Origin of the sequence: Variovorax sp. OV084 (assembly GCF_900111625.1) — a bacterium.
Classification (GTDB): Bacteria; Pseudomonadota; Gammaproteobacteria; order Burkholderiales; family Burkholderiaceae_C; genus Variovorax.
Genome location: NZ_FOII01000020.1, coordinates 1 through 94,584 on the forward strand (window position 1 = coordinate 1; position 94,584 = coordinate 94,584).

The following is a 94,584-nucleotide window of genomic DNA, read 5'->3' on the forward strand; positions in this document are numbered from 1 at the left end:
GCCAATCATGTCCATGGTGATCACCTTGAATCCCCTGCTGAAATTCTCAGCAGGTCAGTGGAACACCCTGGTCAATTTTGGATTGGCACTTTGCGCTTTAGCTGGTCAAGATTGCGCTGGCACTAACAGCGTTTGCGAAAGGAGGTGTTGCGCTGCGTGCATGAGATGGCGCTGGAGCCACCGCTAGTTGGAGAGAGAGTTTGCTTTCGCAGGACCGCGCATGACCGCTTCGACTCCACCATCAGCTGGGCAGCGAGCTCGAAGACACTCGCGGCTGCGGCATTCCTAAACCAACCGCTAGTCATGGCCCTATCGAGAAACAGCAGACGGAGTCAGCTTGCAGTTGCGAGTTGCACGGGCACATGATCGCGCTGCTGCTTTATGCGGTTGGCTTCGTCGACGAAGACAAGCCTGGGAAGATGGTCAGTCACCTTCTCCTCTACCACCGTCCCGAAGGCGGCGATGATGATCAAGTCACCAACGGATGCCCGTCTGGCCGCCGATCCGTTGACCGAAATGATCCCGCTGCCGCGCTGGCCGCGGATCGCATACGTGACGAAACGCTCGCCATTGTTGATGTTCCAGATATGCACCTGTTCGTTTTCCACCATGTTGGCCGCGTCAAGAAGATCCTCATCGATTGCGCATGAGCCTTCGTAATGCAATTCGCAGTCTGTGACGGTAGCCCGGTGAATCTTCGACTTGAGCAAGGTACGGAACATGATGGAGAGTCCTTCGATATCAACTGAGGAAGAGCCGCAATCGTGAACGGCTCGCTACTGTATATGTCCGCTCATCGACGACAACATAGAACGATCGCATCAATGCATCTCGAACACACTCCGCTTCGAGAATCGACTGCGTATGCCGGCCTTCTTCACGGGGCCGAGGTGCGCGGCGGACCGTCCGACGCGCGAAGTATCAACTCCGGGTTCCATAGTTCCTGAAGCTCTTCGGCAGGCGTGCCGTTCAAGCGAGCAAGGAGCATCTCCACCATCCGCTTGCCGGCGCGGTGGGTCTCTGCGCTGAACGTCGTTAGCGCAGGGGACAGCAGGCGACCGATCGGATGGTCGTCCCCCCCGATCACCCCGATGTCTTTCCCCGGAACCCTGCCAGTCTCTGAAATGGCGCGCATGACGCCCATAGCCACGATGTCATGTCCACACACGATGGCGGTGGGCGGATCGGGCAGCTCGAAGAGACGACGGGCCGCATCGACGCCCCCCTCTTCAGAAGGCGCGGCTTCAAGGCAGAGCATCGGATCGATGGGAATTCCCGCCGCGCGAAGCGCTGCCTCGTAACCCACTCGCTGGTGGTGGCTGAACATCAGGAACTCGGGCGCGTGCACCAACGCAATCCGGCGATGGCCCAGCGCAATGAATCGCGCGCAACCAGCACGCCCGACGACGGTGTGGTCGATGTCCAAGTACGGAAAACCCTTCTGCGTGTCGCTCCGACCGAACGCCACAAAAGGAATATCGCGCTTCTGGAGGTACGCGATCCGCTCATCGTCTCGCCTAGTGCGGCCAAACAGCAATGCGTCCACGCGCTGGCGCTCGACCAGGCGCTTGAACACATCGATCTCCGTCTCGATGCTTCGTGCCGAGGCGATGATGACCTGGTAATTCGACCCGTCGAGTTGCTCGTCTACGCCCATCAGCATGTTCAGGAAGAACGGGTGCACGAACGAGGCCTGTGGGGCCGAGAGCACGAAGCCGATGGTGTCTGACGACTGGCGCCTCAGCCTGCGCCCGGCCGGGTCCGGCGAGAAGCCAAATCGGGCCGCAGCCGCAAGCACTCGCTCTCGTGTTGCCTGGCTCACGTCTTCCCGTCCGTTCATGGCCTTGGACACGGTACTGACCGAGAGCTTCAGCTTCGCTGCAAATTCGTGAATGTTCAATCTATGGTCCCTTGATTCAGGGCGTCATTGTCGCTGATAAGAGCAAGTATGCGAAACCGATTTCAGAGACGCCCTCCTCCCATTCTTGACATTTTCACGAAGGGTTTTTAACATTCACCGAAATCGTTTTCGAGATTTATTTTTCGGCCTGCGAAGGCTTCCAAGGACTGCGAATATGGAGTTTCATTTCTACGAGCCCTCTGCGGGGCACGGGCTTCGGCACAACCCGCTCAACTCCATCATCGCGCCGCGGCCCATTGGGTGGATCTCTACGAGGAACAAGGAGGGAGGTTTCAACCTCGCGCCCTACAGCTTCTTCAACACGTTCCACTACGACCCACCCATCCTCGGCTTCGCCAGCACCGGGTGGAAGGACACCGCGCAGAACGCGGTGGAGACGGGCGAGTTTGTGTGGAACCTGGTATCCGAAGACCTCGGAGAGCAGATGAACATGACGTCCCAACCAGTGGCTCGGGGAGTAGACGAGTTCAAGCTGGCAGGCCTGACGGCCATTGCGGCGACCAAGGTGAGTGCGCCGCGCGTCGCTGAAAGCCGGGCCTCGATGGAGTGCAAGGTGGTGGACGTGGTGCAGTTCCGAAACACGCGCGGAGAGCAGTTGCCTGGATGGCTGGTGCTTGGAGAGGTCGTTGGCGTCCACATCGACCAGGACCTGCTCAAGGATGGCGTCTACCAGACCGCGTTGGCTCGCCCGCTCATGCGATGCGGTGGGTTGAGCGACTACGCATTGCTGTCGCAGGAGTGGATGGTAGAGATCCACCGCGCGCCCGACGAAGCCCTTCGCGACTCGCACGGCAGTTAGCGGACAGACCTGCCGTCGCAGCACCCGCTGGAGACGGCGCGCCAGAAACGCCCGTCTCCATGACTCGCACACGCCGCTTTCGCCATGCCCCAGTTGATGGGGCACCGGCTGCGCGAACCGCGCCATTCACGGCAGAGCCTGATCGGCCAGTGGGCGTCTTTTGCCGCTGCTACTGGGCCAATTCATTGACATAAAGGAGACCTCCATGCAATCCGTTTTTCGCCTGCTCGCTCCATTGCTGATCTGGGCTTCGTTTGCCACGCCTATGGAAGCCGTGGCACAAACACCCGCCAAGACCAAGATCCGGGTTGCATCCGTCGTTTCGGCTGCATGGCTTCCGCTGTGGGTCGCCAAGGACAAAGGTCTGTTCGAGGCCCATGGCCTGGATGTCGAAATCACGACGGTGCAGAACGTCTCGACCGTCGTGGGCGCGCTGGGCCGGCAGTTCGAGGTGTCGGGCTGCACGCCCATCGACATCATCAAGGCGCGGCTCAAGAAGCTGGATGTCGTCGGCATCGCGGGCAACACGCAGGAGATGTCGGGCAACCAGCAGATGCGCCTACTGACCCGCGCGGACGGACCGGTCAAGCACATGGCCGACCTCAAGGGGCAGGTGGTCGCCACGCCCTCGCTCAACGGCGTGATCCACATTGCCACGCTGAACGCGCTGCGACAGCAGGGCATCGACACCAGCGACATCCGCTTCCAGGAGATGGCCTTCGCCAACATGGGCGACCAACTGGCGGTCGGGCGCGTCGCGGCGGCCGAGATCGTCGAGCCCTTTGCCTCTGCGCCGGGCAAGGTCGCCACGACCAGCCTGGGCAATCCGATGCTCTCGGTGGCGGACCCGGTGGTGCTGACCTGCTGGATGGCCAACGGCCAGTGGGCCAAGGACAACCGCGCGGCGGTGCGCGCCTGGCGCGCGGCGCTTGACGAGGCGAATCAATACATCCAGAAGAACGACAAGGCGTCGCGCGTGGTGCTCACGAAGTGGACACGCCTGCCCGACGAGATCGCCAACGCGGTGCGCCTGCCCGCCTACAGCACCCAGTTGGACGACGCGGCGATCGATACCTGGATCAAGGCGTCTCTGGCTGTAGGCGCTATCAACGAGAAGCTGACCGCGGTGGGCGCCAGCTTCGAGTGACGCAACGCAAAGAGACAACCCGAAGAGACAACGGCCCTCGGGCCAGAGAAACATGAATTCACCCGTATTCAGCTGCGAACGCGCAGAAGTCAAATTGGCATCGGCCACCGGCGACAAGACGATCCTCCAGGGCATCGACCTGCAAGTGGGCCGGCAGGAGTTTCTGTGCCTGGTGGGCGGATCGGGCACCGGAAAGACCACCCTGCTGCGCGCATTGGGCGGCTTCTGCGCGCCGACAAGCGGCGCCGTCCTATTCGAAGGCAAGGCGTTCCGCAGCCCGCCCGAAGGCGTCGTGACCGTGTTCCAGGACTACGGCAATGCCCTGCTGCCGTGGCGAACCGTGCGCGCTAACGTCGCGCTCGGCATCGAGGAAACAATCTCCGGCGCTGAGCTCGACCGGCGCATCGACACCGCGCTCGCGTTGGTGGGCCTGCAGAAGGCCGAACGGGAATACCCCGCGAAGCTTTCCGGGGGCATGCAACAGCGGCTCCAGATCGCGCGCGCTCTGGCATTGCAACCCAAGGTCCTGCTGATGGACGAGCCCTTCGGCGCGCTCGATGCCATGACGAAAGCAAAGCTGCAGGACGAGCTGCGCAACATCCAGGCAAGCACTGGCGCCACCATCGTCTTCATCACGCACGACGTGGACGAGGCCATCTATCTCGGCGATCGCGTCGTCCTGCTCGCGGGATCACCGGGAACGATCGCCTCGGAAATACGCCCGCCGCTTCCTGCGCGCCGCGACCAGATTTCCACCAAGGAGATGCCGGAATACCTGCACGCGCGGCACGAGTTGCTCGAGCGCTTGCACGGAGCCGCCCGATGACCGGCCACTCGCGCAATGCGCGCCAATGGCTGTTGCCCGTCGCGCTCCTCGGCGCCTGGCAACTCGCCGTCATGGCCAACGACGGGCTCAACGTGCTGCCCACGCCCATCGAGATCGGCCGCGCGCTCACCGACAGTCTCATCGACGGGCGCCTGGTCTCGGACGCCGCGCACACCTTCGCCGCGGCCCTCGCGAGCTGGGCGATCTGCCTGCTCATAGGGATACCGCTCGGCATGGCGCTGGGCACGTTCAGCACGCTTCGCACCATGCTGTCGCTGTTCATCGAACTGCTCAGGCCGCTGCCGGCGGTGGCGCTCATTCCACCCGCGGTGCTGGTCTTCGGCTTTTCATGGAAGACCGAGATCACCGTGACGGTGTTCGCCAGCATCTGGCCGCTCATCTCCAGCAGCAGGGCCGGCATCGAAGGGCTTCACGCAAGAATCTTCGAGGTGGCCGCCACACTGCACTTGAGCAAGTGGCACACGTTGCGCAGCGTCGTCACACCCGCAGCCTTCAGTCAGATTCTCGTGGGGGCGCGCCTCAGCTTCAGCCTCTGCCTGATCGTCAGCGTGGTCGCTGAAATGGTCGGCAATCCGGCCGGCCTCGGCTGGGGGCTGGTCAGCGCGCAGGAAGCGATGCGGGCGAGTGAGACCTTCGCGTATCTCTTCGCCATCGGCGTGCTGGGCGTCTGCGCGAATTTCTCCCTGGGCTTCGCCGTCCGGCGCCTGCTGCCCGGCCTGGCCCAGGCGAGCTGAAAGGAGCGAGCCCATGAACAAGATGTCTCGCATCCTCCTGAGCCTTGCCACGCCCGTCGCATTGCTGTGCCTTTGGCAAGCCGTGGGCGATCCCACCTCGCCCATCGCACCGCCGCCTCAGACCTGGCTCGCGAGCGCGCAGGCGATGCTCGCAGCAGGCGAGCTTCAACTCGCCGTGCTGGCCACGCTGAAGACCGTCGTGCTGTCCACCTTTATCGCCGGCGTGGTGGGCACAGCCATGGGCACGATCCTTGGCGCCCGGCCTGCCGTTTCCGAAGCGGTGGCGCCCACGCTCGAGTTCCTGCGGTCCGTGCCGCCGCCCACCATCGTTCCCGTGGCGATGCTGCTGATCGGCAGCGGCGCCGTGCTCGGTGCCACGGTCGTCTCGCTCGCGGCGGTCTGGCCGATCCTGCTCAATGTGCTGCAGGCCACGCGGTCCATCCATCCGACTCTCGTCAACACCGGCCATACGTTGCGGATCTCGGCCCGCAGCAAGGTGATGAACATCTACGCACCCAGCATCCTGCCCAGCGTGATCGCAGGGCTTCGCGTGGCGGTGCCGCTCGCAATCATCGTCGCGCTCCTAGTAGAGATGCTGGCCACGCGCCCGGGCGTCGGACGCATGTTGCTCTCCGCCCAGCGCGACTTCGACGCGCCCGCCGTCTTCGCTCTGTTATCCACCGTGGGCCTCATCGGCGTCGGAGTGAACTGGGCTCTCGAATGGCTGGAGTGCTGCGTCTCGAAGAAGTTGCCCAGCATCGGGCGCTGACGCTCCCTCATTCGTCCCTTCTTTTCTCGCTCAACGAACCATCCAGATGCCCATCGATTTCCAGATCATCGACCATGCCATTGCCCGCATCGTCATCAACCGTCCCCAGCAACACAACGCGCTGGATGTCGAGCACGACCGTGCGCTTGGGGACGCCTGGCAGCGCTTCAACGACGACCCACAACTGAAGGTCGCGATCCTGTCCGGCCAGGGAGGCCGTGCGTTCTGCACCGGCGCCGACATTCGCGACTACCTGCCCTACCGGCGCGGCCGCGCGGCCAGCCAGGAACCCACGTCGATCATCAGCTTCGGCGGACTGACTGGCGCTCAGGACGTCGCCAAGCCGACGATCGCGGCCATCGACGGATTCTGCGTGGCTGGCGGGCTGGAACTGGCGCTTGCCTGCGACATCCGCATCGCGACGCACGCATCGAGCTTCGGCCTTCCCGAAGCCAGGCTGGGCATTCTTCCCGGTGGCGGCGGCACGCAGCGGCTCGCCAAGGTGACGGGACTGGGTGTTGCGATGCGAATGATCCTTACGGGCGATACGTTCGACGCGTCCTTCGCGCTCAACCACGGCCTCGTGACCGAACTGGTGTCCAGCGAGGCGCTGGAAGAAGCCGCGCTGGCCATCGCCCGGCAGCTCGCCAAGAATGGACCGCTCGCCGTCGTTGCCGCGCGGCGTTCGGTACTTGCCAGCTATGGACTCTCCGTCGAGGAAGGCCTGCTCCAGGAATCGGCGCTGCAACGGCAACTGCTCCTGACCCGCGATGCACACGAGGGCGTCGCGGCCTTTTCCGAACGGCGGCCGCCGGCATATACGGGCAGCTGAACGGGACTGACGCCTCGCCCATTCCAGCCGCCTGACACTTCTTCGCCGGCCGATCCTTCCTGACTTCCCTTGGAATGTCAGGAAGGATGAAGTCAGTTGCCGCGTCTCAACTTCGCGACCTCGTTCGCGCTCACCGCTCCCGCGCCGTTGCTCCAGCCCGCTCGGATGAAGCTCAGCACATCGGCGATGTCCCGGTCGCTCAGCACGGCGGCGTACTTGGGCATCGGGTACGCCGCCGGAATACCTCGAATGACAAGATCCCCGGTGCCGTTCAACGTCACGTTGATGAGCGACGAGGGATTGCGCTCCAACACATTGGGATTGCCGGCGAGCGGCGCAAGCATCGGCGCGAAGCCGCGTCCATCGGCGCCGTGGCACTGCAGGCAATGCGTCGTGTAGATACGGGCGCCTGCGTTGCCGGCCGGCCGGCTGAGCGACACCATCGTCTTTTGCGCATCGTAGGCATAGGGCGGTGCGCCATTGCCACCCCGCGCCGGAAGCGTTTTCAGATAGGCGGCCATCGCGCCGAGGTCGGCATCGGTCATCGCCTGCGTGCTGTTGTTGACGACCTCCGTCATGGAGCCGAACGCGGTGGCATGCCGGTTCGCACCGGTCTTCAGGAAGCTCACGAGTTCCGGTCCGCTCCAGCGGCCCAGGCCGACGTTGTGCTCGCCCGTCAGGTTCGAGGCGAACCAGCCTTCTATCAACGCGCCGGAGAGAAACGTGCTGCCGCCTTCGTCGAGTGCCTTTTCCTGGAACGCGACACCGCGCGGTGTGTGGCACGAGCCGCAATGCCCCAGCCCCTGCACCAGGTAGGCGCCGCGATTCCACTCGGCATCCCTGCCGGGCTTGTCTTGGTACACGCCCTTATCGAGGAACATGAAGTTCCATACTTTCAGCGGCCAGCGGATGCTCAATGGCCACCGAATCTCGGACTTCTGATTCTCCCGGTTCACGGGTTCCACACCATGCATGAAGTAGGCGTAGAGCGCCTGCATGTCGCCGTCGTTGACTTTGGCGTACGACGGATACGGCATGGCCGGATACAGGTTGTGGCCGTCTCTTGCGATGCCTTCGCGCATCGCGCGAATGAATTCTTCCTGGGTGTAGCGGCCGATGCCGGTGTCCGGATCGGGAGTGATGTTGGTCGAGTAGATGCGCCCGACCGGCGTCGTCATGGGCAGGCCGCCGGCGAACGGCTTGCCCCGTGGTGCCGAGTGGCAGGCGATGCAATCGCCTGCCTTCGCAAGATAGGCTCCGCGCGAAACCAGCGCCTGGTCGGGCGCGGTAGCGGCATGCGCGGTCGTGGCGGGACCGCCCGATGCCAGTGAGAGCGCAAATCCCAGCGTGGCAACCGTCTTCGGTGCGTGGATCATCGACGGCCTCCACTCGCGTTTGATTTCAGTTGGTCGCCGATTGGCAAGGCGTGCAACCGCTTGCCGGTGGCCGCAAAGATCGCATTGGCGAGCGCCGGTTGCAACGCCGACGTGCCCGGCTCGCCGATGCCGCCAGGCGCTTCGCTGCTCTTCACGAGATGCACGTCGATGCCTGGCGTTTCATTGATGCGCAAGACCCGATAGTCGTTGAAGTTGCTCTGCTCGACGCGTCCATTCTTGAAGGTGATCTCGCCGTACAGCGCCGCCGTGAGGCCAAAGACGATGCCGCCTTGCATCTGGGCCTCGATCGTGTCGGGATTGACCGCCATGCCGCAATCGACTGCGCAGGTCACGTGATCCACGCGCACCTCACCGTCGTCCACGGTCACGTCGACAACCATCGCGAAGAAGCTGCCGAATGCGTGCATGAGGGACACGCCCCGGCCCTTGCCTTTGCCTTGTTGCGCGCCAGGCGTCCATTTCGCCGCGCGCGTGGCTTCGTTGAGCACGTTCAGTGCACGCGGCGACTTTCCGAGCAGGGCTTGGCGGTACTTCACCGGGTCCACTTTCGCGTGCGTCGCGAGTTCGTCGATGAAGGTCTCGACGACAAACGCGCTGCGCGTCGGGCCCACGCCGCGCCAGAACGCCGTGGGTATGCCCCGCGGCTCCTGGCGAACGTAGTCGACGAGCTGGTTGGGAAGGTCATAGGGCAACTCGGCCGCCACGGCCACGGCATCGGGGTCGACACCGTTCTTCATCATCGCGGCCGGTGCGTACCGCGCCAGGATCGAAGAACCGACGATGCGATGCTGCCAAGCCACTGGCATGCCGTTCGCGTCGAGGCCGGCAGAAATGCGGTCGTAGTAGTACGGCCGATACATGTCGTGCTGGATGTCTTCCTCGCGCGTCCACACGACCTTCACCGGCACATTCAACTGCCTTGCCACTTTCACGGCCTGCGTGACCATGTCGATTTCCAGGCGCCTGCCGAATCCGCCGCCCAGCAGATGGTTGTGGACAGTGATCTTCTCCGGCGGCAGCCCAGTGACCTTCGCCGCCGCATCGGCCACGCGGCCTGGCACCTGCGTGCCCACCCACACCTCGCAGCCGTCCGGCCGGACGTGCACCGTGCAGTTCACCGGCTCCATCGTCGCGTGCGCCAGAAACGGCTGGTGGTAGATCGCATCGATGCGCGTCTTCGCATTGGCAAAGGCTTTCTCGACATCGCCTTCCTTGCGCGCGACCGCGCCGTTGCGCTGCGACGCCTTCACGAGGTCGGTGACGATCGTCTCGGTCGAAACGTCGGCGCCTGCGCCCTCGTCCCATTGGATCTCGAGCGCCTGCAGACCGCGCCTGGCGGCCCACGTGTGCGCCCCGATCACGGCGACCCCGTTGTCGAAGCTGACGACCTGCTGCACGTCGGGAATTTTTCTTGTGTGCATGTCGTCGAATTTCGCCAGCCTGCCGCCGAACACCGGACAGGTAGCGATCGCCGCGTACACCATGCCGGGCAAACGCACATCCAGACCGAAGACCGCGGCACCATTCACCTTCTCCGGCGAGTCGAGGCGTTTCACGCGGGTGCCGATCAACTTGAAGTCCTTGGGGTCCTTAAGCCTGACATCCTGCGGCGGCTGTAGTCTGGCTGCGACATCGACCAGCTCACCGTAACCAATGCTGCGACTGGTCTGCGGATGCAAGACCCGCCCTTCCCGCGCCACGCAGCCCGAGGGATCGACCTTCCAGCGCTGTGCCGCGGCCGCGACAAGCAAGGTGCGCGTGCTCGCGCCGGCCTTTCGCATCGGCTCCCATGCGTAGCGGATCGAGGTGGAAGCGCCAGTGAGCTGCTCGGCGAGCATCGGATCGGCAAAGAGCTTCTCGTTCGGCGGCGCATGGGCGAGCGTGACGCTCGCAAGCGGCACCTCGAGCTCCTCGGCAAGGAGCATCGGAATCGACGTGTACACGCCTTGCCCCATCTCGACCTTCGGCATGACCAGCGTGACCTTGCCGCGGCGATCGATCTGGATGAAGGCGTTGGGGGCGAACACGCCTTCGCGCGGCATCTCGATGCCGTCGCCGCCGATCACCGACGTGCGCGCCTCGCCCTCACTGCGTGCCGGCACGCTGAAGCCGAACAACAAGCCACCGCCGGCGGCCGTGCCTACCGTGGCGACCAACCCGAGCAGACTGCGGCGCGACAGGCCCGCGCTCTGCCGCGCACCAGACGATTCGTGTAACGTGCTCATGTGCTCTTCGCGGCCTGCTTGATCGCGGCACGAATCCGGTTGTAGGTGCCGCATCGGCAGATGTTGCCGGCCATGGCGGCATCGATATCGGCATCGCTCGGCGCCGGATTGCTGGCGATCAGCGCTGCCGCCGACATCACCTGGCCCGACTGGCAGTAGCCGCATTGCACGACGTCCAGTGCGCGCCATGCGTCCTGGACTTTTTTGCCGATGGGCGTTGCGCCAACGCCTTCGATCGTGGTGATCTTTCGATCCGCAACCGCCGCCAGCGGCATCACGCAGGAGCGAGCCGCGACGCCGTCGAGATGCACGGTACAGGCGCCGCACTGAGCGATGCCGCAACCGAACTTGGTGCCTGTCAGGCCGACGAGATCACGAATTGCCCACAGCAGGGGCATATCGGGCGACGCGTCGACGTCGTGCTTCCGGCCGTTGATATCGAGTATTGGCATGGCTTTGGCAATCAGAAGGTCTTCGTGATGGCGAACGCGTGGCCGTTCATGGGCTCAGCGCAAAACGGTTCGCGCCGGTGAAGGGCGAGAGCCATTCCACCGCGCGGTCGGTATAGATCTCGACCTGCGGGGACGGCAGTCCCTCCAGGCTGTCGAGCGTGCCGGCCTTCACCAAGACCTGGCCGGGCATCATCGCCACCCAGGTAATCACCGGCGAGCCGCAGCTCCCGCAGAAATGCCGGTAGGAGAGCTGTCCGCTGTCGCCCCTGTCCTCGAAGAACTTGGTCTCGCCGCGTTGCTCATAGTCGGCTTCGGCGATGAAGAGGTTGAAGGAGAAGAGGCTGCCGCTTTGCCTCTGGCAGTGCCTGCAATGACATATGGCTGCGGCCTGCGGTTCGCCCTTCAGCACGTAGCGCACGGCGCCGCAGAGGCATCCGCCTTCGCGATGTTTCATGATTTTCTTTCTCTATCGAAAGCCGGGATATCGGCTTCCTTCTTGATGGGCTGCGCCGTCCGTTGCGGCGTTCAAGCCGCGCTGGCAACCCGGATCAGCTTGCGGTTCAGGAATTCACCGATGCCCACTTCCGCCAACTCCCGCCCGAAGCCGGCGTTCTTGACGCCGCCGAAAGGCAGCCCCGGCGAGTCGACGAAACAGGAGTTGATGTAGACCATGCCGGACTCGATGCGCGACGCCACCTGCTTGGCATGCTCGATGTCCGCGTCGAAGACGTAGCCGCCGAGCCCATAGCGGGTGGCGTTGGCCAGCTCGATCGCTTCTTCCTCGGTGTCCACGACATAGAAGGACAGCACCGGGCCGAAGGCCTCCTGCTGGTAGAGCGGGTTGTCAACGTCGATGTCCGTGACGATGGTCGGCTCGAGATAGAAGCCGGGGCGGTCGACGCGCTTGCCGCCGAAGACGATGCGCGCACCCGCGGCCTTCGCCTCGTCGATCTGTTTGAGCAACCCGTTCAGTGCGGTCTCGCTGACCAGCGGGCCGAGCACGGTCGCTTCGTCCGTCGGGTCGCCCACCTTGATTGCTGCGAACCGCTCATTCAGCGCCGCCAGCATCTGCGCGCCGCGCTCCTTGCCGACGACGATGACGCGCTTGATGTTGACGCAGCCCTGACCCGAGTTGAAGGTGCGCCCCATCACACACTGCTCGACCGCATGGTCAAGCGGCGCACCCTTCAGGATGAGCGCCGGGTCACTGCCGCCTAGCTCGAGCACCACCTTCTTGAGATTGCGCCCGGCCCGTTCGCCAACGGAGGCGCCCGCGCGTTCGCTGCCGGTCAGGGCGACGCCGCGAACGCGGAAGTCGTCGATCAGCTTCGCGGCCTGCTCCACGCTGCAAAAGAGGTTGGTGTAGACGCCTTCCGGCGCGCCGGCTTCCTCGAAGAGCCGCGCGAACGCAAGTGCGCAATGAGGCACGTTCGGCGCATGCTTCATGAGCACCACGTTGCCCGCGACGAGCTGCGGCGCGGCGACACGGGCCAGTTGGTAGTAGGGAAAGTTCCACGGCTCGATGGCGAAGAGCACGCCGATCGGCTCGGCCACCACCGTGGCGCCGGGCTCGTCAGGCAGCGGCTGCGGCGCAAGAAAGCGCTCCGCGTTCTTTGCGTAGTAGTCCAGGATGTCCGCAACGAGATCGACCTCCATGTAGCCAAAGCGAGTCACCTTGCCCATCTCGAGGGTGAGGTACTTGACGTATTCGTCGCGCTTCTCGCGCAGGATCTGTGCAGCGCGCGCGACGATCTTGGCGCGCTCGGCCACTGGTCTGAATTTCCAGTCTTCGCGATAGCGCCTGTCGGCGATCTCCAGCGCGGCGAACACCTGTTCGTCGGATTGCAGCGGAAATTCCTTGACGAACTCGCCCGTGGCCGGGTTGATGGTGCGAAAGCTCATTTTTCTGTTCCTTGTTCTTTGCGCTTGAAGCGCGGAGGGAGGGCTCCAGGGAGCCGAGATGTTGGGAAATTGGAGAAGCCGGGATGCCGTGCATTCACCTGTCTGGCCGCAGCACGACCTTGAAGCGCGCCTTGCCGCTCATGAGCCGCTCGTAAGCCTCGGCCGCGCGGGATAGCGGGTACTCCTCGATCATTGGTGCCACGCCCGCAAGGGCGCTGAAGGCCAGCGTCTCCTGCGAATCCGCGGCCGTGCCAGAGGGCCAGCCCTGGACCGAATTGCGCTGCATGACGAACTGCGGGATAGGCACTTCGACGGGCTCTTCGGACCATCCGACCATGACCATCTTTCCGTTCATGCCAAGGCCGCCGATTGCGGCGCTCATGGCCTTACCGCTGCTGGCCGTCGCGAGGATGAGTTGCGCGCCGCCGAGCGCTTGCAAGGCCTGCGCGACTTCCTGCGATTCGCTGTCGATGTAGTGGTGCGCGCCGAGTTGCTTGGCGAGCTCGGCCTTGGCCTCTCCGCGGTCGATCGCTGCAGTCACGAAGCCCATCTTCCGGGCGAACTGCAGGCCCAGATGGCCGAGACCACCGACCCCGAGGATTGCCACCAACTGACCCGCGCGGGCGCCGCTGTTACGCAAGGCGTTAAAGGTGGTGAGGCCTGCACAAAGCAGCGGTGCGGCATCGGCGTCCGACAGGTCATCAGGGATGCGTGCAAGGGCTTCTTGCGGTGCAACCATGTACTCTGCGTATCCGCCGTCGTAGCTGATGCCGGGAATGCGCAGACGCTCGCACCGTACGAAATCGCCATGCCTGCAGTTGTCACAGTGGCCGCAATGTCCGCCGTGCCAGCCCACGCCGACCCGCTGTCCTTTGAGCCATCCCTCGACGCCGGCGCCGAGCATGTCGATCACACCGGCGATTTCATGGCCCGGCACACGAGGCAGTTGGAGACCCGGCCAGGAACCATCCTTTGTGTGCGAGTCGCTGTGGCAGATGCCGCACGCCTGCACCTTGATCAACACATGGCCTTGGGGCGGCTTGGGGACTTCGCGCTCGACGAGTTCCAGGGGACCGCCTGCGGTTGCCACTTGCACCGCCCGCATTCTTCGCGTCATTTGGTTCACCATTTTGATCAATCCTCTACGAAAACGATTTCGTCAAAAATAGCACTAGACCACTGGAATCCAAACGTACATTCGATATATTTTTCGAAATCGTTTGATAGAAAACGACTTCTCGAAGATGACGAGTTTCCCGTAGCGGGAGTTTTTCAAGAACCCTGCAACGCCACGGCTTCTACTTCCACCTTGAGCCCATAGTGGAGTTGGCTGGTCGGTACCACCGCCCGACTGGGCTGGCTGTTTCCCGCCCACTCGGCGTAGATGCTGTTGAACTCGGGCCAGTTGTCCATACCGTCGATATAGACGCGAACCTGGACCTGGTTCGCGATGCCGCTGCCGCAAGCCTTCAGGACGGTCCCGACGTTCTCCAGGACCTGCCGGGCCTGAACCGAAAAACTCGCGTCCACGAGTTTTTCTCCCGCCGATGTGATGGGGAGTTGGCCGGAAACAAAGACGAATCCGTTGGCGACGGTTCCATGCGAGTAATGACCGCCGGGTTGCGCAAGGTCAGAAGGGTTGATCGGGGTTACCTTGTTGGCGCACATCTTCGAAGTCCTACAGTGCCTTGGTCAGTTCCGGCACGGCCGTGAACAGATCCGCTTCCAGTCCGTAGTCGGCGACGGAGAAGATAGGTGCCTCCGGGTCTTTGTTGATCGCCACGATCACCTTGGAATCCTTCATGCCGGCCAGATGCTGGATCGCACCGGAGATACCTGCAGCGATGTACAGCTGCGGTGCCACGACCTTGCCGGTCTGGCCCACCTGCAGGTCGTTCGCAGCGTAGCCCGCGTCCACCGCCGCACGGCTCGCGCCGATGGCCGCGCCCAGCTTGTCGGCCAGTGGCGTCATCACCTCGGTGAACTTCTCGCTGCTACCCAGTGCCCTTCCGCCGGAGACGATGATCTTGGCCGCGGTCAACTCGGGCCGGTCACTCTTAACGAGTTCGGCGCTCACGAAGGTGCTCTTGCCGCTCGCGGGCACGGGCGCGATCTGCTCGACGATGGCGCTGCCGCCCGAGGCCGCCGCCGGATCGAAGCCCGTGGTGCGCACGGTGATCACGCTCTTCTCAGTCAGGCTTTGCACCGTCGCGATGGCGTTGCCCGCGTAGATCAGGCGCTCGAAGGTGTCGGTGCTGATGACGCGGGTCGCTTCCGAGATCTGAGCCGCATCGAGCACCGCTGCGACGCGGGGCGCGATGTTCTTCCCGCTGGCCGTCGCAGGAAACAGGATGTGACTGTAGCCGCTGGCGAGTGCGACGACCTGCGCCTCGACGTTTTCGGCCAGGCCGTGCGCGAAGGCTTCGCTGTCGGCGTGCATCACCTTGGCCACGCCCACGATGCCCGCCGCGGCTTCGGCGGCATCGCCCGCGTTGTGCCCCGCGACGAGGATGTGCACGTCGCCGCCGCAAGCGAGCGCCGCGGTCACGGTATGGAAGGTGGCGCCCTTGAGGCTGGCGTTGTCGTGCTCGGCAATGACGAGAGCGGTCATGTTCAGATTACCTTGGCTTCGGTCTTGAGTTTGTGCACCAGCGTGGCCACGTCGGGCACCTTCATGCCGGCCGAGCGCTTCGCGGGTTCGGTGACCTCGAGGGTCTTCAGGTACGGCTTGAGTGCGACGCCAAGCTCCTCGGGCTTCACGGTCTCGAGCGGCTTCTTCTTGGCCTTCATGATGTTGGGCAGCGTCACGTAGCGCGGCTCGTTCAGGCGCAGGTCGGTGGTGACGACCGCAGGCAACGTGAGCGAGACGGTTTCGAGGCCGCCATCGACTTCGCGCGTGACCGTGGCCTTGCCTTCAGCGACTTCAACCTTGGAAGCGAAAGTGGCTTGGGGCAGGTCGGCCAAGGCGGCCAGCATCTGGCCGGTCTGATTGCAGTCATCGTCGATCGCCTGCTTGCCCAGGATCACGAGGCCGGGCTGCTCCCGGTCCACCAGCGCCCTGAGCAGCTTGGCCACTGACAAGGGCTGCAGTTCTTCGTTCGTCTCGACAAGAATGCCGCGATCGGCACCGATGGCCATGGCCGTGCGCAGCGTTTCCTCGCAACGCGCCGGCCCGCAGGAGACGGCGACGATCTCGGTCGCTAAACCCTTTTCCTTCAAGCGCACTGCCTCTTCGACGGCGATTTCGTCGAAGGGGTTCATGCTCATCTTCACGTTGGCGATGTCCACACCCGTGCGGTCCGATTTCACCCGGACCTTCACGTTGTAGTCGACCACGCGTTTGACGGCGACAAGAATCTTCATGAGCTCGCCTTTCCGTCAATCGAACTTGGCACCGGACATTTCGATCCTCACCTTCTGCCGAGGCTTGTCCTTTGCGATGAAGGCGGTGAATTCTTCGGGCGTGCTTGCAGCCACTTCGAACGCGACGTCATCGATGTAGGTCTTTCGGAACGCCGGCTCCATGAGAATCTTTCGCACCGATCCCGCGATGGCATTGACCACTTCGGCACTGGTGCCGCGCGGCGCGAACAGGCCCATGTTCAAGTTCGACTCAATGTCTGGATACCCGCTCTCGGTGAACGTCGGGACCGTGGGCAACAGCTTGGCCCGCTGCGCGCCCGAGATTCCCAGCGCCTTCAGCTTGCCGGACCGCAGAAATGGTTCCACCGCGGAAGGAACACCGAACGCGACCTGCACCTGCGAGGCCAGCATGTCCTGGATTACCGGCGCCAGTCCCTTGTACGGCACGTGCGTCATCTTCAGTCCGTAGGTCTTCTCGACGTAGGCCATGGAGAGGTGCGTGATGTTGCCGATACCCGCCGAGCCATAGTTGATGCGCTGCGGATTCGCACGCACGTAAGCGATGAACTCGCGCATGTTCGAGGCCGGGAAGTCGCTTGGCACGAACAGCACAAGATTCGCCAGTGCGAGGCGCGTGATGGGGACCATCGCATCCGGGTCGTAGGACAGCTTCTTATAGAGATACTGGTTCTGCGAAAAGGCCGAGTCGGTCGCCATCAGCAGGGTGTAGCCATCGGGCGTTGCGTGAGAGAGCTCCGTAGCCCCGATGATTTCGTTGGCACCGGGCCTGTTGTCAACGATGGTGGCGACCTTCCACACGTCGTTGAGCCGCGCGCTCAAGCCCCGCGTGATGATGTCGACCGGTCCCCCAGCGGAGTACGGCACGATGATGCGAACGGGCTTCGAAGGGAAGCTGTCCGCCGCGTGCGTAGGAAGAGAGAAGAACGAAACTGCCAGCGCGATAGCAAGGGAAATGAATTGCTTCATGACTGTTCCTTTGATTGATGAGATTGACTAATTCCAGAAGCGTTCGAACGAAGCCGCGCGGCGTTCGGTGAACGCATCCAGCCCCTCCTGCCACTCGCTCCGGGGCACATCCTTCGGCGAGGAGAGCACCCGGTCCCATGCCACAGGGGCATGCGCGCGAAGGTTGGCCTTGGCGGCCGCGAGGGCGCCGGGAGGCGATGTCTCCACGACGGCCCGCACGAGCTCCAGGGCTTCCTCGGCCACGCCGCCGGCGGACACCACGCGATTGACCAGGCCAAAGCTCAGCGCCTCGTGAGCCAGGATCCGCCGGCGCGTGAGGATCAGGTCCAGTGCCCGCCGCTGGCCCACCACGCGCGGCAGGAGCGCCAGCGCGGTGTTCGGGATCACGCCGTGCCCGAGTTCGGGCATCGCGAACCACGCGGCGTCGCTCGCCACGGCCAAGTCGCAGGCCAGCACGAGCTCCATGCCGCCGCCGAGCGCAGGGCCCTGGATGGCGGCGACCACGGGACGATCGAGTTCCGAGAGCCGCTTGAACAGCAATGCCGGGTCTTCGCTCGGGTCCTTGCCTTCCATCCAGCCATCGCGCAGATCGTCGATGTTCGCGCCAGCACAAAAGGCCGGGCCATTGGCGGCCACGACGACGGCGCGTGCGCCCTCCTCCAGGCTGCGGTCCAACGCGTGAAAGAAGCCACGCACGATCTCGCGCGAGAGCGCATTGCGCCGCTCAGGATCGTTCAGCGTGACGAGCGCCGTGTGACCGCGCAACTCGAACAGGACCTTGTCGGTGGGCTTCATGCGCTTACTCCTTCAGCCGCACCAGCAAGCAGATGCCTTCGCAGTTCGGCTCCGATGGGGCAAGGCACACCTGTCTTCGGGTTCACGACGACGCAGATTGCCTCTGCTGATGCGTGGCAGTCTTCGCCGTTCGCCGCGAACAAACCTTGGGCGATACGTACTGAGGTCTTGCCAACGGCTACCACGGTGCTGCCGATGTCCACGCGTCCAGGAAAGTGAACCTCTTTGCGAAACTCGACCAGCAATCTCGCAATGGCAAGATTGCCGCCGTCCATCAACTCGCGAATCGCAGGGGGTGCGAAGATTTCCATGCGGGCCGCTTCGAAGAGCGTGGAAATCACCGCGTTGTTCACGTGGCGGAACTGGTCGGTGTCCGCGTTGCGCAGCTTCTCGTGCGTCCAGAAGCGGAATTCGCCGCGCACCGGCGCAACCGTTCGCCGAGATGCTTCTGTGATGGCCTGGGCAGTCATCTGCGGACTCTCAGGCGTTCGAGGGATGCATGTGCGCCGTCGCCTCATGCTCGACGCGCAGATACAGTGTTTCTGCCATCGGTTGGCGCATCTCTTCGAGAATGTGACCGACCAGACCGACCGCGCGCGCCGACACAGCGAGGCCGCGGCAGATTTTCCAGGGAATACCCATCTCGGAGGCGACCGCCGCCATCGCACCGGTCACATTGACCGGAAGCGGGCGATTGGCCTGACGCGTGGCTTCGGCGCCGAGCGCTTCCATGAGCCGCACATACGGGCCGTAGTACCCGGTCTCCTTCGCGACCTTGAAGAGCGCTGGCGTGCGCGGATCGATCGGCTTGTGGAACGGATGGCCGATGCCCGGCAGGATTTCCTTGCGTGCCCGATAGCCCGTGACGATCTCACGGGCCTTGGCCTCCACGTCGATTTCATCGCCGCCCTTGCTTCCTTCAGCGAGGGACTCCTGCAGCAGCCGGGCAGCGTTGTCGAGGGAGCCCACGAAGACCGAGCCCAGGCCGAGCAAACCTGCGGCGACCGCGGCTTGCACCGACTCAGGCGCGCCGCAATACGTCATGCGGGTGGCGAGCGACGAGGGCGTGATGCCGTGCTCGACCAGGATGACCATCATCGCGTTGAACATGCGAAGTTCGCGCTCGTCGGGAAGTCGCGCGAACAGCTGCAGGAACGCCATCTGTCCGAAGTCCACCTTGCCGACGATCTCTTCGCACAGGTCCAGGCCGTGCACCACCACCTGGGTCGGGCTGGCCCATGCGATGTCCGATTTCACTTCACCATTTTTCATGGGCGTCTTTCTATTGAGCTGTTGAGGAGGGCGAGGATTCGAGATGAGGCTTGGCCATCTCGCGCAGGACGTTCTTCAAAATCTTGACCCCGTTGGGTCCGCTCGACTGCGGGAACTCGTCGATCGGCACGATGCGCCGCGGGACCTTGAAGCCCGCGATGCCGCCTTTGCAATAGGCGAGCAGCTCCGACTCCGCGGCGGGCTGCGCCGAGGGCCGCACGAAGGCAACGGCGACGTCGCCCTCCCCGTCCTGGTGGACGCCGACGACCTGCGCGGCCTCGACGCCGGGGTGCCTGCAGAGAAAGTCCTCGACCTCCGTGGGATCGACGAGGTAGCCCTTCAGGCGAAGGCTGTCCTTGAGTCGCGCGAGGTAGAAAAACTCGTTGCCCTTTGCATAGGCGAGATCGCCGGTCTTGAGCCAGCCGTCAGAGGTGAACGCATCGGCCGAGGAGGCGGCGTTATTCAGATAGCCTTTCATGACGTTGTAGCCACGCAGTTGCAGCTCGCCCTGCTCGCCGTCTTCCTTGGGCAGGCCTGTGCCCGGATCGACGATGCGAAAGCGCATCTCCGGCGAGATCGGCGTGCCGCCGGCCATACCGCGCGCGCGCGCATCGCCGGCTGTGTCACGAATGGCCATCAAGGCCAAGCATTCCGACATGCCGTAGACGCCGCTCAGCCGCAGACCCAAGCGGCTCCAGGCCTGATCGATGACCTTCGCACCGAGGCCTGCGAACTCCGCGAAGCCGCCGCGGCGCCAGCTGGCGAACGAGTGGCCCTGCGCGCCGAAGACCATGTCGAACATACCGTCGGATGCGTAGAAGTGCGTCACACCGTGACGCTCAATGGCGGCTGCGGCGGCGTCCGCCTTGAAGACAGGAAGGAATACGCAGGTACCTCCGGCCGCGAGTGCCGCCACGGCCGAGACGAAGCCGAGCACGCCGTATAGCGGCAGCGCGCAGAGCATGGCGTCGCCGGGACGGATCTCCGTCACTTGGCCTGCGTTGCGGGCATGCGCGGCGAGGCCGCCTTGGGTATGCACCGCCAGTTTGGGCTTGCCCGTGGTGCCGGAAGTGCTGAAGGTGCACAGCGCGTCGGCATCCTGGCCGGTAAATTCGCGATGCGGCTCGCAGGCCAGCCATTGAAAACCGCCTTCCGCCGGCACCTCAATCACGTGAGTGAGTGCGGGAAGCGAAGCCTGCATGGTCCGCCCTGCACCCGCGTAGTCGAAGTCCAGAAACTTCTCGGGAACGACGAGCACCCGCGCCGCGGCAGTGCCGACAATGTGCTGCGCCTCCGACAGCTTGAGCCGCGTGCTGACCGGCACCATCAGCACCCCGAGTTGCGCAGCGCCAAACAGTAGTTGCAGCCAGATCGCGCCATCGGGAATCCAGACAGCCACGGTGTCGCCGCGGCGTAGCCCCAACTGGTGCAGGAACGTGGCGGCGCACTGCCCCGCCACCTTCAGTTCGGCCCGCGTGGTCATCTGCCCGGCGGCGTGGAACGCGGGCAGTTCCGCGGGATGCTGGTCGAGGATATCGAAGGGCATGACCGCTCCTCAACCGGCCAGTGCCGCACGGGCGATCTGCAGGCGCTGCATCTCGGAGGTGCCTTCGCCGATGCGGAAGGCGCGCGCATCTCGGTAGAAGCGTTCGACGGGCAGTTCGCACATGTAGCCCATGGCGCCGAAGATTTGCAGCACCCGGTCGGTGACGCGGCAACCCATCTCGCTCGCATAGAGCTTGGCGCGCGATGCCGCGATGCGCGCCTGCGGGTCCTCTACCTCGATGGCATCGGCCGCACTGCGAATCAAGAGGCGTGTGGCCTCCAACTCGACGTCGTTGTCCGCGATCATGAATTGGATCGCTTGGTGCTGCGACAGGCTCGCACCGAACGCCTTGCGCTCGACTGCGTATTCGCACGCCATCTGCTGCGCGCGGCTCGACAGCCCGAGCGAGCGGCTCGCCGACAGCAGGCGGTCCTGGTTGATCGACTGCATCATTCCGAGGAAGCCTTCATCGGGCGCGCCGAGCACGTCGGCATCGGGCACGAAGCACTCCTCGAGCGAGAAGCCGTTGAGGTGGTAGCCGCGCCACCCCATCTTTTTGTATCGGGTCATGCCGACCACGCCCGGATTGCCGCTGCGCACGATGAACGTTCCGAGCTTCGACTTCAATGGCGCGTCCGGATTCGTCACCGCCAGGACGATGACGTAGTCCGCGGTTTCGGCGTGGGAGATGAAGTGCTTGCTGCCCGTCAGTACCCAGCCGCCATCGACCTTCACTGCACGGGTCCGCAGCCCCCCAAGGTCAGAGCCGGCATTGGGCTCCGTCAGCGCATAGGTGATGGTCTTCTTGCCGGAAAGAACGTCCGGCAGAAGCGATTCGCGTTGCGCGCTACTGACCTGACTCAGCTGCAGAGGCAAATGCCCAAAAACCTCACTGAGCGGCACGGACGTGTAGGTCAACTCCTCCAGGATGGCGACCTTTGCCGCGGCCGGTAATCCAGGCCCACCCGCGCTGTCCGGCAAGTTGAACCCATACAAGCCCAATGCCGCGACTTCGCTTCGGAGCCGCGCAAGCAGATCGAGGCTAACATCATCATCGTTTTCGATCTGCTGCTCAAGCGGGACGAGACGCTGTCTCACGAATCGTCTAGCTGTTTCACGAATCAAGGAGAGTTCGGTGTCAGAGGTTTTTTCCATGGCTTTCTCGAAAACGATTTCGAAGAAGTTTAGAAGGTTTTTTCGAGGAATGCAAGAAGCTCGAATCAGGGGGCACCGCGATCCCGACGGCGCGCGGCTGCGCGACCTGCAGTTGCCCCCTTTGGACCGCCGAGGGGCTGCGCCTGGCAGGCCCGCGTCCTCGGAAAGTCAGGCGGCGTCGTGCAATGCGTAGTGGCTAACCACCATCGGGGCGGCAAGCCACGCCGACGACCCGGCCAGCCAGTTCGAAACATGCGCCGAGTTCAAGTGCTGTTCGAACGCGTTGTGGTCGGTGAAGAGGCCATAGGTGACGAACTCCGAGGCGTCCTCGGTCCCGCGGTGCAATTGGTAGATCAGGCCACCCGGCTCGAGCCGGGTGGCCTCGATCACCGGCGCCATGCGCGCGAGGAAGAAGTCTTCGCAGCCTGCCTTGACGGGCAGCTTGACGACGATGACGTGCTGATTCGCGCGCAGCGCCGGCTCGGCGTTGCCCAGGTTTTTCAATGAAGAGGTCATGTTCGGTGTCTTTCTGTTCTTTGTGGTTTCTTTGCCTGACCGCTCGAACAACGTCTTGTCATCCGCGCAACTCAGGGGTGCCACTGTGACTTTCAGGCACCCCCCCAACAAGACGACCAGTAGCAAATGACTTTTGTCCAGGTTGGGAAGATGAAGACCGCTCCTCAGATCGAAACCCGGGACATGGTCCTGCTGCAGGCGCTTGCCGCTCAAGGCTCGCTGAGCGGCGCCGCCGACGTGCTGGAGCAGCCGGTGTCGTCCGTCAGCCGTGCACTCAAGGCGCTAGAGCGGCGTCTCCAGGTGGCGCTCCTTGTGCGCACGACACGACGCATGGAACTGACTCAGGCCGGACGGCTACTGCTGGAGCGCAGTCATCAAGTGCTGCAGTCGTTGGCCGACATCGAAGCCGACCTGGCGCGAGTTGCCGGCTCCCCGAGCGGGCTGCTTCGGGTCAATACCTCGGCCTCATTCATGAGCCATGTCTTGCTCCCATTGATCCCGCGTTTTGCGAAGGCGTATCCGGGGATCGACCTCGAGTTGCGCAGCAGTGACGAGATCGTCGACTTGATCCAGGAGCATGCCGATGTGGCGATCCGTATCGGCACCATGGCCGCCTCCTCGCTGCGCGCGGTATTGTTGGGCAGCTGCCGCCGCCTCGTACTGGCGTCGCCGGCCTATCTGCAACGGCACGGTACGCCTCGCGGGGTCAAAGATCTTGCAACGCACCGGCTGCTCGGCTACATCGGCGCTGACGCGCTCAATCGCTGGCCGCTTAGTCATGGCCACCAGCAAGAATTGAGTATCCGCCCCGCCATCTGTGTGTCGCATGGCGAGATGCTGCATCAGCTCGCGCTGGCGCATCAAGGCATCGCATGCTTGCTGGATTTTTCAGTGGCCGCTGATCGTCGACAGGGCAACTTGGTGGAGCTGTTGCCGCAGTTCAATCTATCGCCACCAAATCCTGTTCACATCGTCTACTACCGTCGCGCACCAACGGATACACGCATCCAAGCGTTCATCAATTTCATGCGAGAGCACGCAGAGTCATGGGTGACGATTTCCGGGGACGGACCGGCGTAACGGCCACGCGATGCGCATCGAGACTTGGACAATCCCAATCGTCAGGGCAAGGCGAGGCGGCGCATATCGCGCGCCTAGCCAGCGGAAGCGCGGAAGCCAAGGCCGGCGATCATGCAGCGCCACCCTGGCTCTGTCTGCAGTACAGCGTGAACCCGCGGGGGCTGGGCGCGCTGACATGCAGCTACATGGTGCTGGCCAACCCGGCGAGCGCGAGCGACTGGCTTTCATTCAAATGCGCGGTGACTGAGTCGTCGGCGCCATTGGCATGAACAATCGGCACGACATGCGACGCCTCGCAAGCTGCGAACGGAGCGTTGCGGGCCGCATCGGCGGCGAGGTGCAGAACCTGAAGCTCTCAGCCAGCCTATCCCCGGAAGAAATCGAGCATCTCAATGCCGTGCTCGTGAAGCACAAGCTGCTGTTCTTCCGCGGATAGAACCACCTGGACGACGCTGGGCACCAGGCCTTCGACTTCGCGGACCAACCGACCATAGCCAAAGGCACGTAAATACCCCCTTACCGTTGGTTGGGCTTGCTGCCACCCTCAACTCACGAGAAGCAGGCGTTTACGAAGGCCAGCTTTGGTGAACAGCTAGGGCCGGCACCATGTTGTGATGAGCGCTTCATCAGCTCGCGATAACGAGCGCCGCGAGAATGCCAAGTTATCGGCGGCTGGCGGCATCGCGACGAGCGGATGTTCGCTGCAATCAACGGCGGCAATGCAGCAATGGCCGTCGTCGGAGTCAGGGTCGGGGTCGGAGCCATCGTTGGCACCGCGAAGCTCCGTCGATCACCTCCATGGCTTTTCCGCCTTCGCGATCTCGACGGACATCTGGTAACTCACGCCCAACCAGCGATTTGACAGTCGATCGATGGTGCCGTCGGCGCGCATGTCCTTCACCGCCTTGCTCACGGCCTCACGTAAGGCTGGCTGGTTCTTCGCCATGGCCGCGGCCGAGAGCTGGTAGGTGAGGATCGGGCCGACCTCCTTGATCGGCAGCTTGTTCACTGTGGCGTACTTCATGCCCCCGAAGTGCGAACTGATGAGTGCGTCGACGCGGCCGATGGCGAGGTCGTTGAACACGAGTCCGCCGTTGTCGTAGGTGACGATCTCGGAGCCGAGCAGATTTTCGCGCGACCACGACTCGTTGCTAGTGCCGGCGGTCACGCCGATGCGCTTGCCCTTCAGGTCAGGCCGGTCCTTGATGTCGTTGTTGGCGTTGCGCACAAAGATGCGGAAGTCCTCCAGGCCATATGCGGCACTGAAGTCGACCTGCTTCTCGCGCTCGATCGTCGGCGTGAGGTCGTTCATCACGAGGTCGTACTTGCCGGCCTTGAGCCCTTCGACAAAGTTCTTGAACAGGTCGGCCACGAACTCGACCCTGGCCACGCCAATGCGCTTGGCCACTTCCTTCGCCACTTCGACGTCGTATCCCGCTGGCTGGTTCTTGTCGTCCAGCATGCTCCACGGCGGGCTGGCCTGTGTGTTCGCGATCCGGATCACGCCCGCGGCTCTCGCATTCGCGAGGATGTCGCGCGGTTGCTGTTGTGCCCACGTGGGCGTGGCCATCACGATGGCCATCGCCGAAGCGGCAACCAGTGTGCAAAGCAGTCTTCGATGCAGGGGGCGTGTTCGATTCATGTCGCGGTCCAAAGTTGTAGGTCGATCCAATGGGCGCCATCTTGTCGCGCCGCACTGCCTCGCCACAATCCGGCGCCGCTAGTTGCTCAATAAGCTGAGCTTATGCACCAATCAGGGAAACTACTATCCCCGTTTAGGTGCCCTGCTGACCGCAGAGACCGGTGAGCGGCCGAGGACCTCGCGCAGTCGCTTGAAGTCCGCATCCAACTGGATGCGCATGGCGCGCAGCAGTTCTTTCGCGTTGTCCGACAGCGGCATGCCGGGCCGGAACACAAGCAACGATGTGGCAGGAATGTCGAACGCCATCGGCTTGAGCAGCAGGCCACGCGACAAGTAATCCAAGGCCATGACAGGGTGCGCCATTCCCATGCCCACACCGTTCAGCGCGAACTCGCAAACCGAGTTCGAGTAAGGCGTCTCGATCACCGGCCGCAGGACTTTGCCCTGCGCCGCCAACACCTCCTCCAATGCGCGTCGTCCCACATCTTCGGGATTGAGCGCGATGAACGGGTGGGCCGCTAGATCGTTGGCGTCGAGCACCTTCTTCCTCGCCAGCGGATGCTGCGCGTTCATGACGATGACGCCGCACACCGATGCAAAAGGCGAGTGCTCGAGGCCCGTCACCGACAACTCTTCCGCCATGAGGCCGAAGTCGAGTTGTCCGGCGGACACCTGCTGATAGACCTCACGCGAACTCATGACTTGGAACGACAGCTGGATCTGCCGCTTGTCGAGCCCGAAGGCCGCGATGGCGCGCGGCATGAAGCCCGTGCCCAGCGCCGGGAGCGAGCCGATGGCCAAGCGCCCGAGCCCGAACGACTTGAGACTGCGGATGCGGTGCTCGATCATTTCCAGGCCGGTGAAATAGCGGTCCACCTCCACCATCAGCGCCAGGGCCTCCTGCGTGGGCACGAGCCGACCCCGCACGCGCTCGAACAGGCGCAGCTCGCACGCCAACTCGAACTTGCGCAGCGACTGGCTCACCGCCGGCTGCGACACGCCTAGCAGGGTCGCCGCCTGGCTCGTGGTGCCGGCGCGCATCACCGCACGAAAGACCTCGATGTCGCGCTTCTCCATCCATAACCTCCGTTTATCGAGCAAGTAATCCACGCTCTTGAGTTGATAGGAGGCCTGACAAATACTCCACCGCATCGCCAAGACAACCTAACCTGGACGAATAGCATAGATGCAATCAATTGCCACAACTAATGATCAGTTTGAGAGCCTGTCGCCGCCTGTAATGCGCGCGTCGACGGTCGTCTTCAAGACCTTCGACGACTTTGTCCAGCGCAAGAGTCGGCAGCCCGACGGCTTCAGCTACGGCATCACCGGCACGCCGACGGCGCGAGGCCTTGAGAGGAAGATCGCGGCACTCGAGGGTGGGCGACATTGCATCGTCACACCCTCAGGGCAATCGGCGCTGATGACCACCGTCATGGGATTCGTGCGTGGTGGAGACCACTTGCTGGTGTCGGCTGCGTGCTACGGCGCGCTCAAGACCTTCGCGCTGAAGTGGCTCGCGCAAATGAATGTGGAGGTGGAGTTCTACCCACCTGCCATCGGCGCCGAGATCGATTCGCTGGTCCGGCCGAACACCCGCATGATCTGCATGGAGTCGCCCGGCACCGTGACCATGGAGATGCAGGACACGCCCGCCATCGCAGCGGTGGCGCGCCGGCGCGGCGTGCTCACGATGATGGACAACACCTGGGCCAGCCCGCTGGGCTTCAGACCGCTGGATCACGGCGTCGACTTCAGCATCGAGGCCGCCACCAAGTTCCTCGGCGGCCACTCCGACCTGCTGATGGGCAGCATCAGCATGAACGACCATGCGCACTACGACGTGCTGCGCGAGACGCAAAGCATCCTCGGCCAGCAAGTGAGCCCGGACGACTGTTTCCTCGTGCTGCGTGGGCTGGAGACCCTCAAGTTGCGGCTCGAAACCCAGAGCACATCCACGCTGCGCGTGGCGCGGTGGCTGGCCGATCAACCCGAGGTCGAGCGGCTCCTTTACCCACCGCTTGAATCCGACCCCGGCCATGCCTTGTGGAAGCGCGATTTCCGCACCAACGGCTGCCTGTTTTCGCTGGTGCTCAAGCCCGGCCCGGAGCGTGCCTTCCACGGCTTCTTCGATTCACTGAAGCAGTTCGTCATCGGCGCAAGCTGGGGCGGGGTGCACAGCCTGGCGGCCTACTATCCCGCGGCGTTGCAGGCCGACCGCGTGTTCCCTGCCACCGATCAGCCGGTAATCCGCCTGTCGATCGGGCTGGAAGACACCGACGACCTCATCGCCGACCTGGAAGCCGGCTTGGCGGGCTACGGCGCGCTGTTGCACACACCCTGAGGAGGCCCCGATGCTCGACCTGTTCCTCAGGGCACTGCCCTTGCTCGAGAAAGCGGTGCTGGTCACCCTCGGCCTCGGCCTGTCTGCATTCTTATGTGGCTGCGTGCTGGGATTGCTGGTAGCGCTAGCGCGGATCTCTCCGTTTCGGCCATTGCGCTGGTTCGCCTTTTCGTACGTGTCGATCTTTCGCGGCACGCCGCTTCTGATACAGATCCTGCTGATCTACTTCGGTCTGCCGAGCTACGGCATCGTGATCTCTCCGATTCCCTCTGCGCTGCTCGCGCTGAGCCTGTTCGCCGCGGCCTACCTCAGTGAAAACTTCCGCTCCGGAATCATGGCCGTGGAAAAGGGCCAGTGGGAGGCTGCGTGGGCGATGGGCATGGGCTACTGGAAGACGCTGTTTCGCATCGTGCTGCCGCAGGCCTTCCGCATCGCCCTGCCCCCAGTGGGCAGCCGGCTCATCGGCCTCATGAAGGACACATCGCTCGCCTCGACGGTCACGGTGGTCGAGCTCACCCGCGTGGCCGAGCAATTGGGCGCCGCGACGTTTCGCTACATGGAAATGTTCCTCATCGTCGGGGCCATCTACTGGTTCATCAACCAGGTGCTCACCATCTTGCAGACCTGGCTTGAAAGCCACCTCTCGAAGCGCTACACATGAACACATCCTCCACTCACACCACTGCCCCGGTGCAGGTACAGGGTCTGGCCAAGAGCTTCGGCGCAAACCACGTGCTTCGGCAAATCGATCTCACCGTGGCGCGCGGTGAAGTCGTAGTCATCATGGGTCCCTCGGGTTCTGGCAAGACCACGCTGATCCGCTCGCTCAACTTCCTGGAGATGCCCGACCGCGGCACCATCCGCATGTGCGGCATCGAGATTGCCGACGCGGGTCCGAAGCCTTCGGGCGACACCCGTCACAAGATGCGGGAGATCCGCAAGAAGACCGCGATGGTGTTCCAGTCCTTCAACCTGTTCGGGCACATGACGGCGGTGGAGAACGTGATCGAGGGAATGGTGTCGGTACAAGGCATCCGCAAATCGGCGGCGCTGCCACGCGGGCTCGACCTGCTCGCGCAGGTCGGCCTGTTGGAGAAGGCCCACGAGTACCCGGGCCGCCTTTCAGGCGGGCAGAAGCAGCGCGTGGCCATCGCCCGCGCCCTGGCGATGAACCCTGAAGTCATTCTCTTTGACGAGCCGACCTCCGCGCTCGATCCTGAACTGCGCGGCGAGGTGCTCAAGGTGATGCGCGATCTTGCGGAAAAAGGCATGACGATGCTGGTTGTGACACACGAGACGCGATTCGCGAAGGACGTCGCCGATCGCATCGTGTTCATGGAAGGCGGCGTGATCGCGGAAGACGCGTCGCCCGATCATTTCTTCGGACCGTCCGCAAGCCAGCGCTCGCGAGATTTCCTTGGGTTGATCGAAGACTGATTGCCACACGCAGCAGGGCTGGAACGACCCAGCTGCGAAGGAAACTTAAGGCCCTCGGTCTGCGCGCCTTGAAGTTTCGCAGTCAACGCGGCTTCTCACAGTCTCGCCTCGAACCGGGTGACCGAAGACCGTCACCACCGATCAAGAGATTGATGTGTTTGTTGCGTATCAGGCACCACTGTGCGTCCGTTCACGAGCCTACCGGCGCGCGTCCCCCCTCCCTACGATCAACGGCATGCGGCCTTCTGCCGTGACCCGTGCCTGACAACCCCTGGGAGTTGAACGGCAACTTGCTGCCAGTCGCCTGGCAGGTTAGGCCCGCGCAACCGGGCCGCCCTTTTGGAGATTCCGCCATGTCCCCCACAGATGACACCTTGCAACCCACGAGCGAGAAGCCCATAGATCCGGTGCCCTCCCGTTACGCGCTGCGCATCGGCGATATCGACGCGCTGGTGGTCAGTGACGGCGTGCTGCCGCTGCCCACCTCGACCATGGCCACCAACGCCGACCCGGCAGATCTGGCGAGCTGGCTGGACCAGATGTTCATGCCGCCCGACAAGTACGACTGGCCGCTGAACGTGATGGTGGCCCGCAGCGGCGACCAGACCATCCTCATCGACGCCGGCCTGGGCGGCCAGTTCCCGGGCTTTCCCCGCGCCGGGCAGTTTCCCCAGCGTCTGGCCGCGGCCGGGATCGAACTCGAGTCCGTCACCGACGTCATCTTCACCCACATGCACATGGACCACGTGGGCGGGCTGCTCGTTCCCGGCATCAAGGAACGCCTGCGCCCCGACGTGCGCATCCACGTGGCCAAGGCAGAGGTGGATTTCTGGATCTCGCCCGATTTCTCCCACACGGTGATGCCCAAGCCGGTGCCGGAGGTGCTCCGCTCGACTGCTAAGAGCTTCTACAACGAATACCGCGATCGCATCCAGACCTTCGAGGAGCGCCGCGAGGTCGCGCCGGGCGTGGTGGTCCGCCGTACCGGCGGCCACACACCAGGGCACAGCGTGGTCGACCTGGTGTCGGGCGGTGAGCGCCTGACGTTCGCCGGCGACGCCATGTTTCCGGTCGCGTTCGACCACCCTGACTGGCAGAACGGCTTCGAGCACGACCCGGAGAAAGCGGCCGAAGTTCGCATCGGCCTCCTGCGCGAAATGGCGCAGAACCGCGGGCTGCTGGTGGCCGCTCACCTGCCCTTCCCTTCCCTTGGCCGGGTGGCGATCGACGGTGACATCTTTCGCTGGGTTCCGATCATCTGGGACTACTGATCGCGGCCTACGGCGCGCAAGCAGGCCGCCGGCCTGTTACGCCGCATCGTCGATGCACAGGATTTTTCTTCTCACTCGCGCTCTTCGCGAACGGGTACCTCAGCCGCACTGAGGGCGGAGCCACACATGACTCATCGCCTCAACTACATCAAGCAATCGCCCGAGCTCTTCAAGAAGCTGATCGAGTTCAGCACGCTCGTGGACAACGGCATCATCGAGCAGACGATTCGGGACCTCGTCGCCATCCGCGCCTCGCAGATCAACGGCTGCGCGTTCTGCCTCGACATGCACATCAAGGAAGCCAAGATCCATGGCGAACGCGAACTGCGCATTCACCATCTGGCGGCATGGCGTGAATCGACGCTGTTCGTTCCGCGCGAACGCGCGGCCCTGGCCTGGACCGAAGTGCTGACCAAGATCCCCGAGCAAGGCGTGCCCGACGACATCTACGAGCGCGTGCGCACGCAGCTGTCGGAAAAGGAACTCTCGGAGCTGACCTTCAGCGTCATGGCCATCAATGCATGGAACCGCGTGAACGTCGCGTTCCAGACCGTGCCTGGTTCCTCCGACAAGGCCTTCGGCCTGGACAAGGCCAACCTCTCCTGAGTCCTTTCAGAAAGCGGACGGGCACCGGTCTGGCGGTGCCGGCCCGCTTGCTGTTCGCGCGGCGGCGCTGCCTTCTTCGCGCCGGGGTTTCGACGGCGACTTGGGAGCGCAGCCTCCTCTCGCCATCGGTGGCTGCACCTTGCAGCTCCAGCGTCCTCCTCTCCTTTGCTTCCAACTCTTTCTCGCGGTGTCGCGGGTGGCGCAGCCGTGCTTTTTCAGCGTGCGCAGTCGGTCAAGCTGAAGCGATGTTGCGCCGCCATTGATGCAGTTGGGTCACTGCGGCGTTTCGCTCGGCAGGCCTACCGCATCGAACCGTCGAAACCTAGATTTGAGTGCGACAGATGCATGGCGAACGGACTTTTTTACATCCCGAGCAATGACCGTCCATCTGCCTTCAACGGCTTCCCCACTCGATGGCTCCATCAATTTTTCAGGAGTATTTGATGACGAAAAAAATCTTCTTCGCGGCGCTGCTGACCAGTCTCACCTCGATATCGATCTATGCGATCCAGCCGGCAGGCGCCGACGCGCTTCCCCAGGCGGCGGCCGAGGCATTGGTCGCGAGTCCGTTTCTCTCGCTTGATCTGCCCTATCCGATGCCCCAGGAGCCTTTGGACCGCACGCCGATCACGCCGACAGAAACGGTGGGCGCCGCGCGATACGAGCCCTTCTGATCGATGCGTCAGCACGAATTTCGCCCCTCGAAGAAAGACCCCCATGTCCATGAATGACCAAGAGCCACCTGCGCGGCGTCTCTTCCTGCGCCAGATTGGCGGCGCGTCCAGCGTCGCAGCGTTCGCGGCGCCCGCGCTGCTGGGTGGCCTCGCCAGCCCCCTCGCTTCAGCGCAGAACGCCGCAGCCCACCCCACCGACCATGCTCGCCCATCGGGATACCTGTCGCTGGGTCCGCAAGAGGCCGCCTGCGTCGAGGCCCTCGTCAACGTGATGTGCCCGGCCGATGCGCTGACGCCGAATGGTGTCGATTGCGGCTTGCACCTGTACATCGATCGTCAGTTGGCCGGCGCCTGGGGACGTGGCGACCAGCTCTATCGACAGGGGCCTTGGCACCCTGGCAAACCGCAGCACGGCTACCAGTCGCCGCTCACACCAGAGCAGCACTTCAAGGCTGGCCTCGCGGTGCTGCGCCGCGAAGCTCAGCAACGCACAGGCAAGGCCATCGAGCAGCTCGAAGCCGACAGACTCGACGCCCTGCTGCAGGATGTCGCTGCCGGCCGGATGGACGATGAGCGCTATGCACTCGGTGCGTGGTTCAACGACTTTTTCTATCCGCTGTTCGTCCAGGCCTGCTTTGCCGATCCGATGTACGGCGGCAACCGCGACAAGGCCTTCTGGCGCGCAATTGGCTTCCCCGGCCTGCCCGCTTTTCACGGGCGCAACGTGGTCCAGTACCGCGGCCTGCCCTTCCCTGGTGCGGCCAAGCCGCAGTCGATCGAGGACTTCAGCTGAAGGCCCCACCCACCCATCCCCATGACCCACAAACTTCCCAAACGCGCCGTCGTCTTCGTCGGCGGCGGCCTCACCGCCGGCCTGGCTTCGCGGCAGATGATGAACTCAGGCATCGACGTGCTGGTCCTCGAGCGCGGCGGCGATCTCGCCGGCAGTGCGGCCGCCACACTGCCCAACCAACGCGACGAACTGCGCTGGGGCGTGCGCAACAGCCTGGTGCAGAACTGGGCTAACGAGACCTACACCTTGCGTCATGCCACCAGCGAGAGCGCGCTGCCCGTGCGCCGCATGGAAGCCTTCCTCCCCGGCGAAGGCATGGGTGGCGCGGCGAACCACTGGAACGGCCAGACCTGGCGTTGGGCCGAGTACGACCCCGCCCTGCGCACCCGCCTCGAATCGCGCTACGGCAAGGCCGCGATACCGCGCGAGATAACCGTGCAGAACTGGGGCGTCAGCTACGCGGAGATGGAGCCGTACCACGACCTGTTCGAGCAGCTCTTCGGCATCGCGGGGCAGGCCGGCAATGTCGGCGGGCAACGGATCGAAGGCGGCAATCCTTTCGAGGCCCCCAGAAAACGCGACTTTCCGCAGCCGCCGCTCGAGATCCTCGAGTCGGGCCGCATCTTCAAGGCTGCCGCGCAAAGCCTGGGCTACAAGCCGTTCCCGCTGCCCGCAGCCAACTCGCCGCGCGCCTACACCAACCCCGATGGCGCAAGCCTCGCGCCGTGCCAGTACTGCGGCCATTGCGAGCGCTTCATCTGCGAAGCCAATGCCAAGGCGAGCCCCGCGGTGCTGTTGTATCCGCTGCTGCAGAAGCAACGCAATTTCGAAATCCGTCTTCACTCGCAGGTGACCGGCCTCGTCTACGACAAGCACGCCAGGCGCGTGACGGCCGTGCAGTTCATCGACCTGCAGACCGCGCGAACGTACGAGCAGCCGGCCGATGTCGTTGTGCTGTCCGGTTTCACCATGACCAACACCAAGCTGCTGCTCACGAGCGGCATCGGGCGCCCCTACGACCCGAAGACGGGCAAGGGCGTGGTCGGCAAGAACTTCTGCTACCAGGTGATGTCGTCGGTGCCGGTGTTCTTCAAGGACCGCTTCATCAACCCGTTCATGGCCTCGGGCGCCTCGCAGATGGTGGTGGACGAATTCAACGGCGACAACTTCGACCACGCCGGGCTCGGCTTCTTCGGCGGCGGCTACATCTACTCGAACGTGACGAACGGCCGGCCCATCAACGCGCGTCTGCATCCGGCCGGAACGCCGCGCTGGGGATCGGCCTGGAAGCAGGCCAACGCCGACTGGTACGCGCACGCCTTCAACGTCGCGGTGCACGGCAGCAACTACCCGCACAGCCAGAACTACCTCGACCTCGATCCGACGTACCGCGATGCCTACGGTTCGCCGCTGTTGCGCATGACCTTCAACTTCCACGAGAACGACCACCGCATGAGCGAGTACGTCACGAACAAGGCCGCCGGCATCGCGCGCGCGATGGGTGCCACGACGGTCGGCGCGCCCCAACCCCGGCGAGGCGATTTCGATGCGCGCCAGTACCAGACAACGCACACCACGGGCGGAACGATCATGGGCGCCGATCCCGCAACGAGCGTGGTGTCGCCACGGCTTCAGCACTGGGATGCGCAGAACCTCTTCGTGGTCGGCGCCTCGGTCTATGCGCACAACGCGGGATACAACCCCACGGGCCCGCTGGCGGCACTGGCGCTGCGCCTTGGCGATGACCTGGTGCGCTATGCAAAGCAGCCGCGCATGCTTTGAGGAGACTGCAATGCGAACACTCCTTCTCACCGCCTGCGCTGCAGCTTTCGTGAACCTGGCACATGGTCAGCCGGCCGTGCAGCCGCCCAAGACGTGGACGACCTGCGCGGCATGCCATACGGCTCAAGGCGCGGCCGCCATCGGGCCACCACTCGCCGGCGTGGTGGGCCGCAAGGCCGGCTCGTCGCCGGGGTTCGGCTACAGCCGAGCCATGAAAGACGCACAGATCACCTGGGACGACAAATCACTGGCGGCGTTCCTGAGCGATCCGCAGCAGGCCGTGCCGGGCAACCGAATGCCTTTTGCGGGCGTTCCCGACCCGGGGGAGGTTGCAGAACTCGTCAGGTATCTGAAGACGCTGCGATAGCGGGGTCTGCTGGGCGGCCGACACCACCGTCACGCCCTGGCGGCCTCTTGTGCAAATCGATGGCGCCTTGACCGGGTGCTTCTTGTCCGTCTGGGGGGCCGACCGGGCATTGCCGATTGAGCCTGCCTCGCGATCCCTTTGCCCCTTTTTTGTGCCTCTGCCTCAGGTGCGTTGCGCACGCTGCGAGATGCGCGAACTGCGCGGTGAGGCGGCGCTGGATCTCGACGGAGGCATCGAGCTACATGATCCGATGACCCATGGGCAGCAGGGCCTAGCCCGATGTCGCTCGTTCCCGGCTACGATCAAATGGATACTTGAGTTTCTGCCCATGAAAACCATCGCCCCGATCCTCATTCACAGCCAATCACCTTGCGCCGCTCGCGCCTGGTTCGCAGCGGCCTGAGGCGGGCCGCCCGCAGACACCTGATGCAAGCGCAGCCCGAGGCCCCATCTGACCTGGCGTCGACGGAAGCCCGGTGGTACTTCGGTCTCTTCGTTCTTTGGGAGGCGCAGCGCCGGCTCGAGCGGGCCGGCGAGACCATCCGGCTGGGGCCACGCGCTTTCGATCTGCTGCTGCAACTGATCAAGCGGGCCGGCGAATTCGTGAGCAAGGACGACCTGCTCGCGGCGGTCTGGGCAGGCGTCGTGGTCGAAGAGGCCAGCGTGCGCGTTCACATGTCCACGCTGCGCAAGACGCTGGGGGAGCCGGGCGAGAGCGATGAATGCAAGGAGTGGATCTCCAACGTTCCGCTGCGCGGCTACCGCTTCAATGGGCGTGTCCGGCGCGAGGCGACCGGCATCTCGACCAAACCCGTGGCACTGCTGCCCGATCCGGGTTTCACGCCGCTGCCGGTTCGGTTGACTGAGCTTGTCGGTCGCGAAGCCGATGTGGCGAGCGTTCTCGAATCACTCGGAACTCACCGGCTGGTCACGATCGCAGGCACCGGCGGCATCGGCAAGACCCGGCTCGCAATCCACGTGGCGGAGAACCACCAGCACAGGTACGGCACCGAGATCGCCTTCATCGATCTGTCGTCGCTGATTTCGCAGGATCATGTGCTCGGCACATTGGCGCGCGCTGTGGGGATTCCCGCCGACCTGCCCAACATCGTCGAGGCCATCACGCAGCGCCTGAGGGGGCGCGCCGTGCTGCTGTTGATCGACAACTGCGAGCACGTGGTGGATTCCCTGGCCCTGCCGATCGCCGGCTTGCTTTCCTTGCTGCCCGGCCTGCGCATCCTCGCGACCAGCCGCGAGGCGCTTCGCGTGACGGGCGAGTATGTCTTCCGCCTGCCGGCGCTGGCGATCCCGGACACCGCGCAGATCTCGCTCACGCAGGCTCTGCACTGGCCGTCCGTCGCACTGCTTGTCGAGCGGGCCAAGGCCGCGGGTGCGGGCGCGTTCGACGAATCGCATGGCCCCCTGCTGGCACAGATCGCCAGGCAGATCGACGGCATTCCCCTGGCTATCGAACTCGTGGCCGCGCGCCTGGGTGTCCAGCCGGTCGCCGATCTGGCGCGCAGGCTGGACGACCATATGCGCCTCTATGCGTTCAGCCGCGCCGCACTCGCACGGCACCGGACGCTGGCCGCTGCACTGGACTGGAGCATCGCGCTGCTGAGCGATACTGAACTGCGGCTCTTTCGCTGGCTGTCGGTGTTCCGCGGCCGTTTCGATGTCGAATCCGCACTCGGCGTGAGCGCCGGCGGCATGGACACCGAGGTGGCATTCGACGCACTGATCTCGCTGGTCAACAAATCGCTGGTCTTCTTCGACAGCAACGACGCCGTCGCGCCGTACCGGCTGCTGGACACGACGCGAAGCTATGCCGCGGCGCTTCTCGCGCAGAGCGATGAACGACCGGCATTGCTGCGGCGCCATGCAGTGCTCATGCGCGACCTCATGAAGGCTGCGGCGGCGGAGCTCTCCGACCTCACCGAGCAGGCCTGGGCCGACCGGTACGCGCACCGCCTGGACGATGTGCGCTTCGCGCTTGAGGTCTGCGTGACGCAGCAGCCCGACGCGAAGATGGCCGCCTCGCTGGTGACGGCTTCCGCGCCACTGTGGTTTCACCTGGCCCAGGTCGTCGAATACCGCGACCGCGTTTCAGCAGCGCTGGCGCTGGTCGACCGGCAACCCGCGCGCGACACCGAAACGGCGACCTGGCTGAACACGGCCCTGGTCAGCGCTTTGCTGCACACCGGCAGGTCCACACCGGAGCTGGGTGCCGCCGCGGACGAGGCGCTGGCCGGAGCACTCGCCGTCAAGATCCCTGTACTGGAACTGCAAGCCCGTTGGGGACGGTGCACGCACGACATGTTTCGCGGCGAGTATTCGGCGGCCCTCGATCAGGCGCACACGCTGATGGCGGCCGCGCAATCCTGGTCCGATCCGGCCGCGCTCAATCTCGCTCACCGCGTGATGGCAATGGCGAATCACTTTTGCGGCCACTTCGCTGTGGCAAGGGTGCACAGCGAAGCCTCCGTGCGCGTGGGCGGCGGCCTCGGTCATGCGCGCGCCAACATGGTGGGGGTCAACGCCATCGTTGCCGCAAAAGCCATGCTGAGCCGAACCCTCTGGGTGCAAGGGGAGACTGCCAGGGCCCTGGAAGAGGCCAGCGACGCGGTGGACCGGGCGCAAGCGGCCGGAAAGTCCGTCTCGCTGTGCTCCGCACTGTATGGCGCCTGCCCCGTCGCACTGTGGGCCGGCGAACTCGAGCTCGCCGCCGGATGGATTCACCTGATGACAGACGAAGCACAGCGCAAGGGCCTGGTGGGCTGGCTGCGCTATGCCGAGTGGTTCTCCCAAGGCCTGCAGTTGAGCATCGCGCCGGACCGGGACCTCTATGTCCGTGAAGTGGCCGGCCAGCTCGCAACCTATGACGCGCCCCACAGGGAGATGCTCGCCACCTTCTGCATCGACTGGGTCGACGACGACCTGATCGAGCGCGTCTCGCGCGGAGAAAGTCCATGGGTCGCCGCCGAAGTCTGGCGCACCGCCGGCTGGCGCGCGGAGCAAAACGCTGCGAGCGACAAGGCAGAGGCCTTCTACCTGCGGGCGATCGAGACCGCCAGGCGACAGGGCGCAGTGGCCTGGGAACAGCGCGCCGCGCTGGCGCGGGCCCGCCTGCCGGGCGCGCAGGCACCTCAACGCTGATCCGCCCTGGCCCGCAATCTTTCCAGCATCCCCGCCGCACGCAGTTCCCAGGCGAGTGCGCCTTGCGAACGCGCAAGAGCATGGGCCTGCAGATAAAGCGTCTCGGCTTCGGCGTCGTTGCCCTGCAGCTCCATACGCCGCCCTGCAGCACGGTAAACCTCGGCGGCATTCCACTGTCCTTCGCCCCGCATCGCACGAGCAACCAGGTCATCGTCAACCCACCGGTCGCAGAAGGTGACCATCATTTCCCTGCGGGGTTCATCCATGGCCAGGACCTTCGTCGCGACGGCCTCGATGTGTGCGCCGGCATCGTCGACCTCGCCGAGCTTCATCGCGTCGTCGTAGCAAAGGGCCCAGGCATGCCAGTAGGCAAATCCCTTGGACCGGGTCTGTTGCAGTAGCGTGTCGGTCCAGGCGCGGGCGGCTTCTTGTTCGCCAGCCCAGATAGCCATCGGACAGATCCAGAAGAGCGCAACGCAAAAGGACAGCGCGTGCCCCAGCGCCTCAGCCTCCTCCACGCAACGGATGGCAGTGGTCATGGCAAGACTGCTCTCGCCCTGGATCCACAGCGTTCTGGCAAGAATGGCCATTGCCGTGGTGCGCGCGTCGGGCTGGAAGGCGTTGACATGGTTGCGCCGGATCGCGTCGTCCGCGTCCGCGGCTGCTTCGGCGTGCGCCCTGGCCTCGGCGAACGCGCCGCAGAAGTGATTGGCGAGCGCCAGCATCCGATGCGACAGGTTGCGCGTCACGGCGTTGGTCGAGTGGCTTGCGAACTCGCTCAGGAACTCGGCATGCCGCAACGCCGGCGTGTACGCACCGCGCGTGACGTTCAGTGCACAAAGGCCCCATCGCGCCTGGAATTCGAGCGTTTTTATCTTGAGTTCCAGCGCGCAGGCCAGTGCCCGCTCGCACGCCTGCGTCATCTCCGACACCGTGCCCCCGGTGTGCCACAACGCGTTGTAGAGCGCGATTTCCAGCCGCCCGGCCGTCAGGCGGTCGGGGATCTCCAGCGCATCGACCTGGTCCAGCGCCGCGCGAACGCGATCCCGGTATTCGCTCACCTCGGACAAGCGGAACCAGAGCGGCGCCGATGCGACGGTGAGCGCGCCAGCGATCGTCATTTCGTCGTGGTGTCCGATGCAGGCATCCAGGGCCGCGCGAACATCCTCCAGGTAGCCGCGGTAGCGCTGCGTCCACGCATCGGCGTCCAGCGAGGCGAGGTCAGCGGTGGCAACGCCCATGAGGTCCAGCATGAAGAGGGCATGGCTTTTCGCTACCGCGTCATTCTCGTCCGCCTGCACGAGCAGTGCATGTGCATAGCTGCGGGTGGTGTCGAGCAGGCGGTATGGCGAGTCCGCGGCCTGGTCCGTGTCGTACACGACGAGCGATTTGCTGGCGAGGTTCAGCAGCGCGTCGGATGCCACATCCGGGTCGAGCGCACTGGCCGCCACGCTGAGCGCTGCCGCGATGCCGAAGTAGGCGCGGAACACCGACAACCTGCGAAACAGCAGCAACTCGGTATCGCCCAGCAGGCCGATGCTCCAGTCCAGCGTCGCCGCGAGCGTGCGGTGTCTCGCCAGCGAGGGCTGCTTGGCCGTCGAATGCAGACGCATGTGATCGTCGAGCCTGAATGCCAGCTCGCCCACGGGCTGGGCCCCGAGGCGGGCCGCGACCAACTCGATCGCCAGCGGGATTCCGTCGACCTGTCGACAGATCCTGGTCAGCGGACCGCTGCTCGCGTCATCGAATGCGCCGGCGCCCGCGGCCTGCGCTCTCTCGACGAGCAACTGCACCGCCGGCGAGCGCAAGGCATGCGCCAGGGAACCTGGCTGGGACTGCTGGACCGCCAGTGGCATCAAGCGTAAAACGTGCTCGCCTGCCACGCGAAGCACCTCGCGGCTGGTTGCAAGGACCCGCAGCCTGGGCAACGCCGTGAGCAACCTGCCGAGGAGTGGCGACAGCCTCTCGATGACATGTTCGCAGTTGTCCACGAGCAGCAGCATCGGCTGGCCTTCGAGGCGCTGGACGACAGCTTCCTCGATGTCCGGCACGCCGCCTCGCACGCCGATGGCGCGCGCCATCGTCGTCAGCACGTGGTCCTGCGACGTCAGAGGTGCGAGATCGACGAAACCGAGCGGGGCTTGCAGCCGTTCCCGGTAGCGTGCGGCGACGCGGATGGCTACGCTGGTTTTTCCCACGCCCCCGGGCCCTGCGATCGTGACCAGCCTGCTCGCCCCAAGCATGCCAAGCACGCGCTCGATCTCCACCTCGCGCCCCACGAGACTGGTGACGCGAGCGGGCAATGCGGCGAGCGCATCCGGCAGCGATGTATGTGCTACTTGCGCGGCGACGGCAGACGGCGCGAACTCGCAATGCACACGCCCCAGAAAGCGATAGCCGCGCAGCGGAATGTTGGCGATCCACTCCAGGCATCCATCCTCTGCGCCGGGCGGACCCAGGGCCTTTCGCAGGATCGACATATGGACCCGGACGCTCGCTTCCTCGACCACCGTGTCCGGCCAGACCGCCGCGAGCAGTTCGTCCTTGCTGATCACTTCCCCGGCGCGACCGACGAGTGCAACCAGCAGGCCGATAGCGCGCGAACCGAGCCGCACCGGCTGCCCGTCGCGCTCCAGCCTTGGCTCGGTTTCCCAAAGCGTAAAGGCGCCGAAGCGCCACCGGCGAATCTCAGACACGGACCAGCCCGCGCTGCGTCGCCTTTACGGCCACTTGCACCCTCGAGCCGACATGCAGCTTTTCGCAGATCCTGGAGACGTGTGCCTTGACGGTATTGGCGGAGATATTCAGCTTGCGGGCGATTCCCTTGTTGCAATCGCCTTTCACCAGAAAGCGCAGCACGTCCTCTTCCCGGGCGGTGAATCCCGCGCCCGGCCTGCCGTGCCTCAGAAGCGTCATCGTGTGCTTACAGAGATAGGGAGAGCCTCCCCGCGCCACGTGGCGGATGGCATCCATCAGCTCGGCCGGATTCGCGTCCTGGCGCACATAGCCATGCGCCCCGCTCGCGATCGCTTGCATGACCTCGCCCTCCCTGTCCCGCCGCGTCAGGACGATGACGCGCGGCACACGAAAGCCGCCTGCCGCGCCCGGTTGATCCAGTGCCGATGCCGAAGCGAGCAGGCTCAATGCGCAGGCGTGGTCGGCCACGATCACGTCCACGATGCCCTCGTCGGGCGCATTGCCCGCCTGCACGTGGAATCCCGGTTCTTGGCCGACGAGCTCGACGAGACCGGCCATGACAAGCGGATCGCCATGGCACACACGCACGTATAGATCGACGGCACCGGTCATGGCGATGCCTCCAGAAGCAGTCCGCGGCGAAAGGCTTCGCCGATTGCGGCAGTCCGCGTCGGCTCTTCGAGCTTGCGCAGGATCGCCTTCACATTGGTCTTGACGGTGCCTTCGCCGATGCCCAGGCGCCGGCCGATCTCCTTGTTCGGCAGTCCCTCCGCGATGAGTTGGAGCACTTCGAGCTCGCGGGCGGTCGGTACGGCGGCCGAGATGTTCTCCAGCAACTGGTCGGCCACGGGGCAAGACAGGTACCTGCGGCCCTCTGCAACGCAGCGCACCGCGTCCGACAGTTCCTCGACCGAGCAATCGTGCAGAAGATAGCCGCGCACGCCGGCGTCCACGGCGCGGCGAATCTGCCAGCCAGTGCTCTGGTCCGTGACCACGAGGAAGGAATTCAGCGTGGAGCGATTCCGGCTGGACGGGACGTTCGTCGCCTTGTGAACGCCGGTTGCGTAGTCCGTGACGAGCACGTCGACGGGGTCGCCGTCGCCATCGGTTTCGGGGAGGCCGGACTGAACGACGAAGTCGGCGCGGGAGCGCAGCAACGATGCGATGCCGGCGGCCACGTACGGATCGCGGTGTGCGACCGCCACATGGATCTGCCTGGCCTGGGTAGGCGCGGTCATGGGCTCAAGTCCTTCTGGAAGTCATGGGTGGAAGTCTGTGCAGTTGGCGAACCCGTCGCCAGTTAAACGGTGTCAAGTCTTGTTAAGGATGCAGATGCGCCAAGGACTGCACCACTGCGCCCCGGGGGACAGACGGCTCCGGATTCACGGCGCCCTGGCAACGCCCGATTGCGCCGCAGAGCACCACGATGGCATTCCCGGCTGTGGGCTCCTGCGACTCGGAGGCGGCAATCACTGCGCCGGCGCCGACTGCGAACGTCAAGGCTGCGGCGCAGCCAGCGTTCTTGAGCCATTCCAACCAGACGTTGCGAGGAGGCAGTGGCGGCAGCTTCATGGGCGCGGGCGCATCAGGACGCGAGCGGCGCGCAATGTCAGGGTTTTGCCGTCGCGACCGCACCAGCGGCTTCGGCGGCTTCGACGATCAGCCGGCTCACCAGCTTCGGCCGCGAGATCATGACCACGTGCGAAGCCCCCTTGACCACGACCGTCTTCATCGACTTCGCACGCTCGGCCATGAAAGCCAGCACTGCAGGCGGAATGTTCTTGTCGCGGTCGCCGTAGATGAACCACGATCGCACGTTCTTCCAGGCGGCGGCAGGCGCCGCTTCGCCCAGGGCACCTTCCGTGATCGGGCGTTGCGACACCGCCATCAGTTGGGCGACTGTCGGCGGCACGTCTTCGGCGAATTGCTTGCCGAACTTGTCCTGCTGGATGTAGAGGTCCTTGCCGCTGTTCGGCAGGATCACCGGTGCGGCCAGCGTCGGGCCGAGCGTGCTGCCGGGGAACTTGCCCGACAACTCGGCCGCCGACTCGCCTACCTCAGGCGCGAACGCCGCAACGAAGACCAGCGCCTGGACATTGGGCTTTCCAACTGCCGCAGCGGAAATCACCGACCCGCCATACGAATGCCCGACCAGCACGACCGGCCCGGGGATCGAACTCACGATGGCAGCCACATAGTCCGCGTCGAACTTCACGCCGCGCAGCGGATTGGCGGCCGCGACCACGGGAAAGCTGCGCGCACGCAGGTCGCGCGCCACATCGTTCCAGCTGGCCGATTCGGCGAATGCACCGTGAACCAGCACGATGGTGGGCCTGCCCGGCGACACACCCGCCGTGGCCGGACCTGCAGGGGCCGAGAAGTGCAACGCCAGGATGCCGATGGCTGTGAACGCGCGCGCGAGGATCGAAAAAATTTTCATGCTGATTTCCTTTTTTGAACGGATGGCCTGACTTGAAAACCTCGCATCCCGTGGTGGGATGCGTCGCGAGCGACAGGTACAGGCGATTGGCCTTCGCTCGTTCTGAAAACCGGTCTGCGGCGGTGAGCTGCGGTTCAACACGCGCCAGAGGCGTGCCCCCCATGCGCAAGGGCGACTGCGCATGCCTGCGTCAGCGGACTGGGACGCGGCGCGGCGCCCGTGGAGCAAATGTCCTGCACGAGCGGCGCCGCACCGATGGCAACGGCGGCAAAACGCAGTTCCGCGTTCGCCGCCTCGCCGCCCGCGACCGCACAGGCCGCAACGATGGCCAGCAACGAGGCGGCCATGTATCCCGCGCTCCAGACGCGATCCATTGCGCCTCGCGGTGCGGCGTCGATGGCTGCCTGTACGGCCTGCTCGCGTTCCTTGCGCGTGCGGCGTGGTACGCCCGATTGCGCGAGGGAATGAATGCGCTGCTTCATGGTGATTCCTCGAGGGCGCGATCGCCCTGGCCTCAGGACGGCTGGGCTCCGTTTCGCGAACATCGCGGCATGGTTCGAATGCTAGGTTTCGCATCTGGGTTGCGGTAGACATGCGGGAGGTACTGCCGTGTTGCCCGCCCGGCATCAATGTGCGACGCACCGTCAGGCGCATTGATGAAGAGGAAGCCACACGTTGAACTCGGCGCCGCGTCCGGGCCCCGCGGAGGTTGCCTTCACGAAACCGCCGTGAGCGACCGCAAGGCCATGAACCAGCGCGAGGCCGATGCCCAACCCACCGCGCGAGCCGCCCTCCCCGGTGCCGGCCTGGCTGAACAGGCCGAAGACATGCGGCAGGAACTCGTGCGCGATACCGCAGCCGCTGTCCGCCACCGCAAGCCGGGCAAAGCCGTCCTCCGAGGAAAGGCGCACCCGAACCTCACCGCCGGCGGGCGAGAACTTCATCGCGTTGTCCAGCAGGTTGCCGACGACTTGCTCCAGCCGCACCCGGTCGGCATGGCAGATCAACGGATCGGCCGCTTGCACCTCCGCGCATATGCGCCCCGAGGGCCAGCGTGCACCGAACGCGGCGACAAGATCGAGCGCGAGCGCACCGAAGTCGACCTCCGCGCGGCGCAGCGCCAGCTTGCCGGTTCGCACGCGCGAGAAATCGAGCAGGTCGTCGATCAGCCGCGTCTGGCTTTCGATGGCGCGTTGCATCGCCTGGGCGATGCCTTGCAGTTGCAACGGCATCGCGGATGCGGGCAGGCGCTGGAGCAGACTGGCGTTCATCTGGATGACGTTCAGCGGCTGCCTGAGTTCGTGCGAGATGACGGCCAGCGCCCGGTCGCGGGTCGCGCAGCGCAAGCTCGTTGCAGCACGAATGTCTTGTGGGGTCTGGAGGGCGGATTGCGCGCCCCCGGTGGGATAAAGCTTCACGAGGAATCCGTGCTTCTTGATGCGGCCACCCCGGATTCATCGCGACAGGGGGCCTCGGTGATGAACGACGTTGTTCTCTGGTGCTCGCGATCGAACGGATCGTAGGCAGCCGCATTCGCTCGGAGAAGGCTGCTGCGGTAGCGCACCGTGTTGCCGGCCAAACACCAATCGCCGGAAACCGTTCGAGGCGCATCGTTCGTCATTTCCGGACTCTTCGTTCACGCGAGCGGGGTTCCTGAATGGCCCCGCGTCGCATCCAATCGCTCCACAGCACCGACAACGGCATTTGCAGCGCATGCAACGCGCAAATCGCGATCCCTGTCACAAAACCCCGTGTCCGGCCGTCTTGCATCTCGAAGGGGCGCGTCCCCGAGGTCCGGCAGACAGTCTTCCGCCGCATCGTGCGGTCCAAACGACTGCCGCCTTCATCTTCTTGACTGGATCGTCGAATGAAAAAATTTGCGTTCGAGGCATTTCCCATCGCGAGCAAACCGATCGTCGCCATCGGACGCTGCGCGGGCCTGGCTGGAGCGCCAGCATTGCAGGAGTCCGCCAGTGGGTGACATGTATGACATCGCGGCTCGCGCCACGCCATCGCAGGCGCATGCCGGCGCCGCGCAAGGACCGGGCGAGGTCCGCTGGCGCTTCGGCGCATTCATCGTGTGGGAGACCCAGCGCCGGCTCGAAAGACTCGGGCAGAGCGTGCGCCTGGGCTCCCGTTCGTTCGAGTTGCTGCTGCAACTGCTCAGGCGCGGGGGCGACATCGTGGGCAAGGACGAGCTGCTCGCCGCCGTGTGGGCCGGCGTGGTGGTCGAGGAGTCCAGTGTCCGGGTCCACATCTCCGCGCTTCGCAAGGCCTTGGGAGAGCCGCAAGACGGGGACAACTGCAAGGAATGGATTTCGAACATTCCCCTGCGCGGCTACCGGTTCAATGGAACAGTTTTTCGCGAGCAGGTTGGCAGGCCACCTCAAGATCGATTGCCGGCGATGGCACTGCCCGCACCGTCTTTCGCGAAGCTGCCGGAGCGCCTCACCCGCCTCGTGGGCCGCGACGCCGATTTGGCGCGCGTGCTGGCGGCACTCGACACGCGCCGGCTGGTCACCATCGTCGGCGCCGGTGGCATCGGGAAGACCCGTGTCGCCATCCATGCGGCCGAATGCCATGCAGAACGCACGGCCATGCAGTTGGCCTTCATCGATCTCTCGCCACTGGTCTCGCAGGCCCATCTGGCGAGCACGGTGGCACGGTCGCTCGGCGCGCCGGCGGACACCGCCGACACGACGCGCGCCATCCTCCAGCGGCTGGCGGACCGCGATGTGCTCCTGCTGATCGATAACTGCGAGCACACGCTCGATGAACTGGCGCTGCTCCTCACCGAGCTGCTCGGCGCCCTGCCCGGCTTGCGCATCCTCGCAACCAGCCGGGAGGCAATTCGCATCGAGGGAGAACACGTCGAGCGGCTGTCGCCGCTCGCGGTGCCCGGCCCTGAATGTGCGGACCTCGTCGAAGCCATGGCGTCGCCGGCGGTCGAGCTCCTGGTCGAGCGTGCAAAGGCCGTGGGAGCCCGCGCGTTCGAGGATTCCGATGGCCAGTTGCTCGCCGCGATCACCCGGCAGATGGACGGCATTCCGCTGGCCATCGAACTGGTCGCAGCACGCCTGGGCGTCCAACCGATCGGCGATCTTGCATTCCGGCTGAACGACCACATGCGGCTCTACTCCGCAGGCAGTAGAGCAGTTCTGCCCCGGCACAGCACACTCGCCGCGGCGCTGGACTGGAGCATCGCACTGCTGGACGACGCGGAACTGCGGCTCTTTCGCCGGCTCTCGGTCTTCCGGGGACGCTTCGATGTCGAGTCGGCGCTGAGCGTCACCCGCGCGGACATGGACCCCGAAGTGGCGTTCGATGCGTTGATCTCGCTGGCCAACAAGTCGCTGGTGTCGTTCGACAACAGCGACGCCATCGCGCCCTACCGGCTGCTCGATACGACGCGAAGCTATGCCGCCGCACTTCTCGCGCAAACCGACGAGGGCCCGGCGCTGCGGCGGCGCCATGCGCTCCTCATGCGCGAGCTGATGAGCGCCGCGACCTCGGATTCGGGCGAGCTCACCGGTCAAGCCTGGAACGCGCGCTACGCGCACCGGTTGGACGATGTGCGCAGCGCACTGGACGCCTGCCTGGCGCAGCAGGACGACTGGGAGACCGGTGCCGCGCTCACCATCGCTTCAGCGCCCTTGTGGTTTCACGTCTCGCAGGTCGAGGAGTACCGCGACCGGGTCATCGCCGCGCTCGCGTGCCTCGCGCAACAGCCGGGCACGGACACAGAGACAGAGGCCTGGCTGCAGATCGCACTGGGCAACGCACTGTGGCACACCCGGGGACCGGTCCCGGAAATGGGCGCCGCCTACGATCGGGCGCTTGCCGTCGCCATCTCGGCCAGATCGGTCGTGCTGGAGCTTCAGGCCCGCTGGGGCATCTGCGTGCTGCACGCGATTCGCGGCGAGTACGCGGCCGCGCTGCACCACGCGCAGGTGCTGTTCGAGTTCGCGCAATCGACTGCCGATCCCGCCGCGCTCAACCTGGCGCATCGAATGACGGCGCTCGCAAGCCACTTCTGCGGGGATTTTGCTGCGGCGAGTGCCGGCGCCCAGGCGGCGATACTTGTCGGCGAAACGGTGCGTCAGACGCCCGTCAACCTGTTCCAGGTCGATGCCGCCGTCGCATCGAACGCCTTGCTGGCCCGCACGCTCTGGCTCCAGGGCGACGCGGCGAAGGCCATGGCCACAGCCACCCGCGCGGTGGCTCTCGCCGAGGCCGGCGGCAATGCGCTGTCGCTGTGTTTCGCGCTGTTCGGCACATGCCCCGTCGCCCTGTGGTCCGGCGAGCTCGAATTGGCGCGCAAATGGGTTCGCATGCTGCTGGACGAGACCGAGCGCAGAGGCCTGGTGTACTGGCACCAGTGGGCGCACTGCTATGCGCTGGGGCTGCAGGCGTCGACCGCGGACGACCGGGACCGCCATGTTCGCCAGGTCGCGCAGCAACTCGACGCGTTCGATGCGCCTCGCAAAGAAATGCTGGTGACTTTCTGCGCCGACTGGATCGACGACGAGACGATCGCGCGGGCCGGCTCCGGACATGGCCAATGGAGCGCGGCCGAGACCTGGCGGGCTGCAGGCCGACGCTCCGAGCTGCGCGGACTGGACGATGAGGCCGAGGCTTATTACCGGCGCGCCGTCGACACCGCCAGGGAGCAAGGCGCACTGGGGTGGGAGTTTCGTGCGGCGGCCAGCATTGCCAGGCTGTGGGTGCGCCTGGGCAAGGCGAAGGACGCCCTCGCACTGCTGGATGAGGTCTGCCGGCGCGCTGCGCCTTGCGGCGAGCACCCGGGACTTGCGCAAGCCCGTGCACTGCGAAGCGAGCTCTCCCGACCCTGAAGGACGCCGCACGGCATCAGGCGCATGGGTACAGCGCCGGATGGCCGGCCATAACAAACCTTGACAGGGCTTAACTGGCCCCGGCATGGCTTTGCGCGCAGAGTGGCCGCTTCGCTTTCATGGGGGGATTCAGGACCCCTGATCCCTCGAACCGAGAAGCCGACTCATGACAACCTCTGCCCTCCCCTCCCCCTCTTCCATCCCCCTCGCGCCACGCGCGGACCCGCTGGCCTCCAGTTTCGCCACCAGCTATGCGGGGGTGGTCGCCTTCATCGCCGTCGTCACGGAAGGCAGCTTCGCACGGGCCGCGGATCGCCTGGGCATCGGCCGTTCCGCGGTGAGCCGCAGCGTTCAGAAGCTGGAAGACCAGCTGAATGTCCGGCTCTTCTTGCGCACCACGCGAAGCACCACGCTCACGCGCGAGGGCGACCTCTTCTACGCCAACTGCCACACCGGGGTCGACCGGATCGTCCAGGCGGTGGAAGAAATGCGTGACCTGCGGCAAGGCCCGCCCCGCGGGCATCTGCGCATCAATGCCGCGGTCGGGTTCGGCCGCCGGGTGGTCGCGCCCCTGCTGGGCGAATTTCGCGCCACCTACCCGGAAGTCACCATCGACCTGTTGCTGAACGACAAGCCAACCGACTTCACCTCGGACCGCGTGGACATCGCGTTTCGCAACGGCCGCATGGAAGACGCCCAGATCATCGCCAAGCAGATCATCCCCATGCAGTTGATGCTGTGCGCCTCCCCCGCCTACCAGGAAGCCCACGGGCTGCCCGCCACCGTGGAAGCGCTGGCCCAGCACGAGTGCATCAACTTTCGCTTTTCATCCGGCCGCATCTCCGAGTGGGAGTTCAAGGTCGGAGGCCAGCCACGCAAGCTCGTGCCACAGGCCAAGCTCACTTACAACGACGCAGACCTGGTGCTGCAAGCCGTACTCGACGGCCATGGCATCGCCCAACTGCCAGGGTACCTGTCCTGCGAATCGCTAAGGACGGGTGCCTTGGTTCCCTGCCTGACCCAATACGCACCCGACGATAGCGGGCACTACATCTGCTACCTGAGCCGGCAGCACCTGCCTTCACGCATGCGCGTGTTCATCGACTTCATGACGCTGAAGATCCGCGCGGCCGACCTGGATTGCCTCACCGACCTCAGCCCGAAGCAGCAGACCGACATCGGGATTGGTGCCGACGCGACAACAGCATGAGTCCCTGCGCGGGCCTACCCCCGCACCCTGGGCGAACCTAGCATTTCAACCGTTCCACGGCCTCTTCCGCAGCACTCGCGCACCGTGGTCCGACGTTTCAATTTCAACCGCAGGAAACCATGAAGACCACACAGAACCTTTCGCGCCGACACCTGATGGCGACCGGCGCCGCCGTCGCCACCGGAACCCTCGCGTTCGGCATGCAGGAGGCAGCCGGCGCAACAACTCGCAGCTCGACCCAACCCCCAGGCGCTTCCAAGACAAACAACACCATCACGACCCCTGATGGCACGCAGATCTACTACAAAGACTGGGGCGAAGGTCCCGTCGTCACCTTTTCCCACGGATGGCCGCTCAACGCCGACGCATGGGACGGACAGATGCTCTTCCTGGCGCGCAATGGATTCCGCGTCATCGCGCACGACCGGCGCGGGCATGGCCGCTCGAGCCAGTCGTCATCGGGCAACCACATGAACGGCTACGCCGACGACCTTGCAGTTCTCTTCGAGGCACTCGACCTGAAGAAGGCCACGATGGTCGGCCATTCCACCGGCGGCGGCGAGGTGGCGCGCTACATCGGACGCCACGGCAGCAAGCGGGTGGCCAAGGCGGTGCTCATCGGCGCAGTGCCGCCGGTCATGCTGAAGTCGGTGGCGAACCCCGAAGGCCTGCCGATCGAGGTGTTCGACGGCCTTCGCGCTGGGGTGGCCGGCGACCGCTCGCAGTTCTACAAGGATTTCGCCATCCCGTTCTTCGGCGCCAACCGCCCAGGTGCGAAGGTGTCGCAGGGCATCCTCGACCAGTTCTGGCTTTGGAGCATGCAATGCGGCCAGAAGAATTCCTACGAGTGCATCAAGGCCTTCTCCGAAACCGACTTCACCGAAGACCTGAAGAAGATCGATGTGCCCACGCTGATCATGCATGGCGAGGACGACCAGATCGTGCCCATCCACGACTCGGCGAAGAAGTCCGTGCAGCTCGTCAAGGGCGCCAAGGCGATCTACTACCCCGGCGCGCCGCACGGGCTCACCGCCACGATGCAGGACAAGATCAATGCAGACCTGCTTGCCTTTCTCAAAAGCTGAACCGCGTACACGACCGACTGACCCCGCCCTTGCACCATGCTGAATCTATTGCTGCAAACCACGATCGAAGGAGACCCGGACGACTGGAACATTTCGCGCTTCAGTCAGCTCGGTTCGTTTCTCTCGCAGCTGCAGGACGACAACGGTCGGCCCGCCTTCCGCGTGACCGCGCGAGACCGCACCCCGCGGGCGACGCCCGATCCGGTGCTGTCGACGCTGGATGAATCGGACTTCGACCAGCTCTGGCTCTTTGCCGTCGATACCGGCGACGGCCTGACGCCGGAAGATTGCGCGAGCATCAGCCGATTCCGCCATCGCGGCGGCGGCCTCATGGTCACGCGCGACCACATGGACCTGGGCAGTTCGATCTGCAACCTCAGCGGCGTTGGCGCCGCGCACCACTTCCACAGCCGTAACTGCGAGCCCGAGACCAATCGCCAGCGCCTTGACAACCCGTTCTCGGGCCCGATCTCCTGGCCCAATTACCACTCGGGCGCCAATGGCGACTACCAGCGCATCCGCTCGGTTGGCAGCATCCATCCGGTGATGCGTGACAGGCGCTCGGCGACCGGCGTGATCCAGTACCTGCCCGCGCATCCGCATGAAGGCACCGTCGGGGTACCGCCCGGCGATTCGAGTTGCCGCGTCGTCATGGAAGGACAGAGCTCGATCTCCGGCAGGCGCTACAACATTGCGGTCGCGTTCGAGCGCTCGGAGCACGGCGGCAGGGCGATTGCGCAGTCGACCTTCCACCACTTCGCGGACTACAACTGGGACCCCTCGGCCGGCTGTCCCTCCTTCGTGGCTGAGCCCGCCGGGGACGGGATCGTCCGCTTTTCCGAAGCGCTGCGCTCGACGAAGCAGTACGTGCGCAACGTCGCCTTCTGGCTCAACGCCTGAGAAGGCTCCAAGGAAAACCAATGCACGACACGCTGCAAATCACCACGCCCGGCGGGAACATCCCTTCGTACGTCGCACGTCCGCAGAAGCTCCCCGCGCCGGTCATCGTCGTCGTCCACGAAGTCTTCGGCGTCAATACCGACATGCGCCAGTCGTGCGACGAGCTTGCGGCGCAAGGCTACCTGGCCGTCTGCCCCGACCTGTTCTGGCGGATCGCCCCGGCCGTCGAACTCACCGACCGGACGGAGCCGGAGCGTGCGCAGGCCCTGGCGCTGTACAACGCCTTCGACATCGATGCCGGTGTGAACGACATCGCCGCCGTCGTGAACGCCGCCCGCGGCACGCCGGGTGCCACGGGCAGGGTCGGTGTCGTCGGCTACTGTCTCGGTGGCCTGTTGGCCTTCCTCACGGCCGCGCGCGCAGGCGCCGATGCGGTGGTCGGCTACTACCCCGGAAACGCGGACAAATACATCGGGGAGGCGAGCCGCATCGCCAGCCCGCTGATCGTTCATCTGGCGGAGAAGGACGAATACATCCCGGTCGATGCGCAGCGGAAGATTTCGTCCGCCCTGGCGAACCATCCGCAGGCGCAGGCCTACAGCTATCCCGGTTGCGACCACGCCTTTGCACGCCATCGCGGCATCAGCTACGACGCCGAAGCAGCCGCTCTGGCCAACGGCAGGACAGCCGCCTTCCTGGCACTGCATTTGCAAGGCGACTGAGGCTCCGGCGGGGCCGTCGGCAGCAATGGCTTTCCAAGGTGAAAATCGGCGGACGGCGCGAGACGGCTTCGCCATGGCGGCGAGTCTTCAGGGCCGGACTGACATTCCGGTTCCGGTCCCGCGGGCCTCACTTGAAGGAGTCAACCATGCTGCGTCTCTACGACAGTCGTCTATCGGGCAACTCATGGAAAATTCGCATCCTGCTGAGCCAGTTGGGGTTGGCCTACGAACGCATCACGCTGGACCTGCAGAAAGGCGAAACCCGCGAACCAGCATTTCTCCAGATCAGCCGGTTCGCGCGCGTGCCGGTTCTCGTGCTGGAAGACGGTCGCCCGATCGTCGAATCGGGCGCGATCCTGCTGCATCTCGCCGAGGGCACGCCCTACCTGCCCGACGACCCGTACCTGCGGGCCGAAGTCACGGCCTGGCTTTTCTTCGAGCAGGCCGACCTGCAGAAAGCCATCGCCATCCCGCGCGTACTTCATTTGCGCGGCCTTGCACAGGCCAGGCAGCAAGACATCGACAGGTTCCATGCCGACGGATACCCGAGCCTCGAAAAACTAGACCAGTGGCTGCTCGTGCGCACATGGCTCGTGGGCGAGCACTACACCATCGCCGACCTCGCCGTCTCGGCCTATGTTGCATTGGCCGGGCAAGGCGGCTACGACATGGCGCGCTTCACCGGCATTCGCGACTGGGTGGCGCGCGTGCAGAAGCAGCGCGGCTGGGTGCGCCTGATTCCCGAAGACGGCCCTGCGGCCAACGCCTGACCCGCGCCTGCATCGAGCTTCGACGTGACGGCCCTGCGGTCGCCGCGGCTGCGCCATGGATCGTTCGAATTTCCGGGACCGTGCGTACAAGCGCCGACGCCTTCTCAACCCCCAGCGGACTCCCTACGATTTGCCTGCGTCCATCTTGAACCGGACCGGACGCAAACCCCCTCATTGTTGTTGGCTGGTGTGCCTGCCGCGCAGGCTGAAGAGGAATGTGATGACGAGTCGTGCCTCCCTGATCGAAATGACCGCCGCCGCGCGCGCTGCCATTGCGGACCCTTCCCGCATCACCCTCGTGGGCCGGCTCCCGGAACCGAGGTTCGAACTCTTCCATGCGGCGAGCTCGCTGTGCTCGCAGAAGGTGCGCACGGTGCTGCACGAGAAAGCGCTTTCGTACCGCTCCAACGACATGCTGATCCTGAGCACCATGGGAAGCGAGGGTTTGATCCCGGCCGAACACTACAGCCCCGCCTACATCCGGTTGCGCCTGGTCGCTGCGCGCGAGTTGAACCGGGAATTCGTCAGCGGCTACAGCGGACGGACCTCGGTGGAGACCGAAGGCTTCGACCCCTGCGTCGTGCCACTGCTCGTCGATTACGAGGCCGGCCGCGTGATTGCCGATTCGCAGCGCATCTGCATCTACCTCGATGGCGTATCGCGCACGCCGCTCCAGCTCGTTCCCGACGCGCCCGCTGCGCGCGCCGAGGTGATGCGCCAGGTCGGCATCGTCGACAGGGTTCCCAATGGCGCCCTGCTCTACGGCTTTCATCCGGATGCGGACCTGCGGCCCGAGGTGCTCAAGGCGTCGATGCAGACGGTCTACGACTACAAGGTCATGGCGCTCGAGCGCCTGGTGGCCGACAACGCGGGCGAACCCGAGCTGGTGGCCGCCTACCGCGCCAAGATCGCGAAGGAAAGCGGCGGCAAGAAGGTGTGCCATGACGCGGCCTTCCAGCGTGCTGCGCGCCAGCAGACGGGGCAGTTGCTGAGCGACCTGGAACGCGACTTGGCCGCGGGTTCGTTCGGCTGCACAAGGGGGCACAGCTTCTCGCTCGCGGACGTGCTCTGGGGTGTGAACCTTGTGCGCCTGAACTATCTCGGGCTGGCGTCGATGTGGGACGCACTGCCCCACGTTACGCGCTATTTCAACGTGCTGGCCAAGCGGCCTTCGCTGTGCAAGGAAGCGATCCGGGCGTCGCTCGATTCGATGCCGCACTCCCGCTACATGGATGCCGTAGCGGACTGCACGGCCGAAGCCGTCGCCTGATTTTTCCGCGGCATGGCGCGCACCTGCCGCCCGCCGCATCTTTAGCCACCGATCCGGTCACCCGTCACGTCGTGATGGCGGGCGACTTCATCCTGCTTTTCGTGAACACGGAGCCAAGCCTTGAATGCCGTTCGCCAGCCAACCCGCGTAGTCCCAAGCGCCCCCGGTCTTCGCCGCGCGCTCGAGGCTCTTGCCACGCGGCGCATCACCGTCTCCGGCCTGATCGAGCAGGCGCTCGATGCGGCAGAGGCCGGCAAGCGCGAGCTGCATGCATTCGCTGCCATCGATTGGGACGGCGCACTGCGGGCTGCGGCGGAAAGCGAACGACGCTATGCGCAAGGCCGGCAACGGCCGCTGGAGGGACTAGCCATCGGCGTGAAGGACCTGATCGACACCGAAGGCATCGAGACCAGTTACGGCTCGGCCGCCTACCTGGGGCACGTTCCGACCGTAGACGCCGACGTCGTGCGCGCATTGATCGAGCGCGGCGCCATTCCCATCGGCAAAACGACCACGCACGAATTCGCATGGGGCGTGACTACGGCCAGCGCCGCTTTCGGCGATGCGCTGAACCCGCTGGACCGCACGCGCATTCCCGGTGGCTCCAGCGGCGGTGCAGCCGCGGCCATCGCCTACGGTGCTGTGGCGGCCGGCCTGGGCACGGACACCGGCGGATCGGTGCGGATTCCGGCCGCGCTGTGCGGAGTCGTCGGCTTCAAGCCGACCTTCGGCGCGCTGTCCACGCGGGGCATCTTTCCGCTGGCCCCGACGCTGGACCATCCCGGCTTTCTTGGCGAGACCGTCGACGATATCGCGATGCTCGCGAACGCCTTCCGCATCGAGGTGCCGCGAAACGCCGCACATCCACACGCACGCCTGGGCATCATCCGCGAGATCGCGCCCGTGCCGTTGAGCGACGAGGTCGCCGCCGCGTTCGACGCCGCCGTCGCAACACTCGAAGGGGTCTTCGCTTGCACCACGCTCGATGCGCCAGGGCTGTTCGACAGTGTCTTCGAGGCCTTCGCACACATCGTCCTGACCGAAGGCGGCGCCGAGCACTTCAGGCGAAGCGACGCCGATCGCATCGCAGCCGATTACGGCCGCGAGACCATCGAACGGCTGGAACGTGCCAAGACGATGACGCTGGGCGACTACGCACGCGCGCATCAATCGCGGCGCGACTTCACCGCCCGGCTGCATCGCGCGATGTCGGCGGTCGATTGCCTCGTGCTGCCGACCTGTCCCTGCACCGCGCCGCGGGTGAGCCAGGCCTCGATCGATATCGGCACCTGGTCGGGCACGGTCCGGGAGGCACTGATGACCTACACCGCGCCCTTCAATGTCGCGGGCTTCCCGGCGATCTCGATCCCTCTCGCAGCCCGCGACGGCTTGCTGCCCGCAGCTCTGCAGATCGTGGCGAAGCCCGGCCACGATGCGGCCCTCTTGCAGACCGCGCAGCAGATGGAACAGCTACTGCGCCCGGTGTCCGCGACCCACTCAATCCACCCGACACGCTGACAGACCCCCAACACAACCAGGAGCACCAAGTGAACGACACACCCACCCTTCAAAACGCCGAACGTCCTGCGCCTCCCGGCACGGCCGCCGGCCAGACACCCTACAGCGCATGGATACAGACCGACACGTTGCACTCGCTGCAGCGCACCGTCAGCGACCATCCGGGCGAACACGCGTGGATCGTTCACGTGCAGGTGTCCGAGCTCTACTGGATGCTCATCATCAAGGAGATCCACACGGCCCAAGCGTTCCTGCGCGAGGACAACCTGACGCAGGCCTGGCGCACGCTGCTGCGGGTCGTCGCGCACCAAGCGCCGCTGGACGCGATCTGGCGCTCGATCGCCTGGATGACGCCGAACGACCTGCTCGCGATTCTTTCGCGCGCCGTCGCCACGCACGGCAAGGACACGGCGCTGCAGGGGTGGACCTATCGGCACATGGTCTACCTGCTGGGCATCAAGCAGGCCGAGCACCTGCAGCACTTCGAACCGCAACCCCACCGCCGGGAACAGCTCGGCAAGGCGCTCGCCGAACCCAGTCTCTACGACGACGTGCTTGCCTTCCTCCGGCGCAGGGGGATGAGCGTGCCGGCGGAGGTGCTCGCGCGAGATCTGAGCGCTCCCTACAACCCGAGCAAGGAAGTCGAGCAGGTCTGGCGCCAGATCTACGCCGACCCGAACGCGAACATCGAACTCCAGCAGCTCGGCGAGACCCTGGCCGACATTGCCGAGGGGTTCTGCAACTGGAAATTCCGGCACCTGATGGCAACGCGACGAACCTTCGGCGCGCGTCCCGCGTACTTCGGCACCGAGGGCGTCGCTTGGCTCGCACCGACGATGGAAGAGATCCCGTTCCCCGAACTCTGGTCGGCGCGCACCTTCATTGGAGATCCGCCGCCCGTGTGTCCGCACATGACTAGGCAAGGGAAATGAATTTCCCGATCGTTCGCGATTCCCGGACCGAGCGTGCAAGAAGCAAGGTCTTCTCAGGCATCCGTGGCGTACCTACGATTTCCCTCGGCTTCGCGCTATCCAGTTAATTACAAAACCAATTCTTGAGAGACAACCTTGTCAGCCAACCTACTGATGGAGATTCTGGAAATGAATGCAACACCGGCCATCGACGACATCATCCGGGAGCGACGCAGCAAGCGCGGCTTTCTCGAGCGGCCCGTTCCGCTCGACACGGTGAAAGACATCCTGTCGACCGCGAGCCATGCTCCCAGCTCGAGCAACACACAGCCCTGGCGCTGCTATGTCGTGACCGGCGAAACCCGCGACCGCGTTACCAAAGCAGCGGTCGCGGAATTCCGCGCCAACCATGCGACGCTGGCACCGGAATACCCGTTCTTTCCCCAGCCACTGCACGACCCGTATGCGAGCCGCTTCAACACCTTTCGCGGCCAGCTCGGCGATGCGCAGGGCGTGCACCGCAGCGACAAGACCGGGCGCCTGCGCGACGTGGAGCGCCAGTTCCTTTTCTTCGACGCACCAGTCGGGATCATCTTCACGATGGACCGCCGCCTCGAATGGGCCAGTTTTCTCTGCTATGGCTGCTTCCTCCAGAACATCATGCTGGCCGCCAAGGCCCGGGGCCTGGACACCTGCCCGCAGCAGATCTGGTCGCTGCAACACCATGTGCTGCGCGCCGAGCTGGGCATTCCCCAGGGCGAGATGGTGATTGCCGGCATGTCGATGGGCTGGGCCAACAACGGCATGCCGGAGAACTGCATGACCTTGCATAAAACACCGGTCGAGCAATTCGCCTCGTTCGCTCAATAGTCACCAACCGCACTCACACAAGGGTACTCACATGTCGATCATCAAAGGCTTTCATCACCTAACGGCCTGCGTCAGCGGCGCGCAGGAAGACGTGGATTTTTACGTGAAGCTGCTGGGCCAGAGCCTGGTCAAGAAAACGGTGCTGCTGGACGGCGAGGAGCCGGTCTACCACCTCTACTACGGCAATGCACAAGGCGACGCCGGCACGCTGGTCACCTCGTTCCCCTTCAAGCAGAAAGGCGTGAAGGGGCGCCGCGGCTCGGGCCAGATCAAGGTCATCAACTACTCGGTGCCGGCGGGCTCGCTGGACTTCTGGCGCGACCGCTTTAGCGCCCGCGACGTGATCTTCGACAAGGCCGTCGTCGAGCGCTTCGGTGAGCAGCGCCAGCGCTTTCAGCACCCATGCGGCATTGAGTTCGACTTGGTGGCCTCCGATCAGGACACGCGCCCGCCCTGCGTTGCAGACGACATTCCGGCGCAATTCGCGATCCGTGGCGTGCACAGCATCACGCTGTCGCTGCGCGAGGTCGATGAATCCATCATCTTCATGAAGGAGGCACTGGACTTCCACTACGCCGGCCAATCCGGCCCGCACCATCGTTTCGAAACCGCCGACGGCAAGCCCGGCACCATCGTCGAATTCGTGCATGAGCCCGACCGCCTGCAGGGCTCGTCCATCTACGGCGAAGGCACGATCCATCACGTGGCCTTCGCGGTGGACAGCGTCGATCAGCAGATGCAGATCAAGGAAAAGCTGATGTCGATGGGTCACATTGACACCTCCGAATCCGTCAACCGCAACTACTTCCGCTCGATGTATTTCAAGATGCCGGGCGGCGTCATGTTCGAGGCTGCGACCACCGACATCGGCTTTGCCATCGACGAAAAGCCGGGCCATTTCGGCGCCGAGTTCCAGCTGCCGCCATGGCTGCGCGACCGCAAGGACGAGCTGCTCGCTCGCCTGGAACCCATTGCCGTCTGAGCGCGCGCAAGTCGTCTTCTTCTTTGTTTGCTTCCCACACAGGTCAACCCATGTCCAAACCCAAGGTTCTCATCGCTTTCTATTCCCGCAACAGCTCCACCGAGCTTCTCGCCAAGGCCGTCGCGCAAGGCGCCATGGCCGAAGGCGCGGAAGTCCGGCTCCGCCGCGCGCGGGAATTCGTCGCACCGGAGGTCATGCGCCAGGTGCCCGAGTGGTCCGAGCGGGCCAGCGAAATGAACGCCAAATACGAAGCCCCGACCGAGGCGGACGCCGAGTGGGCGGATGCGATCGTCTTCGGCACGCCGACACGCTTCGGCTCCATTGCCGCCGAACTCAAGGCCTACATCGACTCGCTCGGCGGCCTCTGGTTCCAGGGCAAGCTCAACGGCAAGGCCGGCTCGGTGTTCGGCTCGACGTCTTCCAGGCATGGCGGCAACGAGGCAACGCTGCTGTCGCTCTACGGCCCGATGGCGCACCTGGGCCTGATCATCGTGCCGCTGGGTTATGCCGATCCGGCGATGTTCGCGGCAGGCACGCCCTATGGCGCGACCCACGTCTCGAACAGGGACTCGGTGATGCCGGGCGCCGAGGACCTTGCCGTGGCGACTTACCAGGGCCGGCGCGTCGCGTCGGTGGCGCGGTCGCTACGCATGGCGCAGCCGGTGGCGGAAGCAGCCTGATACGGGGATAGCGATCAGAGAGTTGCAGCGCTATCCTCGGTAACAGCGCTGTCGCTGCTGCTGTTGCTGCGCGGCCTCCCTGCTCTCTCACCAGGACTGCGATGCTGGATCTGAAGGATGTCTTCTATTTCGTCCAAGTCGTCGATCGCGGAGGCTTCACGGCAGCCGGGTCGGCCCTTCGCCTACCGAAGTCGACACTGAGCCACCGCGTCCAGGAGCTCGAGGGTTACCTGGGCGTGCGGCTCCTCAACCGAACCTCCCGCCAATTCGGCATGACCGACATCGGCAAGGAGTTCTACCAGTACGCGGTCGCGATGCTGCACAGCTCCGACGTCGCCGAAGAAGCGGTGCGCCAGCGCCTGGCCGAACCCAGCGGCGTGATCCGGCTGACCACGGCCGTGGAGATTGCGCAGTTCGCCCTCCGCGAGATTCTTCCCGTCTTCATGAACAGGTATCCGAAGGTGCGCGTGGTGGAGATTGCGACGGACCGGTACGTGGACATTGTGGGCGAAGGCTTCGATCTTGCGATACGCGGGCACACGGCATCGCTGCAGAACTCCACGCTGGTGCAGCGCGCCCTTGCCAACGTTCCCTGGTACCTGTTCGCCAGTCCCGGTTACCTCGCGCAAAGGGGCGTGCCCGAAAGCCCTGCGGACCTTGCACAGCACGCCACCATCGCGATGGTGCGCAACGGGACGCAGCAGTGGCAGCTGAAGGGGCCGAACGACGAGGAGCTCGTCATGCCCATCGACCCGCGCTTTCAGAGCAACAACATGGTCGCGCTCAAGGAGGCGGCCTGCGCGAGCCTGGGCATCACCGCACTCCCGGGCTATATCTGCAGGTCGGAGCTGAGGGACGGAACCTTGCAGCAACTCCTGCCCGACTGGTCGGCGGCGGATGCCCGCATCTCGGCGCTGATTCCGTTTCGCACCGGGCTGCTTCCCGCGGTACGTTCGCTGGTCGATTTCCTAGCCGTGGAAATGCCGGTCGTCACGGCCTTCGACCACCCCCGCAGCTTCGAGTGAAGCGGCCGAGCGACCATGCCGCGTCGTCCACGAACATGAACGCTGCATCCGGCAGAAAGCGGCTTGTGAGCTGCGGGTGAACGACCTATCTTTTCGGCCTTGACTTCCACAAGGCCGATCGAGATGAATCATTTGAATTGCTTGCCGCAAGACGGCATTTTCTGGGGCCAGCACATCTTGCAAGCCGCCGTGGCACGGCTCGGCGAGCACGGTATCCATCGGCCGATGACGTTCACCGTCGAGCCGCTGACAAAGCTCTACCAGGATTGCGTGCGGCCCAACCTGAAGCAGGCCGTGGGCAGCTTCATGGAACTGCCAGCGCACGTGCCGGACGTGGCAGTGCAAGCCGGCCTCGACGCCTGTTTTCACGCCGGGGCGGAGTCGATCGTGGCGCTGGGCGGCGGCTCGGTGCTCGATGCGGCCAAGGCCGTGTCCTACCTGCACCATGAAAAGACGGGACGCTACCTGCCCATCGCGGCACTGCCGACGACGCTCTCGGGCTCCGAGTTCTCTCACTATTTCGGCATCACCGAGACGGATGGTCCAGAGAAATTCAAGCGCAGCTACGCGGTGCGCGAGACGGTGCCCAAGGTGGTCGTGATCGACCCCGTGCTCGTGTTCGACACGCCACGCGCGCTGCTGCTGTCGTCCGCCATCAAGGGCATGGACCATGCGGTGGAGGGCATGCGCAAAGTCACGAAGGAGCATCCGCACGCGATCATGGCGGCGAGCGGACTTGCGCGGTTCATGACGGTGCTGCGGAAGTGGCCGCAGGCCATGACCACGCGCGAGGCGCTGGGCAAGGGGCTTGTGACGCCCGACGACCTGCTGCAGCTCCAACTGGCAGCCTGGCAGTGCTACTTCTCGCCCGCGTCGGTCATCTACGGCCTGAGCCACCGCATCGGCCACATCCTGGGCGGCACCTTCGGCCTGCCGCACAGCGCGACTTCCTGCATCACGCTGGCACCGGTGATTCGCGCCTGCTCGGATTTCTACGGCGACAAGCTCGGCACCTTCATTGCGGACCGTGCCGGCGCTTCGCGCGACGCGGATGCCGCCACACAGTTGGCCGACAGCATTTCGGAGGTGGTGAAGTCGCTCGGCTTGCCCGACCGCATCGGCGCCTTCGATCTCGACCGGGCCAAGCTCCCCGAGGTCGCCCGTCTGCTGAAGAAGAACTACCCCAATGAAGTGGCCGACCTGGGCAACAACGCGAGTGTCAAGCTCGACGCGCTGCTCGAGAGCCTCTGGTGAGCCTTTGATGAGCGCCTGATCGAGGACGCATTGATGCCTTGCAGACAACGCCGTGGTCTCTCACGCATACCTTCCGCCGAGGGCGGGCCGTTCCTAGGATCGATGGGGTCCATCCCACCCTTCAAGGAGCTTCCCATGCGTCTGCACACCATCACCACTGCCCTCGCCCTTGCCTGCTGCCTCGGTGCTTCCCTCAACGCCGCTGCGGCGGACGTGAAGTCCATCTCCCGCCTTGCCGCGGGTCCCGGCAACATCCTGTTCGTCGCCGACTGGAAAGCCGCCCGCGTCCACGCGATCTCGCTGCCGGCGGCACAGCAGCAGCCCGCGGGCACGGCGTTCAACATCCTCGACCTGGAAAGCCTGCTCTCCGCCCAGGTCGGCGGAGCCAGGGTCACGGTCGAGGACATGGTCGTGCGGCCTGGCACCGCGCAGGTATACGTGGCCGTGAGCTACGGCGCCGCGAAGACGCCGGCGCTCATCCTCGTCACCGGCGACAAGAAAGCGCGGCGCATCGACCTGAAGGCAGCCGCCTCCACCTCGGTCGCGCTGCGCGACGCACCCACCTCCGACTACAGCTTCTGGAAGGAAACGCCCGAGCGCAGCTTCACCGTCACCGACATGAAGTGGCGCGAAGGCGAACTCTTTGTGGCCGGCCTTTCCAACCAGGACTTCGCCTCGACGCTGCGCCGGGTGAAGTACCCGTTCGACGCGAAGCAGTCGGTCACCTCGGTGGAGATCTACCACGCGGGCCACAACTTGATCGAGACACGCGCGCCGATCCGCGCAATGAGTTTCGCGAGCTGGGGCGGCAAGCCCTACCTGGTGGCCGCCTACACGTGCACGCCGCTGGTGACGATCCCGCTGGACGACCTGAAGGACGGCGCGCACATCCGCGGCAAGACGGTCGCCGAACTCGGCTACGGCAACACGCCGGCGGACATGATTGCCTATTCGCGCACCGAGCAGGGCAAGACCGAGGACTTCCTGCTGCTGGCGAACTTCGACCGCGTGTCGAACGTCATTCCCGTGTCGCAGCTGGAGGCGACGGGTTCACGTCCCGGCATCGAGAAGCAGGTGCCGTTCGGGCAACTCGCGGGCGTCGAGGTCATGCAAGCCCCGCTGGCCGGCACGCTGCGGCTGGACAACCTCGACGAGAAATCTTTCGTCGTCGTGCGTCGCCGGCTCGAGAAGGATGCGCTGCAGCTCGTGTCCATCGGCAAGGAACTGAGCTTCCGGCTGACCGACCACGTCTCGGAGTACGCCTTCGCGGAGTACAGCTTCAAGGGCGACAACTTCCAGCTGCAGAACATCAAGCCCCGGCAGGACATGCTGCTGAAGGACGAAGGCTTCCCGGACCTGATCAAGGCATCGGAGTAAGCCGTGCGTCTTCGCCGACTGTGCGGCGCCGTGGCGCTCGCCGTGACGCTGGGCGCGTCGCACGCTGGACCGCCCGCTCCTTCCCCCGCAGCTGCGCAAACGGTGCGCGTCCAGCCATCCGCTGATCAGGTGCCGGCCAACCTGCTGCGCCTGTCCATCGAGTTCGCGACACTGATCGAAGGCCCGGTGCTGCCGAGGCTCGCGTTGCTGCGCCCTGACGGAAAGCCGCTCGCGCAACCGTTTCTCGAGCAGGAACTCTGGTCGCCCAACGGCCGAATCCTGACCGTGCTGCTGCATCCGGGCCGCGTCAAGACGGGCCTGAACGCGCGTGAGGTTCTCGGGCCGATCCTGGTCGACGGAGACGATGTGACCTTGACGCTCGACGACCATCCCATCCAGCACTGGCGCGTCGGGCCCGTCGACACGCGCGGTCCGGCGGTGTCGGCATGGCGCCTGTCGTCCGTGCACGCCGCGTCGAGGCAAACGCTCGTCGTGACGCTGGACGACGCCATCGATGGCCGGGAAGCCGACTACATCGCGATCGCAGACCCGCAGGGCCGGCGCGTGCGTGGTCAAGCCCTGCTGAACGACGGCGAGCGCACGTGGGCCTTCACCCCGCATGCCCCATGGCACGCTGGCGAATACCGGCTCATCGCGCGCGGCACCCTCGAAGACCCGTCCGGAAATCGCCTCGGCGGGCGTTTCGAAACGCCTGCAGATTCGCCGGCCACTGCGCCCGCCGATGTCGCGCTTGCATTCACCGTGGGCTCGGCCCCGTCATCGGCCAGCGCGCATCGCCCTTGAACCCCTGAGCATCCGATGCATTCGACGACACCGCGAGAGCCGTGCCGCCGGGTGCGTCCGCAAGTCAAATGTCCGATCGAACTTTCCCCTTCAACCTCCGGCTACCGCAACTCCGTCGCCAGCGACATGGCGCGGCAATGGTCCTTCTCTGCATCGGCGCCTGCATGTCGCAGGTGACGCGCGCCGACACCCCTTCGTATCAACCCTCTTCCCTCTTTACCCAGTTCGGCTCGGCGCACGGTACCCGCACGCTGACCGCGGGGCTGACCTGGGACCTGCCCTATCGATGGCAGCTGGGATCGGGCGAGCTGAGCAGCTATCTGGAAGCCTCCTACACGTACTGGCAGATCCAGTCGGCGGACCGGGCCGGGCTTTCGCACGTTTCGCAGTTCGCGCTGGTCCCGGTGCTGCGCTACCGCCCGGCGGACGGTGCTTCGCCGTGGTTCTTCGAAACCGGGGTGGGGGTGACCGCCACCTCATCGGTCTACAGGACACGTGAGAAGAGCTTTTCGACGAGCTTCAACTTCGGCACCCACCTGGCGGTCGGCCGCAGCTTCGGCGCGCAACGCGAGCACGAGATCGCGCTGCGCCTCGAACACTTCTCGAATGCGGGCATCAAGCATCCGAACCCCGGCGAGAACTTCGTCCAGATCCGATACGCACGCAGGTTCTAGCGGCGCTGCGCCAGATAGCGTGCGGGCGGCTGGCCCATGGCCTTCCTGAACATGGCAATGAAGGCACTCACAGAGTCGTAACCCAGGTCATTGGCCACCTGCTGCACCGAGAGGCCTGAGGTCAGCCATTGCAGTGCAACGATCAGGCGCAGGCGTTGGCTCCAGCGGCCGAAGGACATGCCCGTTTCGTGCTGCACGAGGCGAGTGAGGGTTCGCTCGCTCATTGCCAGGCGCGCGGCCCATTGCGCTGCTGTGGTCCGGTCCGCCGGGTCGCGCATCAGTGCATCGATCAGGCGGCGCAGGCGCGGCTCCTCCGACACCGGCAGGTGCATGGCCTCGGTCGGCATGCGCACCAGCTGATCAAGCAGCACGGCGTGCAGCCGCTGCGTCTGAACGCCGCGCTGCGCACTCTCTGGCAAGGCCACCAAATGAAGAATGAGCTCGCGCAGCAAGGGGCTGATGCTCAACACGCAGCAGGTCTGCGGCATCGCCACGGCGGCATCTTCCACGAACAGAAAACAAACATTCCCGTCCGCCGAAACGCGCAGGCTGTGGGGCACGCTTCCGGGAATCCAGAAACCACCGTGCAGCGGCGCCATCCACAGCGCACCCGGCACTTCGCACGTCACGGTGCCGCGCAACACCATCGCGAGTTGCCCCTGCGGATGGTGGTGCGTCGGCAACTCCTCGGCGAGCGCCCGGGTGCGAATCCGCACGGCAGCCACACGGTTGTCCATCTTGTCGAACTCGAAGGTCCAGGGATCCTGGCGGCGCGTATCCATCGGTTCATCTTGACCGGATTTGCGCATATTCAGTCGGCCCTCAGGCATTCGAATCCGCGCGTCGTCACTAGATTCATCGGTGACATCCTGCATTCCTTCGTACCTCCATGCATTCCACACAAACGGCAGATTCCTCGTCCCGCGCCGCGCTTCTCATCGCCGGCATCCTGCTCATCGCGGCCAGCCTTCGGGCACCGATCACCACGCTCGGTCCTTTGCTCGAACCGGTGCGCGAAAGTTTCGCGCTCAACGCCTCGCAGGCCGGCCTGCTGACGACGCTGCCGCTCCTCGCGTTCGCCCTGGTGTCTCCACTCGCTGCGTCCCTTGCGCACCGATTCGGCCTGGAGCGCGTGCTCTTCGCGTCGCTGGCGTTTCTGCTGGCCGGTATCGCCGTGCGCTCGGCCGGCACCGTGTCGGCGCTCTATGGGGGGACCTGCGTGATCGGCGGCGCGATCGCCATCGCCAACGTGCTGTTGCCCAGCTTGCTGAAAAGAGACTTTCCTCACCATGTGGCGAAGCTCACGGCCAGCTATGCGCTGGCAATGATCGCCGCCGCAGGCATCGCCTCGGCCGTGGCTGTGCCGCTGGATCATGCGCTGGGCGCCGGGTGGCCCGCCTCGCTGGGCACGGTCGCGGTGCTGCCGCTCGCCGCCGCGTTGCTGTGGCTGCCACAACTGCGTTTTCGCACCGTCTCGGCGCCGGGCCTTGCCACGGGCGCGCGGGGCGCATCGGTGTGGAAGGCCTCGCTGGCCTGGCAGGTGGCCGGGTATCTGGGCCTGACCTGCTTCATCTACTTCGCGGCGATTGCATGGCTGCCTTCCATCCTCCAGGAGGCCGGCTTCTCGAGTGCCCGCGCTGGCACGCTGCACGGATGGATGCAACTTGCGGGGGCCGTGCCCGCGCTGCTGTTGATGCCGCTGCTGCACCGCATAACCGACCAGCGCTGGCTCGCCTTCGCCTCGCCCGCCCTGAGTGCCTGCGGCCTTGCAGGCCTGCTGACCCTGCCTGCATTGACGCCGCTGTGGATCTTCGCCTTCGGCATGGGCATGGGATCGGCACTGATCCTGAGCCTGGCCTTCGTCGGACTGCGCGCCGGCAACCAGCAGATCGCCGCGTCGCTCTCGGGCATGTCACAGTGCATTGGCTACCTGCTCGCGGCCGTCGGCCCGACGCTGGTCGGCTTCCTGCATGAAGCCGCCGGCAACTGGACAATGCCGCTGTCGGTCTGCCTGGTGCTGTGCCTGGCGATGTGCGTACTCGGGCTGTCGGTGGGTCGCGCCGTGCACATCAGCCATTGAATGGCTCGGGCGTTCGGGTGGCGGCTCAAGGCTCGCTCCTGAAGCCGATGCACATGGCTTCCAACGCCGACTGGCCTGCCTTCCACATTAGCGACGACCCCGTTCGCTCTACGCGCCGCCCAGAACCTGGCATGGATGCAGCGCTTGCCGTCGAACCGCATCGAGACGTCGGACGCGTCGGCAATCTCCGCGTCGTTGTCGGATTCAGGTTCGGTCATTGGCATGCGTGCTCCAGGTGTCGGGCTCACGGGATCGTAGGAACGCCCCGCCAGCGGCGGTAGGCGCCATGGCGTGAACGTGGTGTTGCCCTGCACGCACCAATGCGTCGGGCAAGACACCGCCATTGGTGCGCTCGCGACAACACGGTGCACCCCCGTACATGACTTCCGTCGCTGCGCATGCCTGCCTAGCATCGAATCGTTCGCAAGCCTCTCTCTTCTTCACACAACGAGCCGACCGTCCCGCCAAGAAGCGAGCGACACGCCTCAAACCAACGGATATCCCATGAAGCTCTATCACATGCCCGGCGCGTGCTCCCTCGCCGACCTGATCGTTCTCCAGTGGATCGGCGCAGACCACGAGCCGGTGCGCATGAGCCTGGAGAGCATCAAGTCGCCCGGCTACCTGGCCCTCAACGCGGGTGGCACCGTGCCCCTACTGACGGACGGCGACCTGTCGCTCACCGAGAACGTCGCCATCCTCGGCTACCTGGCCGACCTGTACCCAGAAGCCCGCCTGCTGGGCGACGGGTCGCCGCGGGCCCGCGCCGAAGTCATGCGCTGGCTGGGCTTCCTCAACTCGGATGTGCACAAGGCGTTCAAACCGATCTTCGTGCCGCAGCGCTTCCTGAAAGACGCATCGATGGCGCCCGTCCTTGCGGACAACGCGCGCGGCCACGTGCGCGAATATCTCGCGCGGCTGGACGACCAACTCGACGGACGCGACTGGCTGACTGGCGAGCGCTCCATCGCGGATCCCTACCTGTTCGTGCTCTCGCGCTGGTCGGCGGCCAAGAAGATCGATATGCAAGGCCTGGACAACCTCGCGCGTTTCGTCCGGATGATGGACGGCGACGCCGGTGTGCAAGCCGCATTGGCTGCCGAGAGCAGCATGCCTCAGTAACCGCCGGGCGTGCCATGAGACTGTCGCTGACATCTTCTCTCGAAGCGCCCGAACAGGCCTGCGCCACGTCGAGCGCGCTCGCCCGCTGGTACGCCGAGCAGCCCGCCATTCGGCGCCTGTGGGCCATCCAGTCGACGGACGGGCCCACGCTGCGCGTCATCGTGATGCTGGAACCCTCGCCGGACGGCGACGAGATCAGTCCCGCATGGATGGCACACGGCAGCCGATGGGCGCGCGACCTGCGTGAACGGCTGGCCGACGCCGTCCAACTGGAACGCATCGACGGACCGCTGCCCGACGAGTTCGAGATCGACGGCGAAGGCGCCGTGCTCACCGCGCTGTGCTGGCGCGACTCGACCGCACTCGAAGCCTGAGTGCACCTGCCGATCTTTTTTTCCCTCAACCCCGGACCATCACCATGAGCAAAGTTCTCGTTCTCTACTACAGCATGTACGGCCATCTCGAAACGATGGCGCAAGCGGTCGCCGAAGGCGCGCGATCGGTCGAGGGCTGCGAAGCGGCCCTCAAGCGCGTGCCCGAGACCATGCCACCCGACGCGTTTCGCCAGGCCGGCGGCAAGGCTGATCAAGCGGCGCCCATCGCCACCGTGGCGGAGCTGCCGGACTACGACGCGATCATCTTCGGCGCGCCGACGCGCTTCGGCAACATCGCCGGGCAGATGCGCACCTTCCTCGACCAGACCGGCGGCCTGTGGGCCGCGGGCGCGCTCATCAACAAGATCGGCAGCGCCTTCACCTCGACGGGCACGCAGCACGGCGGGCAGGAAACCACGCTCGTATCGCTGCATTCCACGTTGCTGCATCACGGCATGCTGATCGCCGGCGTGCCGTACTCGTGCAAGGGCCTGACGAACATGGCCGAGATCACCGGCGGCTCGCCCTACGGCGCCGCCACGCTGGCCGGCTCCGACGGCAAGCGCCTACCCTCGGACAACGAGCTGTCGATCGCCCGTTTCCAGGGCGAGCACGTCGCGCGGCTCGCGGCGCGCCTGGCGCGCTGAGCCCGGCCCCCGCAAGGAAAAGGCTCGACCATGGCCCAAGGCACCGCGCGCATCGGGCGCGACCACTACCGCACGCACATCGACCTCGCCAGCGGACACAAGCTCGTCTCGGACGAGCCCTCCGTCCTCGGCGGCGAGGGTGCGGGAGCCACGCCCTACGAACTGGTGCTTGCCGGGCTGGGGGCATGCACGGCCATCACGCTGCGCATGTATGCGGACCTCAAAAGCTGGCCGCTCGAATCGGTGCAGGTGGACCTTCATCTCTCCCGCGAAGACAACGCCATGCTGATCGAAAGATCGCTGCGCATCGCCGGCCTGGACGACACCCAGACGGCGCGCCTGGCCGATGTCGCCGAGCGCACGCCGGTGACGCTGACGCTCAAGACGGGCATCCCGATTCGTACCCGTCTGGTCTAGACACAGGAACACGCCACGTGCCCACTCGCTCCTTCGAATTTCTCAACACCGGTGGACACCGCCTGTCAGGCAGCCTCGAAATGCCGGAGGGTATCCAGCGGGGTTGGGCGCTCTTTGCGCACTGCTTTACCTGCGGCAAGAACAACCTCGCGGCCGTGCGCATCGCGCGGACGCTGGCCAGCGTGGGCATCGGGGTGATGCGCTTCGACTTCACCGGGCTGGGCGACAGCGAGGGCCGCTTCGCCGATGCGAGCTTCTCCCTGAACGTGCAGGACCTGGTGTCGGCCGCCGACGCCATGGAGGTCGCCGGCATGCCACCCCGCCTGCTCGTCGGACACAGCCTCGGCGGCTCGGCCGTGCTCGCCGCTGCAGGACGCATTGCGAGCGCACGCGCCATCGCGACGATTGCCGCGCCGTTCGACGTGGCGCAGGTGCTTCACCTGCTGGACCCGGCGGGTCTTGCGCGCCTCGAAACCGAGGGGCAGGCGTTGGTCCAGGTGGTCGGGCGGCCAATGGCGGTCGGCAAGGCCTTCGTGGACGACCTGCGCAGACACGACCCCGGGGCGCGCATCGCGGCCCTGCACCGGCCCCTGCTGCTGCTCCACGCGCCGCAGGACCGAACGGTCGACATCGAGAACGCCACGCGCATCTTTCTGGCGGCGAGGCATCCCAAGAGTTTCGTTTCACTCGATGATGCGGACCACCTGCTGTCGCAGCGTGAAGACGCCGAACAGGTCGCCCACCTGATCGCGACCTGGTCTGCACGCTACCTGCCCGAGCCACCCGCCGGTCATCCGGTCGCAGCGGACGCCGAAGCGGAAGAAACGGGGCTAGGGAAATTCCAGCTTGCGCTGCGCTCGGGCGGTTCGCGCTGGCTCGCCGACGAACCCGCAACGGTGGGTGGGCTCGGTTCCGGGCCGACGCCCTACAACCTCTTGTCGTCCGCGCTCGCCGCCTGCACGACCATGACGCTGCGCCACTACGCCGACAGCAAGGGCTGGCCGGTCACGCGCATCCGCACCGCGGTGAGCCACCGAAAGGACAAGGCGGCTTCCCCGCCCGATGTCTTCAGCCGGCGGGTGTCCATGGACGGCGCTATCACAGAGGCGCAACGTGCGCAGTTGCTGGACATGGCGCAGCGATGCCCCGTCCACCGGACGCTCGAAGGGGGAGCGCGCTTCGAGCCCGTGCAAGGCGAGCCACCGGCATGAGCGCCGCACCGGACCGCCCCAAGCAAGCGCGCACCACGGTGCGAAGCACGAAGGCACGCCAATGAGCCCTCCCGCCCCTCATCAAACCGCCGTCGACCTCATTCACCGGTGTATCGAACGGTGCGGCCTTTGCCTCGGACTGGTCGGGCTGGCGGGGCTGCGTGTCGCCCAGGTTCACGGATGCGACGCGCGCATCGATGCTCACTTCCTGTCGCTCATCGATGCAGGCTTTTCGATCGAGAAGCTGGTGCTCGTGTCGGACTGGCGCGAAGCCGGCGCGGCACTCCAGCCGCAAGAGCAAGCCGTGCTCGCCTGGGCGGAGGCGCTGGCCCGGCGGAGCTCCACACCCGCACCGGACACGCTTTACCAGGAAGTCCTCGCCCTGATGGGGCAAGAGGCGCTGGTGGGCCTCAGCCTTGCCATCGCATTGGAGAACGCCCTGAGCCAGTCATTCCAGGCGCCGGCGCAGGCCAGCCATCGTTTGCAACCGCACCTTGAGGAAAAAGATCGACCATGACTGCGCCGGTTGCTCCGACCCATGCCGCCGCGCTGGGCCCTGTACTGAACGCGCAATTGGTGACTTGCGGACAACACCGTGGTCCATCGCACAGGCCTACCGGGCTCCGGCACCCGATCCTACGATTCATCCATCGCATCAATGAAGGCAAGTCCATGACCATGAACAAGATTGCAAGAAGCCTAGGGCTGACATTTCTGCTCGCAGCAGGCGTCGCGACGGCACAACACGCCGCCGCGCACGGCGGGCCCAAGGACGCCAAGGTCACGCCGCTTCTGACCCAGGAGATGAAGGACATCCCCGGCAAGGAAGTGCTGATGATCACGGTGGACTACCCACCGGGCGCCGCCGACCCGGTGCATCGCCACGACGCCCACAGCTACGTATACGTGCTCGAAGGCTCGATCGTGATGGGCGTGAAAGGCGGCAAGGAAGTGACGCTGAAAGCCGGCGACACCTTCTACGAAGGCCCCGACGACATCCATACCGTCGGGCGCAATGCGAGCAAGACCAAGCCCGCGAAGTTCGTCGTCATGCTCGTGAAGAACAAGGGCGCCGAGTTCTTCATTCCAGTGAAATAAACACCGGTTGCATTCCACCCGCCGCAACGAAGATGACGGGTGTCAGATCGCCGAGGCGGCTGTAATGAGACGTGCACTTTCCACCCGTTCGTGCACGGGACAGACTCACGTCGGCGCGGTGTCCCCGCGTAAATCCGACCAGCAACACGGCGACGCGGCGGGTGGAAGGCATCTTTCGCTTCCTGCAACAGGAAGCCGGCACAAGCTCACAGGACCCCTGCCATGAAACTCTTCTACATGCCCGGTGCGAGCGCCTTGGCCGACCATATCGTGCTCGAGTGGTCCGGCCAGCCGTACGAGACGGTCCGCATGGACCGCCGCAGCATCAAGACGCCGGAGTACCTGGCGCTCAACCCCACGGGCGCGGTTCCGCTGCTCGTGCATGGCGACTTCACGCTGACCGAGAACGTCGCCATCCTCGGCTACCTCGCGGACCTACATCCCCATTTGCAACTGGCGGGCGACGGCTCGCCGCGCGCGCGGGCCGAGGTGATGCGCTGGCTCGGCTTCCTGAACTCCGATGTACACAAGGCGTTCAGGCCGATCTTCTTTCCCGAGCGCTACCTGCCCGACGACGGCCTGGCCGCGCAACTGGCCGCCACGGCGCGCGCCCATGTGCGCGAGTACCTCAAGCGACTCGATGCGCAACTTGCGGGTCGCGAATGGCTCACGGGCCGGCGCTCCATCGCAGATGCCTACCACTTCGTGATGCTGCGCTGGGCCATCGGCACGAAGGTGGGCCTGCACGACTTCGAACACCTGACGGCCTTCGTTCGTCGGATGCATGCGGACGAAGGCGTGCATGCGGCGCTCGTGATGGAGGAAGGCTTGGCCCCGCGCAGCGAACGTGCGCACAGTGCCCCCGACCAGTTGATGCGCCTGGACGAACGGATCCGCGACAACCTGGCTACCACGCTGAACGCCGAAGTGGTCGGCGTGGTGGAGTACAGCGAAGGCGACGGTCCCGAACTCGAAGTGCGCCGCGGTCTCGTGGAGGTCGAAGTCTCCCGGATGGACACGGTGTTCAGCTGGCAGGACGAGAACTATCGCGGCCAAGCGGCCATTCCGTTCCAGAACTTCTCGCGCTATGTCAGCAATGGTGCGATCCGGCTCGATCTGTAAAAGCCGTCGCCCATGACCGGTGTGCCAGCCCCTCCCCCGCCGCCCCTCTCTGGGCCGCGTGAGTCGATGGACTACGACGTCGTCATCGTGGGCGGCGGCCCCGCCGGTATGGCGGCAGCCATCCGGATCAAGCAGATCGATGCGGGCCTCTCGGTCGCGGTGCTCGAAAAAGGCAGCGAGCCCGGCGCGCACACGCTCTCGGGCGCGGTGATGGACCCTCGCGCCATCGACGAACTGCTGCCCGACTGGCGTGCGCTGGGCGCGCCCCTGAACCAACCCGTCACGCGGGACGAGTTCCTGTTTCTCGGCAAGCAGCGCGCGATGCGCACGCCGGGCTTCCTGGTGCCGCAGTGCTTTCGCAACGAAGGCAACTACGTCGTGCGCCTCGGCCTGCTGGTCAAGTGGCTGGCCGCGCACGCCGAGAGTCTCGGCGTCGAGATCTTCGCTGGCTTTGCCGCGACCGAGATCTTGTACGACCCGCAAGGGCGGGTCGTGGGCGTCGCGACCGGCAACGTGGGTGTGGACCGCAACGGCGAGCCCACGGCCCCGTTTCAGCCCGGTGTCGAGCTTCGCGGCAAGTACACGATCTTTGCCGAAGGTGCGCGCGGGCAGCTCGGGCGCCAATTGATCGCAAGGTTCGGGCTCGACGCAGGCCGAGACGCGGCCAGCTACGCCATCGGCCTGAAGGAGCTGTGGGAAGTCGGCCCCTCGCGCGCCGAGCCGGGCTTGGTTGTGCACACCGCGGGCTGGCCCATGGACCGCGAGACGTTCGGTGGCGGCTTTCTCTATCACCTCGACGGCCACCAGCTGGCGCTGGGCTTTGTCGTCGGGCTCGATTACCGCAACCCCTGGCTGAGTCCGTTCGAGGAGTTCCAGCGCTGGAAGACGCACCCAGCGATTCGCAGGCATCTCGATGGCGGCACGCGCATCGGCTACGGTGCACGGGCGATCAACAACGGCTTGCCGCAGAGCTTGCCGCGCACCGTGTTCCCCGGCGGGGCCCTGGTCGGTTGCGAGGCGGGCTACCTGAACGCCGCACGCATCAAGGGCAGCCATGCGGCCATCAAGACCGGCATGCTGGCCGCGGAGGCCGCATGCGCGGCGCTGCACGCAGGGCGTTCGGGCGACGAACTCGTGGACTATCCACGCGCCTTCGAAGGCAGCTGGCTGCACACGGAATTGCATCGGTCCCGCAACTTCAAGCTGTGGTTCAAGAAGGGCTCGCTCGCCGGCACGCTGATGACCGGCGTCGAGCAGTGGTTGATGCCCAAACTGGGCATCGCCGCGCCGCTCTGGACGCTGCACAACACGCGCCCGGACCATGCGAGCCTGCGGCCCGCCAGCCAATGCGAGCCCATCGCCTATCCGAAGCCGGACGGCGTGCGCAGCTTCGACCGCCCGAGCTCGGTCTACCTGAGCAACACGCACCATGCGGAAGACCAGCCGGTGCACCTGACGCTGCGCGATGCGGCGGTGCCGGTCGACGTCAACTTGCGCGTGTACGCCGGCCCCGAAAGCCGCTACTGCCCCGCCGGCGTCTACGAATTCCTTCAGAACGACAAGGGCGAAGACCGGCTGCAGATCAATGCGCAGAACTGCATCCATTGCAAGACCTGCGACATCAAGGACCCGACCCAGAACATCGTGTGGATCGCGCCCGAAGGCGGCGACGGTCCCACCTATGCATCCATGTAGATCGATCTGTTCGCCGCTGGCGGCGGACGCACAAGGAACCCATGCCATGAAGATTTTCATCCCCTCGCTTTCATCGTCACCCTTCCACGCGCAGGTGCACGCATGACCGCCGGTTGCACGCACCTGGACCAGATTCACCCGGTCACGCCGACCACCAACGGGTGCGAGGAATGTCTGCGGACCGGCGGCCGCTGGGTGCATCTGCGCATGTGCCTGACCTGCGGCCATGTCGGATGCTGTGACTCGTCGCAGGGAAAGCACGCGACCGGCCACTTCCACGAGACCGGCCACCCGATCGTGCAGTCCGCGGAGCCCGGCGAATCCTGGCGATGGTGCTATGTCGACAAGACGCTCGTCTGAGCCTCGGGTGCGATGCGATCGACCTCTCCCACTTTTCAAAGCCTTGCCATGAGCCTGCAACTTCCAGTCTTCGACCCCAACGACGCCGCCGATGCGGTGTTCGACGCCACAGGCATCGCTGCCCGCGCCAAGCGCGCCGGCGACCTTGCAGCCGACGCGACATTGCCGGACGGTTCCGGCCAGCCGGTTCGTCTGTCGGACGTGTGGCGCAAGGGACCACTCGTGCTGGTTTTCTACCGTGGCGGCTGGTGCGGTTACTGCAGCCTCCAGTTGCGGGCCTGGCACCAGCGCGCGGAGGACCTCGCACGGCTGGGCGCCACGCTTCTGGCGATCTCGCCGCAGACGCCTGACCACTCGATGCAAACGGCCGAGGATAACCAGCTCGCGTTCACCGTGCTCAGCGATTCGAACCTCGATGCTGCCAATGGCTTTGAGCTGGCCTTCACGCTTCCTCCCGAACTGGTGAGCTTCTACGGTTCGGTGGGCACCGACATTCCTGTCCTGAATGGCAACGGCCTGTGGGTGTTGCCGGTTCCGGCGACCTATGTGATCGACGAGCAAGGCCGCATCCGTTTCGCCCACATCGAGGAAGACATCCGAAAGCGCGCGGAGCCGGCCGATGTGCTGCGCGTCATCGAAGGCATGGTCCGCGGCCGCGCCCTCACGGCTAGCGGCAGCTGACGCCTGCGGCGGCCCATGCGACGAAGCCCGCCAATGACTGGCGGGCTTCGTCGCATGAACCTCGGCAATTCGCTGCTCAGTTGGGCGTGCCGCCGGGAACGGGCTTGCGGCGATTCGGTTTGCGGGTGTCACGCGTCTGGTGACGCTTCTCGCCGGCGACGGCGGCCTTGTCGGCCCCGATCGCACCGCCTTCGGCGGTCTTGACCGTATCGCCCGAAGGTGCGGCAACCTTGCCCTGCGATTTCGCCGCCACCTTGGCCTGCGCTCGCACCTGGGGCTTGCTGTCGGTGATGACCTGGTTCTCCGCCGATTGCGCGAAGACGCTCGTCGCGGCCAGGAGGGCGGCCGTGATTGCGGTGATGTGTTTGAACATGGGATTGGCTTTCCGAAAGTGAGTGAGATGACACCGCGTTGCCGCAAGCGTCCCAAAAAATTCTAGGGCGCGGCCTCGCCGGCTTTCACTTTCGACTGGTGTCATTTCGGAAACATGCCGAGTCCCGGGTCGGATTGTTGCGCGTTGGGCAACACCGTGAAGCCTCGTGCATGGCTACCGACGGCAGCCTGCCAAACATACGCTACCTCCTGTCTGCGCGATCTTCGCAAACGGATGACTCAGCCGCTTCTGAGTCCAAGCATCCGCCACCCCCCATTCCAGGAGTAGTCATGACCCAACGCGTCAACTATGTCGAGCAATCGCCCGAACTCTTCAAGAAGTTCGTCGAGTTCCTCAACGCCATCAAGGAAAGCACCATCGAAGAGCCGATCCGCAACCTCGTGTCGATCCGCACGTCGCAGCTCAACGGCTGCACGTTCTGCCTGGACATGCACGTCAAGCAGGCCAAGATCCAGGGCGAGCGCGAGCTGCGCCTGTACCACCTGGCCGCATGGCGCGAGTCGACGCTGTTCATCCCGCGCGAGCGCGCGGCACTGGCCTGGACCGAAGTGCTGACCAAGATCCCCGAGCAAGGCGTGCCCGACGACATCTACGAGCGCGTGCGCACGCAACTGTCGGAAAAGGAAATCTCCGACCTCACCTTCCTCGTCATGTCAACGAACGCCTGGAGCCGCCTGAACATCGCCTTCAAGAGCGTGCCCGGCGCCTCCGACAAGGTCTTCGGCCTGGACAAGGCAAAGCTCGCCTGATCCGCACCGCGAGAACTCACCCCGTCATCCACCCGGCCCCGTGCGGGCTATAAGGAAATCATCATGAAGATCGTCGTCATCGGCGGCTCGGGTCTCATCGGCTCGAAGGTCGTCAGCAAGCTTCGCGAAGCCGGCCATGAGGTCGTTGCCGCATCGCCGGCTTCGGGCGTCAACACCATCACCGGCGAAGGCTTGGCGGAGGCCCTCCAGGGCACGCAGGTCGTGCTGGACGTGGCGAACTCGCCCTCGTTCGAGGACAAGGCTGTGCTCGAGTTCTTCGAGACCTCCGGACGCAACCTGCTGGCCGCTGAAGCCGTGGCCGGCGTGAAGCACCACGTCGCGCTGTCGGTGGTCGGCACGGACCGCCTCTCGGAAAGCGGCTACTTCCGCGGCAAAATCGCACAGGAAAAGCTGATCCGCGAATCGAAGATTCCCTACACCATCGTCCATTCGACGCAGTTCTTCGAGTTCCTCGGCGGCATTGCGCAATCAGGCACCGACGGCGACACCGTGCACCTCTCGCCGGCCTTCGTGCAACCGATCGCATCGGATGACGTCGCCGCCGCGGTCGCGGACTACACCCTGGGCAACCCGGTGAATGGTGTGGTCGAAATTGCGGGCCCCGAGCGCGTTCGCCTGTCCGATCTCGTGCAGCGTTTTCTCGCCAAGACCAACGATCCGCGCAAGGTCGTCCAGGATGTGCACGCTCGTTACTTCGGTGCAGAGCTGAAGGACGACACGCTGGTGCCGGGCGCCAATCCGCGCATCGGAGCGCTCAGCTTCGAGGCCTGGTTCGCACTGCCCAAGCCGGCACGCTGATACCAGCCAGCCCTCGGGCGCATCCAGTGCGCCCGGGGGCTCCCAGTTCCTCCTCTCACCCCCTTGGTGTCCCATGCCCGACAGCTCCAAGCTTTCCACACTCGCCTCGACAAGACTGGCCGACGTCAGTCGCGGGCGCTACGTCATCGATCCGGTGCATTCGCACGTGCTCTTCAGCGTGTCGCACTTCGGCATCTCGACCTATTACGGCGAGTTCACCATGCCAGGCGGTTCGCTCGACATTCCGCTGTCGGCAAGCGGCAGCGACACACGCCTGGCGGTTTCCGTACCGGTCACCAACGTGAAGACGACGAGCCGGATCCTCGACGACGAACTCAAGAGCCGCGAATGGCTCGACGGCGAGCGGTTCCCATTGATCGCCTTCAACTTCGCCGCGCCTCTTTCCCTTGCCGAAAATTCATTTCAAGTGAACGGCGCGCTCACCTTGCACGGCGTGACACGCAACGTCGCATTCGACGCGAGCTTCGTCGGGGCCGGCATGAATCCAGCCAAGCAGGTCTACACGATCGGATTCGACATTCGAGGACGCATCCGCCGCAGCGAGTACGGTGTGACCGCTGCGCTCCCGATGATCGGCGACGAACTCAGCCTCATCATCAGCGCGGCCTTCGAACTCGAAGTCCCGGCTGCTTGAGCGCACCTTCATCCACCATTGAACAGAAGCCTGGAATGCCTACGCAGAAAGACAAAGGCACTGCCATCGCAGCTGCAGCCGTTCGACCAGGCCGATTGCAGCCACCGCCCGTCACGCTGCTCGAAAAGTACAAGGGGCAGGAGTTCCAGCCGATCTATTCGACAGTCGTCACGGTGAGCGGCGGCGAAGCGGAACACGGACGGGCCTCGGGCGTCGCGCGCTCCGACGATGGCAACCTCGATGCGCAGCTGCGGCTTCCTGCTGCGCTCGGCGGCGACGGCGGCGGCACCAACCCGGAGCAGCTGTTCGCGGCGGCCTATGCCGCGTGCTTCCATGGTGCGTTGAACCTGTTGGCGGCCAAGAAAAGGATTCCAGTTCACGATGCCACCGTGCAGGTGTCCGTCGCTTTCGGACGCGATCCTGTCGATGGACTCTTCATGCTCACTGCCGGCGTTCGGATTCATTTGCCCGATGTCGAGAAAAGCGTGGCCGAAGAGCTGGTGCGCAGCACGGAAAGATTCTGCCCCTACGCAAAGATGACCCGCGACGGCATCACAAGCGTCGTTGCACTGACGGCATAGGAACCCGCAGCCCCGGGGCGCCACGCTCGACAGGCGCTCCCTTCCCATCGTTGAGAAAGCCCTTCATGAGCGATTCATCCGCCCCCTCGAAGAAGACTCCGCTGACCACCGCCTTCGGCGCGCCCGTGGTCGACAACCAGAACAGCCTCACCGCTGGCCCCCGCGGCCCCGTCCTGATGCAGGACGTGTGGCTGCTCGAGAAGCTGGCCAACCTGAACCGCGAGATCATTCCTGAGCGCCGCATGCATGCCAAGGGCTCGGGCGCCTTCGGCACCTTCACTGTCACGCACGACATCACGAAGTACACGCGCGCCAAGCTCTTTGCCGCCGTGGGCAAGAAGACCGAAATGTTCGCGCGCTTCACCACCGTGGCCGGCGAACGCGGCGCGGCCGATGCCGAACGCGACATCCGCGGCTTCGCGCTGAAGTTCTATACCGAGGAAGGCAACTGGGACCTGGTGGGCAACAACACGCCCGTCTTCTTCCTGCGCGACCCGCGCAAGTTTCCAGACCTCAACAAGGCCGTGAAGCGCGACCCCAAGACCAACATGCGCAGTGCCACCAACAACTGGGACTTCTGGACGCTGCTGCCCGAGGCGCTGCACCAGGTGACCATCGTGATGAGCGACCGCGGCATTCCGGCGAGCTACCGCCACATGCACGGCTTCGGCTCGCACACCTACAGCTTCGTGAATGCGGCCAACGAGCGCTTCTGGGTCAAGTTCCACTTCAAGACGCAGCAGGGCATCAAGAACCTCACCGATGCCGAAGCCTCGGCGCTCGTGGGCGGTGATCGCGAGAGCCACCAGCGCGACCTGTTCGATTCGATCGGCCGCGGCGACTTTCCCAAGTGGACGCTCTACGTGCAGGTGATGGCCGAAGCCGATGCAGAGAAGGTGCCCTACCACCCCTTCGACCTGACCAAGGTCTGGCCCAAGAAGGACTACCCGCTGATCGAGGTGGGCGTGATGGAACTGAACCGTAACCCCGAGAACTTCTTTGCCGACGTCGAGCAGAGCGCCTTCGCGCCCAACAACCTGGTGCCGGGCATCAGCGTCTCGCCCGACAAGATGCTGCAGGCGCGCCTCTTCGCGTATTCGGATGCGCAGCGCTACCGCCTGGGCGTGAACCACCACCAGATTCCGGTGAATGCCGCGCGCTGCCCGGTGCACAGCAACCACCGCGACGGCACGATGCGCGTGGACGGCAACTACGGCGGCACGCTGCACTACGAGCCCAACAGCTTCGGCCAGTGGCAGGAACAGCCCGACTATCGCGAGCCGCCGCTCAAGCTGCGCGGCGATGCCGACTTCTGGAACTTCCGCGAGGACGATGCCGACTACTACAAGCAGCCCGGCGACCTGTTCCGGCTGATGAAGCCCGAGCAGCAGCAGGCGCTGTTCGACAACACCGCGCGTGCGATGGGCGATGCGCCGGAGTTCATCAAGCGCCGCCACATCGACAACTGCACCAAGGCCGATCCAGCCTACGGCGCGGGAGTGGCGAAGGCGCTGGGTCTCTGAGGCCCCCGCGTTCCCAGCTCAGGACAGCCGCTCCAGCTCCGCTGCGAGAAACTCGATCAAAAGCCGCGCACGCGCCGGCGCCTGGCGTCCGAAGGCATGCAGGGCCGAGATGGTCACGAGCGGCAGCTGCTGCAACGGCAGCAGCGACACCAGCCGACCGGCATCGATGTCGTCCTGTACGAACAGGCGCAGGATCTGCACGATGCCCAGGTCGCCCAGCGCCGCGATGCGCAGCGCGACGCTATTGTCCGTGTCGAACACGCCAGCGGGATTCAATACGTTGCCATTGGCGAAGCGGATCGGAAAGGGCTTGCCGCCCAGCATGTAGCGCACATGTGCGTGGCTGTGCAGCGCATCGATCGACGCGGGCGTGCCGCGACGCGCCAAGTACCCGGGCGATGCCACCAGCACGAGCGGCAGGTCGGCGAGGCGTCGCGCGGTGAGGTCGGAGTCGGCCACCTGCCCCGCGCGAATGGCGATGTCATAGCCCTCGCGGATCAGGTCAACATGGCGGTCGGCAAGGCTCATCTCCAGCTTCAGCTCAGGATGGCTGGGCAGAAACTTGCCGACCACCGGTTCCAGAAGGATGCGCCCGAGATCGCCGGGCGCCGTGATGCGCAGCACGCCCCGCGCGACGCCGGCAGGCTTCATCACGTCGCCAGCCTCGTCGAGCGCGCGCAGCAGCGGTGCGATGCGTTCGTAATACGCGGCGCCCTCCTGCGTCAGCGACAGCACTCGCGTGGAACGCTGGAAGAGCCGCACACCGAAGCGTTGCTCCAGTCGCGCCACGCTTTTGGAGACCGCCGATGGCGACGTCCCCAGGGTGCGCGCGGCCGCACTGAACGAACCGGCCTCCACGGCACTGGCAAAGGCCGCCAACCCAGGCGCGTGGTCGAGAACATTCATTGAAGACTCCGGGGCACAAGTGTTTCCATTTTTCCCCACTACCGAAGCGCAGGTGGACGACCTAGATTGAAGACTTCTCTCTCGCGTTAAACAAGGAAAAGCATCATGCAAAAACTCTCCGGCAAAGTGGCCGTGATCACCGGCGGTAACAGCGGCATCGGTTTGGCTTACGCCCAAACTTTCGCAGCGGAAGGCGCCCGCGTCGTCATCGTGGGACGCCGCCAGGACGCGGTGGACACCGCGTTGGCGAGCATCGGCACGGACGCGATGGGCTTCGTCGGCGATGTGGCCGATCTGGCCATGCACGACCGCCTGCTCGCTGCGGTGAAGGCGCGGTTCGGTGCCATCGACATCTACGTGGCGAATGCGGGAACGGCTATTCTCGAACCATCGTCCGCCGTCACCGTGGACACCTACGACGCGCAGTTCGCCACCAACACGCGCGCGGTGTTCTTCGGCGTGACCAAGGCACTGCCATTCATGCGCGATGGCGGCTCGATCATCCTCACGAGCTCGATCGCTGGCAGCAAGGTGATGGACAACCACGCGGTCTACGCTGGCAGCAAGGCCGCCATCGAGGCCTTCGCACGCAACTGGGCACTCGAACTCAAGGAGCGCCGCATCCGGGTGAATGTGTTGAGCCCCGGGCCGGTCGACACGCCGATCCTGGCGAAGCTGGGCATCACGGAGTCTGCGCGGCCCGAGTTCGACAAGAGCATGGCAGCAGCGATCCCGTTGGGACGCCTCGGCCAACCGAATGATCTGGCGCAGGCGGCGCTTTTCCTGGCGAGCGACGACAGCGTGTTCGTCACCGGTGTCAACCTGAAGGTCGACGGCGGCATGGCACTGACCTGAAGGCCATACCGCGCCCCGATCCGTGGCTCTTGCCTGTCAGGCCTGAGTCACCGTGCGCGGAGGAAGGAACCCCTTCGCGTTGGTCAGGTCGGTCCACGGCAGCACGGTTTCGCCGGCGACCAGCCACTTGCCGTTCGTCCGGCGAAGCCGCAGTTCGTAGAGCGCCGGGTCGGCGTTCTGGCTCATGCGCCGAAAGAGGATCGCGGTGGCTTCATCGCCCTGCTCCTCGATGTGCAGGATCCGCTTTTCCGTCGACAGCGGCGCTTCGCCTGCATCGCGACGCTTCGGAATTCGGCCATCATTTCCGACTTCGAGAAGCGCGCAACCTCTCCCTGGGGCGTCAGCACCAGGAACCCGAGGTCTTCGGTGTAGAGCGCTTCCATTTCATCCATCCGGTAGTGGCTTCCGGTGTCGGCGAGCACGTCGATGAAGGCAATGATTTCGGGGTTGTGAGACTGAGGCATGTGAAGCTCCTTGGCTGCGATGCGGAAAGAGCCTCAGCGCATGCAACAGATGCGTTTGTGCGATGGAAGCTCGAGGCTTTCATCGTAGGCAGGGCGTCCTCAGCTCGGTAGGTCCGCACCAGGACGCGCGCTGGTTCCGTTTCGGCATCAATGCCGGACGCTCACGCGGTGCGGCGGGCCTCCGGCCATGCCTTCTGGCGCCATCTCTTCAGAGGTGTGTCCACCAGATGCAGGCAGATCGCCGCCATCGCGAGCGAGAACACAAGGGTCACGGGAAGTGTGATCCACAACGGCTGCGTGTCGCGAAGCAGCAGCACCAACGGGAAATGCCAGAGATAGATGCCATAGGACAGTCTGCCGATGTAGACCATGGGTCGCGACGCGAGGAATTTCGCTCGTCCGTGCTCCGCGGCAAAGCAGATCAGCACGAAGGCTGACAGCTCCGCCAATGTGATGCGCAGCGTGACCGCCTCGGTCTGATGGCTCGTCGGCAGCGAAGGCAGGGCCATGAGGACCAGCAGCACCATGCAAGCCACGGCAAGCGCGCGCTTCGACACCTTCAAATGGGTCAGCGCCGCAATGGCCCCGAGCAGGATGCCGCTCATCCGCGTGTCGAAGCGGAAATAAGCCTGCGACCAGGTCCAGTTCATGGCCACGAAGTACCGCCATGCAGTAATTGCCAGGAAGACCGATACCAGCCATCGGACGGGATGCCGCGTCCTCAATAGCAACGGCAATACGAGAGGCCACAGCAAGTAGAACTTTTCCTCCACGCCCAGGGACCATGTGTGGCCGATGGTGTTGGCCAACTCCCAGAAGGCCAGCGCATAGTCGTAGACGTAGAGTGCAGCGAGAACGGCGGACAGCCAGCGGTCGTCCGCCGGCCAGAGGATGGGGGCCAGGCCCACATAGACCGCAACCATGAGCAGCAGCGTCGGGTACAACCGCAATGCCCGGTGGGCGTAGAAGCGACCGATCTCGATGCCGCCATGACGGTACTCTGCCGTCAGCATCGACGTGATGAGATAGCCGGAAAGAACGAAGAAGATGTCCAGCCCGATGAACCCGCCGTGCGCACCCGGGACGTCGCAGTGGAACAGGACCACCGCAAGGATGGACAGCGCGCGAACGCCGTCGAGCGCGGGGTTGTAGGGCAAGGACATCTGTCGCGCTCAGCGAATAGCCAGCGGGTCCGGCCGGCACGGCTGCAGGATCGTCGCGCCGCACGCCGGATAGCTTGCCGGCCCCTTGACGTCCTTCAGCACGCCGAGCCGTACCACGGAGTCGTAACTGGCGTTGTGCAGCACATGGAGCCGCTGCTTCTGTGTGAAGGTGTCGAACACCAGGCCGCCGGTCTGGGCCGGTGTGTCGATCCAGATCCGCAGCCGCGAGCCGCTGCGAAAGTAGTGGCCCATCTTGTGGATCTCGACGCGGGCGAGGACCGGCCGGCCCGGCAGCAATGGCATCGGCTGCTGTGGCCGCTCGAGCCGAATGGGCAACAACGGCGTCGAGCGCGCGGTGTCCAGGGCGCGGTTCGACAAGCGCAGCCAGCCACGCTGGACATAGGTCTCCTGCCCATCCGGGCGGAGCTCGGTGACGGTGACCTGCAGGTCTGCGTCGCCGGCGCCGGCCGTGACCCAGAGGTCGGCGCTGCCCGGCCCATAGACCATCATGTCTTCGCGCAACGGCGGCGATGTGTAGGAGACGCCAGTGGTCTTCCAGTCGCCGGGCAACGGGCCCCAGAAGCTCCTTCCCGCAATGTCGTTGACGACCACACCGGCGCCGGGATAGTCGAAGCCATCGGCGGCTCCGGAGCCAGGGGCATCGGCGAGCGTCTGGCCCGCATCCAGGTGGAACGCCTTGACGGCCAGGTCGTCGCTGCGGATCGGCCCCCTTTGCACGACCCAGCGAGGTTGGGGAGAAACGCGCCGCTCCAGCGCATTGCCGCTTGCGCTCGCTTCGGCGGTTTCCATCCATACCGTGGTGCGTGGTGTGTCGCGCTCGAATCCGTTGTTCTCGCCTTTGACGAAGCGATCGAGAAAACGCACGGCCAACGCCTGGAAATCCGCGGCCAGGTACATGTCGTGCCGGCCGTTGGTCTGCACCGACCACAGCTTGGCCGGATCGAGCCGGGACTGGTAGTAACCGCTGCGCGGCGTGATGGCCTGGTCCTGGAACGCTTCGAGCGACAGCACCGGAACCTGCACGCGATCGGCATACAGCGTCAGGTCGAAGCTCTTCATGTGATCGTCCCGCAAGGGATGCGACAGGAACAGGTGCATCACCGAGTTCGTGTCTTCGGCCGCGAGGTTCTTCGGGATCTGGGCCAGGCAGGCAGCGTCGCCCTCTTCGGTCGCGGTCTGCGCGACTACCTTCTCCCAGTAGGCGCGCATGGAACCTCGAAGCGGCGTGATAAAGCCGGGCGCTGGCACGCCACCGGGCATCAAGGCGTCGCGGAAGTCCGTCAGCACCATGCCGGGCACGATGGCCCGAAGATGGCGCGGGCGGTGTTGCGCCGTCGCCAGTTGGGATGAGCCGCCGTACGACCAGTTGACCATGCCAACCTTGGCGTCGGACCAGGCTTGGGACGCTGCGAATTCGACGGCTTCAGCGCCGTGTCTTCCGAGTTGTGGCCGCGTGTACTCTAGCGGGCCTGCGGAGCATCCGCTGCCCGCGGCATTGACGCCCATCACAGCGTAGCCAGCCTCGACGAGGCGCTTGTCGAGCTCGACCGACATCGACGTCTTGTATTGGAGATAGGGCGTTCCGCCGATCGATCCGGCGTCATAGCCGTTGATGCTCAGGATGACGGGGAACCTGCCCGATGCCTTCGGCAGGAGCACGCTGTAGCGCAGCCTGACGCCCTCGGATGTCTTGAAGTAGCCGGTGAGGCGCTTGGTCCAGAACGGCGCCGCCGGTCCCTGCGCGGGGAAATCGAAAGGCCGCGACGCCGGCAGGCCCGTGTCGGGGTCCAGCGGGACATCCTGCCCATGTGCCGCGAGCGATGTGACGAACACCGTGGTGAGCGTGATGGCGGCGACGATGAACTTCTTCATGCTTCGTGTACTCGGGGGCTTGCTGGATCGGCGGCGGGTGGCGATGTTAGGGCATCGCTGCGATGTCGGCAGTCCAGTGCACGACAAACCTTGGCGCCGGAAAGTACGCACCGGCCGACGCTGCCCTGCGACCGCGATCGGCGACTGCGTATCACGCAATGAACCGATTGATGTCCATCGCTCAACACGGTGCGGCCTCGCGCGTGGCTAGTGGCAGGCCCCGCCCGAACCTACGATCGACGAGGCTTCAAGACCCTTGCGCACGCATCACGGATGTCGCGGGTCGCCCCCCTTCATGCACGACCCGACGAGAGAAAAATTGATGACGGATTCAGTGACCCCAAACGATCGCATGGACATGCGGCGGCGCGGACTGCTGCGCGGCGCGATGGCGGGCGCGAGCATCGCCGGACTGAGTCTGGCACTGGGCGGCAGCTTGGCATCTGCGAAGGGCTTCGCATCACCTGCCCTCGCACTCGCGCACTTGAAGAGGGTGGATGCCGGTGTCTTGAACATCGCTTACTACGAAGCAGGTCCAGCCGATGGCCCCGCAGTGGTGCTGCTCCACGGGTTCCCGTATGACATCGAGGCGTACGCAGAAGTCGCCCCCATGCTGGCCGCCGCTGGTTGCCGGGTGATCGTTCCTTATCTGCGCGGCTTCGGCCCCACACGCTTCCTGAACGCGGGCACGCTTCGTTCGGGCGAGTTCGCGGCGTTCGGTGCGGATCTGCTGGCGCTGCTCGACGCATTGGCATTGCCGCGCGCCGTGCTGGCGGGATACGACTGGGGCGGCAAGGCGGCCAGCGCTGTTGCCGCCCTCTGGCCCGAGCGCTGCGCGGGGTTGGTGTCGGGCAACGGCTATGCGTTCGCGGATCCGGCTGCGACATTGATTCCGGCGAAGCCCGAAAACGAGATTCCCCTCTGGTGGCAGTTCTACTTCCAGACCGAGCGAGGACGCGCCGGCTATACCAAGTACCGCCGCGAGTTCAACCGGCTTTTCTGGAAGCAATGGTCACCGACCTGGCGCTTCGACGACGCAACCTTTGCCCGCACCGCCGCATCGTTCGACAACCCCGACCATGTCGAAGTCTCCATACATTCGTTCCGCCACCGATTCAGCGCAACCCAAGGGGACCCCGCCTACGCCGAGATCGATCGCAAGCTTGCGTCGCTGCCCGCGATACCGGTGCGGACGGTGACGCTGGATGGCGGCGACGATAGCGCCCATGGACCGACCGACGGCTCAGCCCAGGCGGCAAAGTTCACGGGGCCACGCACACACCGCGTGATACCTGGGGCGGGACACAACCTGCCGCAAGAGGCGCCGAGCGCGTTCGCGGACGCGGTGCTCGAGCTCGTTCGCGCGGACCGTCGCGCGCGTTGAGCTTGCACAACGTCCGCCCGCCTTACGCTCTTGACTTTGCACGGTCTCCGAAAGCTGCGCTTGCTTGGGCAGGTGATGGGGCTGTATATTTAACCAGTGTTTTATGGCTTTTATCTTTGACCGACCATGAACCAAGCTGAACTGTTCTTCCCGCGACCCGTGCAACAAGTGCCAATCGACACCACGCCTCACGAGCAGCCCGAATACGATGCGCCATTCGTCTTCGAGGCTACCGAGTCCGTGCCCCGAGTCGCCTATATCGCACGGCTTCTCGAATATCCGGCAGTCGATGCCATCAAGGTCGCAGAGCAGCGCTTCCGACGAGAGTTAGACAAACAGCTCGGTGGCGAGGTAGTGTCGGCACTGCGTGCATTTCAGAATGCGAGCGAGTCGGGCGAGACGGACTTGACGAAGGATGAGATCGCCCTGGCCAAGCGCTGGGCGAAAGCCTACGACGCGGCCAAGACTGCTGGCTTCCGCGATTTGGGAGATGTCGACGAAGCGTACTTCGATGTGAGACCGAGCTGAACGCCTCCATGCACTCATGCGTATGTTCAGCTTGATCAAGGGTGGCCCACAACAAGACGACAGGTATCGTTTCACGGAACTCTCGCAGAGACTTCACTTTCACTTCTCTTGGGCCAAGCACACTGCATCTCGACAGTGGTTCGGCGCTGGTAGGGGTCAGGGAGGAAAAAAAGGCCGCTCAGGGAATCGCCCCGATGCCAACCGCTGTCACTCTTCAACATACTCACGAGAAAGATCCGCCTGTGCTGGCGTGCTTTGATGCACAGCCGATCCCGGGTCTCGCGCTAATGCGTTGCACGATGCACAAGCAAGTCAACAGCGGCGGGAGAATTTACGCATGACTACTAACCAAGAGTTGCCCGACGAGACACTGAGTGCGATGGCGGTCGGGTGGCGCAGAAAGGCGCTTGAGGGAGATCTTCACGCCCGCGGGATAGCGCACGAGCTTGAGACTGAATTGCGCAGGCGTGCCGGTGTGCCGTTCACCAACTACGACACCCTCGACATGCGGCCACTAGAGATGCGGGCCGCGCGGCCCAATTGGTGGCGGTTTTGGCGAGGGCGCTGAGCCCATGCGCCTGCGCGGTGACGCGCAAAGCCCGACTCCGCAGCCCACCGACGATAACCACAGGCACGGAAACACCCAACTATCGGTCGTTGGTTCGGTCTCGTCTCAACTCCTGGCAACGGTAGTCACGAGAATGCCCCCTTATGTCCGTCTCGAAGAGACTGTTAGGCATTCACCCATCCTCTCGTGAAACGAGCAAAGTTGTACTCGTCGATGACCTTAATCGCGCTACATCCGTCAGCGCCGTTCTGCAAACTTTTCGGCAGGCCAGCTGCGATGGCTTTCGTCATCCACAAGAAATCGAGATACTTTCCGACAGGATCATTCGCATAGTGGCAGCCGTAACCGCGTGCGATCTTGTGGTCCCAGAGTGGCAAGAAGCTTGGGGCCAGAAGATGCAGCGCTTTAGCGGTTGCAACGGGACTCTGCATTCCCTTTTTAGATCCCCTCTGAATCGCCAGCGCGGCAGAAAGACCTTTGAAGAGCCTTCGGACGAGAGGCTCGTCAACCTTACCGAATTCCAAGATGTTCCGCGTACGAAGGCTCTCTAAATAGGACATATTCTTCTCGATGCATCGCTCAAGCTTAAAGAAGTCAAACTGCCCATAGCGGTAGAAAGCTTGGTTCCAGGTTAGAAGCAGAACACCCATTCCGTCTGCCATCTCCCTCGCGTCCCCCCAATGATGATCCACCAAAAAGGTGGCAGTTTTGTACATGGCTTCGCGAGGCAGGTTCTTCCTGAATGCCTCGCTGCCGCGCAGGATCACTCTCTGCCCGGGCAGATCCTTGTCTGTTATCACTCCTACTCCTTTTATTCTTATCACCAGCGCTAAATGTTGGTAGTCCAGTTACTTTGATCAGGCCGCGTGCGCTGCGCGCACTGTTGTGCATACTACAACCGATGAGCATAAATTCTCTGCAGTTAGTCGACCAACGGATCGGTCAGATCGCCGAAGAATTGGCCCGATGCGATCGGGCGTGCACCGGAGTGAAATCCAGTGCAGCGTGTCCTCCTCGAGGCTTATTACTCCAGCACGAGGACGTGCTAAACACCGCACGTGGAGTCATAGTGGTTGGACAGAACCCTGGATTCGCTGCCCGGTGGGAGCAACAACTGTACGAACAACATGGCGCTGGCTACGACCAGCAACGAATGGCTTGGCAGTCGGGTGTGAAGAATGTGCCTTACTTCACCATGCTTAAGACGCTTCTCGACATCCTCAACGTTCGAGGTCCTGTACTCTGGACAGACGTCGCTAAATGTGAAGGACGGAGTCCTCCAGAAGAAACGCGGATGACCTGCTCCCAGAAGTTCATGAGCAGAGAATTCGCAGCTGCTCCGCAAGAATGGCCGGTTATTGCAGCCGGTCGGGATGCGTATGCGGCATCAGGATACATGGCCTCTCTGAGATCCGTTATCGGCTTCTATCATCCAACCGGGCGCAATGGACAACAGTTCAGGCTGCAGCTCTCCCGCCTAGAAAAAGATCAGGTGTTTCGAGAAGAGATGAACACCGCCTTGCACTCGCAAGGAGTGCGCAAGTGGGTGGGCAAACAACTTGCAGTCGATCTCACTCGCTTAGCCTGAAAAGTTGTTGCCGCCGAAAAAGCGATGAGGATCTTTAGTGGTCCCAAGCTTCTGCGCAGATAGCTCGACGAATCCTTCGCCAACGCGCATCGAAAAATACTGCGAAGATGTGGGCGCCGTGATCGGCGGGAGTTTCACAATCAAAGAGGAATGCTTGAAGCAGGAGACCCAGTCCCGAGGTCGACTGCAGTAGTCGGCGTCGTGCCGCGGTGCACTAGCGCGGTGGATCGCCTCACGGCATTCAGATAGATTCCCGTCCGCTAAAAGGGTGATTGCAAAGTCGCGTGGCCAACGCCTTAGTGAAATCGTCTTCATGCGGACTGGCGGTTTGGTAGACAAGAGTCCCCCCACGGCAAAACGTGAACGCCGGCTCCTTCTCGTCATTGGGGTTGTCGTATGTAATGCCGTAAACAGAATTCTCTAGCATTACGCCAATCTGCCGCTTACCGATTTGCTTTAATAAATCCGACTTTCTACGCTGAATATGGTCGTTCAACAGGTCGTCACAGACTGCCTGAAACCGCTGGGCCGACGAAAACTCGTACCGCCTAGCAGTTGGACTGAGTATGTCTGTTAAACAGATCACCGCCAGCCCTCTGCTACGAGACGACGCGTCTACCTTAAGCCTCTTTTGAATCTGCCTCGCGGCTTCCGCGCTTCGAGCCAGCGCCTTTGACGCCGACTTCACTCTCTTACATTCAACAAAAACTTTTCTTCCGTCAACAACTGCAGTTAGATCGGCCAACCCTGTCAACTGGACTTCGTATTGCCCTTCGAGGAATCGCGATGCAACCGACAGTTCGAAGACCACGTCTCGCCCCGGATCATTCAAAACGTTCCGCTGGAACGGCTGGCCCGAGGTTATCTCCTTGAGCCTAGCAAGGAACTCAACAGACTCCGTGCATCCGAAGGCCCTTCTTATGCGCACCAAATCACCCGCCTCGCCGAGCGCAGCTACATACTCTTGAAGCTTTGCTTCATCAAGGCTTGATCGGTCGCCATAACTCAGCCTAGCAAGAGATTTACGATAGCTCATGTACCGATTGCCATTCGGAAATAGATTGAGCGATCTCAACCAATCGCATGCCTCATCAAAACGCTCTCTGACAGCGACACTCTCTCCATAAAACACTTCGTAGGGAAGCACAGCTGCACGCAACGACATAAGTTCCTAAGAAAAGAGTACACCTGACTGTACAACCATCAGCCTCCGCTCGGACTCAACAGACGTACATTTGCCATGAGCTGACTAGGTAATCGGGTTTGTCATCGGCGAACGCAATTGATCGTCGGTATGTGGTGGTAGTGGCGCCGCAATGCACTTTTTGAGCGGTCGACATCTTCTTCTTTGCTCCAACCAACGAGAAGCAGGCGTTTACGAGGGTTAGTTTTTGCACGTGTGCGGGATAGACCGGACGCTGTTGATGGCTACTGGATCCGCTCACGATAACGCAGGTCTCGAGAACACTTTTTCCCCGTCGGCTGACCCTACGCGTCCCGAGAACCTCCAGTATCGGGATTGAGGCGCGTATCAGGTAAGCGGATGGGCGCTCCATCTTGACGGTGATGGGCGACGGCGGCCCTTGCTGCAGAGTCAGGTGAGCGGTTGCCAGCGATGTGGCAGGAGATCGTCAATTCGGCTGTTCAGGTGCGTGGGCAAGCGCTCCAGGACGTCCTTGAGGTAGGCATGCGGGTCGTGGCCGCACAGGCGCGCCGACTGCACCAGGCTCATCACGATGGCGGCGCGCTGACCAGCCAGTTCGCTACCGGCGAACAGCCAGGCGCGGCGTCCCATGGCCCAGGGACGGATTCGATTTTCCAAGTGGTTGTTGTCCACCGGCACGTCGCCGTCGACGAGATTGCGCGTCAGCGCAGTCCAGGCATTCAAGCTGTAGCTCAAGGCCTTGGCCGTCGCCCCGCCGTCGGGGACCCTGGCACGCTCGAGTTGCAGCCACACATGCAGCTCCTCCCACAGCGGCCTGGTCACCGACTCACGCAGGCGTAGACGGTCTTGGCCAGCGAGCTCGCCGAACTGGCGCTCCGCGCGGTAGATCGTCGCGATGCGACGCAGCGCCTCGGTCGCCACTTCGCTGGTGCCAGACTTGCCCAGCTCGTGGAAGTGGCGCCTCGCGTGAGCGAAGCATCCTGCGGCGATGCGGTCAGCGTGCGCTGCGACGACGTTGTCGTAGGCCGAGTATTCGTCGCGCACCAGAGTGCCGCTCCAAGGCGTGTGCGCGCCGAAGCCGTCGCTTCCCTGCAGGAAGGCGATGGGGTACTGGGCGCCGCGGCCCAGGCAGAACTCGTACACGACGCCCGGCAGTGGATCGAAGGCTCCCCTGGCATAAGCCCAGATGTAGGCCCTCTTCGTCTTGCCTCGGCCTGGGTCCAACATGGCAACGGGTGTCTCGTCGGCATGCAGCACCTTCGACTGCAGTACGAAGCGCCTCTGGGCGTCGTACAAGGGCTCCAGGGCCGCGCCAGCGCGCCCCGAGGTCTGCGCCAGCGTCGAGCGCGGCGTGTGCACACCAGAGCGTGCGTTGATGGTCTCCAGCCGGTAGTACGGCAGGTGGTCGACGAAGTGGCTGGTCAGCGTGTGCGCGATGAGGCCGGCGGCCATGATGCCGCCGTCGATGATCTGCGGCACGGCCGGCTCCTGGACCAGGCACTGGCAGCAGCGGCAGGCCCACTTGCCGTAGATGTGGCGATGAACGAAGAACTCGGCCGGCACGATATCCAACTGCTCGCTGATGTCTTCGCCCACACGCACCATGGGCCGGCCGCAGTGGGGTGAAGGGCAGTGGGTGTCCGACGGCTCGTGGACATGGTCGAGCCGGCGCAGATGCTCGGGCAGCTTCTGGCGGCGAGGCTTGCGTGGCGGCTTGTCGCCTTCTTCCTGCGCCTGCTTGGCCGGCGACTTGGATTGCAGTTGCTCAAGCTGCGCCTGCAGGCTGGCTTCGTCCTCGGCCATCGTCTCCTCGAACAGGCGCCGCTGTTCGGCGTTCATGGCTTCGGTTCTGGCGTCGAACTTCCACGCCTTCAGGCGCGCCAGCTCGAACATCACCTTCTCCAGCTTGGCGTCCCTGAACTTGATCTCGTGCGCCTGGCGCTCGATCTGCTGGGCCTGCTGCTGGATGTGGGCCAACATCTGCTGCGCCAGCGCGGCAACGGTCTCGGGCGACAGACCACTGAGGTCCGAGGCGTTGAGATCGTGCAGGTGCTGCATGCGCTCATCATGCCGACGGTCACAGGCGCCTGCCATGCGGGGTAGCGCTGTCAACGCTCGCGCGCCGACTTCACAGCCGGGTGATGACGCGCAGGTCCTCCAGACGCTGCCAGGGCAGGCCCAACACCAGGGCGTCAAACTGCTCGCGCGTCAGCGCGAGCGGCGTGCCGGTGGTTGAACCTTGGGCCGGCCACGCGAAGCCGCCGATGTTCAGCCTCCGCGCTGCACACCACACGCCGAAGCCATCGTGCACCAGCAGCTTGATGCGCGTGTGCCGGGCGTTGGCAAACAGGTATCCGTGATGCGCCTGCGCGGCGCCGAAGACCTTCACGACGCTTGCCAGCAGTCGTTCGGCGCCGGCGCGCATGTCCATGGGCTGCACGGCCAGCCACACCGCGTCGATGCGGATCACTTCAGCAACTCGCGCGTCCAGATGCCCAACTGCGCCGCTGCCTCCAGTGGCCAGTCCACGCTGATCACCACGGCGCCTCGCTTGATCTGCACCTGAATCTGCGTTGGGGATGCCGACACCGCCGACGCAACCGGCGGCAACATCATTGGAACGAACGTCGGTTCCTGCAGCGCGATGGCATCGGGCGTCTCCAACGATTCCCGTACCTTCTTGCGCCAGGAGTGCACCACGTTGGCATTGATGCCATGCGCCATCGCGACCTTCGCCACCGATGCGTCCGGCCTCTCACATTCGCTCAGCACCTGCTGCTTGAGTTCTTCGCTGTACCGGCGCCGACGCACCTCTTGACCGTTTGCCATCATGTCCATCTATTCCTTCGTGGACAGGATCGTTACCGCAAGCGCCCGAGCGTTCAAGATGGGACGGCCAGCCCCTTACCGTATCAGTCTCGTCTCGGTCGGCGGATAGTCGAGGGAAAAGTCCGCTTTGAAGCTTCGATCTAAATCAGCTCGTTAGCTTGCATCACATTGCTGGGTCAGTGATTAGCAGCCGATCGAGCACGGGGTCGAGCCAGTCTCGAATGTAGTGCGCGGTCGCGCGCCGGTCCACACCCGAGTCCAGCTTCTGCCGCTCTCCAGATGCGAGTGGTATAGGGTAACGCCCCCGCCAAAGGACGACCTCTGATAGATCGCGGCAAATGTTTCGCATAGCAGAGCGGTCGCTGTCAAACTTCAGAACGTCCGAGAATTCGCCCCTAAACAATCCCACGGCTTCCGCGAGGGCGAGAATTTTGTGTCCACCAGAAGTTGGCACTCCCAACGTCCTCAGTTCAGCGCTGGTTGCCGCGCCACCTCCGTCAACAGAAACGCGGAACTCAATCTTTTCCGGATGGTGCTCCACAATCCACGCCTTTAGTGCTGTCTCGAGCGCGAGGCCGTAGAGGAGCTTGGTTGTTTCAAGCGATTCCATCGCCCGGTCGAGGTCTGGAGCTCTTCTCCGAGAGTCGCCATGCTCCATGGTCATTCCCGTCAGGTCAAGACTGAACTCGTTCCACAACGCGTCCGCTGAGCGCCTGAGAGCGCGCGCGTGTGTTCGCCACGCATGTGGATCCCTGGTTTTTCTGAGAAATTCGTCGGCGTGCAAGTCGCTGCCCTCGATGTCCGTTCGTGACTCACTGTAGCCGGTCGCGCCGCCATCGAGAAGGGGACCACTGCTACGAGGGATGCTCGAAGTCACGACCACAGCAGCCTGCATCCATCCTCGTAGTCTTCGTAGGCGGCCGAAGCTGAACTGGTGCAGGGCAGTCAGGCACGGAGGATGCCAAGGAAGGTTAGCTTTAGTGATGACGCGGTCCTAACCCGCATTTTTATGAGTGTTTGATCGGCTCACGATAAAAGAATCGCGAACACCCTATTGCTATCGACTGGCTGGTCGCCCCGAAAGCTGCGCGGAGTCATCGGAATCGATCGTTACTACAGTAAATTCCCAGACATGGAAGATCTAAGCCCCCCGCTCCTAAACCACCGCGTCGCTTGGCTTGGCCTACCGCCCTATCGCTGCTTACAGCACTTGTAGCGATTGGTGCAGTCGGTTTGCATCTGGTTGGCGATGTCCGACATCGTGTTTATCTCGACTATTGGCAAGTAGATGCAGGTTTGTTTCCTAAGCCCGCTGACTGGCTCTTGATCAACGGGTACTACGGTCTCATAGACCTGGCATTCCAGCTGCTGCTTCAGATATTTTCCAACTTCGTGTGGTATCTACTTCTTTCGCTTCCATTGGGGCTGTATGTCTATGCACTTCTTTCCCCCTTTGGCATTGGCCGCGGCAAGTTTCCTCAATGGATGCAGCGGCTTTCCGAACGATGGCGCCGTCTGTTGAGCTACGTATTGAAGTCGGCTTGTTAGCGCCAGTGCAATCGAGATCAGCAGTGCCAGTCGAACATTGACCAGGGGCTGGAGCTGGTTCCGGTGGGAGCCAGCTGTGAATAACTATAGGTTGGATGCCTCGGTGGGTCCTCCTTTTCTTGCATCGGTTGTTGGTATTCCCGAGCCGTCAGGCGAGGCCCCGTCCTGCGCGGCCTCGCTCACCTGGGCCGCCGCTGCCTTCCTGGTTTGCTCGCGGGTCTTGATGCGCCCCTTGGCTTCGTGCGTGCTGTGGCGGAAGCGGTAGGACTCGTTGCCCGTCTCGATGATGTGGCAGTGATGGGTCAAGCGATC

General features: G+C 64.4%; 97 protein-coding genes. 56 read left to right on the forward strand and 41 right to left on the reverse strand.

All coding sequences use genetic code 11. The features are described from left to right. Window positions 1–332 precede the first annotated feature (332 nt). Both panD and BMW87_RS29525 read right to left on the reverse strand, forming a co-directional pair. Window positions 333–722 (reverse strand): aspartate 1-decarboxylase, encoded by a 390-nt coding sequence (gene panD, locus BMW87_RS29520; RefSeq protein ID WP_093081094.1) that lies wholly within the window; start codon window positions 720–722, stop codon window positions 333–335. A gap of 155 nt (window positions 723–877) precedes the next feature. Further along, a complete protein-coding gene (locus BMW87_RS29525; protein WP_093081096.1) occupies window positions 878–1,900 on the reverse strand; it encodes a substrate-binding domain-containing protein in 1,023 nt (340 codons plus the stop codon). A gap of 175 nt (window positions 1,901–2,075) precedes the next feature. Here BMW87_RS29525 and BMW87_RS29530 point away from each other — a divergent pair, with 175 nt between their 5' ends. The 6 genes from BMW87_RS29530 to BMW87_RS29555 all read left to right on the forward strand — a co-directional run bounded on the left by BMW87_RS29530 (window position 2,076) and on the right by BMW87_RS29555 (window position 7,049). Then, window positions 2,076–2,720: a flavin reductase family protein gene (locus BMW87_RS29530; RefSeq protein ID WP_093081099.1), complete on the forward strand. Its 645-nt coding sequence runs from the start codon at window positions 2,076–2,078 to the stop codon at window positions 2,718–2,720. A gap of 205 nt (window positions 2,721–2,925) precedes the next feature. Then, a complete protein-coding gene (locus BMW87_RS29535) occupies window positions 2,926–3,867 on the forward strand; it encodes an ABC transporter substrate-binding protein (protein WP_093081101.1) in 942 nt (313 codons plus the stop codon). A gap of 94 nt (window positions 3,868–3,961) precedes the next feature. Beyond that, complete coding sequence (locus BMW87_RS29540; protein ID WP_093081104.1) at window positions 3,962–4,693, forward strand: ABC transporter ATP-binding protein; 732 nt, start codon at window positions 3,962–3,964, stop codon at window positions 4,691–4,693. Continuing rightward, entirely contained in the window at window positions 4,690–5,448 is a 759-nt protein-coding gene (locus BMW87_RS29545) for an ABC transporter permease (RefSeq protein ID WP_093081106.1), read from the forward strand. The genes BMW87_RS29540 and BMW87_RS29545 overlap by 4 nt, the downstream gene beginning before the upstream one ends. A 13-nt stretch (window positions 5,449–5,461) precedes the next feature. After that, window positions 5,462–6,217: an ABC transporter permease gene (locus BMW87_RS29550; RefSeq protein ID WP_093081109.1), complete on the forward strand. Its 756-nt coding sequence runs from the start codon at window positions 5,462–5,464 to the stop codon at window positions 6,215–6,217. A gap of 46 nt (window positions 6,218–6,263) precedes the next feature. Beyond that, window positions 6,264–7,049, forward strand: coding sequence for an enoyl-CoA hydratase/isomerase family protein (locus BMW87_RS29555; RefSeq protein ID WP_093081112.1), 786 nt, complete (start codon window positions 6,264–6,266; stop codon window positions 7,047–7,049). A gap of 92 nt (window positions 7,050–7,141) precedes the next feature. Here BMW87_RS29555 and BMW87_RS29560 read toward each other — a convergent pair whose 3' ends face one another. The 16 genes from BMW87_RS29560 to BMW87_RS29635 all read right to left on the reverse strand — a co-directional run bounded on the left by BMW87_RS29560 (window position 7,142) and on the right by BMW87_RS29635 (window position 22,659). Beyond that, a complete protein-coding gene (locus tag BMW87_RS29560; protein WP_093081114.1) occupies window positions 7,142–8,425 on the reverse strand; it encodes a c-type cytochrome in 1,284 nt (427 codons plus the stop codon). After that, window positions 8,422–10,671 (reverse strand): xanthine dehydrogenase family protein molybdopterin-binding subunit, encoded by a 2,250-nt coding sequence (locus BMW87_RS29565; RefSeq protein WP_093081117.1) that lies wholly within the window; start codon window positions 10,669–10,671, stop codon window positions 8,422–8,424. The genes BMW87_RS29560 and BMW87_RS29565 overlap by 4 nt, the downstream gene beginning before the upstream one ends. Next, the gene (locus BMW87_RS29570) at window positions 10,668–11,123 is read right to left on the reverse strand and encodes a (2Fe-2S)-binding protein (protein WP_093081119.1); all 456 of its coding nucleotides are present in this window, start codon (window positions 11,121–11,123) and stop codon (window positions 10,668–10,670) included. The genes BMW87_RS29565 and BMW87_RS29570 overlap by 4 nt, the downstream gene beginning before the upstream one ends. Before the next feature lie 46 nt (window positions 11,124–11,169). After that, a complete protein-coding gene (locus BMW87_RS29575) occupies window positions 11,170–11,577 on the reverse strand; it encodes a GFA family protein (protein ID WP_093081122.1) in 408 nt (135 codons plus the stop codon). Window positions 11,578–11,648: 71 nt separating this feature from the next. Continuing rightward, window positions 11,649–13,025, reverse strand: a complete 1,377-nt coding sequence (locus BMW87_RS29580) for an NAD-dependent succinate-semialdehyde dehydrogenase (protein ID WP_093081125.1) — start codon at window positions 13,023–13,025, stop codon at window positions 11,649–11,651. A gap of 94 nt (window positions 13,026–13,119) precedes the next feature. Continuing rightward, a complete protein-coding gene (locus BMW87_RS29585) occupies window positions 13,120–14,154 on the reverse strand; it encodes an alcohol dehydrogenase (RefSeq protein ID WP_256216971.1) in 1,035 nt (344 codons plus the stop codon). Between the two features lie 143 nt (window positions 14,155–14,297). Further along, window positions 14,298–14,693 (reverse strand): RidA family protein, encoded by a 396-nt coding sequence (locus BMW87_RS29590; RefSeq protein WP_093081130.1) that lies wholly within the window; start codon window positions 14,691–14,693, stop codon window positions 14,298–14,300. A 10-nt stretch (window positions 14,694–14,703) separates the two neighbouring features. Further along, on the reverse strand, window positions 14,704–15,636 hold the full coding sequence (locus BMW87_RS29595) for an electron transfer flavoprotein subunit alpha/FixB family protein (RefSeq protein ID WP_093081132.1): 933 nt from the start codon (window positions 15,634–15,636) through the stop codon (window positions 14,704–14,706). Between the two features lie 2 nt (window positions 15,637–15,638). Further along, a complete protein-coding gene (locus tag BMW87_RS29600) occupies window positions 15,639–16,388 on the reverse strand; it encodes an electron transfer flavoprotein subunit beta/FixA family protein (protein WP_093081135.1) in 750 nt (249 codons plus the stop codon). A gap of 15 nt (window positions 16,389–16,403) precedes the next feature. Next, on the reverse strand, window positions 16,404–17,375 hold the full coding sequence (locus tag BMW87_RS29605) for a Bug family tripartite tricarboxylate transporter substrate binding protein (protein ID WP_093081137.1): 972 nt from the start codon (window positions 17,373–17,375) through the stop codon (window positions 16,404–16,406). A gap of 27 nt (window positions 17,376–17,402) precedes the next feature. After that, entirely contained in the window at window positions 17,403–18,170 is a 768-nt protein-coding gene (locus BMW87_RS29610) for an enoyl-CoA hydratase/isomerase family protein (protein ID WP_093081139.1), read from the reverse strand. Next, window positions 18,167–18,640: an acyl-CoA thioesterase gene (locus BMW87_RS29615; RefSeq protein ID WP_093081141.1), complete on the reverse strand. Its 474-nt coding sequence runs from the start codon at window positions 18,638–18,640 to the stop codon at window positions 18,167–18,169. The genes BMW87_RS29610 and BMW87_RS29615 overlap by 4 nt, the downstream gene beginning before the upstream one ends. A 10-nt stretch (window positions 18,641–18,650) precedes the next feature. Next, entirely contained in the window at window positions 18,651–19,442 is a 792-nt protein-coding gene (locus tag BMW87_RS29620) for a citryl-CoA lyase (protein WP_093081144.1), read from the reverse strand. Between the two features lie 10 nt (window positions 19,443–19,452). Continuing rightward, on the reverse strand, window positions 19,453–20,988 hold the full coding sequence (locus BMW87_RS29625; protein ID WP_093081146.1) for an AMP-binding protein: 1,536 nt from the start codon (window positions 20,986–20,988) through the stop codon (window positions 19,453–19,455). Window positions 20,989–20,997: 9 nt separating this feature from the next. Then, entirely contained in the window at window positions 20,998–22,143 is a 1,146-nt protein-coding gene (locus BMW87_RS29630; protein WP_093081149.1) for an acyl-CoA dehydrogenase family protein, read from the reverse strand. Window positions 22,144–22,311: 168 nt separating this feature from the next. Beyond that, the gene (locus BMW87_RS29635; protein WP_093081151.1) at window positions 22,312–22,659 is read right to left on the reverse strand and encodes a putative quinol monooxygenase; all 348 of its coding nucleotides are present in this window, start codon (window positions 22,657–22,659) and stop codon (window positions 22,312–22,314) included. Window positions 22,660–22,785: 126 nt separating this feature from the next. On the opposite strand from BMW87_RS29635, the gene BMW87_RS29640 reads away from it, so the two are divergent. Beyond that, complete coding sequence (locus tag BMW87_RS29640; protein ID WP_093081153.1) at window positions 22,786–23,739, forward strand: LysR family transcriptional regulator; 954 nt, start codon at window positions 22,786–22,788, stop codon at window positions 23,737–23,739. 283 nt (window positions 23,740–24,022) lie between these two features. Further along, window positions 24,023–24,175, forward strand: a complete 153-nt coding sequence (locus BMW87_RS35225) for a hypothetical protein (RefSeq protein WP_177192873.1) — start codon at window positions 24,023–24,025, stop codon at window positions 24,173–24,175. 354 nt (window positions 24,176–24,529) lie between these two features. Here the strand turns inward: BMW87_RS35225 and BMW87_RS29645 are convergent, their stop codons facing one another. Beyond that, window positions 24,530–25,381, reverse strand: a complete 852-nt coding sequence (locus BMW87_RS29645; protein ID WP_093081308.1) for a transporter substrate-binding domain-containing protein — start codon at window positions 25,379–25,381, stop codon at window positions 24,530–24,532. A 123-nt stretch (window positions 25,382–25,504) separates the two neighbouring features. Continuing rightward, window positions 25,505–26,458 (reverse strand): LysR substrate-binding domain-containing protein, encoded by a 954-nt coding sequence (locus tag BMW87_RS29650; protein WP_093081156.1) that lies wholly within the window; start codon window positions 26,456–26,458, stop codon window positions 25,505–25,507. 109 nt (window positions 26,459–26,567) lie between these two features. Between BMW87_RS29650 and metC the strand changes: the two genes are divergently transcribed. The 10 genes from metC (at window position 26,568) to BMW87_RS29705 (ending at window position 37,811) form a co-directional block, all read left to right on the forward strand. After that, complete coding sequence (gene metC, locus BMW87_RS29655) at window positions 26,568–27,725, forward strand: cystathionine beta-lyase (protein ID WP_093081158.1); 1,158 nt, start codon at window positions 26,568–26,570, stop codon at window positions 27,723–27,725. Window positions 27,726–27,735: 10 nt separating this feature from the next. Beyond that, on the forward strand, window positions 27,736–28,386 hold the full coding sequence (locus BMW87_RS29660) for an amino acid ABC transporter permease (protein WP_093081161.1): 651 nt from the start codon (window positions 27,736–27,738) through the stop codon (window positions 28,384–28,386). Further along, a complete protein-coding gene (locus tag BMW87_RS29665; RefSeq protein WP_093081163.1) occupies window positions 28,383–29,162 on the forward strand; it encodes an amino acid ABC transporter ATP-binding protein in 780 nt (259 codons plus the stop codon). Before BMW87_RS29660 ends, BMW87_RS29665 begins: the two co-directional genes overlap by 4 nt. Window positions 29,163–29,515: 353 nt before the next feature. Continuing rightward, the gene (locus tag BMW87_RS29670) at window positions 29,516–30,433 is read left to right on the forward strand and encodes an MBL fold metallo-hydrolase (RefSeq protein WP_093081166.1); all 918 of its coding nucleotides are present in this window, start codon (window positions 29,516–29,518) and stop codon (window positions 30,431–30,433) included. A 126-nt stretch (window positions 30,434–30,559) separates the two neighbouring features. Next, entirely contained in the window at window positions 30,560–31,039 is a 480-nt protein-coding gene (locus BMW87_RS29675) for a carboxymuconolactone decarboxylase family protein (protein WP_093081169.1), read from the forward strand. 443 nt (window positions 31,040–31,482) lie between these two features. Then, window positions 31,483–31,713 (forward strand): hypothetical protein, encoded by a 231-nt coding sequence (locus BMW87_RS29680; protein ID WP_093081172.1) that lies wholly within the window; start codon window positions 31,483–31,485, stop codon window positions 31,711–31,713. Window positions 31,714–31,756: 43 nt separating this feature from the next. Next, a complete protein-coding gene (locus tag BMW87_RS29685; RefSeq protein WP_093081174.1) occupies window positions 31,757–32,506 on the forward strand; it encodes a gluconate 2-dehydrogenase subunit 3 family protein in 750 nt (249 codons plus the stop codon). Between the two features lie 21 nt (window positions 32,507–32,527). Then, window positions 32,528–34,288, forward strand: coding sequence for a GMC family oxidoreductase (locus tag BMW87_RS29690; RefSeq protein WP_093081177.1), 1,761 nt, complete (start codon window positions 32,528–32,530; stop codon window positions 34,286–34,288). A 10-nt stretch (window positions 34,289–34,298) separates the two neighbouring features. Next, window positions 34,299–34,655: a c-type cytochrome gene (locus BMW87_RS29695; RefSeq protein ID WP_256216972.1), complete on the forward strand. Its 357-nt coding sequence runs from the start codon at window positions 34,299–34,301 to the stop codon at window positions 34,653–34,655. Between the two features lie 426 nt (window positions 34,656–35,081). Further along, a complete protein-coding gene (locus BMW87_RS29705; RefSeq protein WP_093081182.1) occupies window positions 35,082–37,811 on the forward strand; it encodes an ATP-binding protein in 2,730 nt (909 codons plus the stop codon). On the opposite strand, the gene BMW87_RS29710 is transcribed toward BMW87_RS29705, so the two are convergent. The 7 genes from BMW87_RS29710 to BMW87_RS34855 form a co-directional block, all read right to left on the reverse strand. Then, on the reverse strand, window positions 37,802–40,507 hold the full coding sequence (locus BMW87_RS29710) for an ATP-binding protein (RefSeq protein WP_093081184.1): 2,706 nt from the start codon (window positions 40,505–40,507) through the stop codon (window positions 37,802–37,804). The genes BMW87_RS29705 and BMW87_RS29710 overlap by 10 nt on opposite strands. Next, the gene (locus BMW87_RS29715; protein ID WP_093081187.1) at window positions 40,500–41,120 is read right to left on the reverse strand and encodes a LuxR C-terminal-related transcriptional regulator; all 621 of its coding nucleotides are present in this window, start codon (window positions 41,118–41,120) and stop codon (window positions 40,500–40,502) included. Before BMW87_RS29715 ends, BMW87_RS29710 begins: the two co-directional genes overlap by 8 nt. Beyond that, entirely contained in the window at window positions 41,117–41,746 is a 630-nt protein-coding gene (locus tag BMW87_RS29720; protein WP_093081189.1) for a response regulator transcription factor, read from the reverse strand. The genes BMW87_RS29715 and BMW87_RS29720 overlap by 4 nt, the downstream gene beginning before the upstream one ends. Window positions 41,747–42,117: 371 nt before the next feature. Then, window positions 42,118–42,948 (reverse strand): alpha/beta fold hydrolase, encoded by an 831-nt coding sequence (locus tag BMW87_RS29730; protein WP_093081194.1) that lies wholly within the window; start codon window positions 42,946–42,948, stop codon window positions 42,118–42,120. A 134-nt stretch (window positions 42,949–43,082) separates the two neighbouring features. Continuing rightward, entirely contained in the window at window positions 43,083–43,430 is a 348-nt protein-coding gene (locus BMW87_RS29735; RefSeq protein WP_256216975.1) for a hypothetical protein, read from the reverse strand. Between the two features lie 162 nt (window positions 43,431–43,592). Next, on the reverse strand, window positions 43,593–44,366 hold the full coding sequence (locus BMW87_RS29740; protein WP_093081197.1) for a sensor histidine kinase: 774 nt from the start codon (window positions 44,364–44,366) through the stop codon (window positions 43,593–43,595). Next, on the reverse strand, window positions 44,363–44,569 hold the full coding sequence (locus tag BMW87_RS34855; protein ID WP_143062622.1) for a hypothetical protein: 207 nt from the start codon (window positions 44,567–44,569) through the stop codon (window positions 44,363–44,365). Before BMW87_RS34855 ends, BMW87_RS29740 begins: the two co-directional genes overlap by 4 nt. Before the next feature lie 361 nt (window positions 44,570–44,930). Between BMW87_RS34855 and BMW87_RS29745 the strand changes: the two genes are divergently transcribed. The 17 genes from BMW87_RS29745 to BMW87_RS29825 all read left to right on the forward strand — a co-directional run bounded on the left by BMW87_RS29745 (window position 44,931) and on the right by BMW87_RS29825 (window position 63,853). Then, window positions 44,931–47,801: an ATP-binding protein gene (locus BMW87_RS29745; protein ID WP_093081199.1), complete on the forward strand. Its 2,871-nt coding sequence runs from the start codon at window positions 44,931–44,933 to the stop codon at window positions 47,799–47,801. A 166-nt stretch (window positions 47,802–47,967) separates the two neighbouring features. Then, window positions 47,968–49,011, forward strand: a complete 1,044-nt coding sequence (locus BMW87_RS29750) for a LysR family transcriptional regulator (protein ID WP_093081202.1) — start codon at window positions 47,968–47,970, stop codon at window positions 49,009–49,011. A 119-nt stretch (window positions 49,012–49,130) separates the two neighbouring features. Continuing rightward, a complete protein-coding gene (locus tag BMW87_RS29755; RefSeq protein ID WP_093081204.1) occupies window positions 49,131–50,096 on the forward strand; it encodes an alpha/beta fold hydrolase in 966 nt (321 codons plus the stop codon). Between the two features lie 36 nt (window positions 50,097–50,132). Next, window positions 50,133–50,996 carry a hypothetical protein gene (locus BMW87_RS29760; RefSeq protein ID WP_093081207.1) on the forward strand — a complete coding sequence of 288 codons (864 nt, stop codon included), beginning with the start codon at window positions 50,133–50,135 and terminating at the stop codon, window positions 50,994–50,996. Between the two features lie 20 nt (window positions 50,997–51,016). Continuing rightward, window positions 51,017–51,718 carry a dienelactone hydrolase family protein gene (locus BMW87_RS29765; protein ID WP_093081209.1) on the forward strand — a complete coding sequence of 234 codons (702 nt, stop codon included), beginning with the start codon at window positions 51,017–51,019 and terminating at the stop codon, window positions 51,716–51,718. Window positions 51,719–51,864: 146 nt separating this feature from the next. Beyond that, window positions 51,865–52,488: a glutathione S-transferase family protein gene (locus tag BMW87_RS29770; RefSeq protein ID WP_093081212.1), complete on the forward strand. Its 624-nt coding sequence runs from the start codon at window positions 51,865–51,867 to the stop codon at window positions 52,486–52,488. Between the two features lie 220 nt (window positions 52,489–52,708). After that, window positions 52,709–53,758, forward strand: coding sequence for a glutathione S-transferase family protein (locus tag BMW87_RS29775; protein WP_093081214.1), 1,050 nt, complete (start codon window positions 52,709–52,711; stop codon window positions 53,756–53,758). A gap of 120 nt (window positions 53,759–53,878) precedes the next feature. Further along, a complete protein-coding gene (locus tag BMW87_RS29780; protein WP_093081217.1) occupies window positions 53,879–55,276 on the forward strand; it encodes an amidase in 1,398 nt (465 codons plus the stop codon). A 29-nt stretch (window positions 55,277–55,305) separates the two neighbouring features. After that, window positions 55,306–56,208 carry a tryptophan 2,3-dioxygenase gene (locus tag BMW87_RS29785; RefSeq protein WP_093081219.1) on the forward strand — a complete coding sequence of 301 codons (903 nt, stop codon included), beginning with the start codon at window positions 55,306–55,308 and terminating at the stop codon, window positions 56,206–56,208. Window positions 56,209–56,376: 168 nt separating this feature from the next. Next, the gene (locus BMW87_RS29790; RefSeq protein WP_093081313.1) at window positions 56,377–57,057 is read left to right on the forward strand and encodes a nitroreductase; all 681 of its coding nucleotides are present in this window, start codon (window positions 56,377–56,379) and stop codon (window positions 57,055–57,057) included. Between the two features lie 31 nt (window positions 57,058–57,088). Further along, window positions 57,089–58,039, forward strand: a complete 951-nt coding sequence (locus tag BMW87_RS29795) for a ring-cleaving dioxygenase (RefSeq protein WP_093081222.1) — start codon at window positions 57,089–57,091, stop codon at window positions 58,037–58,039. Window positions 58,040–58,089: 50 nt separating this feature from the next. Next, window positions 58,090–58,719: an NAD(P)H:quinone oxidoreductase gene (gene wrbA / locus BMW87_RS29800; RefSeq protein WP_093081224.1), complete on the forward strand. Its 630-nt coding sequence runs from the start codon at window positions 58,090–58,092 to the stop codon at window positions 58,717–58,719. A 101-nt stretch (window positions 58,720–58,820) separates the two neighbouring features. Next, a complete protein-coding gene (locus BMW87_RS29805) occupies window positions 58,821–59,744 on the forward strand; it encodes a LysR substrate-binding domain-containing protein (protein ID WP_093081227.1) in 924 nt (307 codons plus the stop codon). Between the two features lie 123 nt (window positions 59,745–59,867). Beyond that, entirely contained in the window at window positions 59,868–60,998 is a 1,131-nt protein-coding gene (locus BMW87_RS29810; RefSeq protein ID WP_093081229.1) for an iron-containing alcohol dehydrogenase, read from the forward strand. Window positions 60,999–61,133: 135 nt separating this feature from the next. Next, window positions 61,134–62,375, forward strand: a complete 1,242-nt coding sequence (locus BMW87_RS29815; RefSeq protein WP_093081232.1) for a hypothetical protein — start codon at window positions 61,134–61,136, stop codon at window positions 62,373–62,375. A 3-nt stretch (window positions 62,376–62,378) separates the two neighbouring features. Continuing rightward, window positions 62,379–63,179 carry a hypothetical protein gene (locus BMW87_RS29820; protein ID WP_093081234.1) on the forward strand — a complete coding sequence of 267 codons (801 nt, stop codon included), beginning with the start codon at window positions 62,379–62,381 and terminating at the stop codon, window positions 63,177–63,179. Window positions 63,180–63,247: 68 nt separating this feature from the next. Further along, window positions 63,248–63,853: an acyloxyacyl hydrolase gene (locus BMW87_RS29825; protein WP_093081237.1), complete on the forward strand. Its 606-nt coding sequence runs from the start codon at window positions 63,248–63,250 to the stop codon at window positions 63,851–63,853. Here BMW87_RS29825 and BMW87_RS29830 read toward each other — a convergent pair. After that, window positions 63,850–64,728, reverse strand: coding sequence for an AraC family transcriptional regulator (locus BMW87_RS29830; protein ID WP_093081239.1), 879 nt, complete (start codon window positions 64,726–64,728; stop codon window positions 63,850–63,852). The genes BMW87_RS29825 and BMW87_RS29830 overlap by 4 nt on opposite strands. Before the next feature lie 14 nt (window positions 64,729–64,742). On the opposite strand from BMW87_RS29830, the gene BMW87_RS29835 reads away from it, so the two are divergent. From BMW87_RS29835 to BMW87_RS29890, 12 genes are all read left to right on the forward strand, one after another. Then, window positions 64,743–65,933, forward strand: coding sequence for an MFS transporter (locus BMW87_RS29835; RefSeq protein ID WP_093081242.1), 1,191 nt, complete (start codon window positions 64,743–64,745; stop codon window positions 65,931–65,933). A gap of 504 nt (window positions 65,934–66,437) precedes the next feature. Next, window positions 66,438–67,055 (forward strand): glutathione S-transferase family protein, encoded by a 618-nt coding sequence (locus BMW87_RS29840; RefSeq protein WP_093081245.1) that lies wholly within the window; start codon window positions 66,438–66,440, stop codon window positions 67,053–67,055. A 14-nt stretch (window positions 67,056–67,069) separates the two neighbouring features. Then, entirely contained in the window at window positions 67,070–67,429 is a 360-nt protein-coding gene (locus BMW87_RS29845; RefSeq protein WP_256216976.1) for a hypothetical protein, read from the forward strand. A 44-nt stretch (window positions 67,430–67,473) separates the two neighbouring features. After that, the gene (wrbA, locus tag BMW87_RS29850) at window positions 67,474–68,076 is read left to right on the forward strand and encodes an NAD(P)H:quinone oxidoreductase (protein ID WP_093081247.1); all 603 of its coding nucleotides are present in this window, start codon (window positions 67,474–67,476) and stop codon (window positions 68,074–68,076) included. A gap of 30 nt (window positions 68,077–68,106) precedes the next feature. After that, window positions 68,107–68,493, forward strand: a complete 387-nt coding sequence (locus tag BMW87_RS29855) for an OsmC family protein (protein WP_093081250.1) — start codon at window positions 68,107–68,109, stop codon at window positions 68,491–68,493. Between the two features lie 17 nt (window positions 68,494–68,510). Continuing rightward, entirely contained in the window at window positions 68,511–69,704 is a 1,194-nt protein-coding gene (locus BMW87_RS29860; RefSeq protein WP_093081252.1) for a bifunctional alpha/beta hydrolase/OsmC family protein, read from the forward strand. A 61-nt stretch (window positions 69,705–69,765) separates the two neighbouring features. Then, window positions 69,766–70,221, forward strand: coding sequence for a carboxymuconolactone decarboxylase family protein (locus BMW87_RS29865; RefSeq protein ID WP_093081255.1), 456 nt, complete (start codon window positions 69,766–69,768; stop codon window positions 70,219–70,221). A 161-nt stretch (window positions 70,222–70,382) separates the two neighbouring features. Beyond that, on the forward strand, window positions 70,383–70,802 hold the full coding sequence (locus tag BMW87_RS29870) for a cupin domain-containing protein (protein WP_093081318.1): 420 nt from the start codon (window positions 70,383–70,385) through the stop codon (window positions 70,800–70,802). A gap of 222 nt (window positions 70,803–71,024) precedes the next feature. Continuing rightward, a complete protein-coding gene (locus BMW87_RS29875; protein ID WP_093081258.1) occupies window positions 71,025–71,924 on the forward strand; it encodes a glutathione S-transferase family protein in 900 nt (299 codons plus the stop codon). Window positions 71,925–71,936: 12 nt separating this feature from the next. Beyond that, window positions 71,937–73,619, forward strand: coding sequence for an electron transfer flavoprotein-ubiquinone oxidoreductase (locus BMW87_RS29880; protein WP_093081260.1), 1,683 nt, complete (start codon window positions 71,937–71,939; stop codon window positions 73,617–73,619). 102 nt (window positions 73,620–73,721) lie between these two features. Then, the gene (locus BMW87_RS29885; protein WP_093081262.1) at window positions 73,722–73,979 is read left to right on the forward strand and encodes a ubiquitin carboxyl-terminal hydrolase 14; all 258 of its coding nucleotides are present in this window, start codon (window positions 73,722–73,724) and stop codon (window positions 73,977–73,979) included. Between the two features lie 48 nt (window positions 73,980–74,027). After that, window positions 74,028–74,660 carry a peroxiredoxin-like family protein gene (locus BMW87_RS29890; protein ID WP_093081264.1) on the forward strand — a complete coding sequence of 211 codons (633 nt, stop codon included), beginning with the start codon at window positions 74,028–74,030 and terminating at the stop codon, window positions 74,658–74,660. 76 nt (window positions 74,661–74,736) lie between these two features. Here the strand turns inward: BMW87_RS29890 and BMW87_RS29895 are convergent, their stop codons facing one another. Then, window positions 74,737–75,033 (reverse strand): hypothetical protein, encoded by a 297-nt coding sequence (locus BMW87_RS29895; RefSeq protein ID WP_093081267.1) that lies wholly within the window; start codon window positions 75,031–75,033, stop codon window positions 74,737–74,739. Window positions 75,034–75,323: 290 nt separating this feature from the next. Here BMW87_RS29895 and BMW87_RS29900 point away from each other — a divergent pair, with 290 nt between their 5' ends. From BMW87_RS29900 to BMW87_RS29920, 5 genes are all read left to right on the forward strand, one after another. After that, window positions 75,324–75,803, forward strand: coding sequence for a carboxymuconolactone decarboxylase family protein (locus BMW87_RS29900; protein WP_093081269.1), 480 nt, complete (start codon window positions 75,324–75,326; stop codon window positions 75,801–75,803). Between the two features lie 63 nt (window positions 75,804–75,866). Then, a complete protein-coding gene (locus tag BMW87_RS29905; protein WP_093081272.1) occupies window positions 75,867–76,622 on the forward strand; it encodes an SDR family oxidoreductase in 756 nt (251 codons plus the stop codon). Window positions 76,623–76,695: 73 nt separating this feature from the next. Continuing rightward, window positions 76,696–77,277, forward strand: a complete 582-nt coding sequence (locus BMW87_RS29910; protein WP_093081274.1) for a YceI family protein — start codon at window positions 76,696–76,698, stop codon at window positions 77,275–77,277. Between the two features lie 35 nt (window positions 77,278–77,312). After that, entirely contained in the window at window positions 77,313–77,858 is a 546-nt protein-coding gene (locus BMW87_RS29915) for an Ohr family peroxiredoxin (RefSeq protein WP_093081277.1), read from the forward strand. A 65-nt stretch (window positions 77,859–77,923) separates the two neighbouring features. Continuing rightward, complete coding sequence (locus tag BMW87_RS29920; protein ID WP_093081280.1) at window positions 77,924–79,381, forward strand: catalase; 1,458 nt, start codon at window positions 77,924–77,926, stop codon at window positions 79,379–79,381. A gap of 18 nt (window positions 79,382–79,399) precedes the next feature. Here BMW87_RS29920 and BMW87_RS29925 read toward each other — a convergent pair whose 3' ends face one another. Further along, window positions 79,400–80,287: a LysR family transcriptional regulator gene (locus tag BMW87_RS29925; protein WP_093081283.1), complete on the reverse strand. Its 888-nt coding sequence runs from the start codon at window positions 80,285–80,287 to the stop codon at window positions 79,400–79,402. A 105-nt stretch (window positions 80,288–80,392) separates the two neighbouring features. On the opposite strand from BMW87_RS29925, the gene BMW87_RS29930 reads away from it, so the two are divergent. Then, window positions 80,393–81,142 (forward strand): SDR family NAD(P)-dependent oxidoreductase, encoded by a 750-nt coding sequence (locus tag BMW87_RS29930; RefSeq protein WP_093081285.1) that lies wholly within the window; start codon window positions 80,393–80,395, stop codon window positions 81,140–81,142. 36 nt (window positions 81,143–81,178) lie between these two features. Here BMW87_RS29930 and BMW87_RS35385 read toward each other — a convergent pair whose 3' ends face one another. The 4 genes from BMW87_RS35385 to BMW87_RS29945 form a co-directional block, all read right to left on the reverse strand. Next, window positions 81,179–81,328 carry a hypothetical protein gene (locus BMW87_RS35385; protein ID WP_218149786.1) on the reverse strand — a complete coding sequence of 50 codons (150 nt, stop codon included), beginning with the start codon at window positions 81,326–81,328 and terminating at the stop codon, window positions 81,179–81,181. Then, complete coding sequence (locus tag BMW87_RS29935; protein WP_218149787.1) at window positions 81,325–81,606, reverse strand: hypothetical protein; 282 nt, start codon at window positions 81,604–81,606, stop codon at window positions 81,325–81,327. The genes BMW87_RS35385 and BMW87_RS29935 overlap by 4 nt, the downstream gene beginning before the upstream one ends. Before the next feature lie 161 nt (window positions 81,607–81,767). Continuing rightward, window positions 81,768–82,769, reverse strand: coding sequence for an acyltransferase family protein (locus tag BMW87_RS29940; protein ID WP_256216977.1), 1,002 nt, complete (start codon window positions 82,767–82,769; stop codon window positions 81,768–81,770). A 9-nt stretch (window positions 82,770–82,778) separates the two neighbouring features. Beyond that, window positions 82,779–84,662: a CocE/NonD family hydrolase gene (locus BMW87_RS29945; protein ID WP_093081288.1), complete on the reverse strand. Its 1,884-nt coding sequence runs from the start codon at window positions 84,660–84,662 to the stop codon at window positions 82,779–82,781. 322 nt (window positions 84,663–84,984) lie between these two features. Between BMW87_RS29945 and BMW87_RS29950 the strand changes: the two genes are divergently transcribed. Together BMW87_RS29950 and BMW87_RS29955 are read left to right on the forward strand one after the other, a co-directional pair. Next, entirely contained in the window at window positions 84,985–86,046 is a 1,062-nt protein-coding gene (locus BMW87_RS29950) for an alpha/beta fold hydrolase (protein WP_093081290.1), read from the forward strand. 126 nt (window positions 86,047–86,172) lie between these two features. Then, window positions 86,173–86,574, forward strand: a complete 402-nt coding sequence (locus tag BMW87_RS29955; RefSeq protein ID WP_177192874.1) for a hypothetical protein — start codon at window positions 86,173–86,175, stop codon at window positions 86,572–86,574. 732 nt (window positions 86,575–87,306) lie between these two features. Here BMW87_RS29955 and BMW87_RS29965 read toward each other — a convergent pair. Beyond that, the gene (locus BMW87_RS29965) at window positions 87,307–87,942 is read right to left on the reverse strand and encodes a hypothetical protein (protein WP_093081295.1); all 636 of its coding nucleotides are present in this window, start codon (window positions 87,940–87,942) and stop codon (window positions 87,307–87,309) included. 353 nt (window positions 87,943–88,295) lie between these two features. Here BMW87_RS29965 and BMW87_RS35230 point away from each other — a divergent pair, with 353 nt between their 5' ends. Continuing rightward, window positions 88,296–88,730, forward strand: coding sequence for a hypothetical protein (locus tag BMW87_RS35230; RefSeq protein ID WP_177192875.1), 435 nt, complete (start codon window positions 88,296–88,298; stop codon window positions 88,728–88,730). Window positions 88,731–88,971: 241 nt separating this feature from the next. On the opposite strand, the gene BMW87_RS29970 is transcribed toward BMW87_RS35230, so the two are convergent. The 6 genes from BMW87_RS29970 to BMW87_RS35390 all read right to left on the reverse strand — a co-directional run. Then, window positions 88,972–89,766: a hypothetical protein gene (locus BMW87_RS29970; RefSeq protein ID WP_093081298.1), complete on the reverse strand. Its 795-nt coding sequence runs from the start codon at window positions 89,764–89,766 to the stop codon at window positions 88,972–88,974. Window positions 89,767–90,324: 558 nt separating this feature from the next. Beyond that, on the reverse strand, window positions 90,325–91,953 hold the full coding sequence (locus BMW87_RS29975) for an IS66 family transposase (RefSeq protein ID WP_093081301.1): 1,629 nt from the start codon (window positions 91,951–91,953) through the stop codon (window positions 90,325–90,327). Between the two features lie 70 nt (window positions 91,954–92,023). Beyond that, on the reverse strand, window positions 92,024–92,365 hold the full coding sequence (gene tnpB / locus BMW87_RS29980; protein ID WP_143062625.1) for an IS66 family insertion sequence element accessory protein TnpB: 342 nt from the start codon (window positions 92,363–92,365) through the stop codon (window positions 92,024–92,026). Continuing rightward, on the reverse strand, window positions 92,362–92,733 hold the full coding sequence (locus BMW87_RS29985; RefSeq protein WP_093081303.1) for an IS66-like element accessory protein TnpA: 372 nt from the start codon (window positions 92,731–92,733) through the stop codon (window positions 92,362–92,364). Before BMW87_RS29985 ends, tnpB begins: the two co-directional genes overlap by 4 nt. A gap of 154 nt (window positions 92,734–92,887) precedes the next feature. Then, window positions 92,888–93,601 (reverse strand): hypothetical protein, encoded by a 714-nt coding sequence (locus BMW87_RS29990; protein WP_143062626.1) that lies wholly within the window; start codon window positions 93,599–93,601, stop codon window positions 92,888–92,890. Between the two features lie 755 nt (window positions 93,602–94,356). After that, window positions 94,357–94,584: ATP-binding protein (locus tag BMW87_RS35390; protein ID WP_218149788.1), on the reverse strand; the 228-nt coding region annotated here is incomplete at its 5' end.

Excerpts from the sequence above, each read along its gene's own strand:
- panD (WP_093081094.1), bottom strand. The coding sequence starts at position 722 with ATGTTCCGTACCTTGCTCAAGTCGAAGATTCACCGGGCTACCGTCACA.
- BMW87_RS29530 (WP_093081099.1), top strand. The coding sequence starts at position 2,076 with ATGGAGTTTCATTTCTACGAGCCCTCTGCGGGGCACGGGCTTCGGCAC.
- BMW87_RS29535 (WP_093081101.1), top strand. The coding sequence starts at position 2,926 with ATGCAATCCGTTTTTCGCCTGCTCGCTCCATTGCTGATCTGGGCTTCG.
- BMW87_RS29545 (WP_093081106.1), top strand. The coding sequence starts at position 4,690 with ATGACCGGCCACTCGCGCAATGCGCGCCAATGGCTGTTGCCCGTCGCG.
- BMW87_RS29550 (WP_093081109.1), top strand. The coding sequence starts at position 5,462 with ATGAACAAGATGTCTCGCATCCTCCTGAGCCTTGCCACGCCCGTCGCA.
- BMW87_RS29555 (WP_093081112.1), top strand. The coding sequence starts at position 6,264 with ATGCCCATCGATTTCCAGATCATCGACCATGCCATTGCCCGCATCGTC.
- BMW87_RS29560 (WP_093081114.1), bottom strand. The coding sequence starts at position 8,425 with ATGATCCACGCACCGAAGACGGTTGCCACGCTGGGATTTGCGCTCTCA.
- BMW87_RS29565 (WP_093081117.1), bottom strand. The coding sequence starts at position 10,671 with ATGAGCACGTTACACGAATCGTCTGGTGCGCGGCAGAGCGCGGGCCTG.
- BMW87_RS29570 (WP_093081119.1), bottom strand. The coding sequence starts at position 11,123 with ATGCCAATACTCGATATCAACGGCCGGAAGCACGACGTCGACGCGTCG.
- BMW87_RS29575 (WP_093081122.1), bottom strand. The coding sequence starts at position 11,577 with ATGAAACATCGCGAAGGCGGATGCCTCTGCGGCGCCGTGCGCTACGTG.
- BMW87_RS29580 (WP_093081125.1), bottom strand. The coding sequence starts at position 13,025 with ATGAGCTTTCGCACCATCAACCCGGCCACGGGCGAGTTCGTCAAGGAA.
- BMW87_RS29585 (WP_256216971.1), bottom strand. The coding sequence starts at position 14,154 with ATGGTGAACCAAATGACGCGAAGAATGCGGGCGGTGCAAGTGGCAACC.
- BMW87_RS29590 (WP_093081130.1), bottom strand. The coding sequence starts at position 14,693 with ATGTGCGCCAACAAGGTAACCCCGATCAACCCTTCTGACCTTGCGCAA.
- BMW87_RS29595 (WP_093081132.1), bottom strand. The coding sequence starts at position 15,636 with ATGACCGCTCTCGTCATTGCCGAGCACGACAACGCCAGCCTCAAGGGC.
- BMW87_RS29600 (WP_093081135.1), bottom strand. The coding sequence starts at position 16,388 with ATGAAGATTCTTGTCGCCGTCAAACGCGTGGTCGACTACAACGTGAAG.
- BMW87_RS29605 (WP_093081137.1), bottom strand. The coding sequence starts at position 17,375 with ATGAAGCAATTCATTTCCCTTGCTATCGCGCTGGCAGTTTCGTTCTTC.
- BMW87_RS29610 (WP_093081139.1), bottom strand. The coding sequence starts at position 18,170 with ATGAAGCCCACCGACAAGGTCCTGTTCGAGTTGCGCGGTCACACGGCG.
- BMW87_RS29615 (WP_093081141.1), bottom strand. The coding sequence starts at position 18,640 with ATGACTGCCCAGGCCATCACAGAAGCATCTCGGCGAACGGTTGCGCCG.
- BMW87_RS29620 (WP_093081144.1), bottom strand. The coding sequence starts at position 19,442 with ATGAAAAATGGTGAAGTGAAATCGGACATCGCATGGGCCAGCCCGACC.
- BMW87_RS29625 (WP_093081146.1), bottom strand. The coding sequence starts at position 20,988 with ATGCCCTTCGATATCCTCGACCAGCATCCCGCGGAACTGCCCGCGTTC.
- BMW87_RS29630 (WP_093081149.1), bottom strand. The coding sequence starts at position 22,143 with ATGGAAAAAACCTCTGACACCGAACTCTCCTTGATTCGTGAAACAGCT.
- BMW87_RS29635 (WP_093081151.1), bottom strand. The coding sequence starts at position 22,659 with ATGACCTCTTCATTGAAAAACCTGGGCAACGCCGAGCCGGCGCTGCGC.
- BMW87_RS29640 (WP_093081153.1), top strand. The coding sequence starts at position 22,786 with ATGACTTTTGTCCAGGTTGGGAAGATGAAGACCGCTCCTCAGATCGAA.
- BMW87_RS35225 (WP_177192873.1), top strand. The coding sequence starts at position 24,023 with ATGCGACGCCTCGCAAGCTGCGAACGGAGCGTTGCGGGCCGCATCGGC.
- BMW87_RS29645 (WP_093081308.1), bottom strand. The coding sequence starts at position 25,381 with ATGAATCGAACACGCCCCCTGCATCGAAGACTGCTTTGCACACTGGTT.
- BMW87_RS29650 (WP_093081156.1), bottom strand. The coding sequence starts at position 26,458 with ATGGAGAAGCGCGACATCGAGGTCTTTCGTGCGGTGATGCGCGCCGGC.
- metC (WP_093081158.1), top strand. The coding sequence starts at position 26,568 with ATGCAATCAATTGCCACAACTAATGATCAGTTTGAGAGCCTGTCGCCG.
- BMW87_RS29660 (WP_093081161.1), top strand. The coding sequence starts at position 27,736 with ATGCTCGACCTGTTCCTCAGGGCACTGCCCTTGCTCGAGAAAGCGGTG.
- BMW87_RS29665 (WP_093081163.1), top strand. The coding sequence starts at position 28,383 with ATGAACACATCCTCCACTCACACCACTGCCCCGGTGCAGGTACAGGGT.
- BMW87_RS29670 (WP_093081166.1), top strand. The coding sequence starts at position 29,516 with ATGTCCCCCACAGATGACACCTTGCAACCCACGAGCGAGAAGCCCATA.
- BMW87_RS29675 (WP_093081169.1), top strand. The coding sequence starts at position 30,560 with ATGACTCATCGCCTCAACTACATCAAGCAATCGCCCGAGCTCTTCAAG.
- BMW87_RS29680 (WP_093081172.1), top strand. The coding sequence starts at position 31,483 with ATGACGAAAAAAATCTTCTTCGCGGCGCTGCTGACCAGTCTCACCTCG.
- BMW87_RS29685 (WP_093081174.1), top strand. The coding sequence starts at position 31,757 with ATGTCCATGAATGACCAAGAGCCACCTGCGCGGCGTCTCTTCCTGCGC.
- BMW87_RS29690 (WP_093081177.1), top strand. The coding sequence starts at position 32,528 with ATGACCCACAAACTTCCCAAACGCGCCGTCGTCTTCGTCGGCGGCGGC.
- BMW87_RS29695 (WP_256216972.1), top strand. The coding sequence starts at position 34,299 with ATGCGAACACTCCTTCTCACCGCCTGCGCTGCAGCTTTCGTGAACCTG.
- BMW87_RS29705 (WP_093081182.1), top strand. The coding sequence starts at position 35,082 with ATGCAAGCGCAGCCCGAGGCCCCATCTGACCTGGCGTCGACGGAAGCC.
- BMW87_RS29715 (WP_093081187.1), bottom strand. The coding sequence starts at position 41,120 with ATGACCGGTGCCGTCGATCTATACGTGCGTGTGTGCCATGGCGATCCG.
- BMW87_RS29720 (WP_093081189.1), bottom strand. The coding sequence starts at position 41,746 with ATGACCGCGCCTACCCAGGCCAGGCAGATCCATGTGGCGGTCGCACAC.
- BMW87_RS29730 (WP_093081194.1), bottom strand. The coding sequence starts at position 42,948 with ATGAAAATTTTTTCGATCCTCGCGCGCGCGTTCACAGCCATCGGCATC.
- BMW87_RS29735 (WP_256216975.1), bottom strand. The coding sequence starts at position 43,430 with ATGAAGCAGCGCATTCATTCCCTCGCGCAATCGGGCGTACCACGCCGC.
- BMW87_RS34855 (WP_143062622.1), bottom strand. The coding sequence starts at position 44,569 with ATGACGAACGATGCGCCTCGAACGGTTTCCGGCGATTGGTGTTTGGCC.
- BMW87_RS29745 (WP_093081199.1), top strand. The coding sequence starts at position 44,931 with ATGTATGACATCGCGGCTCGCGCCACGCCATCGCAGGCGCATGCCGGC.
- BMW87_RS29750 (WP_093081202.1), top strand. The coding sequence starts at position 47,968 with ATGACAACCTCTGCCCTCCCCTCCCCCTCTTCCATCCCCCTCGCGCCA.
- BMW87_RS29755 (WP_093081204.1), top strand. The coding sequence starts at position 49,131 with ATGAAGACCACACAGAACCTTTCGCGCCGACACCTGATGGCGACCGGC.
- BMW87_RS29760 (WP_093081207.1), top strand. The coding sequence starts at position 50,133 with ATGCTGAATCTATTGCTGCAAACCACGATCGAAGGAGACCCGGACGAC.
- BMW87_RS29765 (WP_093081209.1), top strand. The coding sequence starts at position 51,017 with ATGCACGACACGCTGCAAATCACCACGCCCGGCGGGAACATCCCTTCG.
- BMW87_RS29770 (WP_093081212.1), top strand. The coding sequence starts at position 51,865 with ATGCTGCGTCTCTACGACAGTCGTCTATCGGGCAACTCATGGAAAATT.
- BMW87_RS29775 (WP_093081214.1), top strand. The coding sequence starts at position 52,709 with ATGACGAGTCGTGCCTCCCTGATCGAAATGACCGCCGCCGCGCGCGCT.
- BMW87_RS29790 (WP_093081313.1), top strand. The coding sequence starts at position 56,377 with ATGAATGCAACACCGGCCATCGACGACATCATCCGGGAGCGACGCAGC.
- BMW87_RS29795 (WP_093081222.1), top strand. The coding sequence starts at position 57,089 with ATGTCGATCATCAAAGGCTTTCATCACCTAACGGCCTGCGTCAGCGGC.
- wrbA (WP_093081224.1), top strand. The coding sequence starts at position 58,090 with ATGTCCAAACCCAAGGTTCTCATCGCTTTCTATTCCCGCAACAGCTCC.
- BMW87_RS29805 (WP_093081227.1), top strand. The coding sequence starts at position 58,821 with ATGCTGGATCTGAAGGATGTCTTCTATTTCGTCCAAGTCGTCGATCGC.
- BMW87_RS29810 (WP_093081229.1), top strand. The coding sequence starts at position 59,868 with ATGAATCATTTGAATTGCTTGCCGCAAGACGGCATTTTCTGGGGCCAG.
- BMW87_RS29815 (WP_093081232.1), top strand. The coding sequence starts at position 61,134 with ATGCGTCTGCACACCATCACCACTGCCCTCGCCCTTGCCTGCTGCCTC.
- BMW87_RS29825 (WP_093081237.1), top strand. The coding sequence starts at position 63,248 with ATGTCCGATCGAACTTTCCCCTTCAACCTCCGGCTACCGCAACTCCGT.
- BMW87_RS29830 (WP_093081239.1), bottom strand. The coding sequence starts at position 64,728 with ATGCAGGATGTCACCGATGAATCTAGTGACGACGCGCGGATTCGAATG.
- BMW87_RS29835 (WP_093081242.1), top strand. The coding sequence starts at position 64,743 with ATGCATTCCACACAAACGGCAGATTCCTCGTCCCGCGCCGCGCTTCTC.
- BMW87_RS29840 (WP_093081245.1), top strand. The coding sequence starts at position 66,438 with ATGAAGCTCTATCACATGCCCGGCGCGTGCTCCCTCGCCGACCTGATC.
- BMW87_RS29845 (WP_256216976.1), top strand. The coding sequence starts at position 67,070 with ATGAGACTGTCGCTGACATCTTCTCTCGAAGCGCCCGAACAGGCCTGC.
- wrbA (WP_093081247.1), top strand. The coding sequence starts at position 67,474 with ATGAGCAAAGTTCTCGTTCTCTACTACAGCATGTACGGCCATCTCGAA.
- BMW87_RS29855 (WP_093081250.1), top strand. The coding sequence starts at position 68,107 with ATGGCCCAAGGCACCGCGCGCATCGGGCGCGACCACTACCGCACGCAC.
- BMW87_RS29865 (WP_093081255.1), top strand. The coding sequence starts at position 69,766 with ATGAGCCCTCCCGCCCCTCATCAAACCGCCGTCGACCTCATTCACCGG.
- BMW87_RS29870 (WP_093081318.1), top strand. The coding sequence starts at position 70,383 with ATGAACAAGATTGCAAGAAGCCTAGGGCTGACATTTCTGCTCGCAGCA.
- BMW87_RS29875 (WP_093081258.1), top strand. The coding sequence starts at position 71,025 with ATGAAACTCTTCTACATGCCCGGTGCGAGCGCCTTGGCCGACCATATC.
- BMW87_RS29880 (WP_093081260.1), top strand. The coding sequence starts at position 71,937 with ATGACCGGTGTGCCAGCCCCTCCCCCGCCGCCCCTCTCTGGGCCGCGT.
- BMW87_RS29885 (WP_093081262.1), top strand. The coding sequence starts at position 73,722 with ATGACCGCCGGTTGCACGCACCTGGACCAGATTCACCCGGTCACGCCG.
- BMW87_RS29890 (WP_093081264.1), top strand. The coding sequence starts at position 74,028 with ATGAGCCTGCAACTTCCAGTCTTCGACCCCAACGACGCCGCCGATGCG.
- BMW87_RS29895 (WP_093081267.1), bottom strand. The coding sequence starts at position 75,033 with ATGTTCAAACACATCACCGCAATCACGGCCGCCCTCCTGGCCGCGACG.
- BMW87_RS29900 (WP_093081269.1), top strand. The coding sequence starts at position 75,324 with ATGACCCAACGCGTCAACTATGTCGAGCAATCGCCCGAACTCTTCAAG.
- BMW87_RS29905 (WP_093081272.1), top strand. The coding sequence starts at position 75,867 with ATGAAGATCGTCGTCATCGGCGGCTCGGGTCTCATCGGCTCGAAGGTC.
- BMW87_RS29910 (WP_093081274.1), top strand. The coding sequence starts at position 76,696 with ATGCCCGACAGCTCCAAGCTTTCCACACTCGCCTCGACAAGACTGGCC.
- BMW87_RS29915 (WP_093081277.1), top strand. The coding sequence starts at position 77,313 with ATGCCTACGCAGAAAGACAAAGGCACTGCCATCGCAGCTGCAGCCGTT.
- BMW87_RS29920 (WP_093081280.1), top strand. The coding sequence starts at position 77,924 with ATGAGCGATTCATCCGCCCCCTCGAAGAAGACTCCGCTGACCACCGCC.
- BMW87_RS29925 (WP_093081283.1), bottom strand. The coding sequence starts at position 80,287 with ATGAATGTTCTCGACCACGCGCCTGGGTTGGCGGCCTTTGCCAGTGCC.
- BMW87_RS29930 (WP_093081285.1), top strand. The coding sequence starts at position 80,393 with ATGCAAAAACTCTCCGGCAAAGTGGCCGTGATCACCGGCGGTAACAGC.
- BMW87_RS35385 (WP_218149786.1), bottom strand. The coding sequence starts at position 81,328 with ATGAGCCAGAACGCCGACCCGGCGCTCTACGAACTGCGGCTTCGCCGG.
- BMW87_RS29935 (WP_218149787.1), bottom strand. The coding sequence starts at position 81,606 with ATGCCTCAGTCTCACAACCCCGAAATCATTGCCTTCATCGACGTGCTC.
- BMW87_RS29940 (WP_256216977.1), bottom strand. The coding sequence starts at position 82,769 with ATGTCCTTGCCCTACAACCCCGCGCTCGACGGCGTTCGCGCGCTGTCC.
- BMW87_RS29945 (WP_093081288.1), bottom strand. The coding sequence starts at position 84,662 with ATGAAGAAGTTCATCGTCGCCGCCATCACGCTCACCACGGTGTTCGTC.
- BMW87_RS29950 (WP_093081290.1), top strand. The coding sequence starts at position 84,985 with ATGACGGATTCAGTGACCCCAAACGATCGCATGGACATGCGGCGGCGC.
- BMW87_RS29955 (WP_177192874.1), top strand. The coding sequence starts at position 86,173 with ATGAACCAAGCTGAACTGTTCTTCCCGCGACCCGTGCAACAAGTGCCA.
- BMW87_RS35230 (WP_177192875.1), top strand. The coding sequence starts at position 88,296 with ATGGCTTGGCAGTCGGGTGTGAAGAATGTGCCTTACTTCACCATGCTT.
- BMW87_RS29970 (WP_093081298.1), bottom strand. The coding sequence starts at position 89,766 with ATGAGCTATCGTAAATCTCTTGCTAGGCTGAGTTATGGCGACCGATCA.
- BMW87_RS29975 (WP_093081301.1), bottom strand. The coding sequence starts at position 91,953 with ATGCAGCACCTGCACGATCTCAACGCCTCGGACCTCAGTGGTCTGTCG.
- BMW87_RS29985 (WP_093081303.1), bottom strand. The coding sequence starts at position 92,733 with ATGGACATGATGGCAAACGGTCAAGAGGTGCGTCGGCGCCGGTACAGC.